The sequence below is a fragment of the Erwinia sp. GW821-FHT03D09 genome (assembly GCF_059420805.1).
This window is the reverse complement of the sequence record NZ_JBWKUK010000001.1, coordinates 1-95,108: the sequence shown is the minus strand read 5'-3', so window position 1 is coordinate 95,108 and position 95,108 is coordinate 1. Positions and strand designations below refer to the sequence as shown.

Below are 95,108 nucleotides of genomic sequence, written 5' to 3'. Positions count from 1 at the left end.
AGAGATTGTCCAGAAAGCGTTCTTAGCTCAGTTGGTTAGAGCACCACCTTGACATGGTGGGGGTCGGAGGTTCGAGTCCTCTAGAACGCACCACTCTTCATTATCTCCTTTTTTCAGACTCCGCCTTGTCACTTTATCTTGTTGCGCAACACACCGCACTGATGCACTTACTAAAACGTCTTAACGCTTTTTAATTGGTTTTCTAAGACTTAGCCTTTATAATGCAGGCGTTGTTTCACTTGAATGGTTTCAGCGCATGGTAAATACACAATTCAAAAGCCGTATCTGTTGCGCAACAACATTTTGCGCTCACGCCGAAACCTCGTCTCAACTTCCTCTGCATACCTTTAATCTGTCACTTATCCTTATCCAGTATCGTAATCGCAGTCTGCCTCAGGCACCGAATTCTTCCTCCGGTGGCTACGTCGTCGGAATCCATTCTTATCATCCATCACAACTTACAGATAATCCGTCATGAAAAAGACTAAAATTGTTTGCACCATCGGTCCAAAAACCGAATCTGAAGAGATGTTGACCAACCTGCTTAAAGCAGGGATGAACGTTATGCGTCTGAACTTCTCCCACGGTAACTACGAAGAACACGGCACGCGCATCACTAACCTGCGTAACGTGGTGAAAAATACCGGCCATCAGGCGGCAATCCTGCTGGATACCAAAGGCCCTGAGATTCGCACCATGAAACTGGAAGGCGGTAGCGATGTTTCGCTGACTGCTGGCCAGACCTTCACCTTTACTACCGATCAGAGCGTTATCGGCAACAACGAGCGCGTAGCGGTCACCTACACCGGCTTTGCGGCAGACCTGAAAGTGGGCAACACCATCCTGGTTGATGATGGCCTTATCGGTATGGAAGTGACCGAAGTCACCGAAACCACCGTGGTCTGCAAAGTGCGTAACAACGGCGATCTGGGTGAGAACAAAGGCGTTAACCTGCCGGGTGTCTCTATCCAACTGCCTGCGCTGGCGGAAAAAGATAAGCTTGATCTGATCTTCGGCTGCGAGCAGGGCGTGGACTTTATCGCCGCGTCCTTTATTCGTAAGCGTTCAGACGTACTGGAAATTCGTGAGTACCTGAAAGCGCACGGCGGCGAAAATATTCAGATCATCTCGAAAATCGAGAACCAGGAAGGCCTGAACAACTTTGACGAGATCCTGGATGCGTCTGACGGCATCATGGTTGCTCGTGGCGATCTGGGCGTTGAGATCCCGGTAGAAGAAGTGATCTTCGCGCAGAAGATGATGATCAAGAAATGTAATCGCGCACGCAAAGTGGTGATCACCGCCACCCAGATGCTGGATTCAATGATCAAGAACCCGCGCCCTACCCGCGCTGAAGCCGGCGACGTGGCTAACGCCATCCTCGACGGGACTGATGCAGTAATGCTGTCCGGTGAGAGTGCCAAGGGTAAATATCCACTGGAATCCGTGACGATTATGGCCACCGTCTGCGAACGTACCGATCGCGTGATGAAGAGCCGTATCGATCCGCGCAACGACGACCGTAAAATGCGCATCACCGAAGCGGTTTGCCGCGGTGCGGTTGAAACGGCCGAAAATCTGGAAGCACCGGTTATCGTCGTGGCTACCGAAGGCGGTAAATCTGCGAAGTCCATCCGTAAATACTTCCCGCACGCCACCATTCTGGCGCTGACCACCAATGAACTGACCAGCCGCCAGCTGTTGCTGACTAAAGGTGTCATTACCAGTATGGTGCAGGAAATTGCCTCTACCGACGATTTCTACCGTCTGGGTAAAGAAGCGGCGCTGGCCAGCGGCTATGCGCAAAAAGGCGATGTTGTGGTGATGGTTTCCGGTGCGCTGGTGCCAAGTGGTACAACCAATACCTCTTCGGTCCACGTTCTGTAATTTAAGATTACACTATCGAACTAATAAGGCACCCTTAGGGGTGCTTTTTTTTCAATTTGCTTAACCTGATTTCACAGAATTTCCAATCGAAATTAACTATTCAACTGCACGAAAATCTAAGACCTGTCCGATTAAAATCGTCTGTTTTCGCTTAATTTTTTGCCTTAACACCTAAAGAAGATGCTTCTTTGAGCGAACGATCAAATTTAAGCACGTTCTCATCAAAAAATTATTCTCATTAGAAAATACTTTGTGTAATACTTGTAACGCTACATGGAGATTAACTTAATCTAGAGGGTATAAATAATGAATCGTACTAAACTGGTACTGGGCGCGGTAATCCTGGGTTCAACTCTGCTGGCTGGTTGCTCAAGCAACGCTAAAATCGACCAGCTGTCTTCTGACGTTCAGACTCTGAACGCTAAAGTTGACCAGCTGAGCAACGACGTGAACGCAGTTCGCTCTGACGTTCAGGCTGCTAAAGATGACGCAGCTCGTGCTAACCAGCGTCTGGACAACCAGGCTCACTCTTACCGTAAGTAAGAGTTCTGGTACTGAAAATGGCGCACACTGTGCGCCATTTTTTTGCCTGCAATTCAGCTTCGCCGACGGCGGATGTTGAACCCGCCGCCAAACTCACTGTAATCAATTCTGAGCACTTCCTCCCCCGACCTGAGTTATCCCCGCCGGTTGTGATTTGGAGCCTTCTGCGCCCTTCTGGTGAAGAAACTCGGGCACAGCTGAATCATCTTTCACAACTTCCCCTTCACTGACCAGAACGGGCATACCCGAACGTCGCGTTAATGCCGCTTTGATCACCGCATCATCACTGCTGGCGCTGTTAATAAATTTCTTCGCGGCCGGGCTCAGCGCAATCGGCATAGTCTGCGGATCGTCGTTTTCGTTGTGCGACAGCGGCTGGTGAACTTCGATCCAGCGCTTGCCGTCCGGCTCAACGGCATACTTCACCGGCTGGTTAATCACCTGAACCCGCGTTCCCTTCGGCACACTGTTAAACAGCGCCTCAATGTCGTCCGGGCGCAGGCGGATGCAGCCGGAGCTGACGCGCATTCCGATACCAAAATCGGCGTTGGTACCGTGGATCAGGTAGTGTCCCTTGCCATAGGCCAGTCGCATCGCATACAGTCCCATCGGATTGTCCGGCCCGGCAGGCACGGTAACCGGCAGGATCTCGCCTTTAGCGGCGTAGCGTTTGCGAATGTTGGGGGTTGGGGTCCACGTCGGGTTGGGGATTTTCTGACTGATGCTGGTGACCATCGCCGGAGTATTGGCGCCCAGCTGGCCGATACCAATCGGGTAGACAATCACTTTATTTTCATCTTTCGGGTAGTAGTAGAGCCGCAGTTCCGCCACGTTGATCACGATACCTTCGCGTTTCGTGTCAGGAAGCAGCATCTGGGTAGGAATCGTTAACTGCGTACCGGCTTTTGGCAGCCAGGGATCGGTTCCCGGATTGGCTTCCAGCATACCCAGCAGGCCAATCATATACTCCTTCGCTATCGCTTCCAGCGGCCTTCCGTCATTGGGCACGATATAGGTGCTGTTTTCCCCAATCAGGCGGCTGTCGCCGGGCGGGAGGGGATATTCGGTAGCACTGGCGCTGTACGCCCCGGTCAACAGCGTGACCATAAATGCAAAACGGAAAAGAGGTTTCATACGTTTTTCTCGGTTATGGAGGGGGAACAACCCCACTGTATACCAGCGGGGTGCAGACCGAGTAGTTTAGCAACTCACGCGCCGGTGAGAATCAGCGCTTTCTGACGTATCGCACGAATCATGGCTTCCAGCCCCTGGGAGCGGGATGGTGTAAGCTGCTGGGTCAGGGACAGTTCGGCAAACACAGGGCGAACATCGAAATCGATAATTTCCTGCGGCGACATCTTCTGATAAACAGCAAAGACAATAGCAATCAGTCCCTTAACCAGAGCCGCATCGCTGTCACCCTGCAGGCGGACCTGGCCGTTTTCATCAAGATCGACAATTACCCAAACCTGGCTCTGGCAGCCCGGAACGATATTTTCCTGCTGGTGGAGATTTTCGGATGCGGCCTCAAGACGCGAGCCCAGTTCAATAATATACAGATACTTCTCTTCCTGATTTGCGCAACGGTTGAAGTTGCGCACCAGTTTTTCTTTATCTGGCAGAGTTGCCATTGCTTCCTCACTTAAATCGGCTTCTGAACGACATTACTCTAACGGGTAACCATGTAGAAAGGGCGAGGCATGCCTCGCCCTTTTAAGGCTGAAATCGCTCCTGCTCAGAGAGCGATCAGCCCCCCAGCAGACGGTGAATACGAATTAATCCCGCCGCCAGGCGATCGACTTCTTCTTCGCTATTATACAGAACAAACGAGGCGCGACACATCGCCGGAATGCCGTAGTGCTGCATTAGCGGCATCGCACAGTGGTGTCCGGTACGAATCGCAATACCGTACTGATCGAGGAAGCTGCCCACATCATAGGCGTGATGCTTGCCCAGATTAAAGGCAATCACGCCGCTGCGTTCACGAGGTCCGTAGATAACCAGATCCGGTACCGAAGCCAGTTTATCCATCGCGTAGTGCATCAGCTGCTGCTCGCGCTGATGGATTGCCTCCAGACCCAGTTCGGTCACGTACTTGAGTGCGGCACCCAGGCCAATAATCGCGCCGGTGTTCGGTGTACCCGCCTCAAACCGGCCCGGTACGGCGGCATAGGTGGTGCCTTGCGTCAGGCTGACGGTGGCAATCATTGAGCCCCCCCCTTCCCACGGCGGCATCGCGTCCAGTAGTGCCTTACGGCCATACAGAATACCAATGCCGGTAGGCCCGTAGATTTTATGCCCGGAGAAGACATAAAAATCACAGTCGATATCCTGCACGTCAACCTGGCCGTGCATAATCGCCTGCGCGCCGTCGATCAGCGTCACCAGCCCCGCCGCTTTCGCCTGCGCCACCAGCGCTTTCACCGGGTTAACGGTGCCCAGCACGTTGGAAACCTGGGTCACTGCCAGCAAGCGAGAACGCGAGTCAATCAGCTCGGGAAGTTTGGCCAGATCCAGTTCGCCATCCGCGTTTAACGGGATAAAACGCACTTCCGCACCGGTACGCCGGGCCACCATCTGCCACGGAACGATATTGGCATGGTGTTCCATCTCGGTAATGATGATGTTGTCGCCGGGCTGCAGCTGACTGCCTCCCCAGCTGTTGGCCACGAGATTAATCGCCTCGGTGGTGCCTTTGACAAACACAATCTCTTCCGTCGATGCCGCATTAAGGAAACGTGCAGCCTGAACGCGTACGTCTTCCATCTGAGTGGTGGCTTCCGCGCTCAGCGTGTGGATGCCACGGTGAACGGCAGCGTAAGCGTGCTCATAGAACTGGCTCTCTGCATCAATCACCACCTGCGGCTTTTGTGCGCTGGCAGCGCTGTCGAGGTAGGCCAGCGGTTGCCCGTTAACCTCACGCGTCAGCAACGGGAAATCCGCCCGTACCCGAGCCAGTTCAAAACTCATTGCAGACCTCCGGGAAAGCGTTGCGCGATACGCTGCATCACGGCTTCTCTCAGCGTGTCATCACTAATCGCCTCGGTCAGCTCGGCAGCAAACGCATAGATAATCATGCGCTGAGCGGCGTCCTGCGAAATACCACGCGCGCGCAAATAGAACATCTGCTCTTCGTCGATACGGCCAATGGTCGCACCATGGCCGCACTTAACGTCGTCGGCATAGATTTCCAGCTGCGGCTTGGTATCCACTTCGGCGAGGCGGCCCAGCAGCAGGTTATTGTTGGACATCTGACCGTCGGTCTTCAGGGCGTGCTTCGCCACTTTGATCATGCCGTTAAAGACCGCACGAGCGCGGTCGCGCACGATGGTTTTATGCAGCTGGCGGCTCTGGCAGTAGCCCTTGTTGTGTTCCAGATAGGTACGACTGTCGCACACGTCTTTATCGATCGGCAGCATCAGCGTGTTGATCACCAGATCGCTGCCCTCGCCGTTTAGCTGGCCGCTGGTGTTGTGACGGGTCAGACCCGCACCCAGCAGGAAGCTGTGGCTCTGAACGCGGACATCGCGACCCAGTACCAGATCGTTATGCGAGAAGTGGTAGCTGCTCTGATCTTCAAAGGCAAAGTTGTAGTGGGTCAGTGCCGCACCGTTACCCACTTCGGCAGTGAAACGCGCACCGGTAAAGTGCGTGGCGTTATTCAGGCTGACGTAGTGCTCAATGATCGTCGCTTCTGCCGCTTCCTCCAGCTGCAGATGATGGCGATAGTGCGAAGTGTTCATCTCACCTGCCGCGCTGCCGCTGCTGATGTGCAGCAGGTACAACGGACGCTCCGCAGCCTTACCCCGAGCCAGATGGATCAGCGTAGACTCTTCGGCCAGGCTTTCGGTCAGATGCAGGAACACTTCTGGCTGTATCGGTGCGTTAAGCTCGCGGCGTTCACCGGAACCGGTCACCTGGATGCTGAACAGGTCGTGTTCGGCATCGCTCAACGCGGCAGAGAAGCGGCCATCAACAAAGACCAGACGCACGGCATCAATAGCCAGCGCCAGTGTATCAATGTTTTCTGCAGTCAGTTCAGCCTGCTGCGGCAGAACGAACTGATGATCGAACAGCGCATCCAGCGGCGTGTACTTCCAGTTTTCCTGCTTGCGCGTAGGTAGACCTTCGCGCAGCAGCTGCTGCCAGTGCTGCTGGGCCTGCATTGAACGATGGCCAGCGCGGGTTTCAAACAGGTGATGCCACTGTTGCAGCGCGTTATCACTCTTCGTCGGTAAGCCAGCCATAGCCTTGCTCCTCCAGCTGTTTCACCAGCGAGAAATCCCCTGATTTAACGATTTTGCCCTGATAGAGCACGTGAACGAAATCAGGCTTGATGTAGTCAAGGATACGCTGATAGTGAGTCACGATGATGAAAGAACGTTTGCCGTCGCGCAGGGTATTCACGCCGTTAGCCACAATTTTCAATGCATCGATGTCCAGACCGGAGTCAGTTTCATCAAGGATACACAGATCCGGCTCCAGCGCAGCCATCTGCAGAATGTCATTGCGTTTTTTCTCACCGCCGGAGAAACCAACGTTAACTGAACGAGTCAGCAGATCTTCAGGCATCTTAAGCAGATGGATTTTATCTTCGATAAAGTCCTGGAAATCAAAGCGGTCCAGCTCTTCCTGTTCGCGGTATTTACGCACCGCATTCACGGAAGTTTGCAGGAAGAACTGGTTGCTCACGCCCGGGATCTCAACCGGGTACTGGAAGGCCATAAAGATGCCTTCGCCGGCACGTTCTTCCGGGTCCAGTTCCAGCAGGTCTTTACCTTTAAACTCGACGGAGCCACCGGTCACTTCGTAATCTTCGCGCCCTGCCAGCGTTGCAGAAAGCGTACTTTTCCCTGAGCCATTCGGTCCCATAATGGCGTGAACTTCACCGGGTTTGATCTCAAGATTCAACCCACGCAGGATAGCTTTATCTTCAACGCTGACCTGTAAATCTTTAATGCTTAACATATGGTTTCCTTTGCAGTGCTTTCCGGCACTGTAAATACCCTTGGGTAAAGTTCTTGGCGCGGGCTTAGCCCACGCTGTGTTCCAGGCTGATTGCCAGCAGTTTTTGCGCTTCTACCGCAAACTCCAGCGGTAGCTCAGAGAAGACGTCTTTGCAGAAGCCGTTAACGATCATTGAAATCGCATCGTCTTCGCTAATTCCGCGCTGCAGACAGTAGAACAGCTGATCTTCACCAATACGTGACGTTGTCGCTTCATGCTCCAGCTGGGCAGTGTTATTGCGCACTTCCACATACGGGAAGGTATGCGCGCCGCAGTCGGCACCAATCAGCATCGAGTCGCACTGAGTGAAGTTACGCGCATTGGTCGCCGTAGGCATAATCTTCACCAGCCCGCGATAGGTGTTTTCGCTCTTACCGGCAGAGATACCCTTCGAAATAATCGTCGATTTGGTATTTTTACCGATATGGATCATCTTGGTGCCGGTATCGGCCTGCTGACGTCCGCTGGTCAACGCAACGGAGAAAAACTCACCGATCGAGTTGTCGCCGCGCAGGATCACGCTCGGGTACTTCCAGGTAATGGCTGAACCGGTTTCAGACTGGGTCCAGGACATTTTGCTATTTTCACCTTCGCACAGCGCACGCTTGGTCACGAAGTTCAGAATACCGCCTTCGCTGTCGCCGCCGGAGAACCAGTTCTGCACGGTGGAATACTTCACTTCTGCGTCTTTGTGGATGATCACTTCGACCACTGCCGCATGCAGCTGATAGGTGTCGCGCACCGGTGCAGAGCAGCCTTCGATGTAGCTCACGTAGCTGCCTTCATCGGCGATCAGGATCGTGCGCTCGAACTGCCCGGTTTTCGCTGCGTTGATGCGGAAATAGGTCGAAAGCTCCATCGGGCAGCGAACGCCTTTCGGGATGTACACGAAGGTTCCATCAGAGGCAACGGCGGAATTCAGCGCGGCAAAGAAGTTGTCGTTGGCCGGCACCACGGTACCAAGATACTGTTTCACCAGCTCCGGGTGATCGTGAATCGCTTCGCCGAATGAACAGAAGATAATGCCTTCTTTCGCCAGCTTGTCGCGGTAGGTGGTGGAAACAGACACGGAGTCAAAGATGGCATCAACCGCCACTTCCTGGCCTTCGCGCACCGGAACACCCAGCTGTTTAAAGGCCTCTTCCACTTCCTGCGTCAGGTAGTTTGGCGCTTCGCTGCCGGAGGTCTGAGTGGCACCAGGCTCTGAGGCACAGGCATCATCACAGCTGCCGCAGGACGGCGCAGAATAATAGCTGTAATCCTGGTAATCCAGTTTTTTATAGTTGGCTTTCAGCCAGTGCGGCTCTTCCATTTCCAGCCAGGCCGCGAACGCCTTCAGGCGGAAATCCAGCATCCACTCAGGTTCATTACGCTTGGCCGAGATCGCGCGCACCACATCTTCGTTGATGCCGTGGGCAAATTCTTCGGTTTCCAGTTGGGTAAAGAAGCCTTCTTTATATTTCTGATGGCCGCCTTCCCAAACCTGTACATCATCAGATGCGTCAGTATTACGAGACATAGAGTTTACTCAACGCCAAAGCTTTCACCACAGCCACAGGCGTGTTGAGCTTTAGGGTTATTAAATTTAAAAATCTGGTTCAGACCTTCACGGACGAAATCAACTTCCGTACCGTCAATGTAGGGCATTGCCTGAAGGGGCACGAACAGCGATGCACCGTTATGGCTAAACTCCAAATCATCCTTCGCCGTCTCCTTCACCAGATCCATGGTGTAACCAAAACCGGCGCAGCCTGATGTCTTCACGCCCAGCTTCAAACCTTTGATTTCAGGATCGCCAGCGGCAAGGGTGCTGATTTGTTTGGCGGCGCTGTCGGTGAGCGTCAATCCTTTCCAGATAAAGTCATCTGGAGAAAAAGATGCTGGATTTGCTGATTGCATATAATTACCTCGCGATACGTTAGCCCTTCGGGCTAGTGCCTCTATGTTAGTGATAACCTGTATCACTTCAACCTCTTGTTTTGCAGGGATATTACCCTTGGGGTGTTTTTCTAATCTTATTGAGTAAGTTTAGCCCCTGCGAAACATATTGTGACGTGCTCTTCAGGTCAAAACCGCAAAAGATAAATTGTTGAAAACAAAATGTTTCTAAGTTGTAATATCAAACCACTTCTTAATAATAATCATTCATCTAAATTCCCTATCGTGCTTATCGTTAATACCAATTTTTTTGAAAGGCGACATTTACCGATAAAAAATCCCGCCGGGTGATTGAATATTAACGCAGTTATAATATGATAATGATTATCATTAGCGCGACTGGGACCAGCAATGAATCTGTCGATGAGTGCGTGGCTGCAACACAAGATTGATGAATATAAGTTTTCCGTACGTGATATCACCGTCGATTTCTATATGGCACAGGCAAAGCTGAACCGCCCGGAATGCACCATTGAGCAATTACGCAAGTTCAATGATACCTGTCTCGATATGGCTGAGCTTTGCCAGTTGAACGGTGATGATCAGAGCTATCTGCACGCAATGGACAAACTCCATCAACGACTGGTTGTTGAGCTGAGCAATACATCCCGCGAACGACTGTTCCGCATACAGGCCTGGCAGCTGGCGCGCCATTCCCTCAGTCGCCTGTGTCATCAGCTGACACTCAACGGTGAATGGGATAAAGCAACGGTACTGCAAAGCGATTTTGTAAAACACGCTTCGTGGATTATGTAGTCCCGTTGCCAGTATACCGCGTGGCAGAGCAGCTAAAAACCCCGGATAATTTGAGGTTATTAGGTTATCACTGCCGTTGTTAAGCGCGAGCTACAGCATAATCGACTGTCAGGCCCGTAAATTTCGATCTGCCATACCTGATGCGTTCGCCCTATATGGGTGGCGCGACAGACGCCGCGCACCTCCCCTTCCCGCGCCGACCGCACGTGATTGGCATTAATCTCCAGACCCACCACCTGCTGCTCTCCCTGAGTGCAGAGATACCCCGCCATCGACCCCAGCGTTTCGGCCAGTGTCACTGAGGCGCCGCCGTGCAGCAGCCCGAACGGCTGTCGGGTACGATTATCGACGGGCATCACCGCTTCAACACTGTCGTCATTCAGTGCAGTGAAACGGATACCGAGGTGCTCTACCATGGTGCCTTTGCTGTGCAGGTTCAGCTGTTCAAGCGTTACCTCACGTTTCCAGATAGCCATCAGACAATCTCCAGTAAAGCCTGCAGCGGATGGCGCATACCGCTTCCTTCAACGCGTTTCACCTGGCTGCGGCAGGAATAACCGGTAGCCAGACAGCGCTGACGGGGCAGCTTTTGTAGCGCCTTCTGCCAGGATAGTTCAAAGATACCCAGTGAGTTTTCCAGGTTTTTGGTTTCATGACCGTAGGTGCCCGCCATGCCGCAGCAGCCCACGCTAATGCTTTCCAGTTTTGCACCGAAACGCGAGAAGATGGTTTCCCATTGCTTAACGGAGTCGGGCAGCGCGGTCACTTCGGTACAGTGGCCGAACAGATACCAGGCTTCCCCACTGGCCGGTTGAATATCCCGGCCCACCAGCGCGTTTTGCAGCCACTCATGCACCAGCTGTACGTTGAAATCACCGCGTTTATCCCCCAGCACCTGGCGGTATTCATCGCGGTAGCACAGTACCAGAGCCGGATCGACCCCAACCATCGGCAGGCCCAATTGAGCTACGCGGTTGAGGAAATCAGAGGTTTTCTGCGCCGTACGGGCAAACTGCTGCAGGAAGCCTTTCACATGCTGCGCTTTACCATTGGGTGAGAACGGCAGCACCACCGGCGTAAAACCAAGTAGGTCAATCAGCTGCACGAAATCACCAATCAGCTGCGCTTCATAATAGCTGGTGAACGGGTCCTGCACCACCAGCACATGCTGCGTACGCTGTTCGGCGCTCATATGCTCAAGCTGTTCCAGGGTCGTCGCCGTGCTGCGGTGCTTCGACAACTGCTGTTTCAGCGTCGGCGAGGAGAGCAGCGGCAGATCCACCATACCCAGCTGGCGTTTACTCAGTGCGCCAACCCAACGCTGACGCAGGAAGAAGTTAAAGGTTTTTGGCGCGATGGCCATCAGCGGCGCGTAGCTTTCAACCGTAGCCACCAGGTAGTCACTGACGGGGCGCAGATAGCGAGTGTGATACAGCTGCAGGAAGCGCGAACGGAAGCCCGGCACGTCGATTTTAATCGGGCACTGAGTGGAACAGGCTTTACAGGCCAGACAGCCGGACATCGCGTCCTTCACTTCATGTGAAAAATCATATTCACCGCGCCGTGCATGCCAGCTGTTGCGGGTCCGCTGGATCATCCCGCGCAGGCTGATGCCTTTTGACGGAAGCTGCTTCTCCAGCACCAGGGGATCGACGCCCTGCTCGGCCAGCAGACGCAGCCATTCACGCGTCAGCGTGGCGCGCCCTTTCGGTGAATGCATACGGTTGCTGGTAATTTTCATCGATGGGCACATCGGGCTGTTTACATCAAAGTTAAAGCACAGCCCGTTACCATTACACTCCATCGCGCCACGCCAGTCGCTGCGTACCGAAATGGGGATTTGCCGATCCCAGGTTCCACGCTTAACCGCGTCAACTTTCAACATCGGATCGTCAACGCCGAGCGGTGCGCAGATTTTTCCAGGATTAAGGCGGTTAGCCGGGTCGAAGGCTGCCTTGATGCGCCGCAGCTCGCTATACAGCTCTTCGCCAAAGAACGCCGGACTGTATTCCGCACGGAAGCCCTTACCGTGCTCTCCCCACAGCAGGCCGCCGTAGCGAGCGGTCAGCGCCACCACCTCATCGGAGACCTTCTTCATCAGGATCTCCTGTTGCGGATCGCACATATCCAGCGCGGGACGAACGTGCAGAACCCCGGCGTCAACGTGGCCGAACATGCCATAGCTCAGATTGTGGCTGTCGAGCAGCTCACGAAATTCAACGATATAGTCCGCCAGGTTTTCCGGCGGCACCGCTGTATCCTCAACGAAGGGCAGCGGCTTAGCCCGGCCTTTCGCATTACCCAGCAGACCTACCGCTTTTTTACGCATGCCGTAGATACGCTCAATGCCGCCGACGTCGTTACAGAGCTGATAACCAATCACGCCGCCCTGACCTTCCGTCATCAGCGTGTCCAGCCGTTCACAGAGTGAGTCAACCTGGTCGTCAATCAGCGCTTTATCATTTCCGGCGAACTCAACCATATTCAGGCCGAGCATCTCTTTATCCGGCACGTCTGAAATCAGTTCGCTGACCGAGTGCCAGACAATATCTTCCTTCGCGAGGTTAAGCACTTTAGAGTCAACGGTTTCGACCGACAGCGCTTTGGCTTCCACCATAAACGGCGCATTGCGCAGCGCGGAATCAAACGAGTCATATTTGATATTGACCAGCCGCCGCACTTTAGGGATCGGTGTGATATCCAGCCGCGCCTCGGTAATAAAGGCCAGTGTGCCTTCGGCCCCGCACAGCAGGCGAGTCAGGTCAAATTGCTGCAGGTCGTCGCTCAGTACATGGCGAAGATCGTAGCCGGTAAGAAATCGGTTTAGTTTGGGAAACTTATCCAGGATCAGCTGACGCTGCTGGCGGCAGCGATCCAGCACCACGCGATAGATATTCCCCTCTGCCCCGTGCTGCTGCGCCAACTGTTCAGCCAGTTCAACAGGCATGGCGCGGGTATCCAGAATATCTCCCCCCAGCAGCACCGCTCGCAGGCCAAGCACGTGATCGGAGGTTTTACCATAAACCAGCGATCCCTGGCCGGAGGCGTCCGTATTGATCATCCCGCCGAGCGTGGCGCGGTTACTGGTGGATAATTCAGGAGAGAAAAAATAGCCGTAGGGTTTAAGGTAGACGTTGAGCTGATCTTTAATCACGCCCGCTTCAACTTTTACCCAACCTTCTTCAGTATTAATTTCCAGAATGCGCTTCATATGGCGCGACATATCTACCACAATCCCACGGTTCAGAGACTGACCGTTGGTGCCGGTACCGCCGCCGCGCGGTGCAAAAACCAGCGACTCAAAGCGTTCTTCACCGGCAAGACGGGCGATCAACGCAACATCAGCGGTAGAGCGGGGAAAGACGACTGCATCGGGTAGCAGCTGGTAAATACTGTTATCGGTTGACATTATCAGGCGATCGGCATAACTGGTAGCCGTATCACCGGTAAAACCTTCCTGCTTCAGTGTATCCAAAAACGTCAGTGCCAGTTGAACAAGGCCCGGTGCCTGGGAAATCTGTGGGATCATTATCGGGTGACCAAAATGTTGTATGGATCATTCTGCGTGACGTAAATGACGCAGCTATCCGTTTTATCACATTTTTTTATGGCCTGCCGTTATTTCAAAAAACGAAACAAAAGAATAACCTGTTGTCTGTGTCACAAAATCGTTTCATACATCATGATTAAACCAGCTGCCTTAGCGTAACTGTCGCGCTGGTGCGGATTTTCAGAAATAAAATGATTGATGCCAGGATGACAAATAATTCGTGCGGCCCGCCGTACGAGGCGGACAGGATATTTATTGACTCGAGGTAACGGTTCACACATGAAGAATGTTTATAAAGGTTGGGACTTGCCGCAGATCGTGTTCGCGCTGCTGTTTATCAGCATTGCGATCATCGCCTGCTTCTGGGTGATTCAGCCTTTTATTCTGGGCTTTGCCTGGGCGAGTATGGTGGTGATCGCCACCTGGCCACTGATGATCAAAATTCAGGGCTGGCTGTGGGGGCGACGTTCGCTGGCGGTTATCGCCATGACCCTGCTGCTGCTGCTGGTGTTTATTATTCCGATTTCGCTACTGGTTAACAGCCTGCTGGACAACGGTGCGCCGGTTATCGCGATGGTCAGTTCCGGTCATTTGCAAATGCCGCAGCTGGCGTGGCTGAATGATATCCCCATGATCGGCGATAATCTTTATTCCGGTTATCACACGCTGGTCGCCGGGGGTGGAACCGCACTGATCGCAAAAATTCAGCCCTACATTGGCCGAACCACCGGATTCTTCTTCGCGCAGGCCGGATACTTTGGCCGTTTTATGCTGCATCTGGGCCTGATGCTGCTGTTCAGCATGTTGTTGTTCTGGCGCGGCGAACAGGTTGGGCGTGGTATTCGCCACTTTGCCTTCCGCCTTGCCGCCCGCCGAGGCGATGCTGCCGTGCTGCTGGCCGGTCAGGCCATTCGCGCCGTGGCGCTGGGCGTGGTGGTTACCGCACTGGTCCAGGGCGTGCTCGGCGGCATTGGTCTGGCCGTGTCCGGCATTCCCTACGCCCCCCTGCTGACGGTGCTGATGATTTTCTCCTGCCTGGTGCAGCTGGGGCCACTAACCGTGCTGGTGCCGGCGATTATCTGGCTGTACTGGAGCGGTGATACCACCTGGGGCACCGTGCTGCTGGTGTGGAGCTGCGTGGTCGGCACACTGGATAACGTGCTACGACCGATGCTGATTCGCATGGGAGCCGATCTGCCGCTGATCCTGATCCTTTCCGGGGTAATCGGCGGTCTGGTAGCGTTCGGTATGATTGGCCTGTTTATTGGCCCGGTGGTCCTTGCCGTCTCTTATCGCCTGGTATGTGTCTGGGTCCACGAGGTTCCGGCTCCCAGCGACGATCCGACGCGGGTAGTTGAAGAGCTGGTGGAGTTTGAAAACGATAATCCACGGCAACTCTGATTGCAAATCTCAGCTTTCAGAATGATAAACGCGGCCAGTATCGCTGGTCGCAATCATGAGCAACAAAAAACCATCCTCACTGCCCCACCTTCATTTTATTAGCAAATATTGACTATATTAACTCAAAACGGCATAAAAACAGGCCAAATCAGTACTTTTATTAACCTTTTTTTCTGGTTAAATGACAATAATTGGTCATCTGTCCGTGGATGCATTATTGATTTTAAACTAATGAGATGATTCTTAATGACGCCAGAATGCGCGTTGCTTAGTATTAAATCCATGTTTGAAATCAACCTACTGATTTCTAAACACCCTTTCCCCTGAGTGAAGTACAAAATTGCTGTGTGTAGTCTTTGCCCATCCTCTGTGATGGGCTTTTTTTTGGCTACGGTTTTGTCAGGGCAAGGCACGGCGCGAGGATCGCCCTGATGGCGCAACTCTGGCCAGTAAACAAAAAAACCGCCATCGAAAACGACAGCGGTTTTTATAAGCGTCTCAGACAATTACCGAAGGCTGAAAACACGCCACGGTGTTTCCAAAAAAGGGAGCAGCGCACTCCCTCTCTTCAAGACCTTACTTCTTAATTTCAGCCAGCGACAGCCAGGTCTGCACCACGGTATCCGGGTTCAGGGAAAGACTGTCGATCCCCTCCTCCATCAGCCAGGCAGCAAAATCCTCATGGTCCGACGGACCCTGGCCGCAGATACCGACGTATTTGCCTTTCTTCTTCGCCGCGCGGATCGCCATCGACAACAGTGCCTTCACTGCGTCATTGCGTTCGTCGAACAGCTCAGACACCACGCCAGAATCACGGTCAAGGCCGAGCGCCAGCTGGGTCATGTCGTTGGAACCAATGGAGAAGCCATCGAAGTATTCCAGGAACTGCTCAGCCAGCAATGCGTTGGACGGGATCTCACACATCATGATGATCTTCAGTCCGTTCTCGCCACGCTTGAGCCCCTGGCGCTCCAGCTCTTCAACCACCGCCTTCGCCTGAGCAACAGTACGCACGAACGGCACCATGATCTCCACGTTGGTCAGACCCATCTCGTTACGCACGCGCTTCACGGCTGCGCACTCTAACGCGAAGCAGTCACGGAAGTTATCGGCAACATAGCGACCGGCTCCGCGGAAGCCCAGCATCGGATTCTCTTCCTCAGGTTCGTAGCGCTCACCGCCAACCAGGTTGGCATACTCGTTGGTCTTAAAGTCGGACAGACGCACGATAACGCGTTTAGGTGAGAACGCCGCGCCCAGCGTGGCGATCCCTTCGGTCAGGCGAGCGATGTAGAACTCCACCGGATCGTCAAACCCTTTCATCATCCCGCGGATCTGCTGCTGCAGTTCCGGCGTCTGCTGATCGAACTCCAGCAGGGCACGCGGGTGAACGCCAATCATGCGGTTGATAATGAATTCCAGACGCGCCAGGCCCACACCTTCGTTTGGCAGGCAGGCGAAGTCGAACGCACGATCCGGGTTACCGATGTTCATCATCACCTTCAGCGGCAGCGACGGCATTTCATCAACCTGCGAGCTTTTCACCTCAAAATCGAGCAGCTCGTTGTATACGTAGCCGGTATCGCCTTCCGCGCAGGACACGGTTACTTTCTGGCCATCTTTCAGATGGTCGGTCGCGTCCCCGCAGCCCACCACAGCAGGAATACCCAGCTCACGGGCAATAATTGCCGCATGGCAGGTACGGCCGCCGCGATTGGTGACAATGGCCGACGCTTTCTTCATGATCGGTTCCCAGTCCGGGTCGGTCATATCGGTGACCAACACGTCGCCTTTCTCAATGCGGCCCATCTCGCTGATATCGTGAATCACCTTCACTTCACCGGCGCCGATACGGTGGCCGATTGCACGGCCCTCAACCAGAATTTTGCCTTTGCCCTGCAGGTTGTAGCGCTCCATCACCTGGCCATTAGAACGCACGGTTTCCGGGCGCGCCTGCACGATAAACAGCTTGCCGGTGTGACCGTCTTTCGCCCATTCGATGTCCATCGGACGCTGGTAATGTTTCTCAATCAGCACCGCCTGCACCGCCAGCGCTTCAACTTCTTGATCGGTCAGACTGAAGCGGTCGCGTTCGGCTTCCGGCACGTCTTCGATCGCCACCTGCTTGCCGTGCTCCTGCGAATCGGCGTAAACCATGCGGATCTTTTTCGATCCCATATTGCGGCGCACGATCGCCGGGCGTCCGGCCGCCAGCGTTGGCTTATGCACATAGAACTCATCCGGGTTAACCGCACCCTGCACCACCATTTCACCCAGGCCCAGCGCAGCAGTAATAAATACCACCTGATCGAAGCCCGACTCGGTGTCGATGGTGAACATCACGCCCGATGACGCCAGATCAGAACGCACCATACGTTGAACACCAGCAGAGAGCGCCACGCCGCGATGATCGTAGCCCTGATGCACGCGGTAAGAGATCGCGCGGTCGTTAAACAGTGAGGCGAAGACGTGCTTCACCGCCACCAGCACAGCGTCGTAACCCTGCACGTTCAGGAAGGTTTCCTGCTGCCCGGCAAAAGACGCATCCGGCATGTCTTCAGCGGTTGCGGAAGAGCGCACGGCAAACGAGGCTTCAGCATCGTCAGAGGACAGCTGGTCATAAGCCTGATGGATAGCCAGTTCCAGCTCGGGCTGGAAAGGTGTATCAATAATCCACTGACGGATCTGCTTACCCGCTTTCGCCAGCTGCTCAATATCATCAATATCGGTCTTATCCAGCAGTTCATAGATACGCTGGTTAACGCCGCTTTGATCAAGGAACTGGTTGAAAGCATCAGAGGTTGTCGCAAAGCCATTCGGCACGGACACACCCAGTGATGACAGGTTAGTAATCATTTCACCCAGAGAGGCATTTTTGCCTCCCACCCGATCGACATCGTGCATGCCAAGTTCGTTATACCAGAGCACGAGCGGCAATTGGCCTTTATTGGACATTGAAGCAATCCTTGTAAGATTTAATTAGGAATAAGGGATACAGCATTGCTCAGTGAGACTGTCACAACATCGAAGAGTAGAGAAAGTGTTGAATCGTTCAAGCAACTCGGCAGCGGCGTTTTTAAGACAACTCTGCGCAGGATAATGACTTCATGAAATCAAATTTAAAATTAAAATTGTTTATTTTCATTAGGTTAAAAAATTACGCATAAAACGCGCAAATTTGTTTGCGCAACAAAATCAGGATTCCATTTAAGAATGTTTTAAAAAGATGGGGCGTATAATATGAATAGTAAACAGAAACGTCATTTCATTTATGCGTAATGAAATGATAATGTAAATATTATAAGAATAAAAATTTCAAATCATCATTTTTTTGGATTTTTCGTTTTATTTTGTCGATGAAATCACAGTTTGCTTTCTGCATCGGAAATAAATTAGTCTGCCCGCATAGCGCAATCTGGAGATAAAATGGACGTGAATGCCGAACGCAGTGTTTTCTATATTTCAGATGGTACGGCAATAACCGCCGAAGTTCTGGGCCATGCCGTCCTTTCCCAGTTCCCGGTGGAAACCAACAGCGTCACCCTCCCTTTCGTCGAGAATGTGCAGCGGGCACAGGCGGTGAAGGCCCAGATCAATACGATTTATCAGCACAGCGGCATCCGTCCGCTGGTGTTTATCTCTATCGTTACGCCTGAGATCCGCGAGATAATTTTACAAAGCGATGGCTTTTGCCAGGACATCGTTCAGTCGCTGGTGGCGCCGCTGCAGCAGGAGCTGGGGGTGGCTCCGGCCCCTGTCGCTAACCGTACCCACGGACTGACCGCCAGTAATCTGGGCAAATATGATGCCCGTATTGCCGCTATCGACTACACGCTGGCCCACGATGACGGCATCTCGCTGCGTGGACTTGAGGAAGCGCAGGTGATACTTCTGGGCGTTTCACGCTGCGGTAAAACCCCCACCAGCCTTTATCTGGCGATGCAGTTCGGTATCAAAGCGGCGAACTACCCGTTTATTGCGGACGATATGGATAACCTTAAGCTGCCGCCTGCGCTGAAACCGTTCCAGAACAAGCTGTTTGGCCTGACCATCGACCCGGAACGCCTGGCGGCGATACGCCAGGAGCGCGCGGTTAATACCCGTTACGCCTCAATGCGCCAGTGCCGACTGGAGGTAGGTGAAGTTGAAGCGCTGTTCCGCACCAATCAGATCCGTTATCTCAACAGTACCAACTATTCGGTAGAAGAGATCGCCACTAAGATCCTCGATATCATGGGGCTGGCGCGACGTATGTACTGACGTCGGGCAAACCGGCGGATCTGTGTTTTTTTATGGTATTTATCCAGCGGCGGTGGTTGAAATCATCGCCGTTTGCTTTAAGGTGATCGCCATTACTTCCCGGTATTCCTGCCGTTGCGAAGACAAAAATTTAGAGAAGACCATGAACAAAACAGATGAACTGCGGACCGCGCGCATCGACAGCCTGATAACGCCTGCCGAACTGCTTGCCAGACAACCCATTACCCCAGCCGTTGCCGAAACTGTGATGACCTCCCGCCAGCGTATTGCCCGTATTCTTTCAGGCGAAGACAAGCGCTTGCTGGTGGTGATCGGTCCCTGCTCGCTGCACGATCCCGCTGCGGCGCTGGAGTATGCGGCCCGCCTTAAGGAGCTGCGCGACAAGTACCAGTCACGGCTGGAAATCGTTATGCGCGCCTACTTTGAAAAACCGCGTACGGTGGTGGGCTGGAAGGGACTGATTTCTGACCCGGATCTGGACGGCAGCTTCCGCGTTAACCACGGGCTGGAAGTCGCGCGTAAACTACTGCTGGATATCAATGCGCTGGGTATGCCCACCGCCACTGAATTCCTCGATATGGTGATCGGGCAGTTTATTGCTGACCTGATTAGCTGGGGCGCTATCGGCGCGCGCACCACTGAAAGTCAGATTCATCGTGAAATGGCCTCTGCGCTCTCCTGCCCGGTCGGCTTCAAAAATGGCACCGACGGTAACATCCGTATCGCCGTGGATGCTATCCGTGCGGCCCGCGTCAGTCACATGTTCCTCTCCCCCGACAAGCAGGGGCAGATGACGATTTACCAGACCAGCGGTAATCCTTCCGGCCATATCATTATGCGCGGCGGCAAGCAGCCTAACTATCATGCAAAAGACATTGCTGAAGCCGCCGCGGCACTTACCGAACATCGCCTGCCGACGCAGATGGTGATCGACTTCAGCCACGGTAACTGCCTGAAACAGCATCGCCTGCAAAAAGATGTCGCAGCCTCCATCGCCGGGCAGATCCGCAACGGTTCAACGGCCATTGCCGGTGTGATGATAGAAAGTTTCCTGCAGGAAGGGACGCAAAAAGTTCTGCCGGATACGCCGCTGACCTACGGCCAGTCCATCACCGATCCCTGCCTGGGATGGGATGACAGCGCGGCCGTTCTGGCCCAGCTGGCCGACGCTATCGATAGTCGTTTTTAATCTTCTGACTGGCCATTTTATGGCCAGTCTTTCATCTTCTATGCTCTCCCCCGTCAATAAGCTGAATTTCTGCTTGATTACCGCCGCCTTTCTCTGATAATGATTATCATTCTGATAATGAATATCCTTTTTCTATCAACGGCTATTCTGTGTGATCGTGCCCGAGTATGAGATCGGCAGCCATGATTTTACGAGCCATCAGTGGTAATGATTGTCGCTGACGATTGTCAGTGGATGAACTTTGTGAGGAGCAGCAATGACAGCGCAATACCAACGTTACACCGAATTAAAAGAAGAGCATCCGAAAAAATATGCCCGCGACCTTGCCGCGCTGATGGGGATCAGCGAAGCCGAGTTGACCGCTGCACGCGTTGGCCATCAGGCTGCTCCGCTGCGCCCTGCGATGCGCGAACTGCTGCACGCGCTGGAAAAAGTGGGTGAAACCAAATGTATTACCCGCAACGAGTATGCGGTTCATGAACAGTTGGGCACGTTTAATAATATCCATATCAATGAGCATGCCGGGATCGTATTGAACCCGCGCGCGTTGGATCTACGCGTATTGGTTAATCAGTGGGTCAGCGTGTTCCATCTGCAGGAAATGAGCGGCCACGGCGAGCGTCAGAGTATCCAGTTCTTCGATCGTCAGGGCGATGCGGTGCTGAAAGTCTATGCCACCGATAAGACTGAGATGGATGCCTGGCAGGCCGTGCTTGCCGAATTCAAAGCCGAACCGGACGCAGAGTTCAGCGTGCTTGCCGCCGAACCGGCCAGCTTTGCCGACAGCGTGGATGCCGCACTACTGGAAAGCGAGTGGCGTGCAATGACCGACGTGCACCAGTTCTTCCGTCTGCTGAAGCGCCACAACGTATCCCGCCAGCAGGCTTTCCGCGCCGTTGCCGACGATCTGGCGACCCGCGTCAGCAATACGTCACTGGCGACGCTGCTGGAAACCGTTAAGCGTGACGGTAACGAAATCATGATTTTCGTCAGCAACCGCGCCTGCACCCAGATTTTCACCGGCGTGATTGAGAAACTGATGCCGATGCACAACTGGCTGAATATCTTCAACCCGGCGTTCACCCTGCACCTGCAGGAGCTGGAAATTGCTGAAACCTGGATCACCCGTAAACCGACCGCCGACGGCATCGTCACCAGTCTTGAGCTTTTCGCCGCTGACGGCACACAGATCGCCCAGCTTTACGGTCAGCGTAGCGAAGGCCAGCCGGAACAGAGCCAGTGGCGCGAACAGTTAGCAACCCTCAGCAGCGAGGAGGTTTCAGCATGAAATCATGGTTAGCCGCGCTTTGCGTTTTACCGCTGTCGTTTTCAACCCTGGCCGCAGAGCGCATCGTCAGCATCGGTGGTGATGTAACCCAGATTATCTATGCCCTGAATGGGCAGAAAGATTTGGTCGCGCGTGACACCACCAGTCGGCACCCGGAGGAAGTGAAGAAACTGCCCGACGTCGGCTATATGCGCATGCTGAACCCTGAAGGCATTCTCGCGCTGAAACCCACACTGGTGCTGACCACTGAGTTGGCTAAACCGGCACTGGCGCTGGAACAGGTGGCAAAAAACGGCGTGAAAGTGGTCGATGTCACCGGTAAAACGGACGTTTCCGCGATCAATCAGAAAATTGAAACTGTTGCCGTCGCCCTGCATCGCGAGCAGGAAGGTAAAGCGCTTCAGGCGAAGATCTCCAGCGAGCTGGCCAGCATTCCTCAAACTCAGCTCCCGGTGAAGGTGCTGTTTATCCTCGCCCATCAGGGCATGGGCACCATGGCTGCGGGCAGCGGCACGTCTGCCGACAGCGCTATCCAGGCGGCAGGTCTGCAAAACGCCATGGCTTCGGTAAACCGTTATCAGGCGCTGTCGCAGGAAGGCGTGGTTGCCAGTGTGCCACAGCTGATTGTGATTACCACCGATGGCCTGAAAACCGTCGGCGGTGAAGCAAACCTGTGGAAACTGCCGGGTCTGGCATTGACTCCCGCGGCGAAAAACAAGCAGCTGCTGGTGGTCGATGACATGGCGCTGCTGGGCTTCGGTATTGATACCCCTGCGGCCATTCTGAAGCTGCGCCAGACCGCGGAAAACATTAAGTGATGTCAGCACGCGCCTTACGCTGGCTGGGCATTTTACTGCTGCTGCTGCTGACGCTCGCCGTCAGCGCGGCCAATATCGGAGCGATGAAGCTGTCGCTGCCGATGCTGTGGCATGCCGGAACGGACAGCAGCCTGTGGCAAATCTGGTTTACTATTCGCCTGCCCCGCGTACTGCTGGCGGTCATCGTCGGCGGTGCGCTGGCGCTCTCCGGCTGCGTAATGCAGGGTCTGTTCCGTAACCCGCTGGCCGATCCTGGCCTGCTGGGGATCAGCAGCGGTGCGGCGCTGGCGGTGGCGTTCTCCATCGTCATGTCTATTTCGCTGCCGGGAATTTTCGCGCTGTATGTACCGCTGTTCGCGGCGTTTATCGGCAGTGTTGCGGTAACAGTGCTGATTTTCCTGCTCAGCCGCCAGGGTTTTAGCGGACTGAGTCGCCTGCTGCTGGTGGGGATTGCGATCAACGCTCTCTGTGCCGCAGCCGTGGGCGTACTGTCGTGGGTCAGTACCGACCAGCAGCTGCGCCAGTTATCGCTGTGGGGCATGGGCAGCCTGGCTTCCGCACAGTGGCCAACCGTGCTGGTATGCGCTTCAGTCGTATTACCGGCGATGGTGCTGGTTCAGCGCCTTGCGGGGCGCCTGAACCTGCTGCAGCTGGGTGAGGAAGAAGCGCACTATCTCGGCGTTGATGTGCCGCGCACTCAGCGCTACCTGCTGGTGCTCAGCGCCCTGCTGGTGGCCGCGGCGGTATCGGTCAGCGGTATTATCGGTTTTATTGGCCTGGTCGTACCGCATCTGATGCGCTTCTGGCTCGGCGGCGATCATCGCTGGCTGCTGCCCTCTTCGCTGCTCAGCGGTGCTATCCTGCTGCTGATGTCGGACACGCTGGCGCGTACGCTGGTTGCGCCGGCGGAAATGCCCGTTGGTTTGCTCACCAGCCTGATAGGCGGTCCGTGGTTCCTGTGGCTAATCCTGCGCCGCCGTGGAGGTATGAATGGATGAGTCATTAACGGCCAGCGGGCTGGGCTATAACCCGGGCCAGCGCTGGTTGCTTGAAGATATCTCCCTCAGCCTACGTCCCGGCGAGCTGGTGTCGCTGATTGGGCCAAACGGAGCTGGTAAATCGACACTGCTGCGTCTGCTGACCGGTTTCTACACGCCACAGCGCGGGCAGTGCACGCTCAACGGCAAGCCGCTGGCGGCCTGGTCGCCGGCAAAATTATCACAGCAGCGTGCGGTAATGCGTCAGCAGAGCAATATGAGCTTCCCTCTCAGAGTAACCGATGTGGTGGCGATGGGCCGTGCGCCCTGGCCTGGACAACCGCAAAAAGCGATCGTTCAGGAAGTGATGGCGCTGACCGGCTGTCTGAATCTGGCAAATCGCGACTTCCTGCAGCTTTCCGGCGGTGAACAGCAGCGGGTACAGTTGGCCCGCACGCTGGCGCAGCTGTGGCAGCAGGACGGGCCGCGCGGCTGGCTGTTCCTTGATGAACCAACCTCGGCGCTGGATCTCTTTCACCAGCAGCACCTGCTTCGCCTGCTGTCGCAGCTGACCCAACAACATCCGCTCAGCGTCTGCTGCGTGCTGCACGATCTGAATCTTGCGTCGCTGTGGTCGGACCGCGTAATACTGCTGGCGCAGGGGAAACTGGTAGCCAAAGGCACGCCGGCCGACGTGCTGGATGAAGAGACGCTGACGCGCTGGTATCACGCTGACGTGATGGTGCACCCGCATCAGATCGAAGGGGTGCCACAGGTGGCTTTGCGCCGCTAGCTGGAGCAGCTGACCTCGATTTTTTTACCCCAGTCCGGCGGTCTGCGAGCAAGATCGCTAAACTCTGGTACGTCGTCAAACGGACAGGACAGCGCCTGGTGGAGTCTCGCCAGCGTGCTGGTGTCCTCCTCTTCGGCTTTCTCTATCGCCTGCTGCGCCAGATAGTTACGCAGCACAACCACCGGATTAGCCTGCTTCATCGCCCGCTGACGATCTTCATCGCTGCGCTCTTCCTGTAACACCCGCTGACGCCAGACGTTATACCAGCCGTCGAACGCGTCGCGATCGATAAATTCATCGCGCAGCGGTGAGTGGGACTGCTGCTGCTCGCTGTCACTGAGCAACCTGAAGGTCCGGGTGTAATCGCTTCCCTCACGCGTCATTAGCGACAGCAGCCCGTTCAGGATGTCGTTATCGTGCTTGTCGGCGGTCATCAGCCCCAGCTTCGCCCGCATTTTTTCGCCCCAGGCACGCATCAGCTCGGGTTCGTAGTGCGCCAGCGCCTGCTTAAGCTGATCGGTGGTCATCAGGCCGGAAAGCGCATGCGCCAGACGATTCAGGTTCCACAGCCCAATCATCGGCTGATTTTCAAAGCTGTAGCGCCCCTGGTGATCGGTATGGTTGCAGATAAATTCCGGCTGATAGTCATCAAGGAAGCCGTAAGGGCCGTAGTCCAGCGTCAGGCCGAGAATCGACATATTATCGGTATTCATTACGCCGTGGGCAAACCCTACGCTCTGCCAGCTGGCGATCAGCCGTGCGGTACGCTTCACCACGTCGCTGAACCACAGCAGGTATTTGTCCGACTCCTGATGCAGATGCGGCCAGTGGTGGCGTATGGCGTAGTCGGCCAGCTCGTTAACTTTTTGCTGGTTGCCGCTGTAGTAAAAATGTTCAAAGTGACCAAAGCGCAGATGGCTTTCCGCAACGCGCAGCAGCATCGCACCACGTTCGGTGGTTTCGCGGTAAACGGGTTCGTCGCTGGCAACGATAGTCAGCGCCCGAGTGGTCGGAATGCCCAGCGCGTGCATCGCTTCCGAGGCCAAAAACTCGCGCAGCGTGGAGCGCAGCACCGCACGTCCGTCCCCCATCCGCGAATAGGGCGTCAGCCCCGCTCCTTTCAGGTGCCAGTCCATTTTACGTCCGTCGGCCAGCTGCTGCTCACCCAGCAGGAGTCCACGCCCGTCACCGAGCTGGCCGGCCCAGACGCCGAACTGATGACCGCTATAGACCTGCGCCAGCGGCTGCATGCCATCCGGCAGGCGGTCGCCACTCCACAGCCCGACATTCTGCGCGTTGAACAGGTCGTCGCCCAGACCCAGTTCACACGCCAGCGCTGCGTTGCGGTACAGCAGACGTGGATTCGCCAACGGTGTAGGCGATACGGCGCTGTAGCTGCCGCTCAGCTCCTGAAACCAGGTATTATTAAATTGCATGCTGTCTCCATCATTGCCTGCGGGAACATCCCGAAGGCGGTGCCGGTCTAGTGTAAGTCGCGGAGTGCTGATAAAACACGGAGACTATGAAGGGTTATTCGGTTTTGTTCCCACATCATCGGATAAACAGGCCTGACAAAACCGGTCAACGCCGCGATCGTCCGTTTAAATTCGTCGCGCCTGCCAGAACACTTTGCGCCAGTAAACATTATCCAGCGAGGATCGCATCACACCCTGACTGGTCGAGGCGTGGATAAACTGATTATCGGTGTCGTAAATACCCACATGCAGGCCATTCTCCCCGCTGCCGGTCTTAAAAAACACCAGATCGCCCGGCAACAGATCGTCTTTACTGATGCGCGTGCCAATATCAGTCTGCGCTGATGTTGTGCGAGGCAGCTGGAGATCAAATCGGTCGCGGAAGGTCAGATAAACAAACCCCGAGCAGTCAACCCCTCCCCGGCTCATCCCACCGTAGCGATATGGCGTGCCGTGCCATTGAGAAAGCTGATCGTCGAGCTGCGCAATCACCATTATCCGATCGGCAAGCTGTGTTTTTGGCGGAGGGGCATGGCTGCTGCAGCCGGCAAGAATCACGATCATCAACACAAACCAGTAACGCATAGCACACCATCCTCTGGAGTCGGGATATTAACTTTAGCGGCAAACTCGCCGCGCTGACAGCCTTCGCGGCCTGTTACGCGAACGTGGTCAGAAAAGAGCGCCCTTCTACCTGCAGCTGGCGGAAAGGCACCTGATACAGGTCAGACAGGTGCTCCGGCGTCAGGATCTGCTGTGGCGCCCCCTGAAGCGCTGGCTGGCCGGATCGCATCAGCCACACACAATCAGCATGCCGCAGCGTATGGTTCAAATCGTGGCTGCTCATGATAACCGTCACGCCTCGTTCAAGCAGTTCCGGAAGCAGACGGTCAAACACCGCCTGCTGGCCAATATCTAATCCGGTCATCGGTTCATCCAGCAGCAGAAGCTGCCCCTGCGGCTGGCTGACCTGTAAAAACACGGCGGCGAGCCGTACCCGTTGCCACTCGCCGCCGGAAAGCTGCCCTAATGGGCGATGCAGCTTATCGCTAATCTGTAGCGCATCAGTAAAGTACATTAGCCGCTGCTCGCTGGCCGAAGTCTGCTGTAGATCGTGCATTAACAGATAGTGCCAGACCGGCATCTGCTCTGAAGGCCGCTGCTGCTGTGGCAGATAAGCACGATGTCGCGCCAGACGCGGTGCGGCCCACTCCACCAGCGGCTCACCGTTGAGCAGGATATCTCCCTGCACGTTAAGCAGACCGGCCAGCGAGGCTAACAACGAGCTTTTACCCGCACCGTTCGGCCCCACCAGATGGATCAGCTGGCCGCTGCCGACCGCTGCGCTAAAGTGAAAAAGACGCCGTTCAACGGCGACCTGGCGGATATCCAGCAGCACTTATCCCGCCAGCGCCTGTTTAATTGCGCTAACCACGACCTCATCTTCCGGTTCCATATCCGGCGAGAAGCGCTGCAGTACGCGACCGTCGCGCCCAATGAGGAATTTTTCAAAGTTCCACAAGATATCGCCCGGCTGCTTCGGCGCGCGGCCTTTGCTGGTCATACGCTCAAGGAAGCCACTCCCCTGCGGAACCAGCGCCTGTGGCTGCGCGGCAACCAGTTGCGCATACAGAGGATGGCGCTGCGGCCCGTTTACCTCAATTTTGCTGAACATCGGGAAGGTGATGCCGTAGGTGGTACTGCAGAAGGTTTTTATTTCGGCGTCGGTACCCGGTTCCTGCTCAAGAAATGCATTGCAGGGGAAGCCCAGTACCGTCAGGCCTTTATCGTGCCAGGACTTTTGCAGATTCTCTAACTGAGAATACTGTGGTGTCAGGCCGCATTTTGAGGCGACGTTCACCACCAGCAGGACATCGCCCTGCCACTGTGCCAGTGTAGTTTTCTCACCGTCCAGCGTAGTCAGTTCTGTTGCATAAATGCTCATTGAATTTTCCTGTTTAACGTGGATAGATAGCCGTTTTAGCGACTAGCGGTTGCTCAATAATAACCAGATAAAGATCGGTGCGCCCAACGAGGCAGTCACGACACCAACCGGTAGTTCGGCAGAGTTTAACGCCACACGAGCAATAATATCAGCGGCTAACAGCACACCTGCGCCCGCGAGGGCACAAGCGGGTAAAAGAGTCCGGTGATCGCTGAGGCCGTTCAGGCGCAAAATATGCGGGATCACCAGGCCAATAAAGCCTATCGCTCCGGCCAGCGCGACGCTGACACCCACCAGCCAGCCAATCGCCAGCACCAGTAGATTGCGCCACAGAACCAGCGGCAGCCCCAGCTGAAGGGCCGACGTTTCACCCAGCGCCAGCAGATTCAATACCCTGGAGCAAGTCGCCAGCCAGAGTAACACCGGCAGCAGCGCCAGCATCAGCCAGCGCTCGTTCCAGCCGATACCGCCGAAACCGCCCATCATCCAGTACATTAACTGACGCAGATCGAGACTGTTGCTGAAATAGACCGCCCAGGTCATGATCGCGCTACAGACAATCCCCAGCGCCACTCCGGCCAGCAGCAGGCGGCTGCCTGAAACATGCCTGCGGGCAAAACGCAGCAGCAGCAGCGTGATAAACAGCGCACCGGCAATGGCGCTAACGCTCATCACCCACGGGTCGCCATTGCCTGCGAACACCGCCAGCACCAGCCCGACACCCGCCCCGGCCGATACGCCCAGCAGGCCGGGTTCCGACAGCGGATTATTGAACAGCGCCTGCATCGTCGCGCCCGCTACCGCCAGCGTGGCCCCCACCAGCAATACCGCCAGCGTGCGCGGTAGCCGCAGCTGCCAGACGAACAGATCGGCATCGGCCGTTAGCCAGCGTGTCGGTGGCACCCAGCGATCGCCTGCGCACAGGCTGAGCAACAGCAGGGCCAGGCAAAATATCGCCAGCGCGCTGATCCATATTCTTGACCGCCGTTTTGCACGCGTAATCTGATGGTGTAGCAGAGTCATAAGCGACGTTTTGGAGAGAAAACAGAGAGTTAATTTTAGAGAGAAATGAGAAAAATGGAAGCGTCATCCGGAAAGGACGGTGTGTCATTCAGTATGCCGTCGGCGTTCAACAGCGCAGTGTTCACGCCGGTTGAGAACAGAATTGGCAGCGATAACTCCGGGAATAGATCCCTGTCGATGATTTCCCGGCGCTTTATAAACCGTTTTAGAGATGGTAATTATTGCCATACAGAACAGCAGATTAAGGTGCAGAAATGCAGAATATCACCCCATCACTCAATATGGTCAACGCTGAATTCACCAATGCCCCGTTAGGAACGACGGTTGCGTTAATCACCATCCTGGCCTTGCTTATTAAACCAGCAATGAAAATTGCCAACAGAATTTTCACCTGTAAGAAAGGGCACAGTGAAATTTTGAAAAAAGGTGGCGTCCCGGCATTTATGCTGAACTTCTTTATTATCTCAATTCCATTAAAGAAACTTCCCATGATTGGCAGGCCTGAGAAGGTCATTACTTTTGTCTTTTTTATTATTTTGTTACTGGCGTCCTGGTTTCTGATTCCCGCTCTGGTTCAGACATTAAGAACCCCACCAGATTCAACGCTATTGATCTGGAAAGCATCCGGAAAACCCTTCTACATATCCGCGACGAAAGCGTCGGAAGCGACGACGTTACTGCCTTCGCGGTGGTCTGTCACGGCGGAGGAATGCCGCCGGAACACTTTATCTGCGACAGAAAGTCAGAATTTACTCAGCGCCAGGAACCGGCAGGATTTATGCACCCTGCTGACAACAGCCGAGGGTCAGTCTGGCCTGGAAAAATCGATCGCTAAATTTAACAAGGAAAAGCTCTTCGTCACGTTAATGATTCCGTTTACTTTAGCAGTCATTATGTGGCTTCTTCTGGGTTTTGTATTCACCATTTACTACACTAAAAAAGTCAGAAAATTTATTCTCATTGAACAGAAGAAGGCTATTCACTGTGCTCATGGGGATTTTTCTGCGACGGGTATTTATGCCATATACCGGGAGCTGGAATGAAATGGTACGCATGAAAAAGGCCGCTTGCGCGGCCTTTTTGAATTGCGAATATCAGTCTTCTTTCGGTGAAGCGTTTTCTACCCGGCTCTTCAACTTCTGACCAGGACGGAAAGTCACTACCCGACGGGCCGTAATCGGGATGTCTTCCCCGGTTTTTGGGTTACGTCCCGGACGTTGATTCTTGTCGCGAAGGTCGAAGTTGCCAAATCCTGACAGTTTGACCTGCTCACCGTTCTCCAAAGCACGACGCACTTCTTCAAAAAACAGTTCTACCAGCTCTTTGGCATCCCGTTTGCTAAGCCCAAGCTTCTCAAACAGATATTCAGACATTTCAGCTTTTGTAAGCGCCATAGGTTCAATCCCTCAAGGATGCTTGGAATCGCTCTTTCAGTGCCTCTACACATCTTGCAACGGTAGCGGCAATCTCCTCTTCTTCGAGTGTCCGGCTGGTATCTTGCAAAATCAGGCTGATAGCGAGGCTCTTAAAACCATCATCTACGCCCTTACCACGGTACACGTCAAACAAGTTTACGCCAACTACCTGATTTACGCCAACTTTCTTACACTCTGTGATGATATCTGCTGCAGGGACGTTTTCTGCCACTACAACGGCAATATCACGGCGATTTGCCGGGAAGCGTGAAATGCCGCTGACATCAGGCAGGACGCGGTCTGCGACCTTATCCCACAGCAGTTCGAACACCACCGTACGACCGTTAAGATCCAGTTTTCGCTCAAGTTCCGGGTGTACCACACCGATGAATCCGATGGCTTCGCCGCGTAAATAAATTGCGGCGCTCTGCCCTGGATGCAACGCCGGATTGGCTTCTGCTACAAACTGGATCTCATCGAGCTTGCCGGTTAATTCCAGCAGAGACTCTAAATCACCTTTCAAATCATAGAAGTCAACAGCCTGACGCGCCAGATCCCAATGCTCTTCATTGCGATTGCCGGTGATCACGCCAGCCAGCATAACCTCCTGACGTATACCCAGGTTTGCCTGTGTATCAGGAACAAAGCGCAGACCGCTTTCGAACAGACGAACGCGAGACTGCTGGCGATTCTGGTTATACACCACCGCACCGAGCAGACCGCTCCATAGTGACAGACGCATCGCCGACATTTCTACGGAAATCGGGCTTGGCAGCAGCAGGCTCTCTTCTCCCGGATGCAGCAGCGCCTGAATTTTCGGATCAACGAAGCTGTAGGTAATCGCTTCCTGATAACCTTTATCCACCAGCAGAGATTTGACACGTTTCAGAGACAGATCCGCTTCGCGGTGTTTGGTCATCTCCAGAGATGCCTGGACCGGAACGTGTGGAATATTGTTGTAGCCGTAAATGCGCGCGACTTCTTCAACGAGATCTTCTTCAATCTCCATATCGAAACGCCAGCTTGGTGCCTTCGCCTGCCACTCGCCGTTACCGACGGTGACTTCGCAGCCCAGGCGGGTCAGGAAATCGGTGACATCCGCATCGGAAATGACATGACCAATCAGACGATCCAGCTTCTCGCGGCGCAGGGTAATCGTTGCGCGCTTCGGCAGGTGCTGCTCGCTGGTGACATCGATCAGAGGGCCCGCTTCACCGCCACAGATATCCAGCAGCAGGCGCGTAGCGCGTTCAATCGCTTTATGCTGCAGCGCAGGGTCAACGCCACGCTCGTAGCGATGAGAGGCATCGGTATGCAGGCCGTGACGGCGCGCGCGTCCGGTAATCGACAGCGGGCTGAAGAATGCCGATTCCAGCAGGACGTTCTGCGTTTCATCATTAACGCCTGAGTGCTCGCCACCAAAGATACCGGCCATCGCCAGCGCCTGTTTGGCATCGGCAATGACCAGTGTATCGTTTTTCAGCGTCGCTTCGTTACCGTCCAGCAGCGTCAGCTTTTCGCCCTCTTCCGCCAGGCGCACAATGATTTCGCCGTTGATACGGCCCAGATCGAAGGCATGCATCGGCTGACCCAGCTCCAGCAGCACGAAGTTGGTGATGTCTACGACCGGATCGATTGAGCGAATACCGCAGCGACGCAGCTTCTCTTTCACCCACAGCGGCGTTGCCGCTTTGACGTTAATCCCTTTCACGACGCGGCCCACATAGCGCGGACAGGCTTCCGGCGCGGTAACGCTAATCGGGAGGGTATCGGCCAGCGTTGCCGCTACCGGCGTGATTTCTGGCTCAACCAGCGGCAGCTTGTTCAGCACAGCAACGTCACGCGCTACGCCAATGATACTAAGGCAGTCGGCGCGGTTTGGCGTCACGCTGATCTCGATAGTGCTGTCGTCCAGTTTCAGATACTCGCGGATATCGGTACCAACCGACGCATCCAGCGGCAGCTCGATGATACCCTGGTGATCGTCGGAAATACCCAGCTCGGAGAAGGAGCACAGCATGCCTTCAGACGGCTCGCCGCGCAGTTTGGCAGCCTTGATTTTGAAATCGCCCGGCAGTACGGCACCGACGGTGGCCACGGCTACTTTCAGGCCCTGGCGGCAGTTTGGCGCGCCACAGACGATATCGAGCAGACGATCGCTGCCCACGTTGATTTTGGTTACGCGCAGTTTATCCGCGTTGGGGTGCTGGCCGCATTCCACCACTTCACCCACGACCACACCGTTGAACGCACCGGCAACAGCATCTACGCCGTCAACTTCCAGACCGGCCATGGTGATTTGATCGGACAGGGCTTCACCGTCAATGGCCGGATTGACCCATTCACGTAACCAGAGTTCACTGAATTTCATTGGTTTTACCCGCCCTTATTTAAACTGTTTGAGGAAACGTAAATCATTTTCGAAGAAGGCGCGCAGATCGGTAACGCCGTAGCGCAGCATGGTCAGTCGCTCCATGCCCATGCCGAAGGCGAAGCCGGAATAGACTTCCGGATCGATACCAACATTACGCAGTACGTTCGGATGCACCATACCGCAGCCCAGCACTTCCAGCCATTTGCCGTTTTTACCCATCACATCCACTTCCGCGGACGGTTCGGTAAACGGGAAATAGGACGGACGGAAACGCACCTGCAGGTCGGCTTCGAAGAAGTTGTTCAGGAAATCGTGCAGTGTGCCTTTCAGATTGCTGAAGCTGATGTTTTTATCAACGATCAGCCCTTCCATCTGATGGAACATCGGGGTGTGAGTCTGATCGTAGTCGTTACGATAAACACGGCCCGGGACGATAACGCGAATCGGCGGCTGCTGCGTTTCCATGGTGCGGATCTGCACGCCGGAAGTTTGAGTACGCAGCAGACGTTTGGCATCAAACCAGAACGTATCGTGATCGGCACGCGCCGGGTGGTGGCCAGGAATATTCAGCGCATCAAAGTTATGATAGTCATCTTCGATTTCAGGCCCGGTTTCCACCGAGAAGCCCAGCTCGCCGAAGAAAGTTTCAATACGATCGATGGTACGGGTAACCGGATGCAGACCGCCGTTTTCAATACGACGCCCCGGCAGGGATACATCGATGGTTTCCTGAGCCAGACGGGCGTTCATCTCCGCAGATTCCAGCACATTCTTTTGCGCATTGAGCGCATCCTGCACCTGCTGTTTAGCTTCATTGATTACCGCACCGGCTGCCGGACGATCTTCCGCTGGCAGTTCACGCAGGGTAGTCATCTGCAGGGTAAGAAGCCCTTTTTTCCCCAGGTATTCGACGCGTACGTTATCTAACGCGGCGACATCCTGAGCATCATTGATGGCGGCTTTCGCTTGCGCCACCAGGTCTGCGAGATGTGACATGCTTTCCTCTTCTTCCAGCCACCGTGGCCGGTCTGTTTTTAGTCTTTACGATAACATCGTTACGTATTTAGCACCGAAACGAAAAAAGCCTCCACGAGGGAGGCTTTTAGCGCGATTTTTCGTTTCTTTTCTTTGCGCAAAAGCCCCCGAGAATCAGGTGCTAAAGTAAAAAAAGAAACGAAAATTAGCGTTCATGCTTAATGTTACCTGGTTGCTTGCGGAAACCGTTCTATTGAAATGCCCGGATGCAGAAAAGTCAATCTTTTGCTTAGGTTACAGGCAATAAAAAAGGGGAGACAGGCTCCCCTCTTCAAATCTGGCTTACGCCAGAGCTGCTTTCGCTTTTTCTACCAGAGCAGAGAATACTGCTTTGTCGAATACGGCGATGTCAGCCAGGATCTTACGGTCGATCTCAATAGAAGCCTTTCTCAGGCCATTGATGAAGCGGCTGTAAGAAATACCGTTAGTGCGGGCTGCTGCGTTGATACGCGCAATCCACAGCTGACGGAACTGACGCTTACGCTGACGGCGGTCGCGGTAAGCATACTGACCAGCTTTGATAACGGCCTGGAAGGCAACGCGGTAAACACGTGAACGTGCTCCGTAGTAACCTTTAGCTTGTTTTAAGATTTTCTTGTGACGTGCGCGAGCAACTACACCACGTTTTACACGAGCCATTTAGCTCTCCTGTTAATATTCTGAAAGTTTAAAAAAATACTTATGCGTACGGCAGGCAGGCAATAACCAGACCCAGATCGCCTTTAGACACCAGACCTTTCGGACGCAGGTGACGTTTACGCTTAGTAGATTTTTTAGTCAGAATATGACGCAGGTTAGCGTGTTTACGCTTGAAGCCGCCAGAAGCGGTCTTCTTGAAGCGCTTGGCCGCGCCACGTACAGTTTTAATCTTTGGCATTTAAAAAATATCCACTTCGCATTGTTAATAAAATGAACCAGACAGGCGAATCACACCGCACGCCGAAGCGCACGGCAGGATTACTTTAGGGCCTACTGTTTCTTCTTGGGAGCGAGCACCATAATCATCTGGCGACCTTCGATCTTCGTAGGGAAGGATTCGACAATTGCCAGATCGATATCTTCACACAAATCTTTACGGACGCGGTTAAGCACTTCCATACCGATCTGCTGGTGCGCCATTTCACGACCACGGAACCGCAGCGTGATTTTGGCTTTATCGCCATCTTCCAGAAAGCGAATCAGGTTGCGTAGTTTTACCTGATAGTCGCCATCATCGGTACCAGGACGGAATTTAATTTCCTTAACCTGGATAACTTTTTGCTTTTTCTTCTGTTCCTTAGAAGATTTGCTTTTTTCATAAAGGAACTTGCCGTAATCCATGATACGGCAAACGGGCGGCTCGGCGTTAGGGCTGATCTCTACAAGATCAACGCCTGCTTCTTCAGCTTTTTCTAAAGCTTCATTCAGACTGACAATACCAATCTGTTCGCCATCGACGCCTGTCAGACGAACCTCAGTGGCGCGAATTTCTCTGTTAATGCGATTAGGACGCGCCGGTTGAACTCGTTTTCCGCCTTTAATACTTTATTCCTCCAATTGATGAAGATTGCGACTGCGAATTTCATTCTGCAGCTTCGCTATCACTTCGTTTACGTCCATGCTTCCCAGGTCTTTACCGCGGCGGGTGCGAACGGCCACTTTGCCAGATTCCACCTCTTTATCACCACAGACCAACATATACGGGACACGACGTAAAGTATGTTCGCGAATTTTAAAGCCAATCTTCTCGTTTCTCAAGTCCGCTTTTGCACGAATGCCCGCATTTTGCAATTTTCGAGTCAATTCTGCAACATATTCGGACTGGCCATCGGTAATATTCATTACCACAACTTGTACCGGAGCAAGCCAGGTCGGGAAGAAGCCAGCATATTCTTCGGTTAAAATCCCGATAAAGCGCTCCATGGACCCCAGGATTGCACGGTGAATCATTACCGGCACCTGACGTTCATTACTTTCACCCACATAAGAGGCATTCAGACGGCCCGGCAGGGAGAAGTCGAGCTGAACTGTGCCACACTGCCATGCACGGTCGAGGCAGTCATGCAGGGTAAATTCAATTTTAGGACCGTAGAAAGCACCTTCGCCCTGCTGATATTCGAACGGAATGTCGTTCTCTTTCAGCGCGTCGGCCAGGTCTTTCTCGGAGCGATCCCACAGGTCATCGCTACCGATACGTTTCTCTGGACGCGTGGAGAGCTTAACCACGATCTTTTCAAAGCCAAAGGTGCTGTACATGTCGTACACCATCTTGATGCAGCTGTTCACCTCATCACGCACCTGCTCTTCTGTACAGAAGATATGGGCATCGTCCTGAGTAAAGCCACGCACACGCATCAGGCCGTGCAGCGCACCTGACGGCTCGTTACGGTGACAGCTACCAAATTCAGCCATACGTAGCGGCAGGTCGCGATACGATTTCAGCCCCTGGTTAAAGATCTGCACGTGACCCGGACAGTTCATTGGCTTAATGCAATATTCACGGTTCTCAGAAGAGGTGGTGAACATGGCTTCTTTGTAGTTTTCCCAGTGGCCGGTTTTTTCCCACAGCACCCGGTCCATCATAAACGGACCTTTCACTTCCTGGTACTCATACTCTTTCAGCTTGGTACGCACAAACACTTCCAGCTCGCGGAAGATAGTCCAGCCGTCGTTGTGCCAGAACACCATGCCCGGCGCCTCTTCCTGCATATGATACAGGTCAAGCTGCTTACCAATCTTACGGTGATCGCGTTTAGCCGCTTCTTCCAGACGCAGCAGATACGCCGCCAGCTGTTTCTTGTCGGCCCAGGCAGTGCCGTAAATACGCTGCAGCATTTTATTGTTGCTGTCGCCGCGCCAGTAGGCACCGGAAATTTTCTGCAGCTTGAAATGATGACAGAAACGCATATTCGGTACGTGCGGACCACGGCACATATCGACATATTCTTCGTGATGATACAGGCCAGGACGATCGTTATGGCTGATATTCTCATCAAGAATGGTCATTTTGTAGGTTTCACCACGTGCAGCAAAGGCGTCACGCGCTTCCTGCCAGCTGACCTTCTTCTTGACGACGTCGTAATTGGTTTCGGCCAGCTGATGCATGCGCTTTTCCAGCTGCTCGATATCTTCCTGCGTCAGGGTACGATCGAGGTCAACGTCGTAGTAGAAGCCGTTGTCGATCACCGGACCGATAGCCATTTTCGTATCAGGCCACAGTTGCTTAATCGCATGACCTAACAGGTGAGCGCAGGAGTGGCGAATAATTTCCAGACCGGCTTCGTCTTTGGCGGTGATGATAGCCACGTTGGCATCTTCGGTGATCGGATCAACCGCATCCACCAGTTCACCATTTACCCGTCCGGCAATGCAGGCTTTCGCCAGGCCAGGACCGATATCCAGGGCAATATCCATCACGCTTACCGCGTGGTCAAACGAACGCTTACTTCCATCAGGAAGAGTAATAACTGGCATGTAACATCCTTAATTGCAGTGGTAACCCATACGCAAGGCTACATACAAACATTGGTTTTACTTTATAAACCAAACCCTTAGTACTTAAAACCCGCTCACATTTGCCGGTTTGGTACACGGTTTGGTACACAGACTCAAAAGCGGCTCAAAATCAGAGAAACCTTTGAAGGTGTAGCATCTTACACATCATGGCGGGTAATTGCACGGTGCGGGATTAAATTACAGTGGGAGGCGTCAGCTGCGCCGACTGAACTGAAAAAATCTAACAAACAAAAACGGGCCGAATCATCGGCCCGAAAAGCATTACATTGCGTAGGAGAGTAATACCGACGTTTTAGTGTCGGTTCTTTCCGGCGCGGACTCTGGCGGATTCTGGTTCCAGGTCACGTTGTAAGCCAGCTTGAGTGCAAAGTGATCGTTGATTGCAACCTGCAGGCCGGTTTCGGAGTTGACGGTGGTATCGTCGCTACCCAGAACGGACACGCCCTGGATGAATTTCGTGCTGTCAGTCAGCTGCCACTGGTAGCTGAATGCCCCATAGGCCAGTGCCTGAGTTTCATGACCACCTTCATGAAAATCGTCATAACGTACACCAGGACCGGCTTCCACACGCAGGGAATGCACCGGACCATTCAGCAGCTGGCGACCATAACCCGCTGCCAGAATGGAGCGACCGTCGTAGCCGTTAAAACGGTCACTGAGCCAGCTCGCCTGACCGAACAGGTAATCAGCACTGTTCATGTTATAACGAGTACGTCCACCCACCTGATAAGTCTCGGAAGAGCGTTCATCGTTGGATGAGGTATTGCTCGCATTTCCCCACAGGCTGTAGGCAGTGCTTGGCTGGTACCAGGTCATATTGGTATTGGCCGTTGCAGATGAACTTTTGGTATTGCCGCTCTGAGCCAGGTAGCCCGCGGCGGCGTTGCCTTCAAATGGTTTCTTCGCAGTGCTCGGGTCATCCATAACCGTAAATACGTTGTTATCAGCCAGGGCTTGTTGACACAGTGCTCCCCCGGAGAGCAGCAGAACGACAGACAGTTTACTCAGCGCTTTCATTTAATGTGACCCGTACGGCAGTTTTGAAAAGATTAAGTCTGAAGCCTTTTGAAGGACGATCAACGCAATTTACGGTAATAAACGTAACAATTTGTTAAATCACTCTTTTTCACAAGCATCATGACGAAATTACTCTACTAATGAGAACAATCTCATTAACGGCGCGCATTATAGAGGGTATTTGGCGGGAAAACATCAGCCTGTAAATAAGAAATATCTCTAGCCGGTGCGAAAATAGCATCAGGAAAACGTAGCAATGTAACAAAACGTAAATATTCAGAAGCATTACCTCATGCCCTCTTCCACAGACGTTTGCAAAGCGTGATCGAACCTCAGAGCGGTAGATAAACCACACTCGGTATCTGGCAAAGTTTGGGAAAAAAATGGGCATCACGTGCGACCTGATTCTATACCGCTACCAATAAACTGGTGGGAGTGTTAATAAAATTCATGAGCACACCATGACCAGATCACCCATTCAGACCCGGCCATGTCCTATGATGTAATGAGTTTTCTGACAAAGAGGTACGCCATGAGTTCTTCCGTAACCCAATATGTAGTGACCTTCCGCTATCACGAAACCGGGCTCGCTAATCTGCTTGAACTTAACAGCACTATGGCAAATGCCGGTTTTTCAACCACCCATAACGATTCCAACGGGCACCCACACGAACTGGGCACCAACAATTTCGGCATCGTCAGTGCCCTGTCTGGCGAAGAACTCAGGGAGCAGGCGCAAAGTATTGGCGAACTGGTTCTGGGAAAACAACCGGAGGTCGAAGTCCAGACTTTGGAATCATTTAATAAGCAGGATCAAAGCTAAGTTTTTGTAAAAATGTACAATTAACGTGCATTTACGCGCAGACTGGTTATCCTTTAAGCAATACGGTAACCCTGTTCACGGCTTACAAAAGAGGAGCTTCCTATGTGGTCAGCCATCAGTCATTTGTTGAATGAACAGCTTGGTCCCGGAGAAATCACCCACCGTACTGAGTTACCGGGCGGGGATGTCCATCCAGCCTGGCTTCTGCACTACGGCACGCAGCAGGTGTTCGTCAAGTGCAATCAGCGAGAGATGCTGGATTTGTTCACCTGGGAAGCCGATCAGCTCCAGCTGCTGGCTCGCAGCGAAACCGTGCGCGTTCCGAAGGTCTACGGCGTCGGCAGCGTGCGCGAGGCCAGCTTCCTTCTGCTGGAATACACTCAACCCTGTCCGTTAAATGCCTCTACAGCGCGCACCCTCGGTGAACAGCTCGCGCGTCTTCATCAGTGGAGCGAACAGCCGCAGTTTGGCCTTGATTTCGATAACAATATCACCACCTCACCTCAGCCAAACAGCTGGCTTCGCCGCTGGTCGCTGTTCTTTGCGGAACAGCGCATCGGTTGGCAGCTGCAGCTGGCGGCTGAAAAAGGCATCCAGTATGGCGATATCGATTTAATTACCCGCTGTGCGCAGAGCATCCTGGCGTCGCATCACCCCCAGCCGTCCCTGCTCCACGGTGATTTATGGCCGGCTAACTGTGCAGGCAGCAGCAGCGGGCCGTGGATCTTCGATCCCGCCTGCTACTGGGGAGACCGGGAGTGCGACCTGGCAATGCTGGCCTGGTACCCCGATCTTCCCGCAGAGATCCTGCAGGGCTATCAGTCAATATGGCCGCTACCAGAGGGATATATTCAACGGCAGCCGGTTTATCAACTTTACTATCTGCTTAACAGAGCGAATGTCTTTGGCGGCAGCTGGCTGAGTGAGGCACAGCGCGCAGTCGTTGCGTTGCTGGACGAAGATGAATCGGGTAAGAAGCGCGCGCACCTGGCCTGAATACCAGCCTGCGCGCGCAGCGGTCAAATAATAAAACCGAGTAGCTTAAGTATAAAATACCCGGCCACGGCAACAATCAGCGGCAAAATGTAGAGTGGGAAAAACTGCAGGAAAATGGTGTGCCGTGGCACCACAATTTTCTCTTCCAGCTGCTGGCGGCTCAGGCCTTCCTCCCCTCTTGCCTGCTCCAGAATCATACGATCTTCAATCCCTTCGCGCAGATGTCGCGACTGTCGCCACATACGCGCGCCGGAAGCCTGCAGTGCCAGTCCGAAAAAAATCAGAATATAAATCACCCAGAACAGTACATTGCTGCCGCCGTTAAAAATCGGCACCGGCGAATTGGTCCAGAAACTGTGTAAAAAACCGGTATTAAAGCGGATCATATCGATCATCACATGGGTAAAATCCTGCATTACCGCATTGATGCCGTCACGCTGCTCCTGGCTTTTTTCCAGAAAACCAAGCATTGAAATCAGCGTGGATAGCAGTGCCGGAATAAAGATAATCCAGCCTGCGATACGCTTTAGGATAGCAATCTGGCCAGCCCGTTGATAAGTCATGCTTTCTCCCGTCCATATGATATTTCGCCGACAGTCTACCTGTACTGAAAGAAAAGTGCCTGTTAAATGCTGCACGAGGCGCGGGATTATGCCCGGTTCCATGGTGAGTTTCGGCCTGTAGTGATTTTTGGTCGATGCCGTGTTCATGTTAAAATGACATAAACCGTTTAATGGAGCCACAAAATGTCCTATCACCGCCCCGTCGTTGCCGCCATTTTTGATATGGATGGCCTGCTGATCGACTCTGAACCACTCTGGGAACAGGCAGAGCTGGATATTTTCAGTACGCTTGACATCGATTTGAGCCGCCGCGAGGAGCTGCCCGACACGCTGGGCCTGCGCATCGATCAGGTAGTACGTATGTGGTATGAAACGCTGCCGTGGAGCGGCCCGACGCAGCAGGAGGTCACAAAACGTGTAATCGACCGTGCACTCGATCTGGTGGAAGAAACCCGCCCGTTGCTGCCCGGTGTGGAACACGCGCTGCAACTCTGCCAGCGTTCAGGGTTAAAAATTGCTCTGGCCTCCGCCTCTCCGCTGTTTATGCTTGAGCGGGTGCTGGAGATGTTCAACATCCGCAGTTACTTTGAAATCCTTGCCTCTGCAGAAGCCCTTCCCTACAGCAAACCACACCCGCAGGTTTACCTTGATGCGGCAGCCCGTCTGGGCGTTGATCCGCTTAACTGCGTTACGCTCGAAGACTCCTTCAACGGTATGGTCGCCACTAAAGCCGCACGCATGCGTTCAATTGTCGTTCCCGATGCAGAGTACGCAGCAGATCCGCGCTGGGCGCTGGCGGACGTTAAACTTGCTTCGTTAACCGAGCTGACCGGCCAGCATTTACTCGGTCGCTGAAAGGCACACTCATTCACTTCGATTGCCCGGATAGCTGACGGAGCGGCGCTGTCAGCATCTTCGTTGCCTGAATGTTAATCCGGGCTAAAAATATTTATCTTTCGTTACAGCGTCACATATTTATTCTACTGTATATATTCCCTATACTGGATGCATTGACAGCTATGTAGCCAGGTATTCCCCATGACGGCCGAAGGCCATCTCATTTTTGCCATTGCCAGCGCAATTTTTGCCAAGCGCGCCGAACTGACACCGGTTCTGGCCAGCGCGGACTGGTGGCACATTATTCCTGCCGCTCTGCTGACCTGCCTGCTTCCCGATATCGATCATCCAAAGTCGCTGCTCGGTCAGCGGCTTAAATGGCTGTCACAGCCCATTGCCCGCGCGTTTGGCCATCGGGGGTTTACCCACAGCCTGCTGGCCGTGGCCGGTGGCGTAGCGCTGTTACAGATGAAACTCCCCGCGGGCTGGATTATTCCCGCAGATGCATTTCAGGGCATGGTACTGGGCTATCTCAGCCATATTGTTGCCGATATGCTCACGCCCGCGGGTGTACCGCTGCTCTGGCCGTGCCGCTGGCGCTTTCGGCTACCGCTGCTCAATAGCCAGAAAGGCAACCAGCTGGAACGCACGTTATGCCTGGCGCTGGTCGGCTATGCGATGTTTTTCCCACCCGGCATGCAGCATTTTGGTGCGGTCGGATGGACCAGTTCCGTGATAAATACCGTACAAAACAGCATCAGCAGAATAATTAATGCGCAACCCGAGCAATAAATAAGTCAATTACACCGAAAAGTTATAAATAATTCCTTTTGGATATAAACCTGCACCATTCCAAACTGTTACCATTTCGCCACTGACCTACTTTCTGCGCGGCAGAAATTAACTGTCGCCTGCTACGGCGGCGCCACCGCGCCGTCACTTTTGGAGAATGTCCTAATGAATTTCCCCCTCATTATTAACCTGGTGGCCTTCGTCGCCCTGTTACTGCTGCTGGCAAAAACCGGCCGCCGCGGCTGGAGCCTGTCGAAAAAGGTCCTGGCTGGCCTGGTAGTTGGCGTGCTGTTTGGCCTGGCGCTGCACACTATCTATGGCGAAAACAGCGATGTGATTAAACAATCCGTTAGCTGGTTCAATCTTGTCGGTAACGGTTACGTCCAGCTGCTGCAGATGATTATTATGCCGTTGGTTTTCGCTTCAATCCTCAGCGCCGTCGCCCGTCTGCACAACGCCTCATCGCTGGGAAAAATTAGCGTACTGACCATTGGCGTACTGCTGTTTACTACCGCGATTTCAGCGGCAGTTGGCGTGCTGGTGACCTGGCTGTTCGGGCTGAACGCCAGCGGTCTGGTGCAGGGCGTGCAGGAAACCGCGCGCCTTACGGCAATTCAGAACAACTATATTGGAAAAGTTGCCGATCTGAGCGCCCCGCAGCTGCTGCTTTCCTTTATTCCTAAAAACCCGTTTGCGGATCTGACCGGTGCGAATCCAACGTCGATTATCAGCGTGGTAATTTTTGCGGCCTTCCTCGGGGTAGCGGCACTGCAGTTACTGAAGGATGATGCAGAGAAAGGTCAGCGCGTGCTGAAAGCCATTGATACCCTCCAGTCCTGGGTGATGAAGCTGGTACGTTTGATTATGAAACTGACGCCTTACGGCGTAATGGCGTTGATGACCAAAGTAGTGGCAACCTCCAACGTCGCTGACATTATCAAGCTGGGCAGCTTTGTACTGGCTTCGTACCTTGGTCTGGCAATTATGTTTGCCGTGCACGCCCTGCTGCTGTCGGTAAACGGCGTGAACCCGCTACGCTTCTTCCGCAAAGTATGGCCGGTGATTACCTTTGCCTTTACCAGCCGTTCCAGCGCGGCAGCAATCCCCCTGAGCGTGGAAGCACAGACCCGTCGCCTTGGCGTGCCGGAATCTATCGCCAGCTTCGCGGCGTCATTCGGTGCTACCATTGGTCAAAACGGCTGTGCCGGTCTCTACCCGGCGATGCTGGCGGTGATGGTTGCGCCAACGATTGGCATTAACCCCTTCGATCCGGTATGGATCGCCACTCTGGTCGGTATCGTCACGCTGAGTTCGGCGGGCGTTGCAGGCGTGGGCGGTGGTGCAACGTTCGCCGCGCTGATCGTACTGCCTGCCATGGGCCTGCCGGTCACGCTGGTTGCCCTGCTAATCTCCATTGAACCGCTGATTGATATGGGCCGCACCGCGCTTAACGTCAACGGTTCAATGACTGCCGGTACGTTGACCAGTCAGTGGCTTAAGCAGACCGACAAGAAGATTCTGAACACCCATGCGGAAAATGGCGCAGAACTCGCCCACCGCTAATAGTTAGCTCTGGTTTTTCCCCGATGCCCTGATGGGCATCGGGTTCAGCAGTTATATTGCCGGTATTATGTTCCCCCACCAATTCAACTTCCGCCCCTTTTACGAACGCGTGAATTCCATCTTCAGCACTCCTTTTCCTCCGTAACCTTGCCCTCTGCTCCCCAAAAAATTCGCTGACCTTGTCCACATTGCCTCCCGATCGTGGCCCTCAGGTAAAGGAAGCGTTAAACGCTGTAAGCAGCCGCTAATAGCCACCGGGAGCCGCTTTTATTTCACTACGCCTGGGGCGATGCTATCGCAAAGAACCTGGAGAACTGTTTATGAAAAAGGTGATGGCCACCCTGCTCGCCTTAACCCTGCTGGCTCCCGCGCTGGCATCCGCACATCCGGGAGGCTGGGGTCCACCAGGCCCGGGGCCTGGCTGGCACGGCGGCGGCGGGCCCTGAAGGCTGTCGTTTCTGCCTGATGCGGCAGCGGCAGTGCTGATCGGCGGGCTAACCTGTTACGTACTTAACGGTAACTACTATCAGCGGCAAAACGACAACACCTACGTTATTGTCGATCGCCCCGTGGACCGGGTAACGGATATGCGCGCGCTGGATTACAACGGGGAGCGTTTTTACGTGCAGGACGGACACTACTATCGCCGCAACATTCACGGTGAGTATCTGGAAGTTCCTCGCCCGCCGGGGCTGTGACGGCTTATAAGGCACAGAAAGGGATAGCTGGCTGCAAAGTAAAACGGCAATGTGCTTATTGAGCATTGCCGTTAATTTTAACGATGTTGATTCTCTTTATTCAACGCTTTACTGGATTACTGCCCAGCCTGCGGATCGGTGTCGTACTCTTTACAGCTCTGGAAGCCATAGTTCATCACTTTCCCGGTATCGCTGTAGCTTACGAAGTAGGTCTGTTGTTTGCCATCACGCTCACCCAGAACATAGGTCTGACAGGTACCGCGCGCGTGAACCATAGTAATTTCTGTGGACGGTGGACCCGCAATATCACGCACCTGCTGGCGGGTCATGCCTTTTTTCACATCCTGTACCACCGGCTTGGTGACATAGCTTTCGGCACGATCGTAAGCGGTACAGCCAGAGAGAACGGCTAAGGTTACAGCAGCACCAATCAATCCCGTCATTTTACGCATATGTTATTCCTCATTTATTGTCCATGTGGATATAAGCCTGGAATATAAGTCACGGATTTTCAACTTAAGTGGCGAAATTATTACGGATTTTCGATCGGTGGTCTTATACTGTCTTCATTGAGAATGAACGTTCATACTCCTGTTTTTAGCCAGTTTCATACGTAACACTGGGTAAAAATATCCGGTCACGGAGGGTTTTCAATCATGCATACCGAAGCGCGTGATGCCAGGCACCGCCTGCGCCAGGATGAAATCATTACCGCCGCACGTGGCTGTTTTCGTCAGTATGGTTTTCATGCTGCAAGCATGGCGCATCTGGCCTCTGAATCCCAACTCAGCGTTGGGCAGATTTATCGTTATTTCTCCAATAAAGACGCGATTATCGAAGAGATGATAAAGCGTATTATCGACCGTCGAATTGATGAAATGATTGGCACCAGCAGCAGCAGCCATCTTCCCAAACTTCTGGCCTGGCGACAGGTGCTGAACGAGGAGGATGAAGCCCTGATGCTGGAGGTTGCTGCAGAAGCGACCCGCAATCCTCGTGTTGAACGGATGATGCAGGAAGCCGATGCCCGCATATTTAATCGTGCCTGCGAAAACGTTAAACAAGAGTACCCCAACTTTAGCGACGAGAAGATCCGCAGCTGTGTGGAAGTTCTTGCCGTACTGGTTGAAGGCACCGCTTATCGCCGCCTGACGCCGCAGAAAGCGTCAGCGGAAACGCTCTACCCGCTCTATCAACAGATACACCACCTGCTATTTCATTCAGAGGATTCATGACACCTGCAGCTCCAAACCGTCTTGGCTACGCCATTACGCTCGGCCTTCTCGCGGCACTCGGCCCGTTGTGCATTGACCTGTATCTGCCGGCGCTGCCGCAACTGGCCAACGATTTACAAACCCCAACCGCCACCGCTCAGTTAAGCCTCACCGCAGGACTGCTTGGTCTGGGGCTCGGCCAGCTATTTTTTGGTCCGCTCAGCGATAAATACGGCCGCATTCGCCCGCTGCTGCTGTCGCTGGTCCTGCTGTTGATTGCTTCTGTCGGCTGCGCGCTGGCACAGGATATCCATCAGCTGCTGCTGGCACGACTGTTCGAAGGAATGGCGGGCGCAGGCGGTGCTGTGCTCTCGCGTGCCATTGCCCGCGATATGTACACCGGACACGAGCTGACGCGCTTTTTCGCCCTGCTGATGCTGGTGAACGGCCTGGCGCCGATTGCCGCTCCGGTGATGGGCGGCGCGCTGATGACCTTCCTCAACTGGCGCGGGCTGTTTATGGCACTGGCGGTAATCGCCGTGCTGCTGTTTATTCTGGCTAAGCTTAAGCTGCATGAAACGCTGGCTCCAGAACGCCGGAGCCAGGGCAGCATTCTCTCCGCATGGGCCGCACTCGGCCAGGTTGTTACCCATCGTCCGTTTATGGGCTTCTGCCTGACCCAGGGCTTTATGATGTCGGGCATGTTTGCCTACATCGGCGCGTCGCCGTTTGTCCTGCAGGAAATCTACCATCTGTCCCCGCAGGCATTCAGCTTCTGCTTCGCGGCTAACGGTGTCGGCCTGATTATTGCCTCTCAGGTTAGCGCACGCCTCAGCCCGCTGTGGGGTGAATATCGGGTGCTGAAAGGTGGACTGATACTGGCATTTATCTCGTCAGGTACCCTACTGCTTGCCGGTCTCAGCGCCGCCGCGCTGCCCCTCGTACTGATCGCCCTGTTCTTGAGTGTGGCCAGCAACGGGGTGATTTCGGTTACCGCCTCCTCGCTGGCAATGCAAAGCCAGGGACACCGGGCCGGTAGTGCATCGGCGGTGCTGGGTGTAGCAATGTTCACCCTCGGTGGCATCAGCGTGCCGGTTACCGGCATTGGCGGAACTTCGGTAATGACCATGGCGGCCACCATCTTTGGCTGTTACATGCTGGCTATTGTGATGTTTACGCTACTGGCGCAAAAGCCAAATAAAGTCTGATTTGTCAGCAGTCGGCAGTAAACATCGCGGATGAAGATTGTTGTTTCGCGCCGGGCGCGTTAGCTTAAACAGACATAATTTTACTGGCTGCCGTCCATCGGCGCTGAATCTGAGGAGAGGTAAATGGCTCTGCAACAGGACATTATTGCGGCACTGGGTGTGAAACCGGTGATTGATGTACAGGCAGAAATTCGTACCAGCGTTGATTTTCTAAAGTCCTACCTGAAAACGTATCCGCTTTTGAAAACCCTGGTGCTCGGCATCAGCGGCGGTCAGGACTCAACGCTGACCGGAAAGCTGTGCCAGACCGCGATTAACGAACTGCGTGAAGAAACGGCTGATACCGCCTATCAGTTTATTGCCGTGCGTTTGCCTTATGGCGTGCAGGCAGATGAGCAGGACTGCCAGGACGCGATTGATTTTATCCGGCCGGATCGGGTACTGACGGTGAATATCAAGCAGGCGGTGCTGGCCAGCGAGCAGGCGCTGCGCGATGCCGGAATCACGCTGTCTGATTTTATTCGCGGCAACGAAAAGGCCCGTGAACGCATGAAAGCGCAGTACAGCATCGCAGGCATGACGGCGGGGGTTGTGGTGGGTACCGATCACGCTGCTGAAGCAGTAACCGGCTTCTTCACCAAGTACGGTGACGGCGGCACCGACATCAACCCGATTTTCCGTCTGAATAAGGGACAGGGAAAACAGCTGCTGAAAGCGCTGGGCTGCCCGGAACACTTGTACCTTAAGCAACCAACCGCCGACCTGGAAGATAACCGCCCCGGCCTGCAGGATGAAGTTGCGCTCGGCGTAACTTATCAGCTGATCGATCGTTATCTGGAAGGAGAAAGCATCGATCCCGCCGCCGCGAAAATCATCGAAGGCTGGTATCAAAAAACCGAGCACAAGCGCCGTACGCCGATTATCGTGTTTGATGATTTCTGGAAAAAATAAGCCGGTAAATCATTCTGTGGCTACACGGAGTTAGAGATAGCCGTTCAGGCCATCGCCCTGCCCGATCATAAAGCGGCTCATCGCGAGCCGCCCGTTTACTCAGGCATCTCATATCATCTGGCCGGCGGCGGCTTTTGTTGCCAGCTGGATGACCTTTCTCCTGCCGATTTCCAACCGCCAACTGCCTGCTTCCAATTTATTGCTTCTGATTCACTTATTCCTGTTACTACTTCTGCTCCCCCTGGTCTTTGGTTCCGCGCAACTGTCCACAACTAATCGCTAATGGATATTTTCGCTATACTGTATGAACAACCAGCAACTGGAGTCCGTAGTGGTCAAAAAAATCGTCAGCCATCGCCTTGAGTTTGAAGCGGCGGCTATTTATCAGTATCCCGAGCATCTGCGCCCGTGGATAGACGATCTCCCCAATCTGCCCGGCGTTTACACCTTCCACGGCGAAAGTGACAACCTGCCGCTCTACATCGGCAAAAGCGTCAACATCCGCAGCCGGGTGATGTCGCACCTGCGTACCGCCGATGAAGCAAAAATGCTGCGTCAGTCAACGCGTATCAGCTTTATTACCACCGCCGGTGAGCTGGGCGCGCTGCTGCTTGAAGCGCAGATGATTAAGATCCAGCAACCGCTGTTTAACAAACGGTTGCGTACAAACCGCCAGCTGTGTGCCCTGCAGCTGATCAATCAGCGCCCGCAGGTGGTTTACGCCAAAGAGGTAGATTTCTCACATACGCCGGACCTGTTCGGCCTGTATGCCAATCGCCGCGCCGCGCTACAACATCTGCAAAAAATCGCCGACGAGCAGCAGCTTTGTTTCGGACTGCTGGGCATGGAACCATTGACGGCCGGCCGCGGCTGCTTTCGCTCAGCGCTGCGGCGCTGTGCCGGAGCCTGCTGCGGTAAGGAGAGCGTAGAGGCACATCAGCAGCGACTTGTGACCGCTCTGGAAGCGGTGCGCGTTCAATGCTGGCCGTGGCAGGGAGCCGTTGGCGTGATCGAAGAAGGGGTTGATCGTAAGCAGATCCACATCATTCACAACTGGCTCTATCTGGGCTCGGTCAGCGATATCGCGGAAGCGACGTCGCTCTGTACCACACTGCCGGGATTTGACAGCGACGGCTATAAAATCCTCAGTAAGCCACTGATGGCCGGCAAACTGCCGATCGTCACGCTGTGAACCGATGAGCAAACAAAACCGCCGGTGTTGCCCACTGCCCTGAAGGCGGAGGTGAGCAACACCGGCGGTTTCAAATATGTTCAGCGAGGATTAATCGTCTGCTGGAGGCATTTTACCTTCATGCTTCGGTTTTTCAGTCAGACGTTTCTCAAAATCCTGGTTGAACTGCTTTTTCTGCTCAGGCGTCAGCACGTTATACATCTTGTTCTGCGTTTCCAGCATCGACAGCGCGCGCGCTTTACCGTTAGCGGCCATCTGCGTTGCCTGCGCTTCCGCTTTAGCCCGATCGAAGCTGTCGGAAGCAATAATGCTATGCATTGCACGACGCTCTTCCAGCGATGGACGTTTCATGTTCTTGTGCGACTCTTTCATGATGGTGCGAATCTGCTGCTTCTGCGCATCGGTCAGATTCAGACCTTGAAACATATCGTGCATGTCGCCGCCATGACGGGGTGGCTTATGCATCATCGGCTTGTCGCCACCGGCAGGAGGCGGAGTCAGGTTGTCGTTTGCAGCATGAACGATATTGGCCGCACCTACTGCCAGCGTGGCAGCAACAATCAGGGAAGTTAATTTACGCATAGTATTGTCCTTATGTTTCATTTCTATGGCGACCCGGTTGTCGCGTTGTCGGGAGCCAGTTTACGATGCCCAACGTCAAGTACTCAGAGGGTTGGTAAAGGCCTGAAAGCATAAAAGACAATTTGGAGCCAATCATGGAGAGAATGAGAAGATTATGGTGAAAAATTGCAAAAGAATATGAATTTGAAGGGATTTATGCAGAAAATATGGAGGAGTGTAATCCTCCATACGGGATTTCGGAAGGAAAAAGTTAAGCCCTTTACACTTTTCTGCGGATGCCCGCTGCTGGAAATTTGAGGGTAAGATTTGTAGCGATAAGGGGGGATAAGCAAGCTGGCGGTTCCCCCGTCTGGCGGGTCCTCGCGCCGCTGCGCGGTGCCTTCACTCCGTTCGTCAGCCTGCCGGACCGGCTCAGACGTCGCGTCCCTGCGCCGACCGAGCCTTGTGCCCGCGTCCTGCGGGCACATCCTGGCTTCCTTTCTGCGTTCAGCGCTGTGGATTGCCAGCCCGGGGAACCGCCAACGTGCTCCTGGATTCTGTCGTTGCCTGTTAAATGGCAGCGACGAAGATATTACAGGCAGAGCCTCTGTGGTTGCGACCGGGCAATCCACAGCGCTGAGATGAAAGCGTCAGGCCAAGATACGCCAACAGGACGTTGGCGTAAGGCTGCGTCGGGTCAGGGATGACACGTCGCAGCCGCTCCGACAGGCCGGATGCTGGAATCGAAGGCACCGGGCGAAGCACGGCGCGAGGACCGCCCGAGCGCGGCCACAGAGGCTCTGCCAGCCGCTAATGCCACCGCGACACCAACCAGCCAAACAATATTAACGATCCGGATTATTCAGCAACGTACTCCAACTGATGAGCACATCTTACGCCGGAGGACTAAAAACGCTGGCGCCCTCAGCCTCAGGTACATCAATCACCTCGCTGGCATCCTCCGCCACCAGCATCAAACCCGCCCGCAAACCTTCAGCCACATTCGGATTCGGGAACAGCACGTACTCCCGCTCCTGCTGCACGTAATACTGCATATCACCGTCCTCCGCCAGCAGCGTACCCTGCGCAAACGCGGTAAAGTTCAGTGTCTCTGCCCCCATATGCAGCACAAACCGATCCGAATGGCGGGTAATCTGCTGGGAAACACGGTAGCGCAGCGGTGGCGTAGAAACGTCCGGCAGCACACCGCCACTCACCAGCGCCCTCAGCGCCTCGGCCGTTGCAGAAAACTGCGTTAAATCGTTATGGCCAAACGGCAGCGCCTTACCCAGCTCCAGCGTACAGCTGGCGGCATGGAAATGATGACTGCTGTAATGGGTGTAGGTTCCGCCCGGCGCGCGATGAAACACCAGCGCCTCCAGACCGGCGGCACCCAGCCAGTGAATAAAATCATCCGGCCACGGCGTTTCACGCTGCGGCATCACGCCAAAGCGCGGATGATACGAACCGCGAATCGCCGTATGCATATCGATATGCCAGCGCACCTCATCGTGCTCGCTCACCTGCCAGAAGTTTTCCATCGCCTGCTCCAGACGCCAGGCGCGTCGCGCCTCCGGGCAGTCTTCGTACTGCTGCCACCTGCCGCCGAACATCCGGTTCATATCGCCATGCACATAGCGCTTATTCTGTCGCAAAGCCGCCGGATTGCCGTAAATCACCAGCAGGCGCGCAACCAGCTGCGTCTCGCCGCTCAGCAGCGAATTAAGCAACCGGTCAACAATTTCAACGGGGGCCGTCTCGTTACCGTGGATGCCGGTAGAGATCACCAGTGCCCTCTTGACCGTATCATGGGGCGTCAGCTCAAGAATGCCTTCGTCGATCCATCGCCAGCTAAGCTGCTCATTACGTCCGGTGACTGCGCCGGGCCGTTCACCGGCGAGAGTTAAGGTGAGAAAATCTTGCATCAGTACTCCTTTGTGCTGCATCGCCGCTCAGCCCTGAGGGACCGGGAATCACCCGGCCCTGCAACGATCGCGTTACTGCTGAAAACGGTATACGTTGCCTAAGTTTAGCAGCTTAGTCAGTTCGTCAAGTGCTTCACGCCCTTCCTGCAACAGCTGTGGGTCGGCAAGATCGGCCTGCGACAGGCGATCGCGATAGTGGCGTTCTACCCAGTCGTTCAGGGTACGGAACAGCCGATCGTTCATCATCACCGCAGGATTCACCGCCGCCTGCTGCGCATCGTTCAGCACAACACGCAGGCGCAGACACGCCGGACCACCGCCGTTGAACATACTTTCCCGCAGATCGAAGACCTTCAGTTCGTCGATTGGGCTACCGCTGACGATCAGCTCGTTGAGCCAGCCCCAGACGCCCGCATGACGCCGCGCTTCTTCCGGCAGCACCAGCAGCATTTTGCCATCCGGTTTGCTGAGCAGCTGGCTGTTAAACAGATAGGTAGACACCGCATCGGCCACGCTGACGCGATTATCAGGTACCTCAATCGCGGTGAAGCCCGGCAGCTTTTCAGCCAGTTCGGCCAGCAGCTGCGGCTGATTCAGGAACGCCTGCTGATGACAGAACAGCGCCTGCTGATTGCTCACCGCGATTACATCATTATGGAAAACGCCCTGATCGATCACCGCCGGGTTCTGCTGAGCAAACACCGTCCGGGCCGGATCGAGCTGGTGCAGTCGCGCCACCGCTTCGCTGGCTTCCAGCGTCTGGCGTGCCGGATAACGCGTTGGAGCAACGCCACTGCGCTCACTGCGCCCATAGACAAACATCTGCACGCCCGGCGCACCGTAACCGTGGCTGAAACGATTGTGGTTGGCCGCGCCCTCATCGCCGAACATCGCCACCTGCGGCAGCGCATCGTGCACTGAAAAATGATCGCGATCGCGGAAAATAGCCCGCAGCAGATTTGCTGTGGTCGGGGCTTCTATCGCGCGGTGGAACTTGTTGTTCAGGTTAGCCACCGTCAGATGCACGCGCTCGTCGGCGCTGTCTGCCGACGGGGATACCGTCGCAGCATTGGCCACCCACATGGAAGATGCAGAACTGACCGCTGAAAGCAGCTGCGGTGCCTGTTTTGCCGCCTGGGCCACCACCTGCACATCGCTGCCGCTAAAACCGATCTGCCGCAGTGCCTCAACATTGGGCCGCTCGTGCGGTGGTATCACCCCCTGCATAAAACCGAGATCCGCCAGGGTTTTCATCTTTACCAGCCCCTGCTGCGCGGCCAGTTTGGGATTAGACAGCTGATGCTGATTACGGGTTGACGCCTCGTTACCAAATGATAAACCTGCGTAATGGTGGGTCAGTCCTGGTAAACCATCGAAATTCACTTCACGGGCGCTCATCGCGTCTCTCCTTCAGCGCTGAAATCCAGCCCTGGTGATAAGGTGGCAGGCAGACTCAGATCCGCCGATTCCAGCGTCGCCATTGGCCAGGCGCAGTAATCCGCTGCATACCAGGCGCTGGCACGATGGTTCCCGGAGGCACCAATGCCGCCAAACGGCGCGGTGCTGGCCGCACCGGTCAGCGGTTTATTCCAGTTAACAATCCCGGCCCGCGCTTCAATCAGTAGATGTTCGAACTTCTCGCGCTGCGGCGAAATCAGACCGCAGGCCAGGCCATAGCGGGTATGGTTGGCGATGCGAATAGCCGCGTCAAAATCGTCGTAGCGGATCACCGCCAGCAGCGGACCAAAGACCTCTTCATCCGGCAGATTTTGCAACCCGGTCACATCAATAATGCCTGGGGTCAGGATCGCGCTATCGCGCTGCGGCCACTGCATCGGCAGCAGCACTCGCCCACCGGCATCAACCCGCGTCTGCCACTCGGCATAAATTTTTTCCGCTGCCGACAATGAAATCACACTGCCCATAAACGGCTGCGGTTCATCATTCCAGCCACCAACGTGGATGCGCGCCGCCACCTCAACCAGACGCTGTAAGAAGGCATCCCCGACAGCACCGTTTTTCACCAGCAGCCGACGGGCGCAGGTGCAGCGTTGCCCGGCACTGATAAAAGCGGACTGCACGGCGATATGCACGGCAGCATCGATATCGTCAGGATCTTCGACGATCAGTGGATTATTGCCCCCCATCTCCAGCGCCAGCATTTTTTCTGGTTTTCCGGCCAGCTGACGGTGCAGCTGATAGCCGGTTGCCGCGCTGCCGGTGAACAGAACGCCGTCAACCTGGCTATCCTGCGCCAGCGCCTGACCCGTATCACGACCGCCCTGCACCAGGTTAACAACGCCCCCCGGCAGCCCGGCATTCATCCACAGCTTCACGGTCAGTTCAGCGGTCAGCGGTGTCATCTCGCTCGGTTTAAAGACTACGGTATTACCGGCCAGCAGCGCGGGAACAATGTGACCGTTAGGTAAATGCCCCGGGAAGTTATATGGCCCAAAGACCGCCATCACTCCGTGCGGACGATGGCGAAGAGAACTTTCGCCTTCAGCCTGCTCGCCGGTGCGGGCATGATAAGCACGCAGTGAAATCGCCACTTTGTTGATCATCGCCTGCACTTCGGTCAGGGTTTCCCAGCGCGGCTTGCCGGTTTCGCGGGAAATAGTTTCACTCAGTTCGCTCTTATTCTTTTCCAGCTGCTGCGCAAACTTCTCAACGATTGCCTGCCGCTCGACAAACGGCCGACGTGCCCAGCTGGAGAATGCCGCGCGGGCGGCTTCACAGGCGTCGGAGACCTGCGCAGCGGTAGCTGATTTCCCCTGCCACAGCAGTTTGCCCTTTACCGGGTCCAGTTTAGCGATGGTCTCTCCACCGCCGGTCAGCCACTGACCATTAATACAGTGCGTCATGCTGGTTTCTCCTCACGACAAAGTGTCACTACCCGCAGGTTCTCTCCTGCCCGGCAATGTAAAATTTCAGCCTGCGCGGCGGTGACGGCAATCGTCCCGCTCTGCATATCGGCCGGCAGCAGCATCACGCGGAACTGCTGATAATGCTGGTTTGCCACCAGGCATAGCGGCAGGGTTTCATCCGGCTGTTCGCTCAGCTCAACAACCAGCTCGCGGCTTTTCCGAATGGCACGAACCCGGTCAATGTCGCATTCCAGAGTCGGACCGCCATCAAAAATGTCAACATAGTTCTGGAAGCGAAAACCTTCGGCCTCCAGTACCGCCCGCGCAGGGGCGGTCTGCGGATGAACCTGGCCGATAACCGCCCGCGCTTCTGGCGACAGGTAATCAATATATAAAGGATGTTTAGGCATCAGCTCGGCGATAAACGCCTTTTGCCCGGTGCCGCTCAGGTAGTCGGCATCGCTGAATGACATGGAAAAAAAGCGACTGCCGACGCTGTCCCAGAACGGCGAATGGCCGTTTTCATCGCTGACGCCGCGCATCTCTGCAACAATTTTTTGCATAAAGCAGTCGCGAAACGCCGCCATAAATAAAAAGCGCGATTTCGACAGCAGATAGCCGTTTTTACCGTTGCGATAATCCGGATCAAGGAACAGCGTACACAGCTCGCTGCTGCCGGTGTGATCGTTGCTTAACGACAGCGTAGGCAGCATGTTATATACATTTAATTCTTTCGAGGCGTGCACCTGGGTGCCCACGCGAAAGTTGTACCAGGGGTCCTGTAAACCTACCGCCACCTCAATGGCGCAGATCCCCACGGCTTTACCGGTCTCTCCGTCTGCCAGCACAAAAACGTATCCCTGTTCAGCCCGCGGCAGTTTTCCCTGCCAGGTCATTAATGAACGTTCGATACGCGCTGACAGCGTATCGCTGTCAGCGGGCAGAGAGGTCAGTCCCCCGCCGGTTTTGCCGGCGAGGTACATCAGCTGAGCCAGATCGTCTCGTTCTACGGGACGAATAAACATCATACGGCGGCTCCTTCAGTGACGGCGAGGCAGGCGCGTTCGAAGCGTGCCAGCCCCTCCGCGACTTCCTGTTTAGTAATAATCAACGACGGCGCGAAACGCACAACGTTAGCCCCGGCAATCAGTACCATCAGTCCTTCACGCGCGGCGGCCTGATTAATCAGTTTGGCTTTACCGCTGTAATCTTGATTCAGCACGCAGCCGATCAGCAGACCGAGCCCGCGTACCTCACTAAACAGCTGCAGGCGCTGGTTAATCTCATTCAGACCATCAACAAACCAGCGGTGACGCTCCCCCACACCCGCCAGAATTTCCGGGCGGTTGATCAGTTCCATCACTTTACCGCCAACCGCTCCGGCCAGCGGATTGCCGCCGTAGGTGGTGCCGTGGCTGCCAATATTGAGATGTGCCGCAAGGCTTTCAGTGGTTAACATCGCGCCAATGGGGAAGCCGCCGCCGAGTGCTTTGGCCGTGGTTAATACGTCCGGCGTAACGCCATAATGCATGTAGGCATACAGCGAACCGGTCCGGCCTACTCCGCTCTGTACTTCGTCGAAAATCAATAGCGCCTGATGCTTATCACAGAGTTCGCGCAGTCCGCGCAGGAAGGCCGGCTCAGCAGGAACAACCCCACCTTCGCCCTGAATCGGCTCCACAATCACCGCGCAGGTCTGGTCATTAATCAGTTCGGCAGCGGAATTCAAATCGTTATAAACTGCGTGCTGAATGCCACCCGGCAGCGGCGCAAAATCTTTCGAATAGGCAGGTTGCCCACCGGCTGAGACGGTGAACAGCGTGCGGCCATGGAATGCGTTATTGAACGCCACAATGCCGTTTTTCTGCAGATTGCCGCTATCGTGAGCAACCTTACGCGCCAGCTTCAGCGCAGCTTCATTAGCCTCCGCACCGGAGTTGCAGAAGAACGCACGGTCGGCGAAAGTGGCATCCACCAGCTGTTTTGCCAGGCGCAGGATCGGCTCATTGGTATAACCATTTCCGGTATGCCACAGCAGCGCAGCCTGCTGTTGCAGCGCCAGTTGCAGATCGGGGTGTGCATGGCCCAGTGCATTCACCGCAATTCCCCCGGCGAAGTCGATATAGGACTTCCCTTCCTGGTCCCACAGCGTTGAACCTTCAGCCCGCACAGGAATAAAGCTGGCAGGGGCGTAAGTTGGAACAATCCATTGATCGAAATTTTCACGGGTAATTGACGGTTGCATAGCGGCCTCGTTTGTTTAACCCTCTAGTTTCTGTGGTGAACTAAAGGTGTATTAAATGTTAATGAAATAATTCATTGCAGCTCTACTGTAAATTGCACAGAGCGTGCCAGCCAGCAAAAAAATGCATAAACCAAATTCAACAACCAAATATCAATAACTTACAACATACTATTATTCACAACAAATGCATAAAAAGTGAATATCAATATAAATTCCCGGCTTCGCCACACAAAAAAAAGAAGAATTATGCATTGGTAAAATAAAATATTGTTTATGTGATCGCCGATAGAATTTGGTCGTAAATATAGGAGGTTAACGCACCATAATGCAGCGTATCCGCTCCAAAATCGTGCATAGCGCATCATCGCTAAAACTTCCCTCAGAGAATCATTTTTTTAACATCCAGCCTGATAGTCGCGCCGTTTATTATTTAAATAAACTTATTAAATAGTGAAATAACACAGATATTACATATGGAAATTTTGTATTAATTAAAAAGCTTTTTAGTAAATAGCATTAACCGTAACTCGCTAATTAAACAGGTACCCAAAAATACATAAATTGCTTAATAAGCATCCATGTTGCGATAAATAAATATTGTTTTTTTATAAAAATAAAATATTTATTTTTTTTAAAAATCAATATATTACCAATAAATAATATAACCTAACCTTAAAAAATGCATAACTAACACCTATTCTGCATTTAGATAAATCGCGTAAATTCCAATCCAAAATCCATATTGAAATATTTTTATATATATATTCATTTTTCATGAAACATATTTTTATACCAATTTCATGGCAACACTAAATGCAAAGAAATTATAATTTTAAAACAGAGTTACTTATGATGAAGCGTTCTTTACTGGCATTACTGATACCAGCTCTTCTGGCCACTGGCGGCGTGCAGGCAGCAGAGATCTATAACAAAGACGGCAACAAGGTGGATCTGAACGGTAAGATCAACATTGGCCACCTCTTCTCGGACGATACGGGCAACGACGGCGATGTTTCCTATGCCCGTTTTGGCTTTAAAGGGTGAAACGCAGATCGCGCAGGAACTGACCGGCTACGCCCAGTGGCAGTACAACTTCCAGCTGAACAAAACCGAAGGTACGGATGCGCTGAGCGGCGACAAAACCCGTCTGGGCTTTGCCGGTCTGAAGTTTGGCAAGTGGGGTTCATTCGACTACGGTCGTAACTATGGTCTGGTGTATGACGTGCTGGCCTGGACCGATATGTTGCCGAAATTCGGCGGTGACTCCGGTTACGCAGACGGCTTCTCTACGCGCTCAACCGGCGTGGCAACCTGGCGTAACAGCAATTTCTTCGGCCAGGTAGACGGCCTGAATGTGGCCCTGCAATACCAGGGTAAAAACGAACGTACCGGTACCGTTCGTCGTAGCAACGGTGTACAGCAATACCCATAACGCGATGCCAATCAGCGGCGGCTTTGCTAACAAAGCGGTGAATTATGAAGCCGTGGCGCAGTACCAGTTCCTGAACGGTTTCCGTCCGTCACTGGCCTACGTGTCATCACGCGGTAAGGACATTGAAAATATCGGCAACGCGGATATCGTGAAGTATGTGTCGTTCGGTGCGAACTACTACTTCAACAAGAACTTCCTGGCGTACGCCGAATACAAAGTTAACCTGCTGAGCGACAACAATCCGCTGGGGCTGGCGAATGATGACGTCACCGGCGTGGGTCTGAACTACCAGTTCTAATCACGATATGAGGGTGGCCGCAAAGGGCCGCCCTTTTAATCATCTCAGGTTAAGCGATAGTGCATGTCAGGCTGAGGCGTATCCGGCAGATCCTGCTCCAGATTCATTTCCCTCAGGTTTATCTCAATATTGGTGCACATGGCATCCAGCGGCAGATGGTTGTTGGCCAGGCCAAACGGCATCTCCAGCTCTTCCGCCAGGGTATCCAACGACAGGAAGGTATAGGCGATAAACACCGATACCAGCGGCGTCATATAGTGCAGATCCGGCACCAGCGCGAACGGCAACAGCGTACAGAACAGATAAACCGTACGGTGCAGCAGCAGGCCATAAGCAAACGGAATCGGCATGCTCGCCAACCGCTCACATCCCCCCAGAACCTGCGACAGCTGATTGTTGCTGGCATCCATATGGGCATACAGAATGTCAGAAAGATTACCGTTACGGCGCTGTACCGCCAGCCAGTTAGAGAGCTGTAGCTCAATAAAGTTGGTTGGTGAGCGGCGAGCCAGGATCTCATCGGCCTCATCCCCGAGATAGCGGCGCAGATCCTCGTGGGCATCGGTACGCCGCAGCTGGTGCTTCAGGCTGTAACAGAAAGCCAGCAGCAGGGACATCACGCGCGGCGCCTCAGCCGGAGAGATAGCCAGCGCCAGCCGCTGTAGCGTCCGGCAGGCAATCAGCAGATTTCCCCAGAACATACGGGCTTCAATAAAACGGCCAAAGCAGACGCTATTGCGGAAACCAAGGAAGACCGCAATCGACACCCCGAGCAGGCTGAAAGGGGCAAGAGTCAGCTTAATCCCCAACGTTTCATACCAGTCAAGGCACAAAATCGCGATCACTGACATCATTAAATTGAGTGTCAGACGAAACCAGATTCCGGGTAGCACAGAGCCGTGCCAGGCGAAAAGGCGGACAAACCAGTGACGATGCGGACGGATGATCATGATGAGCAGGTGAGTAGAATTTTTCGCAGATTGTGCAGAAAAACCCTGACGTTGGGAAGGGGTATTTTGTGACTTTAATCACATATATTTTCGGGCGCTGTCTTGACAACTTTTTGCATTTCAGCGGTGTCATCTTTCCCTCTGTCAGGGGGTAAGAAAATCGTAATTATCTGCGCGCGGGTCCTGCAATGCCACTGGCGGAACCAGTTTCAACGTGATCCAGTTTGAGGTGACCCGCTGCTGTTTACTGTCCTCCAGCGTCACCGACAAACGATATCCATTACTGGCCTCCGCCGAATTGTCCCAGGCGGGAATAATAATGCTCCATCCCTGCGGATCGCTGCTGTTAGCGGGCGGCGTCAGGCTCAGAGTCTGAGTATCACCCTGCCAGCTCACCGCTTTAATCGGATTACTGTGGCGAATCTGCAGCTTCAGCGGCAGGGGTTCCCCCGGCTGCACCTGCCACGGCGGCGTTGCCAGGAACACCGATAGCGTTTTTCGCTGGCGGAAAGCCAACACCGGAGAATTATTACGATTCACCGCATCATACCGGCTACCGCTCAGCGACTGCGCGGCATCGACGTTACTGGCCGAGAGCTGTTTACTTAGCGATACGCCGATGCGGTAGTTCATCTTCAGGGCAAACTGATCCTGCGACTCACCACTGTCGCCCTCTTTATGATTGGCGGTAAACGTGAACAGCGGAACGGGCGTGTAATTAATTCCCAGCGTCACCGCCGTCGGGTTATCCATCAAATTTCCGCTGTGGAACAAATCGATATTGCGCCCCAGATATTGTTCGTAGCTAAGGGAAACACCCAGCTGGCGATAAAACGGCAGATATCCCCGGGTGGTAATATCATAACCGCGCGCCATACGCATCTGGCTGGTGCTGCCGCGATTGTGCCAGCCGCTGAGGGGATGATAGTAGTTGGCGGAAAAGCGCAGATATTCGCCCCATGCTTCGGTACCCAGCGATCCGCGCTGCTGGTTTTCGGTCAGCAGATCGTCGATAAAAGCGTTATAGCCCAGCCGCCAGTTTCCGGCTATCCAGCGCTGCCCCAGTCCGGCATTGCCGACTGCGCCGTATTCCGTTTGCTCAAAGCCCAGCTGGCTGAAGGTGAGATACCGATAGTTATCCTGCCAGGGGGTGATCAACTGCGCCGATGTGCCGTTAAAGCTTCCTTCATCATCCACCGCCAGCGACACGCTGGCACGTCCGAAGGGTGACAGCAGCTGTTCCCCTTCCCTGGCGGCGCGCTGGGCAGCAAAATCGCGAAAGCGGTTGAATGCCCACAGCTCGGCCTGTTCACGTAGCGGCTTATCACTGTCGCTGGCCATACTGGCTTCGCCGATGCTTTTCACCGCTTCGGCGATACGTTTTTCCAGCAGGTCGTCGTTAGCTCCACTGTTCAGCGCGGGCAGCTGCTGCAGCATATTACTGAAGCGGGCGGGATCGTCAAAGGGGGCTTCGGCAACCTGATTTTCAGCGTCAAAGGCCCATGCGCGCCCCATAAACAGGCCAGGCAACGACGCCAGCAGGGAAAGTACAATAGGATAACGGCAGATAAATCGGTTCATAGGCATTTAAAATAGCAAAAGCAATGCTTTTATAGCGGGTTAAATGTGTAGTGCCTCACAAAATTGGCGAGTTATAACCTTAACACAGATTCGGCGGGTCGGTGAAAATCCGGGTGGGAGGTATTCGTGGCTTTTGGCAAAACGCTACTTTTGGAAGATGCTGGAAACTTCTGAGGTGAATTGTGTCTGTTTGGCGGTATCACTGGTGGATAGGTGTCAGGGGAACAGCCTCTGCGGCTGTAGGGCGGTCCTCGCGCCGTGCGTTGCACGGTGCCTTCGATTCCAGCATCCGCCCTGTCGGACCGCCTGCGACGCGCCGTCCCTGACACGACACAGCCTTACGCCAGCGTCCTGTTGGCGCATCCTGGTCTGATGCTTTCATCCTGGCGTTGCGGATTACCCGACTTCCGCAGAGGCTGTCCTCCTAAAACTAATCTGCCCGCTTTTCGCATTACAAGGTCACTGATGTGCCAAACAGGCTGACACTTTTCCAATATCAGACAATACCGAAATACCAAAGCAGGCTGGCCGAACTATCAGAGCTTCAGATTGCAGATATCAATCAGCACCACTTTAAAACGGAGAACGCTAATGAAAAAAACGCTACTCGCCGCCTCGCTCCTGTTAGCCAGCCTCGGCGCTGGCGCACAGGAAATCTTCACCCTCAGTTCGCCCGACTTTACCGATAATGCCCTGCTGGACAAACAGTTCGCCGGTGCAACTCCGGGTAACGCCAGCTGCACAGGTAAAACGTCTCCCCGGCACTTAGCTGGAACCATGCTCCCGCAGGAACCAAAAGCTTTACGCTGGTGGTCTTTTTCATTTTACGCTTTCAGCTAATCACTCGTCCGGTGATGCCCTGCGCATCATCGGGCCGCGCTAAACGCCTGTTTTCACGCCAACTATGCAGCAGATAAGGAAAATTAGCATTTTTAGCGCTAATCAAATTGCCGTTATCACTCCTTTCAGGCAAAATCTGGCAAACAAGGCGACTGCTAGCATGTTCATTCAGCGCCTGCAATGGATTATATTCCCAAAAGCGTCAGATTAAGGCATTAAAGATTTATTCTGATGTAAAACCGGGCAATTTTATTCCTCACAACCGAAAAAAGTGCCAACTCATTTCGGTTGCGATGGAGAGTGGCTGACGCAGCGCTACCGCGTTCTACAGCCAGATATTCTGAACAGATTCACGGGGATCAAAGTGAAAAGTAGCAGCGCGTTAATCTTGCTGGCCGTGTTTTCCCTCGCAGGATGCAAAACGGCTCCGTCACAGCCGGATGATGACACTCTGGTGACCAGTGAGGTCAATGGCGTGAAGCTGGTCCATCGATATGCAGTACAGACCCCCACCTCTTTTACGCCTGTAAACCAGCAATATCGTGCGCTGTATAAAGCCTCGGTGATGACCCGGCCCGACTACAGCGGCAAAATTGTTCGCTATCTGGAAACCGGAAAACCCTTCACCGTACTGGGTGAAGCCGACCGCTGGCTGGCCATTGCCGGCGACGATCCGCAACAGCTGGCAGGTTATGTGCCGCTCAAGGCCGGTGTAAAAAGCGAGCTGTATGACGCTACATTGCGTAACGATCGCCCTCGCCCGCGTAAAGCACGTAAAAAAGAGTGCGTAGACGTTGGCGGACAGAGTAAAGCCTGTCGCAACGGCGATACGGCGACATGGATACTGCAATAACCCGAACCCGATGCGGCAGCCACACAGCCGGCGAATGGATAAAATAATTTATGCAGCTGCGGGCTTTTTTCCCGGCTGCAGCACACAGCTGAGATCCTCTAATCCTGATGATGCCAGAACTTTTTCCGGCGAATGAGAGCAACGCGGCCCTGGATAATCCTCTGCTGGCAGCAGCATTTCCCTTGCTGAACGCCGTGGTACAGATCCGCCAGGCCATCAGCCACGACGATCCGGCCGGTTTACGCCAGCAGCTGGTTGATGAAATCCGCCTGTTTGAAAGTCGCTGCCGCAAGGTGGAGCTGCCGTTTGAGACGATTATCGGCGCCCGCTACTGCCTGTGTACGGTACTGGATGAAGCGGCTGCGCAAACGCCGTGGGGCAATCGCGGCGTCTGGTCAGGAAACGGGCTGCTGGTGACATTTCATAACGAAGCCTGGGGCGGTGATAAGTTTTTTCAGCTGCTTTCCAGACTGTCGCAAAATCCCGATCAGCATCTGTCGCTATTAGAAGTCATTAACTACTGCCTACTGTTGGGCTATGAGGGCCGCTACCGCACCATGGAAAACGGCCGCAGCCAGCGCGATGCCATTCGCGATCGTCTTGCCACGCTTATCGCTAATGTCCGTGATACGCCGCATCACAGCCGTATTTCTCCTCCCGTCGAGCTGCCGCATGAAAGTGCCCCCTGGCGCGCGCCGGTGCCGCTTTGGGCCTGCATTTCAATTGCTGCCTTTATCGCCTGCCTGATCTTCTCCAGCCTGAACTGGCGTCTGGGTAACACCGCCACCGCGCTGCAGCAGCAGATCTGGCAAATCCCGCTGCCGGAAACGGTTGCCGGTCAACGAGGAACCGTTCCACAGGCGGTAACCGACCTGCGTTTGCGGCTAAGCGATCTGATTACCACTCATCAGCTGGATGTGGTGGATACCTGCAGCGGTAGCCGGGTGATCCTTCCGGTAGACGGCCTGTTCAATGCCTCTGGCACGGTACTTTCTGCCGAGGGACGGGCGCTTATCGCCAGAGTTGCCACGGCGCTGGAAGCCGTTCACGGAACGCTGCTGATCAGCGTGTTCAGCGATGACAGACCGCGACACGAAGAACGATTCCCCTCAAGACATGAATATTCTCAGGCGCACGCATCTGCCATCGCCAGCCTGATGCAGCAGCTGATTGCTCAACCCGGCGTATCTATTCGCACCCAGGGACGAGGTGACAGTGGTGCACTGATGCCCGACGGCAGCGCTCAGAATCGGGCACAGAACAGGCGTGTGGAGATTACCCTGTTCGCCGCGCCTGAAAACGATGACCGCAGCAACAGCACCGGAAGATCATGATGTTAAAAACAATTTTCGCCCTGCTTACCTGCCGACCGATATGGGGCCTGATCGGCATCAGCGCCCTCTGCGCCCTGATCTGGATGCTCGGGCCTTTGCTGGCCCTCAGTCAGTTTCAGTTACTCGATAGCGATCTGAATCGCCAGTTGCTGATCGCCAGCTGCTACCTGCTGTGGGGGCTGTTTATGCTACTACCCCAGCTGTATCGCGCCTGGTATAACCGACGGATGCTAACGCGATTACAGCTGAACAGCCACGAACAGAGTGAGTTACAGGCCACCAGTGAAATGCTGGATATGCGCTTTCACGATGCAACTCAGCTGTTAAAAAAGATCCAGTTTCCGCATAGTTCGCCCTCGCGCCGCAGCCGCTGGCTGCGTTTTTTCAACGCCCGCTACCTCTATCAGCTGCCGTGGTATCTGATTGTCGGCGCGCCCGGTGCGGGTAAAACTACCGCGCTGCTGAACTCCGGGCTGGAATTTGCCCTGCCTGATAGCATAAATAAAGGCGCCCTGCGGGGCGTGGGCGGCACTCGCCACTGCGACTGGTGGTTCACCCGACAGGCAGTACTGCTTGATACGGCGGGAAGATATACCCTCCAGGAGAGCCAGCGAACGCGCGATGCCAGTGAATGGCAGGCATTTATCGCGCTGCTTAAACGCTATCGTCCGCGTCAGCCAATCAATGGCGTGATCGTCACCCTCAGCGTAGCCGATCTGTTAAGCGACTCGGCGGAGATGCGCCAGGCGCAGGCGACAGCACTACGCAGCCGTATGGCAGAGCTTCACCAGCAAACGGGTATCCACTTCCCGGTCTATATTATGGTGACGAAAAGCGATCTGCTTAAAGGGTTCATGAGCTATTTTGCCCAGTGCGATAAAAGTCAGCGGGAACAGGTCTTTGGCTTCACCTTCCCACTGAAGTCCTCTCCGGTTGAACACGACCGGTTGCTGCCACAGTTTGAGTACCATTTCCATCAGCTGTGCAACCAGCTAATGAACGACCTCGCCTGCAATATGGCAAGGCAAACTGATTTACAACAGCGCGCGGACTGCTTCCTGTTTCCGCAGGAATTCGCTTCTTTACGCCCGCTGCTGGCGGACTATCTGACAACCATCTTCTCGCCCCGACAGAGCGATCCGGCCTGGTCCATACGCGGATTATTTTTTACCAGCGGCACACAGGAAGGTCTGCCGTTCGATCGCGTGATGGGCGAACTGGCACGTAAACTCCAGCTGCCGCAGTCGCAGGACCAGTCAATTGCCAGCTGGAACAGCGTCAGCCGTACTTCGCCCATTCCGGCTAATAAAGGACAAAGCTATTTTATTCACGACCTGCTCAGTAAAGTCGTGTTCCGTGAAAGTGCACTGGCCGGCAGCGACAGCCACTGGGAGTTACGTAACCAGCGCCTGCATCGTTTGGGATATGCCGTCACGGCTGTTGCTTTAGTGGCGTGTTGTGGGTTGTGGTACACCAGCTATGATAAGAATCAGCGTTATATGCAACAGATTGCCGACAGGTTGCCGGAAATTCAGCAGCAGGCCCGAACGCTGAGCGATAACAACAGTGGTGATATTACCGGGCTCCTGCCGTTTTTAAACAGCCTGGTGGCACTGCCTGAAGCGCCAGATTTTTCGCTTACCTCGCCGCCGATGTTAATGCGAGCGGGGCTGTATCGGGGTGAGCAACTGTATAACGCCAGCTGGGGCATATATCAGAACGCCCTGAAATCCCTGCTGCTGCCGCGCGTTGCCCAGGCGATAACGCTCACGCTACAGGAGGATAACGGTGCCAACGAATCTTTCACCCGCGACGCGCTTCGCGCTTATCAGATGCTATACCAGCCGAGAACTTACGACGGGCGTTTCCTGCGTGGTTGGGTGATGCAGAATTTGTCAAAAAATCCACCACCGGATATTACCGATGCCCAGCTAAAGCAGCTGGACTGGCATTTAAGCCAGCTTCTCGACAAGCAGATCCAAAGTTCACCCTACGCTCGTGACGGCGTATTGATAATGAGAAAACAAAATGGCAACCAGCACTGAACTGGGATGGTATGGCAAACTCCCGGCAGCGGGAGATTTTGTCCATCGCCGAATGCCCGAATCACAGCTTGCCCAGTGGTCTAACTGGTTCAAGTCCGGCGTCGTACAATGGCAGCGGTTGCACAATAACTGTACTGAAACCTTCGCTCGTGCGCCGATCTGGAATTTTGTGCTGCCTGCCACACTTGGCGTACAGCAGGTGCAAATTGGCTGCCTGATGCCGTCGCGGGATCGGGTTGGCCGAGTCTGGCCGCTGATGGCTGCACAGAAGGTCGCGGTGTCACAGTGGCATCCGGTTCAGCTGGCATTGGCCGGAGAGTGGTTTAACGTTTTGGGCACCGCGCTACAACAGGTGGTCAGCCAACAGAAAAGCGTTGATGAGGCGGAACTGGCGATAATTAATCTTGACCCACTGCCTCAGACTGAAAAACTCGACGCCAGCGCGATTATTAGCTATCGCGATAGCCCGACTCTCGCATGGCGGGAGGTTTCGCGCCGTTTCGATCCGCTGCAGTACACCAGCTACTGGTGGACGAATCAGTATGATGGCTGTCCGCTGGTCACGCACAAGCACAGCGGCAATTTGACAGCGCAGCTGTTTACACAATTATTTCATCCGACTCTGGCCGAAAATCCGGGCCGCCACGGACTCTACCCACCTATGTTTGACCAGGCTGACTAATCCGGGGGCGAGACAGTAGAAGCATGCGACTTACTCTTTTAAACTATCTGGAGCCGAACGTCTCCGCAAGCTGCGATTTCGCACCGCCGGGTGGCACCATCGGCCGCAGCGCTGATAATAATCTGGTCCTTCCCGATCCTGAACGGACCATTTCTCGTTTACAGGCGCTGGTTCATGTTTCTCCCGGCGGTGAATGTCGTTTGACCAGCCAGGGCAGCGTTATCGCAGTGATACATAATGAACGCTCCCTTGCCCGGGGTGAACAGGTCAGGCTGATGCGCGGTGATACGCTGACGATTGGTCACTATCATATTATGGTTACCGATCCCCACCGGACGGACGACAGTACGGCCCTGGACGATCCACTATTGCTCTTTAGCAGTGAAAGTAACGGTGTGGAAGATCCATTGGGAATTCTTAACCCGGCTACACTACCCGAAAGCCTTCAGGAAAAACCGAGTGCGGAAGAACTTGAGCTGCGCGGCGCGCGCGATGCTGCCGCCAGGCTGACGATAAACCCTCTTACTGCCAGTTACAGCGATAACGGCGATCCGTTGAGGGATGGCAGTCATGAACAGCGGCTGCTCAATGCGCTGCAGGAAGGTATGGGTCTGGAGCCGGCGGCCGGACAAACCGCTGCACTCAGCGAAGAGCAGATGCGCCTGACCGGGCGTATGCTGAGCCTGTTCTCGCAGGGCACGGTCGCTCTGCTCTCCTCTCGTTCCATCCTCAAACGTGGTGTCAAAGCCGAAATGACCATGATCCTCAATGAGGCAAACAATCCGTTTAAAATTCTGCCCAGCGGTAAAACGGTACTGATGCAGATTTATCAAAGTCAGATGCCGGGATTTATGCCGCCGGAGCAGGCGGTGCGCGATGCGCTGGTTGATTTGCAGGCCCACCAGCTGGGGATGACCTCCGGGATACGGGCAATAATCGCCGCGATGCTTCAGTCGTTTAACCCGCAGCGGCTGGAGGAACACGCCCGCCAGGACAGCGCCATACCCAGACTGGCTCTCAGCACATCACGTAAGGCGGCTCTGTGGGACTATTTTTTGCGTCATTATCAGAATACATCCGGAGATATTGAGGATGATTTCCACTCGCTGTTTGGCGAGGCGTTTTTGCAGGCGTATGAAATGGAGGTCAACCAGTACAAAGATTCTCAAAGCGCCGAGGAGGATCGATGAATATCACCTTTTGCAGCACATCGCAGACTGGCGCGCGCATCAGTAATCAGGACGCTACGGGCGCACAGCTGAACGATCGGTTCGGCACGTTCGTTGTTTGCGATGGCGTAGCAGGCAGCCCCGGCGGTGAACGAGCCGCCGTCATTGCACGCGATACGCTGCTTTCACAGGCGGCCAGCCACAATACGCTTTCACCTTTACAGACCGAAGAGATGATCGTCGCCTGCGAACAGGCCATCCGTTCGGCGCAGTGGGCAGAACCCGCACTGAAGAAAATGAGTACCACCCTTGCCGCACTGTTTATTGACCGCCCCGGCCAGCGGGCCTGGTGGTGCCATGCCGGAGACACCCGCGTCTATCACTTTCGTCGGGGTGTGGTTCATAACATGACCCGCGATCACAGTCTGGTGCAGCAGCTTCATGACGCCGGATATGATAATACGGGAATAAACAGTCATTTGCTGTATAACGCTCTGGGTACCGACAGTGTGAAGCCCCATGAATACAGCCCCGTCCTGCCGCTGGAGGATGGCGATGTTTTTCTGCTGTGCAGCGATGGTTTTTGGAATAATTTGACACTTTATGAGATGGAACAGGCACTAAGAATGGTAAACTCACCGCAGGAATGGCTGGCTCTAATGCTGAAAGCTATCGACCGCAGCGAAAAACAGGATAATCTTAGCGCCGTGGCCGTATGGTGCGGATCGCCGCAGGAGACTACGTTGCTTTTTTCTCTGACGGATTCAGCCCGGTTTTTACCACCGCGTGATTAATTTCAAGGAATGCTATGAAATATTGGTTGCCAGTTGTCCTGAGCCTGATGGCTGTCGCCAGCGTGCGGGCGGAAGATTACCGGGTCGTCTCCTCCCCCAGCCTTGCGCTGGACGTGTTTATCGATAGCGTTACCAGCAGTGCACCGCAGGCCTGGTGCAAAGAAAAGATCGACCTGCGCATTGTTTCCGCAAAAGCCACTGAATCAGCGGTGCTCGATAAGTTCCTGCCGCAGGTAGGGAAACTGCTGCACAACCAGTGCGGCAAACTGAAAGAACTGCCGTGGCAGATGACCAGCAGCCGTGGCTCAGTGCTGGCCGTGGGTACCGCCCTTCAGAACGATGACTGGCAACCGGTCATTACCGCCGATGCGACCGCCACCGCCACCGCCGATAACGCCTCACCGCTGGATATTTCCCGCCCGGCAAACACCGTACCGCTGCACTACTTCGATCTGCCCGGCGGCTGCCACTTCCGTACCTGGTGGGACGATCGCGGCTCGTCGCTGTTTATTCCCGAGACGAAAGCGATGACCTGTACAGCCGATGGCTGGCTGGAGGGCCGCAGTGAACTCAGCCTGATGAACGGTCAGAACGGTCAAAACCCTGCGTTACCGCTGGCGGTCACTTTTTATCAGGGTTACCCGCTGCGGGACCTGCATCCTGCCCCGGGCGAACTTGTCGTTGTCACAGTGAATAATCAGCGTATGGTGGTCAGCCGCCCGGAGGCGCCGGACAGCTGGCTGGTGCTGCCATTTATTCCTGAGCTTCACGTCTGGTCTTTTGAAGGAACGCTGCTGATTAAGATGGACAAAACCGACGCCAGCAACGCCGCAGAAATAAAGGAGCGGGTTGAGAAACTGCGCCAGACATGGTCAGCGACAATCGCTCCCAAAGTGAAAGTGAACGTGCTGCTGGTTGATGCCCTGCATGCCGATCTTGCCGACCCGGCAACAGGTGCCTGGCGCACCGTTAATTAAGTATCTGGCGTAGCGTACGTTAGGAGAGTTTTATTATGTCGGCAAACGAGCAGCAACAAAACGCGACCAAAGCGCTTCCGCCGGGTTATCGCTTCAATGAGTTCGAAATTCAGGAAGTCATTGGCGGCGGCGGCTTCGGCATTGTTTATCGGGCCTGGGACCATCTGCTGGAACGCACTATCGCCATCAAGGAATTTATGCCGAACTCGCTGGTCACGCGCGGCGAGGATCTGTCCGTCACGCTTCGGGCCGAGCGCCATCAGCGGCTGTTTAACGCCGGGATGAACAGTTTCGTGCAGGAAGCCCGACTGCTGGCGCGTTTTAACCACCCCGGACTGCTGCACGTTCTCCGCTTTTGGGAAGGCAATGGCACCGCCTATATGGGCACGCTGTTCTACAGCGGGATGACGCTAAAAGCGTGGCAATCCAGTCAGCCGCAGACCATTAACGAAGCATTGATTCGCCAGCTGCTACCGCCACTGTTTGGTGCCATCAATACCATTCATCGCGCGGGCTTCCTGCATCGGGATATTTCGCTGGATAATATTCAAATCCAGGAAAACCAGCTGCCGGTGCTGCTGGACTTCGGTTCCGCCCGCAAAGAGATAGGCAACCTCTCTGACGAAACCGAGATTATGCTTAAGCCTGGCTTCGCACCGCTGGAACAGTACTGCGAGGAAAGAGATGCAGAACAGGGCCCGTGGACCGATATTTATGCTCTGGGTGCGGTGCTGCATACGCTTATTACCGGCAACCCTCCGCCGGTCAGCGTAGTGCGCAGTATTGAGGACAGCTATCAACCATTGAGTGAACTGCGCCTTGAGGGATATTCGCTACCGCTGCTGAACGCCATAGATCGCTCGCTAACGATGGATGCCGCACAGCGCCCACAGTCGATAGATGAGATGGCGTCGCTGATCAATTTGCCGGTGAGCGAAGTTGAAGAGCTGGTGAGTACGATTAGCGAACCACTGATTTCGACAACAGCACAGTACGAAACAGAAACGAAGCGTGAAACAGAAACGAACCGTGAACCTGAGACCGAAGTGCCTCTGGCCGCGATAAACCCGGCAGCCAGCGCCGCCGAACCACTTATTGCCGCGAAGAACCCACCCCGGTTGTCGAAACCACTGTTACTGATGAGCGCTCTGGCAGTACTGGCCGTGGGCACCGTAGTCTGGATGCCGAACCGCGATCCTCAGCAAGGCACCGCGCTGCCGGTGGCGGAAGTTTCGCCAATGCCCCCCGCAGCCGGAGCAGCATCAGCAGCAGGCGATGCACCTGCGCTGGCAACGGTGTATTTGAAGTTAGGCAGTGGAGATACGCTATTGATTAACAACAACGCGATGGCGGTGACACCAAATAACAGCGGTTACACCGTGCTGAATCTTGCGGCAGGTGACTATCTGCTACAGATACAGAGTACGCGTAGCGACTACAGTCAGCAGTTGAAAATTGACCGCGCCGGAACCTGGCTGATTAACCCGGCGCATTGATGTTCAGAGCCGGCGGGGCTATCCCGCCAGTCCACTGTGGCACTGCTGGAGTTCACGCACCGTGCGTGCCAGGTCGGTCAGGCAGTCATCGTTGATGCCACGCTGGTTAAGCTCCTTTTCCAGTGAAAACAGATACTGCGCATTTGTCCCCAGTGGGCCGGTGGCTTTAGCAATCAGCGGCGCAATGGTCTGCGGGCAGGAGTCGGTTTCATACAGCGGATGGCGCGGGTCCATTATGAATACCAGCGCGGTGACTTTTCTGCCATCGTCCAGCGCCAGTTCACACCAGGTCGGCAGATAGCAGCCGGTGATCATTTCACGCTTCCACAGCAGCTCCAGCTCTTCGTGCAGCTTTGCCTCCGGCAGGCAAAAAGCCAGGCCGGTGGTTTCACCGCCTTCTTTCAGCGCCAGCATACGTCCGGGCTGGCTGGCCGTTCCCCGTCCGGCAGTAAGGCGCAGGCAAAACGCGCGATGCCAGCCGACCAGCGTACCGGTAGCGGCTTCATCGGCTTCAAACACCGGGTTCCACATCAGCGAACCGTAGCCGAAAATCCATACCGGGCTGTGGTCAGGGCGGCATGCGAGGGTCGCCGCCAGCGAAGCAGCACGCTGCTCCGCACTCCATAACAGTGATTCCTCGATATCACCAAAAGCGGTTTTACAGTCAGCTTTTAATAAGAAATCTCGTGTTAACACTTTTACCTCCACGCCACTGCTCAAAATACACCCTGCTGATTTCGCCGTCCGCGATTTAACTATTTTTAGCTATTTTATCAAACATTATTACTGACCTTATGCATTTATTCAGCAGCTTTCAAGTTGGAGGTGGATCACAAAAGAAAAAAAATATCCGGGTGGTGACGCCAAGGTGAAATTTGATGTGCAAAACGGGGATGGCTACATTTGGAAAGTGTTGTCTTGACGGTGTCTGCCGTTTGAGATGGGTAGTGTCGTCTTCACACGCAGCATCTTCGCTGACGGGTCGCGTTCCCTGCCGCGCAGGTCCTCGCGCCGCTTCGCGGTACCCTCACTTCGGTCGTCAGCCTCACGGACCGCCGCAGACGCGTGTCCTGCGCGGCTGCGCCTTTCGCCCACGTCCGTGTGGACAAATCCTGGCGTCCTCTCTACGTTCAGCACTGCGGATAGCTCGTTCGGGATCGCGACCCGTCTGCTTTGCCCGTTTTGCGGTGCCTGAAATTTTATTGTGCGGTCATATGGTATATGGCAGCCCGTTTTTTGACTGAAAGATATCGCCTTTCAGAACGATCCCTATGATTTTTGGTTGTTTATGTTGTCAGTTCATCAGAGTTACCACTTTTATCGTTACTCACTCATTTCCCTTTCATCCTCTGGATACAGATAATTCCCAATACTGAAAACCATATCTAAGTTCTCAGCTCTACAGCGACTCATTAGTATCGAGACGGGTCCCAACACGCCAATCCTCGCAGCGACAGGCGCACAAGCACAAGCACAGCAATTGCTATTCCCACAGTCCCCCCCAACAGTCAGCAAACATTAATTAACACTTTTCTTTTTTGCCAAACCAGTTTAGCTTGCTGGCAGATTTTTACTTCAGGACAATCACAATGACGTAACGAATCTGGGTATTGGGTGATGCAGTAATTGATTTGCTACCGGGAACAGGACGATCGCCTGTTGAAATGCCCCGGCGGCGCACCGGCCAACGTCGCGGTCGGCGTCGCGCGGCTTGGCGGTAATAGCGCCTTTATCGGCTGCGTGGGCGATGACCCGTTCGGCGAATTCCTGCGGCAGACACTGCGCGGCGAAGGCGTTGATATCAGCAACATGCACCGTGAAAAAGGCCATCGCACCTCAACCGTACTGGTCAGCCTGGACCAGCACGGCGAGTGACAGTTTACCTTTATGGTGCGCCCCGCTGGTGATCACCGACGCGACAGCCCCGACGGCTACGCTGCTGGAAGCGGTGGCGCGAGAAGGGTATGAAGAAATTGACTTCTTCGGCGGTCAGCCGCGTATCTCCCCCACCCGCGATCGTCTGGCCGGTTATCAACGGGGGCTGGAACGTGCTGGCGTGACGGTGCGCCCGGAGTGGATCATGCATGGCCATTACCACTCCAGTTCCGGTTACGAGATGTTTGCCGATCTTTATGCCCGTCTGGGCCGCGTACCGCAGGCGCTGTTCTGCGCCGCCTGTGGGCTTCAGGAAGGCGTGCTGCGCTACCTCAGCCAGCACGGTCTGCTGGATACCCCGATGCATCTCTGTAGCTTTGACGATCACTATCTGTATGACGCGCTGTCGGTGCGTATTGATACGGTCGAACAGGACGAATGCCTGCTGGCGTGGAACTGCTTTGAAATGATCACTCAACTGATTGATGAACAGCCCCCGGAGACAACTCAGCGCTGGCTACCTGCACGGCTGAAGTGGCGTCGAGCGAAGAATCCAGAAATTTAACCGGGTAATACGCCCTTTCGGGCGTAAAGTCGTGTCCGCTTGAAAAACAAAAGCTCAACTTGTCCGGGTGAGCGACATTATTCTGGCATCAGCGAAACCTCGCTTCGCCTTCAGTCAGCGCGTTGCATTCTGACATCAGCGCGTCTTGTGCCACTTATCATCGTCGCCTTTATGGTACTGGTGCTTCACTGCGGCCCAGGCCACTTTGTGGGCGACCTCCTCACGTGAATCATCGCCACGGCGATCGTCGCTATTTTTATACTGTTCCCAGGCACTGTTAAATGCTTCTTTATAGATGTCCTGGGCATGTGCAGGCAATACGTGTTTAATGGCATCAGGCAGCGCCTGGCGGGAATCGTAGGGCATTGTTGACCTCCTGAATGAGCATAAATCAATCACCGTTAAGCCTGGCGCACAGACGCTTTTTTACCACTTTCTTTTTTACAAGCCTGGATTGAATTTCTCATTACCGAGTGCATTATCCTAACATAAAACCCATTATGAGCGGTTAATTCCACTCAATCATTAGATAATAAAAAATAAACATCCCGATATTTCATCGAGATAAAAAGCTAATCATAAAAAATGAAGGCTTCAGACTTAATTCACCTAAAGTCCGTAAAATCGCGTAAATATTTACCGCCACGTTAAAAAAAAAGATTACACTTTCGCCACTTGTCACTGATACTTCAGTCACGACTTTATGAGGCCCCCCGATTTCGTCGGTTTTGAGCCAGCAGATTTCGATAAGGAGCGTTAGCCTATGAGTGCCCACGAGAGCAGTAAAACCCGCCACACCGAGTACTCCCTGATCTTCCCCCTGGCCGCACTGCTGATACTGTGGTTCTGGGGAAATACCACTTCGCTACCTGTCGTGGTAGGTATAAATTTGCTGGCGCTGGTGGCTATTCTCAGCAGCGCCTTTAGCGTAGTGCGTCATGCCGACGTGCTGGCACACCGCCTTGGCGAACCCTATGGCTCTCTTATTCTCAGCCTCTCCGTCGTTATTCTTGAGGTCAGCCTGATCTCCGCATTAATGGCCACCGGCGATGCCGCCCCGGCGCTGATGCGCGACACGCTGTTCTCGATCATTATGATCGTCACCTGTGGCCTGGTCGGCTTTGCCCTGCTGCTCGGCGGCCGCAAATTCGCCACCCAGTACGTTAATCTGGTGGGTTTAAAACAGTACCTGATTGCTATCTTCCCGCTGGCAATTATCGTTCTGGTGCTGCCCGTAGCGTTACCGGGCGGTAACTTTAGCGTTGGGCAGGCACTGCTGGTTTCCGCCATTTCAGCTGCCATGTACTGGGTGTTTCTGCTTATCCAGACCAAAACCCATCAGAACCTGTTTGTTTACGAACATGAAGACGATGATGGCGATCCGCACCACGGTAAGCCTTCAGTCCACAGCACTGCCTGGCATACCGCGTGGCTGATTGTGCATCTGATTGCGGTCATTGCCGTAACGAAAATGAATGCTAACCCACTGGGTGAGCTGCTGACGGCGATGAATGCCCCGGAGCAGTTTACCGGCTTCCTGGTGGCGCTACTGATCCTCTCGCCTGAAGGACTGGGCGCGATTAAAGCGGTGCTGGCCAATCAGGTACAGCGCGCGATGAACCTGTTCTTTGGTTCGGTGCTGGCGACAATCTCGCTGACGGTACCTGCGGTTACGATTATCGCCTCACTCACCGGACAGAAGCTGATTTTCGGTCTGGAGTCACCGCAGATGGTGGTGATGATTTCTGCCCTGATACTGTGCCAAATCTCCTTCTCTACCGGGCGCACTAACGTGCTGAACGGTGCAGCGCATCTGGCACTGTTTGCCGCCTATTTGATGACGGTAATGCTGTAACGAAAAAAAGGCCGGATTATCCGGCCTTTACTTTATCGATCAATTCTCTTCCGCGTTTTGCTCGGCCCGGTAAACCAGCGTATGTCCGGCACCGCTTAACGTCAGGGTTTGTTGATGCAATGTAACGCTGGCCCCCGCCGTCAGCACCTGCCCCAGCAGTTGTTCCCACTGGTTAAGTTCACCGTCCCGGCACCGCATCCTGGTGGATGCCAGTTGCGGAACCGTCAGCCGATCCTGCTCCAGTTTTCCCTGACCGAAGAAGCGGTTGCACATCACGCCGCTGACTCTCAGACCCGGCGCAAAGCTGATACCCGGGCGTATCCCGGGGCGTTGCTCCACGGGTTTGCCATCAACCGCACTCAGCACGAAGTACTGATTCAGCAGCTGCTGCTCATTTAAACGGTTGCCGTCACTACTACAGCCGCTGGCGGCGAGAGTCGCGAGCATCAGCAGAATGGATTTTTTCATCATGGCTCCTTGAGTCAAATTTTCGACCCACACCCCGGCGGGTAACGAGAAGAGCAGGAAAGAAAACGGGCCTGATTTTCAGGCCCGTTGTGATTACGCTGTCTTAGTTGCTGGTATCCAGTTCAGGGAAGCTTTTGACCAGGTCATCAATCGCTTTCATCTGCACCAGGAACGGCTCCAGCTTATCCAGCGGCAGCGCCGACGGGCCGTCGCATTTGGCATTCGCCGGATCCGGATGCGCCTCAATAAACAGGCCGGCAATGCCCACCGCCATACCGGCACGGGCCAGTTCGCTAACCTGCGCGCGTCGGCCGCTGGAGGCTGCACCCATTGGGTCACGGCACTGCAGGGCGTGGGTCACGTCGAAGATCACCGGACTGCCGTTGGAAACCTGCTTCATCACGTTGAAGCCCAGCATATCGACCACCAGATTGTCGTAACCGAAGTTAGCACCACGATCGCACAGAATGACTTTATCGTTGCCGCCTTCAGCAAATTTATCCACGATGTTGCCCATCTGGCCCGGGCTGACGAACTGCGGTTTCTTGACGTTAATTACCGCGCCGGTTTTCGCCATCGCTTCCACCAGATCGGTCTGGCGGGCAAGGAAGGCCGGAAGCTGGATAACGTCAACCACGTCCGCCACCGGCTGCGCCTGGCTGGCTTCATGGACATCGGTAATGATCTTCACGCCGAAAGTTTGCTTCAGCTCCTGGAAGATTTTCATCCCTTCTTCCAGACCCGGACCGCGATAGGAGTGAATAGACGAACGGTTGGCCTTATCAAATGACGCTTTAAACACATAAGGAATACCCAGCTTCTGGGTTACGGTGACGTAATGTTCACAAATGCGCATGGCCAGATCGCGGGATTCAAGCACGTTCATGCCACCAAACAGGACGAATGGCAGATCGTTTGCTACCGGGATATCACCAATGCTAACCACTTTTTGTTTCATGTCTTCGCCTTATGTCTTAGAGGTATTCACCGCGCACGATGCATCAGTGCAGGGTTATCTGTTTCTGTTCAATGGAGTGGATTTGCAGCTTGATCATTTCACTCACCGGATCTTCCGGGCAGTGTTTCACAAAGTAAGCCAGATCGCTCAATGCCACGTGTTCACATTCCAGCTGGGCAAAAATCAGCCCGCGATCGCGAATTTCATAGGGATCTTCAGGGTCCATCTGCACCAGCACCTGGCTCACCTGCAGCGCGGTTTCCATCTGCTCTTCTTCCATCAGCGCAGCCTTTAGCGTATCGAGCATTTTGCGCAGCACGGCCAGCGGCTCGGCTTCCTGCAAATCATCATCGTACAACTTGGCAATCGGGCCGATATTGCCTTTCAGCCACACTTCGAGGGTATGTTCATCCAGCGTGTCGCCATTGAAGGGATTGATTAACCAGATATCTTCATCAATCCACTCGGCGCGCAGGATCAACTGCGTAGGGAAAATAACCGGGCACAGCGGCAGCTCAAGCTGGCGGGCAATATGCAGGAACACAATACCCAGCGACACTGCCGTTCCCTGACGGGTAGTGAGTACATTATCCAGCCACAGAGAATCAGAGAGGCGATAGATACCGCCCGCGCCGCCAAATCCCCACTGGTGCCAGAAAAGCTCAATCAGCTTCTCCAGCTGTAAATCGGCTTCAAGCTGCGGCGAAATAGTCGCACGCGCTTCGGCTACCAGCGCCGACAACTGCTTTCTGACGTTTTCAGCCGGAAAGTCGCTGCGAATAGCCAGCGATGCCGCGATAACCGCTTCACTCAGCGGGGCGGCAGTAAAATCAAAATCAGCTAAGGACGTCATACAAACCCCAACAGTGGCATTTTAGTTGTGGCTAACCGGACAATCGCATAAACCGCGACCAGGGCCACAATGAACGCTATCCAGCGCACTTTCTGCGCACGCGGACGTCGTCCGAGGGCAATAAAGCCCAGTGCAATATAGATAATAACGCCAAACAGCTTCTCAGTCAGCCAGCTGCCCTGTGGCGAGAACGGGTAAAAGTGGGTAATCGTGACCAGCAGCACACCGGACAGCAGCAGCAGCGTGTCATTGATGTGCGGCACAATACGAACCCAGCGACGCTGCAGCATGGCAGACTGACGCTGTAACCACCAGAAACGTAAAACAAACATCAGCACGGTAATGCAAACCGTCAGCAGATGGAAATGTTTTAGCGGAAGATACCATGTAGCCATGTTGACTCCTTACTCAGCCAGTTTCTGTCCAAAGGTCACGCGATCGTTACCGCCGTAATCCTGACAGGTTTCTACTGCGGTAAAGTTGTTATCGCGCAATATCTGGTGAACCTCCTGTGCCTGCTGCCAGCCATGTTCAAGCAGCAGCCAGCCTTCGGGGTGCAGATGCTGCCCGGCGGCGACGGCAATCAGTTTGATATCGGCCAGACCGCGATCGCCCGCAACCAGCGCGCTGGCCGGTTCAAAACGCACGTCGCCCTGGTTAAGGTGGCCGTCCGCGGCATCAATATAAGGAGGATTACTGACGATGATGGCAAACTGCTGCCCGGTCAGGGCCGAGAACCAGTTGCTTTGCAGGAAACGCGCATTGTTCAGCGACAGCTTTGTGGCGTTATATCGCGCGAGTTCGACGGCATCGGCAATGCGATCGACGCCGGTGACCTGACAGTCGGGCCGTTCGCTGGCAATCGCCAGTGCAATCGCCCCGGTTCCGGTGCCGAGATCCAGCACCGCACAGGCACTCTGCGGCAAGCGCGCCAGCGCCTGCTCAACCAACACTTCACTGTCCGGACGCGGGATCAGCGTATGGGGAGAGACGCGCAGCGGCAGCGACCAGAATTCACGCTCACCGATGAGATAGGCCACCGGTTCGCCTGCCGCACGACGCGTCAGCAGGGCATCGAGCCGCGCCAGCTGGTCGGCATCCAGTTCGCTATCGTCGAAGGCGATCAGCCAGCTGCGTGACTTGCCGATTACCCAACCCAGCAGAATTTCCGCATCACGCTTTGGGCTGTCGCTGCCTGCCAGGCGGGTAATGGCCTCACGCAGCCAGGATCGGATCTGCATCAGTCCTGCCCGGCAAGGGCTGCCAGCTGATCGGCCTGATATTCCTGCACGATAGGCTCGATCAGCGAATCCAGTTTACCTTCCATCGCCTCATCCAGGCGGTAGATAGTCAGGTTGATTCGGTGATCGGTAACGCGCCCCTGCGGGAAGTTATAGGTACGGTTACGGTCGGAACGATCGCCGCTGCCCAACAGGTTGCGGCGCGTGGAGGACTCTGCCTGCTGGCGGCGGGCCATTTCAGCGGCGCGGATACGCGAACCCAGTACGCCCAGCGCTTTGGCTTTGTTTTTGTGCTGCGAACGTTCGTCCTGACACTCCACCACAATGCCGGTTGGCAGGTGGGTAATACGGATGGCGGAGTCGGTGGTGTTAACGTGCTGGCCGCCCGCGCCGGAAGAACGGAAGGTATCGATTTTCAAATCCGACGGATTGATATCCGGCAGTTCGGCTTCCGGCAGCTCCGGCATCACCGCCACGGTACAGGCGGAGGTGTGAATGCGGCCCTGGGATTCGGTTTCCGGCACGCGCTGCACGCGATGACCGCCGGATTCAAACTTCAGGCGACCGTAGGCACCCTCACCGACTACTTTGGCGATCACTTCTTTAAAGCCACCGTGCTCGCCTTCGTTGGCGCTCATGATTTCCACTTTCCAGCGACGCGCTTCGGCATAGCGGCTGTACATGCGGAACAAATCGCCGGCGAAGATCGCCGCTTCGTCACCGCCGGTGCCGGCGCGCACTTCCAGATAGCAGTTGCGTTCATCATCGGGATCTTTCGGCAGCAGCAGCACCTGCAGCTGCTGTTCCAGCGCCTCGCTGGCTTCGCGCGCTTCTTTTAATTCTTCCTGCGCCATATCGCGCATTTCCGCATCGTCGAGCATCATCTCGGCGGTTTCGATATCTTCCTGGATCTGCTGCCACCGGCGGAAACACTGGCTGACATCGGTCAGCTGAGCATATTCCCGTGACAGTGCACGGAAACGTTCCTGATCGGCAATCACACCGGCATCACCCAGCATCGCCTCGACTTCTTCGTGACGTTCCTGTAATGCTTCCAGTTTGGCAACAATAGAAGGCTTCATTCGTGTAGTTTTACCTTGTTAATAGAGGCTTGAAACGCTATTCCAGCCCGAGGCTGTCGCGTAAAATTTGCAGACGTTCGCCATCGCCATCGCGTGCGGCCTGCTGAAGAGATTTGGTTGGGGCATGGATCAGACGGTTGGTCAGCTTGTGAGCAAGATCGCGGATCACATCTTCCGCATTACCGCCATTTTGCAGTGCGGCCAGCGCGCGCGCTTCGAGTTCACTACGAACCTGATCGGCCTGAGAACGGTATTCGCGAATGGTTTCCACCGCGCCCTGCGCGCGCAGCCAGGACATAAATTCGCTGCTTTCCTGCACCACGATGGTTTCTGCCTGCACCGCCGCCGCTTTGCGCTGCGCGAGGTTGCTTTCGATGATCGCCTGCAGATCGTCCACGCTGTACAGATAGGCGTTAGGTAATTTACCGACTTCCGGCTCAACGTCGCGCGGTACGGCAATATCCACCAGCAGCATCGGCTGGTTACGCCGCTGTTTCAGCGCCCGCTCAACCATCCCTTTACCAATAATCGGCAGCGGGCTGGCGGTAGAACTGATAATAATGTCGGCTTCGGCGAGGCGAGAATCGATGTCCGGCAGGCTAATCACTTCAGCACCCACCTCATCGGCCAGCACCTGAGCGCGTTCGCGGGTACGGTTGGCAATCATCAGTTTACTGACCTTGTGTTCACGCAGATGGCGGGCCGCCAGTTCAATCGTTTCGCCCGCGCCGACCAGCAGTACGGTCACCGTGGAGAGCGACTCGAAAATCTGCCGCGCCAGGCTACAGGCAGCGAACGCCACCGAAACGGCGCTGGCACCGATTTCGGTTTCGGTACGCACGCGTTTCGCCACCGAGAACGATTTCTGGAACATGCGCTCCAGTTCGCTGGAAAGAGAATGGCCGCGCTGGGAATCGGCAAAGGCTTTTTTCACCTGCCCGAGGATTTGCGGTTCGCCCAGCACCAGAGAATCCAGGCCGCTGGCCACGCGCATCAAATGGCTGACCGCGCCATCATCATGATGCCAGTAGAGGCTTTTATGCAGGTCTTCCGGGCTTAACTGGTGGTAATCACACAGCCATTTGGTCAGCTGCTCTTGTAAATTCTCCTGCTGTTCTACACTGAGATAGATTTCAGTGCGGTTGCAGGTGGAAAGCACCACGCCACCCTGCACGAGCGGCTGCGCCAGCAGGCTGTTTAAAGCCTGATCGAGCGTATCCGGCGCGAACGTAACACGTTCACGCAGCGCAACAGGAGCGGTTTTGTGATTAATGCCGAGAGCCAGTAACGTCATGGTGCCAGATTGGGTATATCCCACAGTTGATAGGGTTTTCTGAAGCGCATTCTACAAGATGCGCGGGATCAATAAAAGTCGTGCGTGGCCTATCCCTGCAACAAGATTTACCTGTTGTAGCGCAAATCAGACAATTTGAGCGTTGACGCCGCCCGGCAAGCTGGTTAGCGTGAGCGGTTGATTGCGGCAAGTATGTCCGAATTACGTCCGAGGAGTTGACCTGATAATGTTATTGTCGAATCGCCGTCTGATGCGGCTTATTCCCCTCGCCAGCGTGCTGCTGGCGGCCTGTAGCATCACGCCAGAGCCACAGACTCCCGGCCAGAGCCCGACCTCACCGCAGTGGCGCGACCACCAGCAGGCGGTGGAAAAAATTACTCAGTATCAAACTCGCGGTGCCTTTGCTTTCCTTTCCGACCAGCAAAAAGTCTATGCCCGCTTTAACTGGCAGCAAACCGCCCCGGACCGCTACCGCCTGCTGCTGACCAATCCGCTTGGCAGTACCGAGCTGCAGCTCGACCAGCAGGGCCAGGTGGCGCAAATCGTGGATAATAAAGGCAAACGCTATGTCAGCCGCGACGCCGCGCAGATAATCTCACAGCTGACCGGCATGACTATTCCGCTGGATAATTTACGTCAGTGGATTCTTGGCCTGCCGGGTGACGCCACTGACTACTCGCTGGATGACCAGTACCGCCTGCGCGAGCTGAACTACAGCCAGGACGGCAAAACATGGCATGTGACCTATCAAGGTTACGACAGCAAACAGAGCCCGACGCTGCCGTCAAACCTTGAACTGCAGGAAGGCAGCCAGCGCATCAAGTTAAAAATGGATAGCTGGACCGTTAAATGATCGAACAGTGGCCCTCACCGGCGAAACTTAATTTATTTCTCTACATTACCGGCCGTCGTGAAGACGGCTACCACAATCTGCAAACGCTGTTCCAGTTTCTGGACTATGGTGACACGCTGACCATTACCGCCGACAGCAGCGGTGAACTAAAATTGTTAACGCCGGTTGCCGGCGTGCCGGATGAACAGAACCTGATTGTTCGCGCCGCCCGGCTGCTGCGCGAGAAGGCAGCAGCGCGCGGCACCCTGCCCGCCAATGCCGGAGCCAGCCTGGCGATAGATAAACGCCTGCCGATGGGCGGCGGCCTGGGCGGCGGTTCGTCTAACGCGGCCACGGTACTGGTTGCCCTGAATTATCAGTGGCAGACCGGTTTTAGCTTTGAGGAGCTGGCGGCGCTGGGCCTTAGCCTCGGTGCCGACGTACCGGTGTTCGTGCAGGGTTTTGCGGCCTATGCGGAAGGCGTGGGTGAAAAGCTAACGCCCGTCTCCCCGGCGGAAAAATGGTATCTGGTCATGCACCCCGGCGTCAGCGTGGCGACCCCGGCGGTGTTCAACGATCCGTTACTGACCAGAGATACGCCATATCGGCAAATCAATGAGCTGTTGGAGGCCGATTTCCGCAATGATTGTGAGGCCGTCGTCAGAAAACGTTTCCGCGAGGTTGAACAGCTCGTTTCCTGGCTGCTAGAATATGCGCCGTCGCGCCTGACTGGAACGGGTGCTTGTGTGTTTGCTGAATTTGACACCGAGTCCGTCGCACGCCAGGTGCTTGAGCTGGCCCCGAAAGAATTGCAGGGATTCGTAGCGCGAGGCGCAAACGTTTCGCCGCTTCACCGCATTCTTTCAGAGCATTCAAGCTGAAGTGACAGCGTCACCATGATCCGGACGCTGCACCAGGCTCATTTAACACCCGCATGAAATCGTCAGTGGTCTTGCGCCAACCCTGACTTAATTTCATTCTCTCGACGCAAAGCCTGAGGTTCTTCTCGTGCCTGATATGAAGCTTTTTGCTGGTAACGCCACCCCGGAACTAGCACAACGTATTGCTAACCGCCTTTACACCAGCCTGGGCGACGCCGCCGTCGGTCGTTTCAGTGATGGTGAAGTGAGCGTACAGATTAATGAAAATGTACGCGGTGGTGATATTTTCATCATCCAGTCCACCTGTGCCCCAACCAACGATAACCTGATGGAACTGGTTGTGATGGTTGACGCCCTGCGTCGTGCTTCCGCTGGTCGTATTACTGCGGTCATTCCGTATTTTGGCTATGCTCGTCAGGACCGCCGCGTGCGCTCTGCTCGTGTACCCATTACTGCTAAAGTGGTTGCTGATTTCCTGTCAAGCGTTGGCGTTGACCGCGTTCTGACCGTTGATCTGCACGCCGAGCAGATTCAGGGCTTCTTCGACGTTCCGGTTGATAACGTTTTCGGTAGCCCGATCCTGCTGGAGGATATGATGCAGATTGGCCTGGAGAATCCGATTGTGGTTTCCCCCGACATTGGCGGCGTGGTTCGCGCCCGTGCCATTGCCAAACTGCTGAATGATACCGATATGGCGATTATCGACAAACGCCGCCCACGTGCTAACGTGTCGCAGGTGATGCATATCATCGGTGATGTGGCTGGCCGTGACTGCGTACTGGTTGATGATATGATCGATACCGGCGGTACCCTGTGCAAAGCAGCAGAAGCGCTGAAAGAGCGTGGCGCCAAGCGCGTATTCGCCTATGCTACTCACCCTATCTTCTCCGGCAATGCGGTTGAAAATCTGCGTCATTCGGTGATTGATGAAGTAGTGGTGTGCGATACCATTCCGCTGCCTGAAGAGATCAAAGCGCTGCCAAACGTACGTACCCTGACTCTGTCAGGCATGCTGGCAGAAGCGATTCGTCGTATCAGCAACGAAGAATCAATTTCTGCGATGTTTGAGCATTAATTCTCTGACCGGGGTTATCCCGGCCGGTTTGTTTTTAGCGTTCAGGTTTATATAGCCGCTGTCTTTCGGGACAGCGGTTTTTTTGTGTGGTATCTGGCTTAATACGCTGGGTCATCCGAACCTGTGGGCCAGCCTGCGCCCTCTTTACTTATCGATGTCGCTTTTAATTAACAACCCATAAAACACCCTTCGAAGATTTGTTTTTACAACCAACACAGGGTTAAAAAGCAGACTGGCGGGGCCGGCGGATGGGCAATCCACAGCGCTGAACGCAGTAAGGAAGCCAGGATTCACCCGCAGGACGCGGGTGAAAGTCAGAGCCGGGCCATGGACGTCCCGTCTCTGACGTTCCGACCGGCTAACGCACGAAGTGAGGATACCGCGAAGCGGCGCGAGGACCAGCCCCACCGGCAGCCCCGCCAGTCAGCGCAAACACCGCAGTTCCAGAAAACACCTAAGCACCTAAGCACCGAATCGCCGATCCAACCCGAAATGCTCCGCCAGATAATCAATAAACACCCGCATCTTCGGCAATAAGTGCCGATTCCCCGGCCACAGCAGAGAAAACTGCCCTCCGGCACTGATACACTCATCCAGAGCGCATCTCAATTCCCCACTCTCCAGATACTCCTGCACCGCAAAATCAGGCACGTAAATCAGCCCGAGCCCACGCCTCACGGCCGAAATCTGCGCCTCAAGATTATTGAACACCAGCGAACCCTTTAACGGCAGCTGCCACACATCCCCCCCTCAAACTGCCAGGGCTGAAGCTGGCCGCTGGCGGAAAATCGATACATCAGGCACTCATGTTCGCTTAGATCGGCAGGTTGCAGGGGCCGACCGCGACGCGAAAAATAATCCGCGGAGGCAACCAGGCAAAAATGAAAGCCGCCTAAACGGCGCGCTTTCAACCGTGAATCGGCAAAATCCCCGCCGCGAAGAACCGCGTCATAACCCTCACTAATCACATCCACCAGACGATCGTTGAAATCAAGATCCAGCTCAATATCCGGGTACTGCGCGGTAAACCCGGGCAGCAGAGGCAACAATAGATGGTAGCCTGCCGGAAAGCTCAGCCGCAGCCGCCCGCATTCTGCTGCTGGCTTCCCTGTTGACGGGTGCGCTGTTTGTCTTAATTGAGCACCGCACGGCCTTCCCAATGCTCGATCTCAGCCTGTTCCGCTACGGCCGTTTCGTTGGCGTACAACTGTTGCCGGTCGCGACGCTTTACAATAGCAAAGCGCTGGCTGGGGTGATCACCACGACAGTGACCATTTTTGTGCTTGCGCCGCTGAATGAAGAAACGCTTTTTCGCGGCTTCATGATGAACCGTATTAAGCATGAGAGTTACCTCGTGTTTTGTATAAGGATTCAACACCCATATCAAAACCGGTAACTCTCAACTTTTCAAAGTCATGTGTCAGATCAAGTCGCGACCAATACATATCAGGAGGCGTACCTCCTATTTTTAGTTGTATTACTTATAATTTTTAAGGTCTGTTTCTGGGCCATTGTTAGCCACAGAGAAGGCTTTATCAAAGCTTTCCATTAGGCATTTGTATTCTGGACATACGTGTTCTGACAGAATTGCGCCAAACCGAGAGCCTTCTGCTCTATTCCAGGTTCTCATTAGCTCGGCGACGATGGCAAATGTATCTGTTGGTATTGCTCCTGCTTGTGCTACTCGAGCAATTGTTATATCTGTTGCCATCTTAGTCCAGTTACCTGACGCATCTACTACACAGTACACATTGTAACCTTCTTTGATCGCGCTAATTGCAGGAAATGCCATACATACGCTGGTTAGAGTGCCTGCGATGATTAGAGTTTTTCTGCCGGTTTTTTTTACCTCATCAACGAATAGTGGGTTGTCCCATGTATTGATTTGCCCAGTTCTTGGGACATATACCGCATGTGGGGCATACTTATGAACTTCCGGGATAAGGGGGCCATTGGGACCATCAGGTACCGAGGCTGTTGTGATTACCGGAATGTTTAGTAATGAAGCTACTTTTGCAATGGCTGTGACATAGTGTCGTAAATCATTTACAGGAACGTCTCTTACTGTATTGAACAGACCACTCTGATGATCTATCAATAAGATTACAGAATCATCCGGGTCAATCATTCCATTCGTAGCGGCCATTTGTACCTCTTTATTGATTAACGTAGTGATATTAAAAGGCGTGAAAACATCTATCAAGGATAGACAACACATACTGTTTTTTGTTCATGTTTTGCTGTGTTTTTAATCAAAAACCTGTTTTTTTAAGCGCACTTATCTGTTAGTACCGATGTCAAAATGACCCACATGCCAATGTAAAACTGACCCACCTGGGGTAAAAATGGCAGCTTTGGAGCTGCCGATGTTGACATTGGAGTTACGCGTGGAGATTGCAGTTCTTTTACGTCAGGGCATGTCTATTCGGGGGATCGCCCGACAGCTTTCCTGTTCAAGGCGGACCGTCCGCCGCTATGCTCTGTCACATTAAGGCGGCGTCAGGTAACGTACTGTTTTTTTTGCGATGTTACCTGCTCATGCCTCTGATCCGAAAATCCTTTAAACGTTTACATTACCCTGTCGATATTATCGCGCAATGTGTTCGCGGGTATCTGGCTTACTCCCTGAGCCTGCGTAATCTGGAGGAAATAATGGCTGAGCGCGGTATTGTCGTTGACCATTCCACGCTCCATCGCTGGGTTATCTGTCTGGTACCGTTACTGGATAAGGCATTTCGACGGCATAAACGCGCCGTGGGGTACCGCTGGCGAATGGATGAAACCTACATTAAAGTCAGAGGGCAATGGAAATATCTCTACCGCGCGGTGGATACTTCAGGCCAAACTATCGACTTCCTGCTGGCCGCTAAACGGGATAATGCAGCGGCGCTGCGCTTCTTTCGCAAAGCCATTCGTCATCACGGCGAACCCGAGGTGGTGACCATTGATAAAAGTGGTGCCAACACGGCAGCGTTGGCAACGCTGAACAGAGCGGCCTGACGGCTGCAAATTGAAAACCCCGCTGTCTGCAGGACTCTGAGTTGCCATAACCTGATTTCAATATGATGATCTGATAACATATTGTTCTCGGAGCCTTCCCCCATGATGACCCGTAAAAGTATCGATACTGTCCTCCTCTCCGTGGCCGCTGATAAGCTTTCACAGCGTGAATGGGACTGGATTAAACTGATGAAGCCTATGGACCTTCCTCCGAAAATGGTTGCCAACGCCATACTGGAGCACCGCAACGATGCTGCCGCGCTCAGCCGCTTGCAGTACGCTGGGAATTAATCTGCACCATGCTTTCTGGTTTCAGTCCCCGTCCACTCAAAAAGCTGTTCACTGCCAACCAGTGTGGACCTCCTTCCTGGATGCCGGCGGGCTGCGAGATATCGAAGTGGAAGCCGTTACAAAGATGCTCGCCTGCGGTACCCGCATCACCGGCGTGAAGGAATTTGGCTGCGATAACTTCAGCTGCACGCATGTTAAATACATCACTAATGCCTGCCACAGCCGTGCCTGTCCTTCCTGCGGTAAAAAGGCCACCGACCTGTGGATTGCTGCCCGGCTTAACCGCTTGCCGGACTGCGACTGGATACACCTGGTTTTCACCCTTCCCGATTCACTCTGGCCCCTGTTTGAAGTCAACCGCTGGCTCCTTAACAACCTCTGCCGCCTGGCTGTCGATAACCTGCTGTATGCCGTTGGCAAACGGGCGCTGGATATCGGCATTTTTTGCGCCATCCACACGTATGGTCGTCGTCTCAACTGGCATCCCCATGTCCACGTCTCCGTCACCTGTGGCGGTATCGATGCGCACAGGAAGTGGAGAAAAATCAACTTTCGTAAAGATGCCATGCGTGCCCCCCTGGATGTGGAACATCCGTCAGCTACTCCTGAGCGTCTGGTCTGAAGGCATCGCAATACCCCCTTCGCTGTCGCATATCACCACCGACTCGCAGTGGCGCGGCCTTATACTGACCGCCGGGGGCAATTACTGGCACGTCTACATGTCAAAAAAGACGGCAGGGGCAAAAACACCGTGAAATACCTGGGCCGTTACCTGAAAAAACCGCCGATAGCGAGCTCCCGGCTGGCACACTATGCCGGTGATGCCACACTGAGCTTCCGCTACCACGACCACAATACGGGTGAGCAGGCCACAGAAACGCTGACGCAGCATGAAATTGTGGCGCGGCTGAAACAGCACATCCCCGAGAAGTTCTTCCGGATGGTGCGCTATTTTGGTTTTCTGGCCAACCGGGTGTGCGGAGAAAAACTGCCGCAGGTGTATGCCGCGCTGGGGATGGATAAACCGGAGCCGGTGCCGAAGGTGTGCTATGCACAGATGAGCAAGGTATAATGCCCGCGAAGACGGGCATTAATGAAGGCCAGCGAAGCTGAATGATTTAACCGTATTGCCCATTGCGAACTTAATTAGTGCTGGCGATTACCCTGACGACAGCGTTTATCGCCGCAGTGACGCACCCAGTAGTAGCGGTCGGCAATTTTTTCCCGTCCGCTAACGCGGGCACCAACCAGCCACAGCAGCGCGCCGATGAAGATACTGAAAATCGCACCATGCACCATAAACTGCGGTAACTGCAACTGCGGCATCTGATTAAGCACCGAGTAACCCACCCCGAAAATCATCACCACTAAACCCAGCACCATCAGGGCATTGCCCATTACATGTGTATGTTTACGTTTCATTACGCACCTCCAGACGGTTGAACAGGGCAAAATCCATTGCCAGATGTCCATAGTGTAGGAAATCATTCGTGCAGCCGTTGCGGGTGCGATCACATTTACAGCTAAATCTCTGACAGTTCTTTACATCTAATCGACTGAATTTGTATAGAAAATGTATTATCACGCTGACTAACTATCTGCTGTTTGGAGAGAGCGTCCGCTGGCCTTTGAGTTATCCCTTCCGCTTCAGTAAACTACCTGCCTTAATTCGTACGCTTCAGGAAAATACACCGTGAGCAGCATCAAACTGATTGTTGGCCTTGCCAATCCCGGCGCTGAATACGCCGCTACGCGCCATAATGCCGGCGCCTGGTATGTTGATTTGCTGGCTGAACGTCACAATCAGTCGCTAAAGGAAGAAAGTAAATTTTATGGCTACACCGCGCGGTTGAATATCGGTGGTGAAGATGTTCGCCTGCTGGTGCCGACCACCTTTATGAACCTCAGCGGTAAAGCCGTGGCGGCGATGGCGACGTTTTATCGCATCGCGCCGGAAGAGATTCTGGTAGCGCACGACGAGCTGGACCTGCCGCCGGGCATGGCAAAATTCAAACAGGGCGGCGGCCACGGCGGGCACAACGGCCTGAAAGATATCATCAGCAAGCTGGGCAATAACCTGAACTTCCATCGCCTGCGCATCGGCATCGGTCATCCGGGCGATCGTAATAAAGTGGTGGGATTCGTGCTGGGTAAACCAATGGCCTCTGAACAGCCGCTGATTGATAACGCCATTGACGAGGCGGCACGCTGCACCGAAGTGTGGCTGAAGGAAGATAAGCTGAAAGCAATGAACCGCCTGCACAGCTATAAAGCGGGTTAATTGCAGCAGGTCCTGATTCGGGCCTGCTCGCGGCGTTCTCCGTCAGGCGTCGTTGCAGGCGACCTTATAATCCGGGTTGTCCAGTTCATGCGTGCAGTACGGTCCGGCTTTTTTCAGCAGGCTGATACAGTCCTCGCTGAGATGGCGCAGGCGCAGCGTTTTTCCCGCTTCCAGATAGCGCGCGGTCAGCTTGTCAATCGCCTCCACGCCGCTGGTTTCGGGAACAGCCAGACAATCAGCATCGCCAGGGCAACCAGCGCGTACATCATTGGCCCCTGCCCTTTAATCATCGGGAACTGCGCCAGCATAATCACTATCGCCAGACCGTTAACGAAGCCGTAAATCGCCGGCTGCGGCACCAGACTAATAAACTTGCCCAGCTTCAGCACGCCAATCGCCAGCTGGATTAGCCCGGCGAGAATGCTGGCCACCAGCACATACTCGTAGCCGTGCAGGGTAATCAGGCTAATCAGCACCACCACGATCGATCCGGCTGCACCGGAGATCATTCCCGGCTTTCCGCCGAAAAACGCAGTGATAATGCCCAGGATAAAGGCGGTATGCAGACCAATAGTCGGCGACAGCCCGGCTAGCAGGGAAAAGGCGGTCGCTTCCGGGATCAGCGCCACCGAGACAACGGCACCGGCCAGCACGTCGTTTTTGACGTCTCTCGCCCTGAAATTGCTCAGGTTAAACATGTTATTTCCAGTTATTTTTTACAGGCAGAAGTCCTGCACCGCGCGATTCAGGCTATCAGCGGGTATAGCCGGACTCGATCAAGCGACGAGTGAAGGCAACGGATCTGTTGCGCAGAAGGGAGCATTCTCAGGGTGGCGTAAGCAGGAAGCAATGCATCTGCGCGGTTCTCCGATAAGGGTAAAGATATGTCAGTATGGGAAATTGTGAAGGCGATCCCAAATTAAACCTGCCCGCTGCGCGACAAATCAACGCCATCGCGGCCGGTTTTACGTGTATAATGCGCGGAAACTTTTAAGACACTGTCTGTGACAACATTGAGGTATTTAACAATACCTTGATTATCAAGCTATTAAGGTGATTCAAACATGGGATTCAAATGCGGTATTGTGGGCCTGCCAAACGTCGGGAAATCCACCCTGTTCAATGCGTTAACCAAAGCGGGCATCGAAGCAGCTAACTTCCCGTTCTGCACCATTGAGCCGAATACCGGCGTAGTGCCAATGCCTGACTCACGTCTGGATCAGCTGGCCGAAATCGTTAAACCGCAGCGCATTCTGCCAACCACCATGGAATTCGTGGATATCGCGGGCCTGGTTAAAGGTGCGTCAAAAGGCGAAGGCCTGGGCAACCAGTTCCTGACTAACATCCGTGAAACCGAAGCGATTGGCCACGTGGTGCGCTGCTTTGAGAACGACAACATTATTCACGTGAATAACAAAGTCGATCCGGCGGACGATATCGAAACCATCAACACCGAGCTGGCGCTTTCTGACCTCGATACCTGCGAACGTGCCCTGCAGCGCGTGCAGAAGAAAGCCAAAGGCGGCGACAAAGACGCTAAAGCCGAACAGGCCGCGCTGGAAAAATGCCTGCCGCAGCTGGAAAAAGCCGGCATGCTGCGCGCGCTGGACCTGAGCGAAGAAGACAAAGCGGCCATCCGCTACCTGAGCTTCCTGACCCTGAAGCCAACCATGTACATCGCGAACGTCAACGAAGACGGTTTCGAGAACAACCCGTACCTGGATAAAGTGCGCGAAATCGCTGCTGCTGAAGGTTCCGTTGTGGTTCCGGTGTGCGCTGCCGTTGAGTCCGATATTGCCGAGCTGGAAGACGGCGACCGCGAAGAGTTTATGGCCGAGCTGGGTATTGAAGAGCCGGGCCTGAACCGCGTGATCCGCGCCGGTTACGCCCTGCTGAACCTGCAAACCTACTTCACCGCGGGCGTGAAGGAAGTGCGTGCCTGGACTATCCCTGTTGGTGCAACCGCGCCACAGGCCGCCGGTAAAATCCACACCGACTTCGAAAAAGGCTTTATCCGCGCTCAGACCATCGGTTTTGACGACTATATCGCCTGCAAGGGTGAGCAGGGTGCGAAAGAAGCCGGTAAGATGCGTTCAGAAGGCAAAGACTACATCGTGAAAGATGGCGATGTGATGAACTTCCTGTTTAACGTCTAAATAAAACCTGTTGCCTCATGAGGTTTCATCAAATCTCATGAAAATCAAGAAAACCTATAAAATCCATGCAATTGCGTGGATTTTTATTTTCATAATGTCTCAATATTCCTCACTACAGCTCTGTCGAAAATGAGTACAGACGTGAGTATAAAATACTTTCATCTTCTCTCAGGGTGAGTGCAATAACGGTATAATAATTATACAGGGACACGTTATGCTCACAGACACCCAGTGCCGAACCGCAAAACCCAAGGAAAAGCTTTATCGCCTCAACGACACTGACGGCCTCTATCTGGAAGTTAAGCCCAACGGTAAGAAAGCCTGGCGCTATCGTTTCAAAATCAATGGCAAGTCCAGCATGTTTGCTTTGGGTGAGTATCCGATCGTTAAACTGGTTGAAGCGCGTGAGAAGTGTAAGCATGCTCGCAAACTCGTCAGTGAAGGCATCAATCCCGCTCAGGCACGCCAGCTCGATAAGATCCGTAAAACCAATGAAGCCGCCAATACTTTTGAGGTCATCGCAAGAGAGTGGCTACAAATGAAGGATTGGGCAGAAATTACTAAAACACGCCGTCTTGATATGCTGGAGCGCGTTGTCTTCCCCGCTATTGGAAAGCTGCCTGTCAAAGAAATAACACCACACCATATTTTGAGTATTCTGCAAAACACGGCTAAGCGTGGAGCACCTACCGTTGCCGCTGAAGCCAGACGCACCATATCCTCTATTTTTGAGCTTGCTGTCGCCACACTTCGCGCAGATAGTGATCCCGTTTGGCCTGTACGCAAGGCGTTACCCGCTAACAAAACTCAGCACAAACCAGCCCTGACACCAGAGCAAATTGGTAAATTATTAAGCAGCTTTGACAACACTCGCTGTACTTATCAGGTGAATTACTGCATGTGGCTAATGTGGTGGACGCTGGCTCGCCCCGCTGAAATAGCGGAAGCCGAGTGGGCTGAATTTGATCTGGAAAAAGCGTTATGGATTATTCCAGCGGAAAGAATGAAAGCTCGCCGCGACCACACTATTCCCCTACCCCATCAGGCAGTAGAAATGCTCACCGCTCTCAAAGGAATAACCGGAACTCGCAAGCACCTGTTCCCCGGTCGCGACAATCGTCATGGCCCTATGACAACGCATTCATTAAGGCAGGCGCTTAAAACTCTGGATTGGAGCGGCACTATAGCCCTCATGCCACCCGAACCACTGGCAGCACTCGTTTAAATGAAATGGGCTACCGCGCTGACGCTATCGAAGCACAACTGGCACATGCGGATAAAAACAACGTTCGTAGGACTTATAACCACGCAACCTACCTTGATGAGCGACGTGTGATGATGCAGGATTGGGCGGATAAGTTGGATGGTTGGGTGCTAGATGTGGCTTAGTTTTGAGATTCAATAAACATGATGCATTGGTGTGTTGATATTGATAAATAACGGTTATTTTAATAAAAATGATAAAAACTACAATTTAACCTATAGTTAATTAACCAACTGATTTTACGAACATTGTTTGCCATACTCGTCTGGTGTTATAATCTATCTGTTATTCCATCCCTCTATTAACACAGGGAAATCCCATGAGCCGATACCATGTATCCAGTAGTGAAGGCCAGTATGAGAAAGACTCTGGCGAACAGGTTTTGGCTAACAAGCTGGGTATCGCTGCTTCCGATGAGATGGATGAAGCTGAACTTGTCCTGTTGGAACAACTTTACCAGTCTGTTTTTGAAGAACAGTTTCCCGAAGGACAACTCAGTGTAGCCTTGTTAAAAAACTGGCATCGCCGCTGGTTAGGTAACATCTACGAGTGGGCTGGACAGGAAAGAACGGTAAACATCAGCAAGGGCGGCTTTATGTTTGCCCCTTCAGCGCAATTGCCAAAACTACTGAACCAATTCGATGTTAAGTATCTTGCCCATTACACACCATGTAGCAGCATGGACGAAGAACAACTCATCACCGCTATCGCCATAACCCATGTCGAGCTGATACTCATCCATCCATTCAGAGAGGGAAACGGGCGTCTATCTCGACTGCTAGCCGACGTGATGGCCGTTCAGGGTGGATACAAACCGCTGGATTATCAAAGCTGGGAGCAAAACAAAACCCAGTATATCTCGGCTATCCATGCAGGTGTATCAATGGATTACGAGCCGATGAGACACTGGGTCAGAGAAGCATTGAGAAGGGATTAAACTGCAAGACGTAAATGAGCGAATTTTTTGCGCGTCGCTTCAAGGGAAGCTTCGATCTTCTCGGAGGGCTGCCCTGTTTCAACAGCCGTAGATGTTGCTACCGAGCGAACGATGTCAGCGCGAGACGGCTTAGCGTAGCTTGCCTGAGTTTTTTTGTTATTGCTCATAATTACTCCTGAAAAGCAGAATCTGGGCTGAAAGACATCGTTCAGACAGTATACCAAAACTTCTACGCAAATTCACATCATGGACTGACCCCACGACAGTAGACAAATTCTGTCCTCACGACGAGGCCTGTTCAAAGGCCTCGGGACTGACGCCGCCGAGATGACTGTGGCGCCGGGCCCGGTTATAGAAGACTTCAATGTAATCGAAGATATCGGCCCGGGCCAGCTCCCGGGTTTTGCATATTCTTTTCCTGATGCGTTCTTTTTTCAGTGAACTGAAGAACGATTCGGCTACCGCATTATCCCGGCAGTTGCCACGCCGGCTCATTCTGGGTGCCAGGTTATTGGCCCGACAGAACCGTTGCCAGTCGTCGCTGCCGTACTCGCTGCCCTGGTCTGAGTGCACGATGGCCTCGCCGTCCGGTTTTCGCCGCCAGACGGCCATCATCAGCGCGTCGGGTGCCAGTTCGCGTGAGAGAGTGGGCTTCATCGACCAGCCGACCACATGACGGGCGAAGAGATCGATAACCACCGCCAGATACAACCATCCCTGCCAGGTACGGATATAAGTAATATCGGTGACCCAGACCTGATTGGCCCGGGTAACAGTAAACTGCCGCAGCACGCGATTAGGGGCTACCACTGAAGGCCTGCCAGCGATGCGGCGCGGGACTTTATAGCCGCGTACGGCTTTGATCCGGTTCAGTTGCATGATACGGCCCACCCGGTTTTTACCGCAGGTTTCCCCGATTTCGTTCAGGTCGCCATGAACCCGCCGGTAACCGTATACACCTCCGCTCAGTGAATATGAGTCACGAATAAGCGTCAGCAAACGCGGGTTATCTTTATCACGCGCCGAGACCGGATTATGCAGCCACGCATAAAACCCGGCCCGGGCGACATTCAGTACCCGACACATCGTCATCACACCCCATACAGTGCGGTGTTCATTGATAAAGCG

88 protein-coding genes, 1 tRNA gene, 1 other RNA gene, 9 pseudogenes and 1 other annotated feature are annotated in these 95,108 nt (G+C 54.2%); of the genes and pseudogenes, 48 read left to right on the top strand and 51 right to left on the bottom strand.

Annotated elements, in window-relative coordinates; translation table 11 throughout:
- Positions 1 to 16: 16 nt before the first annotated feature.
- The 3 genes from AC07U6_RS00495 (at position 17) to AC07U6_RS00485 (ending at position 2,430) form a co-directional block, all read left to right on the top strand.
- Positions 17 to 93, top strand: a tRNA-Val gene (locus AC07U6_RS00495).
- A gap of 381 nt (positions 94 to 474) precedes the next feature.
- Positions 475 to 1,887 (top strand): pyruvate kinase PykF, encoded by a 1,413-nt coding sequence (gene pykF / locus AC07U6_RS00490; RefSeq protein ID WP_494762594.1) that lies wholly within the window; start codon positions 475 to 477, stop codon positions 1,885 to 1,887.
- A gap of 306 nt (positions 1,888 to 2,193) precedes the next feature.
- Positions 2,194 to 2,430 (top strand): major outer membrane lipoprotein, encoded by a 237-nt coding sequence (locus AC07U6_RS00485; protein ID WP_006118977.1) that lies wholly within the window; start codon positions 2,194 to 2,196, stop codon positions 2,428 to 2,430.
- A gap of 102 nt (positions 2,431 to 2,532) precedes the next feature.
- On the opposite strand, the gene AC07U6_RS00480 is transcribed toward AC07U6_RS00485, so the two are convergent.
- From AC07U6_RS00480 to sufA, 7 genes are all read right to left on the bottom strand, one after another.
- A complete protein-coding gene (locus AC07U6_RS00480) occupies positions 2,533 to 3,564 on the bottom strand; it encodes a L,D-transpeptidase family protein (protein ID WP_494762593.1) in 1,032 nt (343 codons plus the stop codon).
- A gap of 74 nt (positions 3,565 to 3,638) precedes the next feature.
- Entirely contained in the window at positions 3,639 to 4,061 is a 423-nt protein-coding gene (sufE, locus tag AC07U6_RS00475; RefSeq protein WP_200544636.1) for a cysteine desulfuration protein SufE, read from the bottom strand.
- A 115-nt stretch (positions 4,062 to 4,176) separates the two neighbouring features.
- Positions 4,177 to 5,400, bottom strand: a complete 1,224-nt coding sequence (gene sufS, locus AC07U6_RS00470) for a cysteine desulfurase SufS (protein WP_494762592.1) — start codon at positions 5,398 to 5,400, stop codon at positions 4,177 to 4,179.
- The gene (gene sufD, locus AC07U6_RS00465; protein ID WP_494762591.1) at positions 5,397 to 6,677 is read right to left on the bottom strand and encodes a Fe-S cluster assembly protein SufD; all 1,281 of its coding nucleotides are present in this window, start codon (positions 6,675 to 6,677) and stop codon (positions 5,397 to 5,399) included. The genes sufS and sufD overlap by 4 nt, the downstream gene beginning before the upstream one ends.
- Entirely contained in the window at positions 6,652 to 7,398 is a 747-nt protein-coding gene (sufC, locus tag AC07U6_RS00460; RefSeq protein WP_105594974.1) for a Fe-S cluster assembly ATPase SufC, read from the bottom strand. The genes sufD and sufC overlap by 26 nt, the downstream gene beginning before the upstream one ends.
- A 64-nt stretch (positions 7,399 to 7,462) precedes the next feature.
- Complete coding sequence (gene sufB, locus AC07U6_RS00455) at positions 7,463 to 8,956, bottom strand: Fe-S cluster assembly protein SufB (protein ID WP_205064745.1); 1,494 nt, start codon at positions 8,954 to 8,956, stop codon at positions 7,463 to 7,465.
- A 5-nt stretch (positions 8,957 to 8,961) separates the two neighbouring features.
- A complete protein-coding gene (gene sufA / locus AC07U6_RS00450) occupies positions 8,962 to 9,336 on the bottom strand; it encodes a Fe-S cluster assembly scaffold SufA (RefSeq protein ID WP_494764482.1) in 375 nt (124 codons plus the stop codon).
- 390 nt (positions 9,337 to 9,726) lie between these two features.
- On the opposite strand from sufA, the gene AC07U6_RS00445 reads away from it, so the two are divergent.
- Positions 9,727 to 10,131, top strand: coding sequence for a hypothetical protein (locus tag AC07U6_RS00445; RefSeq protein WP_494762590.1), 405 nt, complete (start codon positions 9,727 to 9,729; stop codon positions 10,129 to 10,131).
- Between the two features lie 59 nt (positions 10,132 to 10,190).
- On the opposite strand, the gene menI is transcribed toward AC07U6_RS00445, so the two are convergent.
- Positions 10,191 to 10,607: a 1,4-dihydroxy-2-naphthoyl-CoA hydrolase gene (gene menI / locus AC07U6_RS00440; protein WP_494762589.1), complete on the bottom strand. Its 417-nt coding sequence runs from the start codon at positions 10,605 to 10,607 to the stop codon at positions 10,191 to 10,193.
- Positions 10,607 to 13,660 carry a D-2-hydroxyglutarate dehydrogenase YdiJ gene (gene ydiJ / locus AC07U6_RS00435; RefSeq protein WP_494762588.1) on the bottom strand — a complete coding sequence of 1,018 codons (3,054 nt, stop codon included), beginning with the start codon at positions 13,658 to 13,660 and terminating at the stop codon, positions 10,607 to 10,609. Before ydiJ ends, menI begins: the two co-directional genes overlap by 1 nt.
- 300 nt (positions 13,661 to 13,960) lie before the next feature.
- Here ydiJ and ydiK point away from each other — a divergent pair, with 300 nt between their 5' ends.
- The gene (gene ydiK / locus AC07U6_RS00430; RefSeq protein WP_494762587.1) at positions 13,961 to 15,082 is read left to right on the top strand and encodes an AI-2E family transporter YdiK; all 1,122 of its coding nucleotides are present in this window, start codon (positions 13,961 to 13,963) and stop codon (positions 15,080 to 15,082) included.
- A gap of 282 nt (positions 15,083 to 15,364) precedes the next feature.
- Positions 15,365 to 15,470: antisense sRNA RprA (gene rprA, locus AC07U6_RS00425), an RNA gene on the top strand.
- 188 nt (positions 15,471 to 15,658) lie between these two features.
- Here the strand turns inward: rprA and ppsA are convergent.
- A complete protein-coding gene (ppsA, locus tag AC07U6_RS00420; protein ID WP_494762586.1) occupies positions 15,659 to 18,037 on the bottom strand; it encodes a phosphoenolpyruvate synthase in 2,379 nt (792 codons plus the stop codon).
- A gap of 471 nt (positions 18,038 to 18,508) precedes the next feature.
- Between ppsA and ppsR the strand changes: the two genes are divergently transcribed.
- The 6 genes from ppsR to AC07U6_RS00390 all read left to right on the top strand — a co-directional run bounded on the left by ppsR (position 18,509) and on the right by AC07U6_RS00390 (position 24,407).
- The gene (ppsR, locus tag AC07U6_RS00415) at positions 18,509 to 19,342 is read left to right on the top strand and encodes a posphoenolpyruvate synthetase regulatory kinase/phosphorylase PpsR (protein ID WP_105594982.1); all 834 of its coding nucleotides are present in this window, start codon (positions 18,509 to 18,511) and stop codon (positions 19,340 to 19,342) included.
- Positions 19,343 to 19,484: 142 nt separating this feature from the next.
- A complete protein-coding gene (locus AC07U6_RS00410; protein WP_494762585.1) occupies positions 19,485 to 20,531 on the top strand; it encodes a 3-deoxy-7-phosphoheptulonate synthase in 1,047 nt (348 codons plus the stop codon).
- Between the two features lie 256 nt (positions 20,532 to 20,787).
- Positions 20,788 to 21,819, top strand: a complete 1,032-nt coding sequence (locus AC07U6_RS00405; protein WP_494762584.1) for a hemin-degrading factor — start codon at positions 20,788 to 20,790, stop codon at positions 21,817 to 21,819.
- Positions 21,816 to 22,637, top strand: coding sequence for a heme/hemin ABC transporter substrate-binding protein (locus AC07U6_RS00400; RefSeq protein WP_494762583.1), 822 nt, complete (start codon positions 21,816 to 21,818; stop codon positions 22,635 to 22,637). Before AC07U6_RS00405 ends, AC07U6_RS00400 begins: the two co-directional genes overlap by 4 nt.
- The gene (locus AC07U6_RS00395; protein WP_494762582.1) at positions 22,634 to 23,635 is read left to right on the top strand and encodes a FecCD family ABC transporter permease; all 1,002 of its coding nucleotides are present in this window, start codon (positions 22,634 to 22,636) and stop codon (positions 23,633 to 23,635) included. Before AC07U6_RS00400 ends, AC07U6_RS00395 begins: the two co-directional genes overlap by 4 nt.
- Positions 23,628 to 24,407, top strand: coding sequence for a heme ABC transporter ATP-binding protein (locus AC07U6_RS00390; RefSeq protein ID WP_494762581.1), 780 nt, complete (start codon positions 23,628 to 23,630; stop codon positions 24,405 to 24,407). Before AC07U6_RS00395 ends, AC07U6_RS00390 begins: the two co-directional genes overlap by 8 nt.
- On the opposite strand, the gene AC07U6_RS00385 is transcribed toward AC07U6_RS00390, so the two are convergent.
- The 5 genes from AC07U6_RS00385 to btuC form a co-directional block, all read right to left on the bottom strand.
- Positions 24,404 to 25,843 (bottom strand): protein adenylyltransferase SelO, encoded by a 1,440-nt coding sequence (locus AC07U6_RS00385; protein ID WP_494762580.1) that lies wholly within the window; start codon positions 25,841 to 25,843, stop codon positions 24,404 to 24,406. The two genes, AC07U6_RS00390 and AC07U6_RS00385, sit on opposite strands and share 4 nt — an antisense overlap.
- Positions 25,844 to 26,008: 165 nt before the next feature.
- A complete protein-coding gene (locus tag AC07U6_RS00380; protein WP_200544612.1) occupies positions 26,009 to 26,467 on the bottom strand; it encodes a C40 family peptidase in 459 nt (152 codons plus the stop codon).
- Between the two features lie 73 nt (positions 26,468 to 26,540).
- A complete protein-coding gene (gene btuD / locus AC07U6_RS00375; protein ID WP_494762579.1) occupies positions 26,541 to 27,281 on the bottom strand; it encodes a vitamin B12 ABC transporter ATP-binding protein BtuD in 741 nt (246 codons plus the stop codon).
- Positions 27,282 to 27,827 (bottom strand): glutathione peroxidase, encoded by a 546-nt coding sequence (locus tag AC07U6_RS00370; RefSeq protein WP_494762578.1) that lies wholly within the window; start codon positions 27,825 to 27,827, stop codon positions 27,282 to 27,284.
- A 42-nt stretch (positions 27,828 to 27,869) separates the two neighbouring features.
- Positions 27,870 to 28,850 (bottom strand): vitamin B12 ABC transporter permease BtuC, encoded by a 981-nt coding sequence (gene btuC, locus AC07U6_RS00365; protein ID WP_494762577.1) that lies wholly within the window; start codon positions 28,848 to 28,850, stop codon positions 27,870 to 27,872.
- 254 nt (positions 28,851 to 29,104) lie between these two features.
- On the opposite strand from btuC, the gene AC07U6_RS00360 reads away from it, so the two are divergent.
- On the top strand, positions 29,105 to 29,893 hold the full coding sequence (locus tag AC07U6_RS00360) for a DUF6216 family protein (RefSeq protein WP_494762576.1): 789 nt from the start codon (positions 29,105 to 29,107) through the stop codon (positions 29,891 to 29,893).
- A 51-nt stretch (positions 29,894 to 29,944) separates the two neighbouring features.
- Here the strand turns inward: AC07U6_RS00360 and ihfA are convergent, their stop codons facing one another.
- The 9 genes and pseudogenes from ihfA to AC07U6_RS00315 form a co-directional block, all read right to left on the bottom strand.
- A complete protein-coding gene (gene ihfA, locus AC07U6_RS00355) occupies positions 29,945 to 30,244 on the bottom strand; it encodes an integration host factor subunit alpha (RefSeq protein WP_017802142.1) in 300 nt (99 codons plus the stop codon).
- A gap of 4 nt (positions 30,245 to 30,248) precedes the next feature.
- Positions 30,249 to 32,636, bottom strand: coding sequence for a phenylalanine--tRNA ligase subunit beta (gene pheT / locus AC07U6_RS00350; RefSeq protein WP_494762575.1), 2,388 nt, complete (start codon positions 32,634 to 32,636; stop codon positions 30,249 to 30,251).
- A 15-nt stretch (positions 32,637 to 32,651) separates the two neighbouring features.
- Positions 32,652 to 33,635, bottom strand: a complete 984-nt coding sequence (pheS, locus tag AC07U6_RS00345; protein WP_494762574.1) for a phenylalanine--tRNA ligase subunit alpha — start codon at positions 33,633 to 33,635, stop codon at positions 32,652 to 32,654.
- Positions 33,636 to 33,713: 78 nt separating this feature from the next.
- Positions 33,714 to 33,838 (bottom strand) — a sequence feature (Phe leader region).
- Positions 33,789 to 33,830: pseudogene (locus AC07U6_RS00340) on the bottom strand (hypothetical protein). (Overlaps the previous feature by 42 nt.)
- A 118-nt stretch (positions 33,839 to 33,956) precedes the next feature.
- A complete protein-coding gene (gene rplT / locus AC07U6_RS00335) occupies positions 33,957 to 34,313 on the bottom strand; it encodes a 50S ribosomal protein L20 (protein WP_494762573.1) in 357 nt (118 codons plus the stop codon).
- Positions 34,314 to 34,353: 40 nt separating this feature from the next.
- Positions 34,354 to 34,551: a 50S ribosomal protein L35 gene (gene rpmI, locus AC07U6_RS00330; protein ID WP_010275699.1), complete on the bottom strand. Its 198-nt coding sequence runs from the start codon at positions 34,549 to 34,551 to the stop codon at positions 34,354 to 34,356.
- A gap of 92 nt (positions 34,552 to 34,643) precedes the next feature.
- Positions 34,644 to 35,195: a translation initiation factor IF-3 gene (gene infC / locus AC07U6_RS00325; protein ID WP_072166329.1), complete on the bottom strand. Its 552-nt coding sequence runs from the start codon at positions 35,193 to 35,195 to the stop codon at positions 34,644 to 34,646.
- 3 nt (positions 35,196 to 35,198) lie between these two features.
- Positions 35,199 to 37,127: a threonine--tRNA ligase gene (gene thrS, locus AC07U6_RS00320; RefSeq protein WP_494762572.1), complete on the bottom strand. Its 1,929-nt coding sequence runs from the start codon at positions 37,125 to 37,127 to the stop codon at positions 35,199 to 35,201.
- 303 nt (positions 37,128 to 37,430) lie between these two features.
- Entirely contained in the window at positions 37,431 to 38,186 is a 756-nt protein-coding gene (locus AC07U6_RS00315; protein WP_105594997.1) for a DUF481 domain-containing protein, read from the bottom strand.
- A 532-nt stretch (positions 38,187 to 38,718) separates the two neighbouring features.
- Here AC07U6_RS00315 and ghoS point away from each other — a divergent pair.
- Both ghoS and AC07U6_RS00305 read left to right on the top strand, forming a co-directional pair.
- Entirely contained in the window at positions 38,719 to 39,009 is a 291-nt protein-coding gene (gene ghoS, locus AC07U6_RS00310) for a type V toxin-antitoxin system endoribonuclease antitoxin GhoS (RefSeq protein ID WP_494762571.1), read from the top strand.
- Between the two features lie 102 nt (positions 39,010 to 39,111).
- Positions 39,112 to 40,005 (top strand): fructosamine kinase family protein, encoded by an 894-nt coding sequence (locus AC07U6_RS00305; protein ID WP_494762570.1) that lies wholly within the window; start codon positions 39,112 to 39,114, stop codon positions 40,003 to 40,005.
- Positions 40,006 to 40,028: 23 nt separating this feature from the next.
- On the opposite strand, the gene AC07U6_RS00300 is transcribed toward AC07U6_RS00305, so the two are convergent.
- Positions 40,029 to 40,568 carry a YniB family protein gene (locus AC07U6_RS00300; protein ID WP_494762569.1) on the bottom strand — a complete coding sequence of 180 codons (540 nt, stop codon included), beginning with the start codon at positions 40,566 to 40,568 and terminating at the stop codon, positions 40,029 to 40,031.
- A 183-nt stretch (positions 40,569 to 40,751) separates the two neighbouring features.
- Between AC07U6_RS00300 and hxpB the strand changes: the two genes are divergently transcribed.
- From hxpB to AC07U6_RS00280, 4 genes and pseudogenes are all read left to right on the top strand, one after another.
- On the top strand, positions 40,752 to 41,423 hold the full coding sequence (gene hxpB, locus AC07U6_RS00295) for a hexitol phosphatase HxpB (protein WP_494762568.1): 672 nt from the start codon (positions 40,752 to 40,754) through the stop codon (positions 41,421 to 41,423).
- A gap of 183 nt (positions 41,424 to 41,606) precedes the next feature.
- On the top strand, positions 41,607 to 42,197 hold the full coding sequence (locus tag AC07U6_RS00290; protein WP_494762567.1) for a metal-dependent hydrolase: 591 nt from the start codon (positions 41,607 to 41,609) through the stop codon (positions 42,195 to 42,197).
- 165 nt (positions 42,198 to 42,362) lie between these two features.
- Complete coding sequence (locus tag AC07U6_RS00285) at positions 42,363 to 43,760, top strand: L-cystine transporter (RefSeq protein WP_494762566.1); 1,398 nt, start codon at positions 42,363 to 42,365, stop codon at positions 43,758 to 43,760.
- Between the two features lie 320 nt (positions 43,761 to 44,080).
- Positions 44,081 to 44,458: pseudogene (locus AC07U6_RS00280) on the top strand (DUF6515 family protein).
- Positions 44,459 to 44,574: 116 nt separating this feature from the next.
- Here the strand turns inward: AC07U6_RS00280 and osmE are convergent.
- Positions 44,575 to 44,910, bottom strand: coding sequence for an osmotically-inducible lipoprotein OsmE (gene osmE, locus AC07U6_RS00275; RefSeq protein WP_494762565.1), 336 nt, complete (start codon positions 44,908 to 44,910; stop codon positions 44,575 to 44,577).
- Positions 44,911 to 45,114: 204 nt separating this feature from the next.
- On the opposite strand from osmE, the gene AC07U6_RS00270 reads away from it, so the two are divergent.
- The 4 genes from AC07U6_RS00270 to cho all read left to right on the top strand — a co-directional run bounded on the left by AC07U6_RS00270 (position 45,115) and on the right by cho (position 49,023).
- On the top strand, positions 45,115 to 45,693 hold the full coding sequence (locus AC07U6_RS00270) for a TetR/AcrR family transcriptional regulator (protein ID WP_494762564.1): 579 nt from the start codon (positions 45,115 to 45,117) through the stop codon (positions 45,691 to 45,693).
- Positions 45,690 to 46,880, top strand: a complete 1,191-nt coding sequence (locus AC07U6_RS00265) for a multidrug effflux MFS transporter (RefSeq protein ID WP_494762563.1) — start codon at positions 45,690 to 45,692, stop codon at positions 46,878 to 46,880. Before AC07U6_RS00270 ends, AC07U6_RS00265 begins: the two co-directional genes overlap by 4 nt.
- Positions 46,881 to 47,003: 123 nt before the next feature.
- Positions 47,004 to 47,831: an NAD(+) synthase gene (gene nadE, locus AC07U6_RS00260; RefSeq protein WP_494762562.1), complete on the top strand. Its 828-nt coding sequence runs from the start codon at positions 47,004 to 47,006 to the stop codon at positions 47,829 to 47,831.
- 304 nt (positions 47,832 to 48,135) lie between these two features.
- Entirely contained in the window at positions 48,136 to 49,023 is an 888-nt protein-coding gene (cho, locus tag AC07U6_RS00255; protein WP_494762561.1) for an excinuclease Cho, read from the top strand.
- A 90-nt stretch (positions 49,024 to 49,113) separates the two neighbouring features.
- On the opposite strand, the gene spy is transcribed toward cho, so the two are convergent.
- From spy to AC07U6_RS00225, 6 genes are all read right to left on the bottom strand, one after another.
- On the bottom strand, positions 49,114 to 49,605 hold the full coding sequence (spy, locus tag AC07U6_RS00250) for an ATP-independent periplasmic protein-refolding chaperone Spy (protein ID WP_494762560.1): 492 nt from the start codon (positions 49,603 to 49,605) through the stop codon (positions 49,114 to 49,116).
- 872 nt (positions 49,606 to 50,477) lie between these two features.
- Complete coding sequence (astE, locus tag AC07U6_RS00245; RefSeq protein WP_494762559.1) at positions 50,478 to 51,509, bottom strand: succinylglutamate desuccinylase; 1,032 nt, start codon at positions 51,507 to 51,509, stop codon at positions 50,478 to 50,480.
- A 72-nt stretch (positions 51,510 to 51,581) separates the two neighbouring features.
- Positions 51,582 to 52,907 (bottom strand): N-succinylarginine dihydrolase, encoded by a 1,326-nt coding sequence (gene astB, locus AC07U6_RS00240; protein WP_494762558.1) that lies wholly within the window; start codon positions 52,905 to 52,907, stop codon positions 51,582 to 51,584.
- Positions 52,904 to 54,373 (bottom strand): succinylglutamate-semialdehyde dehydrogenase, encoded by a 1,470-nt coding sequence (astD, locus tag AC07U6_RS00235; protein WP_494762557.1) that lies wholly within the window; start codon positions 54,371 to 54,373, stop codon positions 52,904 to 52,906. Before astD ends, astB begins: the two co-directional genes overlap by 4 nt.
- Positions 54,370 to 55,404, bottom strand: coding sequence for an arginine N-succinyltransferase (gene astA / locus AC07U6_RS00230; protein WP_494762556.1), 1,035 nt, complete (start codon positions 55,402 to 55,404; stop codon positions 54,370 to 54,372). The genes astD and astA overlap by 4 nt, the downstream gene beginning before the upstream one ends.
- On the bottom strand, positions 55,401 to 56,621 hold the full coding sequence (locus AC07U6_RS00225; RefSeq protein ID WP_494762555.1) for an aspartate aminotransferase family protein: 1,221 nt from the start codon (positions 56,619 to 56,621) through the stop codon (positions 55,401 to 55,403). The genes astA and AC07U6_RS00225 overlap by 4 nt, the downstream gene beginning before the upstream one ends.
- 849 nt (positions 56,622 to 57,470) lie before the next feature.
- Here AC07U6_RS00225 and AC07U6_RS00220 point away from each other — a divergent pair.
- Positions 57,471 to 58,351, top strand: a pseudogene (locus tag AC07U6_RS00220) (porin).
- Between the two features lie 44 nt (positions 58,352 to 58,395).
- Here AC07U6_RS00220 and AC07U6_RS00215 read toward each other — a convergent pair.
- Both AC07U6_RS00215 and AC07U6_RS00210 read right to left on the bottom strand, forming a co-directional pair.
- On the bottom strand, positions 58,396 to 59,301 hold the full coding sequence (locus AC07U6_RS00215; protein WP_494762554.1) for a bestrophin family protein: 906 nt from the start codon (positions 59,299 to 59,301) through the stop codon (positions 58,396 to 58,398).
- Between the two features lie 144 nt (positions 59,302 to 59,445).
- Complete coding sequence (locus AC07U6_RS00210) at positions 59,446 to 60,882, bottom strand: YchO/YchP family invasin (protein WP_494764481.1); 1,437 nt, start codon at positions 60,880 to 60,882, stop codon at positions 59,446 to 59,448.
- Between the two features lie 591 nt (positions 60,883 to 61,473).
- On the opposite strand from AC07U6_RS00210, the gene AC07U6_RS00205 reads away from it, so the two are divergent.
- From AC07U6_RS00205 to AC07U6_RS00165, 9 genes are all read left to right on the top strand, one after another.
- The gene (locus AC07U6_RS00205) at positions 61,474 to 61,722 is read left to right on the top strand and encodes a hypothetical protein (protein ID WP_494762553.1); all 249 of its coding nucleotides are present in this window, start codon (positions 61,474 to 61,476) and stop codon (positions 61,720 to 61,722) included.
- 364 nt (positions 61,723 to 62,086) lie between these two features.
- Entirely contained in the window at positions 62,087 to 62,575 is a 489-nt protein-coding gene (locus AC07U6_RS00200) for an SH3 domain-containing protein (protein WP_494762552.1), read from the top strand.
- A 107-nt stretch (positions 62,576 to 62,682) separates the two neighbouring features.
- The gene (gene icmH, locus AC07U6_RS00195) at positions 62,683 to 63,909 is read left to right on the top strand and encodes a type IVB secretion system protein IcmH/DotU (RefSeq protein ID WP_494762551.1); all 1,227 of its coding nucleotides are present in this window, start codon (positions 62,683 to 62,685) and stop codon (positions 63,907 to 63,909) included.
- Positions 63,909 to 65,954: a type VI secretion system membrane subunit TssM gene (gene tssM, locus AC07U6_RS00190; protein WP_494764480.1), complete on the top strand. Its 2,046-nt coding sequence runs from the start codon at positions 63,909 to 63,911 to the stop codon at positions 65,952 to 65,954. Before icmH ends, tssM begins: the two co-directional genes overlap by 1 nt.
- Positions 65,938 to 66,636: a type VI secretion system-associated protein TagF gene (tagF, locus tag AC07U6_RS00185; RefSeq protein WP_494762550.1), complete on the top strand. Its 699-nt coding sequence runs from the start codon at positions 65,938 to 65,940 to the stop codon at positions 66,634 to 66,636. Before tssM ends, tagF begins: the two co-directional genes overlap by 17 nt.
- Positions 66,637 to 66,659: 23 nt before the next feature.
- Positions 66,660 to 67,826, top strand: a complete 1,167-nt coding sequence (tagH, locus tag AC07U6_RS00180; protein WP_494762549.1) for a type VI secretion system-associated FHA domain protein TagH — start codon at positions 66,660 to 66,662, stop codon at positions 67,824 to 67,826.
- The gene (locus tag AC07U6_RS00175; RefSeq protein ID WP_494762548.1) at positions 67,823 to 68,599 is read left to right on the top strand and encodes a PP2C family protein-serine/threonine phosphatase; all 777 of its coding nucleotides are present in this window, start codon (positions 67,823 to 67,825) and stop codon (positions 68,597 to 68,599) included. The genes tagH and AC07U6_RS00175 overlap by 4 nt, the downstream gene beginning before the upstream one ends.
- Before the next feature lie 14 nt (positions 68,600 to 68,613).
- Positions 68,614 to 69,576: a hypothetical protein gene (locus tag AC07U6_RS00170; RefSeq protein WP_494762547.1), complete on the top strand. Its 963-nt coding sequence runs from the start codon at positions 68,614 to 68,616 to the stop codon at positions 69,574 to 69,576.
- A 35-nt stretch (positions 69,577 to 69,611) separates the two neighbouring features.
- Positions 69,612 to 71,072, top strand: coding sequence for a serine/threonine protein kinase (locus tag AC07U6_RS00165; protein ID WP_494762546.1), 1,461 nt, complete (start codon positions 69,612 to 69,614; stop codon positions 71,070 to 71,072).
- Positions 71,073 to 71,090: 18 nt separating this feature from the next.
- Here AC07U6_RS00165 and AC07U6_RS00160 read toward each other — a convergent pair whose 3' ends face one another.
- Positions 71,091 to 71,768, bottom strand: a complete 678-nt coding sequence (locus tag AC07U6_RS00160; protein ID WP_494762545.1) for a gamma-glutamylcyclotransferase — start codon at positions 71,766 to 71,768, stop codon at positions 71,091 to 71,093.
- Between the two features lie 905 nt (positions 71,769 to 72,673).
- On the opposite strand from AC07U6_RS00160, the pseudogene AC07U6_RS00155 reads away from it, so the two are divergent.
- Positions 72,674 to 72,944 (top strand): annotated as a pseudogene (locus tag AC07U6_RS00155) (PfkB family carbohydrate kinase); the annotation flags it as partial.
- A 25-nt stretch (positions 72,945 to 72,969) separates the two neighbouring features.
- Positions 72,970 to 73,512 (top strand): annotated as a pseudogene (locus AC07U6_RS00150) (substrate-binding domain-containing protein); the annotation flags it as partial.
- A gap of 135 nt (positions 73,513 to 73,647) precedes the next feature.
- On the opposite strand, the gene chaB reads toward AC07U6_RS00150, so the two are convergent.
- Positions 73,648 to 73,878, bottom strand: coding sequence for a putative cation transport regulator ChaB (chaB, locus tag AC07U6_RS00145; protein WP_494762544.1), 231 nt, complete (start codon positions 73,876 to 73,878; stop codon positions 73,648 to 73,650).
- 397 nt (positions 73,879 to 74,275) lie between these two features.
- Here chaB and chaA point away from each other — a divergent pair, with 397 nt between their 5' ends.
- Positions 74,276 to 75,367, top strand: coding sequence for a sodium-potassium/proton antiporter ChaA (gene chaA / locus AC07U6_RS00140; RefSeq protein ID WP_494762543.1), 1,092 nt, complete (start codon positions 74,276 to 74,278; stop codon positions 75,365 to 75,367).
- A 39-nt stretch (positions 75,368 to 75,406) separates the two neighbouring features.
- Here chaA and AC07U6_RS00135 read toward each other — a convergent pair whose 3' ends face one another.
- The 7 genes from AC07U6_RS00135 to hemA all read right to left on the bottom strand — a co-directional run bounded on the left by AC07U6_RS00135 (position 75,407) and on the right by hemA (position 81,263).
- Entirely contained in the window at positions 75,407 to 75,835 is a 429-nt protein-coding gene (locus AC07U6_RS00135) for an META domain-containing protein (protein WP_494762542.1), read from the bottom strand.
- Positions 75,836 to 75,938: 103 nt separating this feature from the next.
- Entirely contained in the window at positions 75,939 to 76,793 is an 855-nt protein-coding gene (kdsA, locus tag AC07U6_RS00130; RefSeq protein ID WP_105594357.1) for a 3-deoxy-8-phosphooctulonate synthase, read from the bottom strand.
- Positions 76,794 to 76,836: 43 nt separating this feature from the next.
- Complete coding sequence (gene sirB1 / locus AC07U6_RS00125; protein ID WP_494762541.1) at positions 76,837 to 77,646, bottom strand: invasion regulator SirB1; 810 nt, start codon at positions 77,644 to 77,646, stop codon at positions 76,837 to 76,839.
- A complete protein-coding gene (locus AC07U6_RS00120; RefSeq protein ID WP_105594355.1) occupies positions 77,643 to 78,041 on the bottom strand; it encodes a SirB2 family protein in 399 nt (132 codons plus the stop codon). Before AC07U6_RS00120 ends, sirB1 begins: the two co-directional genes overlap by 4 nt.
- 9 nt (positions 78,042 to 78,050) lie before the next feature.
- Positions 78,051 to 78,887 (bottom strand): peptide chain release factor N(5)-glutamine methyltransferase, encoded by an 837-nt coding sequence (gene prmC / locus AC07U6_RS00115; protein ID WP_494762540.1) that lies wholly within the window; start codon positions 78,885 to 78,887, stop codon positions 78,051 to 78,053.
- Positions 78,887 to 79,969 (bottom strand): peptide chain release factor 1, encoded by a 1,083-nt coding sequence (prfA, locus tag AC07U6_RS00110; RefSeq protein WP_494762539.1) that lies wholly within the window; start codon positions 79,967 to 79,969, stop codon positions 78,887 to 78,889. The genes prmC and prfA overlap by 1 nt, the downstream gene beginning before the upstream one ends.
- Before the next feature lie 37 nt (positions 79,970 to 80,006).
- Complete coding sequence (gene hemA / locus AC07U6_RS00105; RefSeq protein WP_494762538.1) at positions 80,007 to 81,263, bottom strand: glutamyl-tRNA reductase; 1,257 nt, start codon at positions 81,261 to 81,263, stop codon at positions 80,007 to 80,009.
- 226 nt (positions 81,264 to 81,489) lie between these two features.
- Between hemA and lolB the strand changes: the two genes are divergently transcribed.
- The 3 genes from lolB to prs all read left to right on the top strand — a co-directional run bounded on the left by lolB (position 81,490) and on the right by prs (position 84,051).
- Positions 81,490 to 82,116 (top strand): lipoprotein insertase outer membrane protein LolB, encoded by a 627-nt coding sequence (gene lolB / locus AC07U6_RS00100; protein WP_494762537.1) that lies wholly within the window; start codon positions 81,490 to 81,492, stop codon positions 82,114 to 82,116.
- On the top strand, positions 82,113 to 82,976 hold the full coding sequence (ispE, locus tag AC07U6_RS00095; protein WP_494762536.1) for a 4-(cytidine 5'-diphospho)-2-C-methyl-D-erythritol kinase: 864 nt from the start codon (positions 82,113 to 82,115) through the stop codon (positions 82,974 to 82,976). The genes lolB and ispE overlap by 4 nt, the downstream gene beginning before the upstream one ends.
- A 127-nt stretch (positions 82,977 to 83,103) precedes the next feature.
- Positions 83,104 to 84,051 carry a ribose-phosphate diphosphokinase gene (gene prs / locus AC07U6_RS00090; protein ID WP_105594349.1) on the top strand — a complete coding sequence of 316 codons (948 nt, stop codon included), beginning with the start codon at positions 83,104 to 83,106 and terminating at the stop codon, positions 84,049 to 84,051.
- A gap of 462 nt (positions 84,052 to 84,513) precedes the next feature.
- On the opposite strand, the gene AC07U6_RS00085 is transcribed toward prs, so the two are convergent.
- Together AC07U6_RS00085 and AC07U6_RS00080 are read right to left on the bottom strand one after the other, a co-directional pair.
- Entirely contained in the window at positions 84,514 to 84,792 is a 279-nt protein-coding gene (locus tag AC07U6_RS00085) for a LysR substrate-binding domain-containing protein (RefSeq protein ID WP_494762535.1), read from the bottom strand.
- Positions 84,774 to 85,100 carry a LysR substrate-binding domain-containing protein gene (locus tag AC07U6_RS00080; protein ID WP_494762534.1) on the bottom strand — a complete coding sequence of 109 codons (327 nt, stop codon included), beginning with the start codon at positions 85,098 to 85,100 and terminating at the stop codon, positions 84,774 to 84,776. Before AC07U6_RS00080 ends, AC07U6_RS00085 begins: the two co-directional genes overlap by 19 nt.
- 62 nt (positions 85,101 to 85,162) lie before the next feature.
- Between AC07U6_RS00080 and AC07U6_RS00075 the strand changes: the two genes are divergently transcribed.
- Positions 85,163 to 85,447 carry a CPBP family glutamic-type intramembrane protease gene (locus AC07U6_RS00075; protein WP_494762533.1) on the top strand — a complete coding sequence of 95 codons (285 nt, stop codon included), beginning with the start codon at positions 85,163 to 85,165 and terminating at the stop codon, positions 85,445 to 85,447.
- Positions 85,448 to 85,528: 81 nt separating this feature from the next.
- Here the strand turns inward: AC07U6_RS00075 and AC07U6_RS00070 are convergent, their stop codons facing one another.
- A complete protein-coding gene (locus AC07U6_RS00070; protein WP_494762532.1) occupies positions 85,529 to 86,197 on the bottom strand; it encodes an isochorismatase family protein in 669 nt (222 codons plus the stop codon).
- Between the two features lie 199 nt (positions 86,198 to 86,396).
- Here AC07U6_RS00070 and AC07U6_RS00065 point away from each other — a divergent pair, with 199 nt between their 5' ends.
- The 4 genes and pseudogenes from AC07U6_RS00065 to AC07U6_RS00050 all read left to right on the top strand — a co-directional run.
- Positions 86,397 to 86,543, top strand: coding sequence for a helix-turn-helix domain-containing protein (locus AC07U6_RS00065; protein WP_494762531.1), 147 nt, complete (start codon positions 86,397 to 86,399; stop codon positions 86,541 to 86,543).
- A 46-nt stretch (positions 86,544 to 86,589) separates the two neighbouring features.
- Positions 86,590 to 87,039 (top strand): annotated as a pseudogene (locus AC07U6_RS00060) (IS6 family transposase); the annotation flags it as partial.
- A 114-nt stretch (positions 87,040 to 87,153) separates the two neighbouring features.
- Positions 87,154 to 87,342 carry a hypothetical protein gene (locus AC07U6_RS00055; protein ID WP_494762530.1) on the top strand — a complete coding sequence of 63 codons (189 nt, stop codon included), beginning with the start codon at positions 87,154 to 87,156 and terminating at the stop codon, positions 87,340 to 87,342.
- An 8-nt stretch (positions 87,343 to 87,350) separates the two neighbouring features.
- Positions 87,351 to 88,408: pseudogene (locus AC07U6_RS00050) on the top strand (IS91 family transposase); the annotation flags it as partial.
- 80 nt (positions 88,409 to 88,488) lie between these two features.
- On the opposite strand, the gene ychH reads toward AC07U6_RS00050, so the two are convergent.
- Entirely contained in the window at positions 88,489 to 88,764 is a 276-nt protein-coding gene (ychH, locus tag AC07U6_RS00045) for a stress-induced protein YchH (RefSeq protein WP_105594345.1), read from the bottom strand.
- Positions 88,765 to 89,035: 271 nt separating this feature from the next.
- Here ychH and pth point away from each other — a divergent pair, with 271 nt between their 5' ends.
- Positions 89,036 to 89,623 (top strand): aminoacyl-tRNA hydrolase, encoded by a 588-nt coding sequence (gene pth / locus AC07U6_RS00040; RefSeq protein WP_494762529.1) that lies wholly within the window; start codon positions 89,036 to 89,038, stop codon positions 89,621 to 89,623.
- 42 nt (positions 89,624 to 89,665) lie between these two features.
- Here the strand turns inward: pth and AC07U6_RS00035 are convergent, their stop codons facing one another.
- Together AC07U6_RS00035 and AC07U6_RS00030 are read right to left on the bottom strand one after the other, a co-directional pair.
- Positions 89,666 to 89,830: a sulfate permease gene (locus AC07U6_RS00035; RefSeq protein ID WP_494762528.1), complete on the bottom strand. Its 165-nt coding sequence runs from the start codon at positions 89,828 to 89,830 to the stop codon at positions 89,666 to 89,668.
- 8 nt (positions 89,831 to 89,838) lie between these two features.
- Positions 89,839 to 90,321: pseudogene (locus tag AC07U6_RS00030) on the bottom strand (SulP family inorganic anion transporter); the annotation flags it as partial.
- 366 nt (positions 90,322 to 90,687) lie between these two features.
- On the opposite strand from AC07U6_RS00030, the gene ychF reads away from it, so the two are divergent.
- From ychF to AC07U6_RS00015, 3 genes and pseudogenes are all read left to right on the top strand, one after another.
- Positions 90,688 to 91,779: a redox-regulated ATPase YchF gene (gene ychF, locus AC07U6_RS00025; protein WP_105594342.1), complete on the top strand. Its 1,092-nt coding sequence runs from the start codon at positions 90,688 to 90,690 to the stop codon at positions 91,777 to 91,779.
- A gap of 214 nt (positions 91,780 to 91,993) precedes the next feature.
- Positions 91,994 to 93,168 (top strand): annotated as a pseudogene (locus AC07U6_RS00020) (tyrosine-type recombinase/integrase).
- 194 nt (positions 93,169 to 93,362) lie between these two features.
- Complete coding sequence (locus tag AC07U6_RS00015) at positions 93,363 to 93,980, top strand: Fic/DOC family protein (protein ID WP_494762527.1); 618 nt, start codon at positions 93,363 to 93,365, stop codon at positions 93,978 to 93,980.
- On the opposite strand, the gene AC07U6_RS00010 is transcribed toward AC07U6_RS00015, so the two are convergent.
- Together AC07U6_RS00010 and AC07U6_RS00005 are read right to left on the bottom strand one after the other, a co-directional pair.
- The gene (locus tag AC07U6_RS00010) at positions 93,977 to 94,147 is read right to left on the bottom strand and encodes a hypothetical protein (RefSeq protein ID WP_494762526.1); all 171 of its coding nucleotides are present in this window, start codon (positions 94,145 to 94,147) and stop codon (positions 93,977 to 93,979) included. The genes AC07U6_RS00015 and AC07U6_RS00010 overlap by 4 nt on opposite strands.
- A gap of 115 nt (positions 94,148 to 94,262) precedes the next feature.
- On the bottom strand, positions 94,263 to 95,108 hold an 846-nt coding region (locus AC07U6_RS00005; protein WP_494764777.1), incomplete at its 5' end, for an IS3 family transposase.

Bases quoted from the DNA above. Each gene is read 5' to 3' on its own strand.
- pykF (WP_494762594.1), top strand. From the start codon at position 475: ATGAAAAAGACTAAAATTGTTTGCACCATCGGTCCAAAAACCGAATCT.
- AC07U6_RS00485 (WP_006118977.1), top strand. From the start codon at position 2,194: ATGAATCGTACTAAACTGGTACTGGGCGCGGTAATCCTGGGTTCAACT.
- AC07U6_RS00480 (WP_494762593.1), bottom strand. From the start codon at position 3,564: ATGAAACCTCTTTTCCGTTTTGCATTTATGGTCACGCTGTTGACCGGG.
- sufE (WP_200544636.1), bottom strand. From the start codon at position 4,061: ATGGCAACTCTGCCAGATAAAGAAAAACTGGTGCGCAACTTCAACCGT.
- sufS (WP_494762592.1), bottom strand. From the start codon at position 5,400: ATGAGTTTTGAACTGGCTCGGGTACGGGCGGATTTCCCGTTGCTGACG.
- sufD (WP_494762591.1), bottom strand. From the start codon at position 6,677: ATGGCTGGCTTACCGACGAAGAGTGATAACGCGCTGCAACAGTGGCAT.
- sufC (WP_105594974.1), bottom strand. From the start codon at position 7,398: ATGTTAAGCATTAAAGATTTACAGGTCAGCGTTGAAGATAAAGCTATC.
- sufB (WP_205064745.1), bottom strand. From the start codon at position 8,956: ATGTCTCGTAATACTGACGCATCTGATGATGTACAGGTTTGGGAAGGC.
- sufA (WP_494764482.1), bottom strand. From the start codon at position 9,336: ATGCAATCAGCAAATCCAGCATCTTTTTCTCCAGATGACTTTATCTGG.
- AC07U6_RS00445 (WP_494762590.1), top strand. From the start codon at position 9,727: ATGAATCTGTCGATGAGTGCGTGGCTGCAACACAAGATTGATGAATAT.
- menI (WP_494762589.1), bottom strand. From the start codon at position 10,607: ATGGCTATCTGGAAACGTGAGGTAACGCTTGAACAGCTGAACCTGCAC.
- ydiJ (WP_494762588.1), bottom strand. From the start codon at position 13,660: ATGATCCCACAGATTTCCCAGGCACCGGGCCTTGTTCAACTGGCACTG.
- ydiK (WP_494762587.1), top strand. From the start codon at position 13,961: ATGAAGAATGTTTATAAAGGTTGGGACTTGCCGCAGATCGTGTTCGCG.
- ppsA (WP_494762586.1), bottom strand. From the start codon at position 18,037: ATGTCCAATAAAGGCCAATTGCCGCTCGTGCTCTGGTATAACGAACTT.
- ppsR (WP_105594982.1), top strand. From the start codon at position 18,509: ATGGACGTGAATGCCGAACGCAGTGTTTTCTATATTTCAGATGGTACG.
- AC07U6_RS00410 (WP_494762585.1), top strand. From the start codon at position 19,485: ATGAACAAAACAGATGAACTGCGGACCGCGCGCATCGACAGCCTGATA.
- AC07U6_RS00405 (WP_494762584.1), top strand. From the start codon at position 20,788: ATGACAGCGCAATACCAACGTTACACCGAATTAAAAGAAGAGCATCCG.
- AC07U6_RS00400 (WP_494762583.1), top strand. From the start codon at position 21,816: ATGAAATCATGGTTAGCCGCGCTTTGCGTTTTACCGCTGTCGTTTTCA.
- AC07U6_RS00390 (WP_494762581.1), top strand. From the start codon at position 23,628: ATGGATGAGTCATTAACGGCCAGCGGGCTGGGCTATAACCCGGGCCAG.
- AC07U6_RS00385 (WP_494762580.1), bottom strand. From the start codon at position 25,843: ATGCAATTTAATAATACCTGGTTTCAGGAGCTGAGCGGCAGCTACAGC.
- AC07U6_RS00380 (WP_200544612.1), bottom strand. From the start codon at position 26,467: ATGCGTTACTGGTTTGTGTTGATGATCGTGATTCTTGCCGGCTGCAGC.
- AC07U6_RS00370 (WP_494762578.1), bottom strand. From the start codon at position 27,827: ATGAGCATTTATGCAACAGAACTGACTACGCTGGACGGTGAGAAAACT.
- btuC (WP_494762577.1), bottom strand. From the start codon at position 28,850: ATGACTCTGCTACACCATCAGATTACGCGTGCAAAACGGCGGTCAAGA.
- AC07U6_RS00360 (WP_494762576.1), top strand. From the start codon at position 29,105: ATGCAGAATATCACCCCATCACTCAATATGGTCAACGCTGAATTCACC.
- ihfA (WP_017802142.1), bottom strand. From the start codon at position 30,244: ATGGCGCTTACAAAAGCTGAAATGTCTGAATATCTGTTTGAGAAGCTT.
- pheT (WP_494762575.1), bottom strand. From the start codon at position 32,636: ATGAAATTCAGTGAACTCTGGTTACGTGAATGGGTCAATCCGGCCATT.
- pheS (WP_494762574.1), bottom strand. From the start codon at position 33,635: ATGTCACATCTCGCAGACCTGGTGGCGCAAGCGAAAGCCGCCATCAAT.
- rplT (WP_494762573.1), bottom strand. From the start codon at position 34,313: ATGGCTCGTGTAAAACGTGGTGTAGTTGCTCGCGCACGTCACAAGAAA.
- rpmI (WP_010275699.1), bottom strand. From the start codon at position 34,551: ATGCCAAAGATTAAAACTGTACGTGGCGCGGCCAAGCGCTTCAAGAAG.
- thrS (WP_494762572.1), bottom strand. From the start codon at position 37,127: ATGCCAGTTATTACTCTTCCTGATGGAAGTAAGCGTTCGTTTGACCAC.
- AC07U6_RS00315 (WP_105594997.1), bottom strand. From the start codon at position 38,186: ATGAAAGCGCTGAGTAAACTGTCTGTCGTTCTGCTGCTCTCCGGGGGA.
- ghoS (WP_494762571.1), top strand. From the start codon at position 38,719: ATGAGTTCTTCCGTAACCCAATATGTAGTGACCTTCCGCTATCACGAA.
- AC07U6_RS00305 (WP_494762570.1), top strand. From the start codon at position 39,112: ATGTGGTCAGCCATCAGTCATTTGTTGAATGAACAGCTTGGTCCCGGA.
- AC07U6_RS00300 (WP_494762569.1), bottom strand. From the start codon at position 40,568: ATGACTTATCAACGGGCTGGCCAGATTGCTATCCTAAAGCGTATCGCA.
- hxpB (WP_494762568.1), top strand. From the start codon at position 40,752: ATGTCCTATCACCGCCCCGTCGTTGCCGCCATTTTTGATATGGATGGC.
- AC07U6_RS00290 (WP_494762567.1), top strand. From the start codon at position 41,607: ATGACGGCCGAAGGCCATCTCATTTTTGCCATTGCCAGCGCAATTTTT.
- AC07U6_RS00285 (WP_494762566.1), top strand. From the start codon at position 42,363: ATGAATTTCCCCCTCATTATTAACCTGGTGGCCTTCGTCGCCCTGTTA.
- osmE (WP_494762565.1), bottom strand. From the start codon at position 44,910: ATGCGTAAAATGACGGGATTGATTGGTGCTGCTGTAACCTTAGCCGTT.
- AC07U6_RS00270 (WP_494762564.1), top strand. From the start codon at position 45,115: ATGCATACCGAAGCGCGTGATGCCAGGCACCGCCTGCGCCAGGATGAA.
- AC07U6_RS00265 (WP_494762563.1), top strand. From the start codon at position 45,690: ATGACACCTGCAGCTCCAAACCGTCTTGGCTACGCCATTACGCTCGGC.
- nadE (WP_494762562.1), top strand. From the start codon at position 47,004: ATGGCTCTGCAACAGGACATTATTGCGGCACTGGGTGTGAAACCGGTG.
- cho (WP_494762561.1), top strand. From the start codon at position 48,136: ATGAACAACCAGCAACTGGAGTCCGTAGTGGTCAAAAAAATCGTCAGC.
- spy (WP_494762560.1), bottom strand. From the start codon at position 49,605: ATGCGTAAATTAACTTCCCTGATTGTTGCTGCCACGCTGGCAGTAGGT.
- astE (WP_494762559.1), bottom strand. From the start codon at position 51,509: ATGCAAGATTTTCTCACCTTAACTCTCGCCGGTGAACGGCCCGGCGCA.
- astB (WP_494762558.1), bottom strand. From the start codon at position 52,907: ATGAGCGCCCGTGAAGTGAATTTCGATGGTTTACCAGGACTGACCCAC.
- astD (WP_494762557.1), bottom strand. From the start codon at position 54,373: ATGACGCACTGTATTAATGGTCAGTGGCTGACCGGCGGTGGAGAGACC.
- astA (WP_494762556.1), bottom strand. From the start codon at position 55,404: ATGATGTTTATTCGTCCCGTAGAACGAGACGATCTGGCTCAGCTGATG.
- AC07U6_RS00225 (WP_494762555.1), bottom strand. From the start codon at position 56,621: ATGCAACCGTCAATTACCCGTGAAAATTTCGATCAATGGATTGTTCCA.
- AC07U6_RS00215 (WP_494762554.1), bottom strand. From the start codon at position 59,301: ATGATCATCCGTCCGCATCGTCACTGGTTTGTCCGCCTTTTCGCCTGG.
- AC07U6_RS00210 (WP_494764481.1), bottom strand. From the start codon at position 60,882: ATGAACCGATTTATCTGCCGTTATCCTATTGTACTTTCCCTGCTGGCG.
- AC07U6_RS00205 (WP_494762553.1), top strand. From the start codon at position 61,474: ATGAAAAAAACGCTACTCGCCGCCTCGCTCCTGTTAGCCAGCCTCGGC.
- icmH (WP_494762551.1), top strand. From the start codon at position 62,683: ATGATGCCAGAACTTTTTCCGGCGAATGAGAGCAACGCGGCCCTGGAT.
- tssM (WP_494764480.1), top strand. From the start codon at position 63,909: ATGTTAAAAACAATTTTCGCCCTGCTTACCTGCCGACCGATATGGGGC.
- tagF (WP_494762550.1), top strand. From the start codon at position 65,938: ATGGCAACCAGCACTGAACTGGGATGGTATGGCAAACTCCCGGCAGCG.
- tagH (WP_494762549.1), top strand. From the start codon at position 66,660: ATGCGACTTACTCTTTTAAACTATCTGGAGCCGAACGTCTCCGCAAGC.
- AC07U6_RS00175 (WP_494762548.1), top strand. From the start codon at position 67,823: ATGAATATCACCTTTTGCAGCACATCGCAGACTGGCGCGCGCATCAGT.
- AC07U6_RS00170 (WP_494762547.1), top strand. From the start codon at position 68,614: ATGAAATATTGGTTGCCAGTTGTCCTGAGCCTGATGGCTGTCGCCAGC.
- AC07U6_RS00165 (WP_494762546.1), top strand. From the start codon at position 69,612: ATGTCGGCAAACGAGCAGCAACAAAACGCGACCAAAGCGCTTCCGCCG.
- chaB (WP_494762544.1), bottom strand. From the start codon at position 73,878: ATGCCCTACGATTCCCGCCAGGCGCTGCCTGATGCCATTAAACACGTA.
- chaA (WP_494762543.1), top strand. From the start codon at position 74,276: ATGAGTGCCCACGAGAGCAGTAAAACCCGCCACACCGAGTACTCCCTG.
- AC07U6_RS00135 (WP_494762542.1), bottom strand. From the start codon at position 75,835: ATGAAAAAATCCATTCTGCTGATGCTCGCGACTCTCGCCGCCAGCGGC.
- kdsA (WP_105594357.1), bottom strand. From the start codon at position 76,793: ATGAAACAAAAAGTGGTTAGCATTGGTGATATCCCGGTAGCAAACGAT.
- sirB1 (WP_494762541.1), bottom strand. From the start codon at position 77,646: ATGACGTCCTTAGCTGATTTTGATTTTACTGCCGCCCCGCTGAGTGAA.
- AC07U6_RS00120 (WP_105594355.1), bottom strand. From the start codon at position 78,041: ATGGCTACATGGTATCTTCCGCTAAAACATTTCCATCTGCTGACGGTT.
- prmC (WP_494762540.1), bottom strand. From the start codon at position 78,887: ATGCAGATCCGATCCTGGCTGCGTGAGGCCATTACCCGCCTGGCAGGC.
- prfA (WP_494762539.1), bottom strand. From the start codon at position 79,969: ATGAAGCCTTCTATTGTTGCCAAACTGGAAGCATTACAGGAACGTCAC.
- hemA (WP_494762538.1), bottom strand. From the start codon at position 81,263: ATGACGTTACTGGCTCTCGGCATTAATCACAAAACCGCTCCTGTTGCG.
- lolB (WP_494762537.1), top strand. From the start codon at position 81,490: ATGTTATTGTCGAATCGCCGTCTGATGCGGCTTATTCCCCTCGCCAGC.
- ispE (WP_494762536.1), top strand. From the start codon at position 82,113: ATGATCGAACAGTGGCCCTCACCGGCGAAACTTAATTTATTTCTCTAC.
- AC07U6_RS00070 (WP_494762532.1), bottom strand. From the start codon at position 86,197: ATGGCCGCTACGAATGGAATGATTGACCCGGATGATTCTGTAATCTTA.
- AC07U6_RS00065 (WP_494762531.1), top strand. From the start codon at position 86,397: ATGGCAGCTTTGGAGCTGCCGATGTTGACATTGGAGTTACGCGTGGAG.
- AC07U6_RS00055 (WP_494762530.1), top strand. From the start codon at position 87,154: ATGATGACCCGTAAAAGTATCGATACTGTCCTCCTCTCCGTGGCCGCT.
- ychH (WP_105594345.1), bottom strand. From the start codon at position 88,764: ATGAAACGTAAACATACACATGTAATGGGCAATGCCCTGATGGTGCTG.
- ychF (WP_105594342.1), top strand. From the start codon at position 90,688: ATGGGATTCAAATGCGGTATTGTGGGCCTGCCAAACGTCGGGAAATCC.
- AC07U6_RS00015 (WP_494762527.1), top strand. From the start codon at position 93,363: ATGAGCCGATACCATGTATCCAGTAGTGAAGGCCAGTATGAGAAAGAC.
- AC07U6_RS00010 (WP_494762526.1), bottom strand. From the start codon at position 94,147: ATGAGCAATAACAAAAAAACTCAGGCAAGCTACGCTAAGCCGTCTCGC.